Source organism: Geomonas azotofigens (genome assembly GCF_018919395.1).
GTDB lineage: Bacteria > Desulfobacterota > Desulfuromonadia > Geobacterales > Geobacteraceae > Geomonas > Geomonas azotofigens.
Map to the genome: position 1 here is coordinate 918,300 of NZ_JAHLME010000001.1, position 115,343 is coordinate 1,033,642.

Genomic DNA, 115,343 nt, shown 5'->3' on the forward strand with positions numbered 1-115,343 from the left:
TCCCCCTTTTTGCGTCGTGGCTCCCATCCCCTCTCCCCTCACCCCCGCCCCTCTCCCGGAGGGCGAGGGGAGCCTTGAAGGAGCCTTCAAGGAGCCTTACCTCCCTGCGAAGGCCTCGGCCACCTCACGGCGCAGTTCGTCCTCCGCGCCCAGGTGCCGGGGGGAGAAGTGGAACGGGATGACCCGCGCCGCACCCGCCTCGCGCGCGAGATCACCCGCCTGGCGCGCGGTGAGGTGGGCGCGTTCCCGGGCGCGCTCGGCATCGACGTCGAGGAACACCGCCTCGATGAAAAAATAGTCGGCGTCCCGCGCCAGTTCCACGATTCGGCGGCGGTTGTCGGGAGTGAACGCGGTGTCGGTGACGTAGGCGATCTTCTCGCCCGGCACCACCTGCAGCACCTTTTCCTTCAACTGCCCAATGGTGAAGCTCCGCCCTTCATCTGCGCCGGGATGCGCCGCCGTAACCACCGTGTCATCCGGCTCGCCGCGCAGGACGGCGCGCTTCACTTCCGACAGCCAAGGCCCGACCGGGAGTCCCAGCTCGGCCAGGTGATTCTTCATGAAGTTCACGTGGAGCTTTTCCTCGAAGGCGTAGGCGAGGCAGGGGATGCTGTGCTCCAGAAAGGCGACGCGCAGGCGCAGGTTTTCCTCCTCGTGGACCACGCCGTCCTGAAAGCGGAACCGTTCTTCCGCTTCGCGGGCGAAGACCCGGCGGGAACTGAACCGGGCGCGCACCCCGCTGCCGTCGGGGTGGAGCTCGGTGACGGTGATGACGAACTCGGTGGGATAGCTCTGGATCAGGTTCCAGCTGTAGGAGGCGAGCCGGTGTTCGACCTGGCCCAGGATTCCGGGAGGGCCGAACAGGCGCAGCGCCATGTCGCGCCCGAGCATGATGCGCAGCATGAGGTCGAAGCCGATGAAGTGGTCGATGTGGGTGTGGGAGATGCAGACGTCGCTCAGACGCAGGATCTTGCGGGGACCGAGGCGGTGGATCTCCCCTAGGTCGAAGAGGAGGGCACGCCTGGCAAACTGGAAGTCGACGTAAACCCCGGGGTCTCCAAAGGGAGGGTTCACCAGGGTGGGGAGGAAATGGGGAGTCATCCGTGTCTCCGGAACCGTGGATGCTGGAGTGGCGAGCCACCCATTGCTATATATCCCCAGCGACCGGAGCGCAAGACGAAAAAAAGGGGACCGTTGCCGGATCCCCTAATTTCGTAATGCAGCTCTCTCCGCCCTGTCGTTTGGTTGGGGGGCCTCACAGCGAGTTCCCATTCAGGTGGGCTCCTGTAGACCGCTTTAGGCAATTCCCGCGCAATGGGGCAGCACACCACGATCGAAACAGGCTCCCGTACAATAAATTATTCCGCAGGGGCGTTAATAACCTCACGGGCACGGCAGAGAGAGCGTGTAGTGGCTGTATTGTAGATCCGTGCTTATGAGAAATCAACCTTGTTTTCTTTAATGACAACGCGGCTCATACAGTCCCCAAAACTGTTGCAATTTTGCCGGGTTGACGTACAATGCGCCAAACCGAAACCCTTTAATAAGTGGGAGGCAAGATGCGTCTTAAGGATGAACAGATCGCGCGCCTGGCGGAAAAAGTGCTGGGGGACCTGGAGCGCGCTCAACTGGTGCAGCAAAAACAGGGGCGCGGCGCCGTGCTGGCGGGGATCAAGGCCGCCATCGCCAAGGATATCAAGCAGGAGGAAGACCTGGAGCGCGACGCCGAGGCGCTCTTGGAGCAGACGCTCAAGGCCGTCGGAGGCCAGGGGATCGACCGGCACAAGATGCTCAAGATGATCAAGGACAAACTGGCCAAGGAGAGGAAGATCGTTCTGTGATTGACCGGCCCGCCGGCCAAGCCATGCAAGGAGAGACCATGCACATCTCGGAAGACCGCATTTCCCACATAGCCCACAAGATCTACGACAAGCTCTACAACGACGACCTGGCCGATTTCCCGGACGAACGGCGCGCCCTGGACTCCATCAAGGACTCCATCTCCGGGTTCTTCTCCATCATGGAACAGGTGGACCAGGCCGTGCGCGCGAAGCTCGCCTCCTACAGCCAGGCCAAGGTCCCGGGGAGCCGCGAATGGGAGATCCTGTACCAGAAGTTTTACGCCGAGGAACTGGCAAAAAAGAAGTGGTAGCAAGGGGATAGCTGCAGGAAAATTATTTTGCAGACCGCCCTTGATTTTTAGGGTCATGCTGTTTATATTTAGCAGGCAATTAGCACTCGGCAGTTTTGAGTGCTAATATTTTTTTCAATATCAAGAGATCGGTGCATCTCAAGGAAAGGAGAGGAAAGCATGAATCTTAGACCGCTGCAGGACCGTATCATCGTGAAGAGGGTTGAGGAAGCTACCATGACCGCCGGTGGGCTGTACATCCCGGAAACCGCCAAGGAAAAGCCGCAGCAGGGCGAAGTCGTGGCAGTGGGCAACGGGAAGAGGGGCGAGGACGGCAAGGTATACCCGATCGATCTCAAGGTGGGCGACAAGGTGCTGTTCGGCAAGTATGCAGGGAGCGAAGTGAAGCTTGAGGGCGAGGATTTCCTGATCATGCGCGAAGACGACATCCTCGGCGTCATCGAGAAGTAATCCCGGCAGCCAACCCTTCACGACTACTATCATTTAAGGAGGAGATTAGATATGGCAGCAAAGATCATCAAGTTCGACCAGGAGGCACGTAACTGCATCCTTAAAGGTGTCAACACCCTGGCAGACGCAGTCAAAGTGACCCTGGGCCCCAAAGGGCGCAACGTCGTCATCGAGAAATCCTACGGCGCGCCGCTGATCACCAAGGACGGCGTCACCGTCGCCAAGGAAATCGAGCTGGAAGACAAGTTCGAGAACATGGGCGCACAGCTGGTGAAGGAAGTCGCTTCCAAGACCTCCGACGTCGCCGGTGACGGCACCACCACCGCTACCGTGCTCGCCCAGGCCATCTACCGCCAGGGCGCCAAGCTGGTCGCGGCCGGCCACAACCCGATGGAGATCAAGCGCGGTTTGGACCAGGCCGTCGAGGCGCTGGTCGCCGAGCTGAAGAACATCTCCAAGCCGATCAAGGACCACAAGGAAATCGCGCAGGTCGGTACCATCTCCGCCAACAACGACAAGACCATCGGCGACATCATCGCCCAGGCCATGGAGAAGGTCGGCAAGGAAGGGGTCATCACCGTCGAGGAAGCCAAGGCGATGGAGACCACCCTTGAGACCGTCGAGGGTATGCAGTTCGACCGCGGCTACCTCTCCCCGTACTTCGTGACCGATCCGGAGCGCATGGAAGCGGCCATGGACAATGTCGCCATCCTGATCCACGACAAGAAGATCTCCAACATGAAGGACCTCCTCCCGGTGCTCGAGCAGACCGCCAAATCCGGCCGTCCGCTGCTGATCATCGCCGAGGACATCGAGGGCGAGGCCCTGGCCACCCTGGTGGTCAACAAGCTGCGCGGCGTGCTCAACGTCTGCGCCGTCAAGGCCCCGGGCTTTGGCGACCGCCGCAAGGCCATGCTGGAAGACATCGCCATCCTGACCGGCGGCAAGGTGATCTCCGAGGAAGTCGGCTTCAGGCTCGAGAACACCACCATCGACATGCTGGGTAACGCCAAGAAGATCACCGTCGACAAGGACAACACCACCATCATCGACGGCTTCGGCGCCGAGGCCGACATCCAGGGCCGCGTCAAGATGATCCGTGCCCAGATCGAAGAGACCACCTCCGACTACGACCGCGAGAAGCTCCAGGAGCGCCTGGCGAAACTGGTAGGCGGCGTCGCCGTGATCAAGGTCGGTGCGGCCACCGAGATCGAGATGAAAGAGAAGAAGGCACGCGTCGAGGACGCGCTCCACGCGACCCGCGCCGCGGTTGACGAGGGCATCGTCCCTGGCGGCGGCGTGGCTTACCTGCGCGCCATGAAGGTGCTGGAGAACCTCCAGCTCGCACCGGAGCAGCAGTTCGGCGTCAACGTCATCAAGCGCGCCCTCGAGGAGCCGATCCGTCAGATCGCCCAGAACGCGGGTGTGGACGGCTCCATCGTCGTGGACAAGGTGAAGAACGGCCAGGAGGCCTTCGGCTACAACGCGGCCGACGACGTCTATGTCGACATGATCCAGGCCGGCATCATCGACCCGACCAAGGTCTCCAGGAGCGCGCTGCAGAACGCCGCTTCCGTGGCCGGTCTCATGATGACCACCGAGGCCATGATCGCCGACAAGCCGAGGGAAGAGGCAGCAATGCCGGCAATGCCGGGCGGCATGGGCGGCATGGGTGGCATGGGCGGCATGATGTAAGCCTGCGGCACCAAGTAGCAACGAAAGGGAGTCGGCCTCGAGCCGGCTCCCTTTTTTTACGCCTCAGTTTTATTAAAGAGCGCAGCTCCGGCGCCGGGAAATGGGGCTCTCTTTACATAACTTAAAGGAAAGCGTATGCTTACGCCGGTGTGGATGATGCTGAGGGCTCATGAAGCAAGAGAGCTAGGGCGGTCGTGGTAATGAAAACCACCCGTGCAGGCGAGGGAGCATGATGGAGCAGGTTGTTGAGCATCCGGAGGTCGGCAAGGAAGAGCTTGCTTCGGTGACGCAGATCATTCTTGGCATGATCAAGACGTCGAAGGCGCTCAGGATCTATCTCCCCAACAACCCCGTGCTGATCGGCTTTATCGCGGACCTCGGCACCAGGATGGCGGTGCACCTCGGGCGTTACGGCGAGCTGACCCTCGACGTGGAACAGTTCGCGCTGCGCTACCAAGGGGCGCTGGTCTACGAGAACAAGGACCCCAAGGAGAGCATGGCGAGCCGGCTCCATGTCGACGGCATCAGGACCCTCTTCTTCGACCAGGGTGTGGAGCCGGCGGAAATCGTGGCGTTTCTGGGGGTGGTTGGATTCGAACGCCCCGGCGGCGATGACGACGTGGTGACCCAGCTTTGGGAGCGCAACCTCCAGCACATAGGCTACCTTACCGAAGACGACTTCAGCGATCCCTACCTCATGGCGGAAACCGAGAGCTCGCACCAGCAGCGCGATGCCCTGGAGAGGATCCGGCAGGCGCTCGTCGAGCAGCCTCCCCCGGCGCCGCGGGTGATTCCGAAGCACCTGCTCATGCTCACCGCCGAGGAGGAGGCGTGGCTGCGCAAGGCGCTCGACCTGGAAGGGCGCTGCAACGGGCTCGATGACGTGATCGGGATCCTCGCCGCCATCCTGGGGGAGGTCCAGCAGCCGGAGCTTTTCGCCGACTTCACCGCCATACTGGGGAGCCTGACCGTCAACCTCGTCGTCGCCGGCGACATCGCCCACGCGCTCAAGCTGGCGCGCTTTCTCGACCGCCTGCAAAAGCTGCCGACGACGGCACCGGAACAGCGGCGCCAGTTGGCAGCGGCGCTGGCCGCGATCCTCTCCGACTCCACCGTGGAGGTGCTCAAGGTGGCCCTGGACAGCGCCGAGACGAGTATCGACTACGTGCAGTTGAAGGAGCTGCTGCTGGTTTTGGGCATCCCTTCCCTGCGGGCGATCTGCGAGCTGCTCGGGCGGGTGGAGAAGCTCAAGGTGCGCAAGCTGATCGTGGAGGTCCTGGTGGACCTGGGGCATGGGGATCCCTCGGTGTTCGAGCCGTTTTTGAGCGACCCGCGCTGGTACCTGGTGCGCAACGTGGTGCTGATCCTTTCCCTGATAGGCACGCCGGCGGCGCTCAAGATGATCCTCGGGCTCATCTCGCACCGGGAGCCGCGCATCAGGCGCGAGGTGCTCGGGTTCCTGGAGCGGACCGCCGACCCGAAGGCGAAGACCTACCTCCTGAAGTACCTGAGGGACGAAACGAGCGCGCTGCGCATCAAGGCCCTGCAGGTACTGACCCGGGAGAGGCTTCCCTTCGCGCTCAAGCCCATCGTGGCGCTTGCCGGCGCCGACGATTTCCAGGAGCGCCCGCTCGACGAGAAGAAAGAGATCTTCCTGGCCCTCGGGGAGCTGGGGCAGGAGAGCGTGCTGCCGATGTTGCGCGAGCAGCTCCTGAAACGTTACTGGTTTCAGAAAGGGAGCGAGAAGGAATCCGTGCAGCTTGCCGTCCTGGGGCTGGGGCGGATCCGCAGCCGGGCGGCCCTGCAGCTCCTGGAAGAGGTCCGCGCCCAGAAGAAGGGGGGGGAGATCCGGTCCATCTTGGACCAGGCCATCGCCTCCCACGCGGCGCGGCAAAGAACCCCGGCTGGACGGGGTGAGGTCGGGTCATGACGCTCGGGATGGATCGGCAACCTGCGGGAGACGAACTGGCGCGGCTGGGCAAGACCCTGGTGTCGCATTTCTTCGTCCTGCTCAAGAGTGCGGCCAACTACGGTGCCGGCCACGCGGCCATCGTGCAGCGGGTCGGCAACCTGCTCGAGGTGGTGCGGGCCATCACCGGCAAGGACGACGACGCCTCCCTCATCCTCAAGGGGGGGCATCTCTACCTGGGAGACCTCAGGCTCAGGCCCGACATCGCCACCTTCGAAGGTCCGCGCTACATCATGGAACTGATGCGGCGCCATCACCTGGGGAGGATCACCTTCGGTCCGGGCGTTACCAGCGCCGACCTGCAACGTTTCGTCTACCTGTTGCAAGAGCCGCAAGAGGATGAGGCGGACTCGTTCCAGCGGTTGCTGGACGCGGTGCAGCAGCGGGGCATCGGCGACCTCGAGCTCGATCTGCTGCGCGAGGACGAGGTGCTGACCATAACGCCACAGCTAAGGCGGATCAGGTCCGCGGGGGACAAGGTGCGGCCGCTGTACCGCAAGCTCCTTACCACCATGGACGAGGTCGCGGCCGAGGTCGCCTCCGGCCGCAGGCTGCGCCTTCGCGAATCGAAGCGCGTGGTGCAGCAGATCGTCGACCTTCTCTACAGCCACGAAGCGGACCTCTTGGGGCTCAGCACCATGCGTTCCCACGACAGCTCCTCGCAGCACCACGCCGCCAACGTCTGCATCCTGTCGCTTCTGGTGGGAAAGCGGCTGGACATGAACAAGTTCCACCTCTGCGAGTTGGGGCTGGCGGCCCTGTTCCACGACATCGGCAACTGCGACGTGCCGGCGGAGATCCTGGACAAGCCGGGCGAGCTCTCGGTCGAGGAGCGGGAGCTAATGGAGCGGCACCCGCTGTACGGGGTCAGAAAGGTGATGAAGCTGAAGGGGCTCGACGATCTCACGGCGCGCATCATCACCGGCATTTTCGAGCATCACCTGATGGCCGACTTCTCCGGATACCCGCGCCTTGGGTACCGGAAGCTGGGCCTTCTGGGGCGGATCATCAGCATCGCCGACAGCTACGACGGTCTGACCTCCTCGCGGGTCAGCGGCCGGACCGCCTACCCGCCCCACAAGGCCCTCCGGGTCATGCTGTCCCAGAGCGGCAAGTCATACGACCAGGCGCTCTTGAAGGTTTTCGTCAGTTGCGTCGGAATCCATCCGGTGGGGTCGTTGCTGCTTCTGGATGACAAGGACATCGCGGTGGTGGTGGGGAACAGCGAGGACCCGGCCCAGTGGGACAACCCGCTGGTGCGCATCATCGCCGACCGGCAGGGGCGCGAAACGGAGGGGGGAGAGGTGATCGCCCTCGGCTCACCCGGCTCCCCCCAGACCATTACCGCGGTTTTGGATCCGTACCTTTACGACCTCGATGTTAGCCGGTACTTCTAGTAGTGAACTACCGTCAGCCTCGGCTCGTTGGCGACCGTTGCCTCGTCAATCTCGACGAGACCGGGAACGGTTGTAAGCAAATCGTTGTCCTGCAGAATCCTCACCTGGAAGTCGGGCAGCCTGCGGAACTGTGCCTCGGCCATCAGCGCGGTCACATCGATGTTCACCTCGCGGTTGACATCGGCCGATGAGATCGGCGGCGATACGAACGTGGTTTTCAGCGGAAGCAGGATGTTCTGGTCAAAGTCGTTTCCAACCAGCGGGGGATCGAACGACACCAGTTCGATGCGAAGCGGTATGGTCGCCGTCGGCGGGGACACGGTGACGCTGCGGATGACGATGCTGAGGGTCGCCGAACTGATGAGATCGTTGGTGGGAATCCTGGTCAACGGGAAGCTCAGGAAAGCGCGGTAGACGTCGTCGTTGACCGGGTCCACCCCCGCCAACACGCCCGGCAACGCATCCCTGGTCACCAGCGAAACCGTTCGCACTCCTGCCACGTCTAGAATGTCCCCGTCCACAGCCGGGTCGCTGGCGATCGCTGTCTGAATGAGGGGACGGTCGCTGCTGCCGCATCCTGCCAGAGCCACCAGCACTGCCGCCAGTACCAGCCACAAAATTCTCTTCTTCATGTATGCCTCCTTTTCTCCATCCCAATGAAAAGCTGTCCTGAGTGGAACCAGCAAATGGTAACAGAGGATAGGCAAATTTAAAGTCGAGCGCAACCTTCAACTGACCCTCCCATTTTTTCAATCACCACCAGAATACCTCTTCCCTTGGTTGCAGAAAAAAAAGCTGTGGGTACAATTCATTTGCGAATTTTCTAATGTATTCGCAGCAGTAACCAGCTTAACGGCTCCCAACCAGAGGCACGCCACGCCGGGACCGCCCGCGGGCCCTTCCCCGTAAAGACTTTGCAAAAGTAAAGGGGAGGGGGGTATAATTTTTTCTGGATATCAAAATCAATTAAAACGGACACCGCAGCTTAATAACACGCGGAGGGAAATCATGACTGCCAAGAACGAAACGCTCCGTCAACACCTGGCCGCCGTCAAGGCGGGAGAAAGGGTTTTTGAGAACGCCTTCCAGGGGATCATTCGGATGATCCTGGAGCCGGGTTTCGAGAAGGTCGTCGTCAACGGCAAAACGACCTATGACTTCAACATCTTCCGGACCGGACGCAAGCACACCATCGGCATGTACGACGAGATCAACAGCTTCGTCTCGTTCGTGAAAGACGCCGCCGAGGGTGGCTCCAGTAAGGAGATGGCGTTCGTTCTGGTCGGCGAGCCGGGCAACGGCAAGACCTTCTTCGTGGAGTTCCTCTGCGCCAAGTACCGGAATTTCCTGCAGGGGCGCAACCGCAAGTACAGCTTCCGGTTCCTCAACATGGACCAGCTGGGCAACTACGGCCGCATCCGCGAGATCGACTCGGAGACCTACGAGGACCCGATGATCCTTGCCATGAACCTCTTCGACGATCCTGAGGAAAGCCGCCGCTTCATCGGGGAGCAGGGGTTCTCCGACGCCGAGATCGAGACCCTGTACCGGAACTACCGCCCCCTGGGCGCGAGCACCGGCTACATCCTCAACGAAATCCGGCAGTACCACGACAACGACCTGGAGAAGGTCCTGGAGAGCATCGCAATCCTCCCCGTGCCGATGAGCGAGAGCCTCGGGACGCTGACCGGCAAGTACCCGGCCAAGGACAAGATCACCTCGTCGGCGGTCGACCTCCTGGGTGAGGAATCGATCCAGCGCCTGTTGCACCTCTCCGACACCAACAACCCGTACCGCTTCGACCTGCGCCGCGGCGCCCTGGCCCGCGTGGCCGGGGGCGGCATCCACTTCTCCGACGAGATCTTCAAGAACAAGAAGGACCTGGTGCAGGTGTACCTCGGCGTGATCCAGAACCGCGCCATCGAGATCGACGGGTACAAGTGGCCGATCGACTCCATGATTATCGCCACCAGCAACAACTCCGAGTTCAACCGCTTCCTGGCGGAGAAGGAGGAGGCGCCGATCGTCGACCGCTGCAGGATCTGCTACGTCTCGCACAACACCAACTACCGGATGCAGGAGGGGCTCACCGCTTACGCCATCGGCGGCGAATCGAAGACCACCCTGACCAAGGAAGTGCTGCACCAGGACCCGAACCTGAACTACGCCGCATCCGTGGGCGTCGTGCTCACCAGGCTCCCCAGATCCGAGAAGCTGACCCCGATCGAGACCATGAAGCTCGCCGCCGGCGAGGTGGCCGGCGAGAAGAGCATCAAGGCGCTGGCCGAGGTCATCGACACGCTCGGGCAGGAGCCGGACATCACCAAGCGCTTCGGGCAGCGCGGCCTCGGGCACAGGAGCCTCGGCCGCAGCATCCAGATCCTCAAGGAAAGCTCCGAGACCAACGAGGGGCGCTGCATGGTCGCCTACGACGTCTTCCGGAGCCTGGAGCGGGTCGTGCTCGACTACGTGGTGGAGCCTAACGAGCGGGCCAAGTATCTGGAAGACCTGAAGACCGGCAAGAAGCTCTACCGCGAGCGGATCATGACCGAGATGTTCAACGCCTACATGGACGAGCCTTTCGCCATCAAGAAGGACGTGCAGAACTACGTCAACATGATCATCGGCATCGACGCCGAGAACCTCGGCCCGGACCGGATGTGGAAGTACAAAGACCCGCAGACCGGCGAGTTGAAGGCGCTCAAGATAGACGAGCGCTATGTGAAGAGCGTCGAGGAGCGCATCGGCCTAAAGACCGAGGAGCAGCGCGCCTCGTTTCGGACCTCGATCCGGAAGATCTACGGCCAGAAGATCTCGGTCGACCCGAGCTACGACTTCATGGACAACCTGGAGCTGGTCAAGGCGGTCACCGACGTGCGGCTCAAATCCGACATCGCCGGTGCCGGGAGCCTGATCGGGGCGCTCGCCAACCGCACCAACGAGGAAAACCAGAAGCTCTACGATCGCATGATCGTTACCATGCTGGGCAAACTCGGCTACTGCCGCACCTGCGCCCAGAAGACCATCGAGTACTTCTGCACGCAGGAGGATGAGAGCTAGCAGGGGCGCCTGTTCGCGGTGAGGGGGCGAATAATTATTCGTCCCTACAGAGGCGCGACCCCGACCACCATGTTCCATGGCGAAAAAACAACTGTAGGGGCGAATAATTATTCGCCCGCCTTTAAAGGCCGATGATGCCATGAAAGATCCCGAAAAATACCTCGAACAACTAAAGGCCAAGGGCCTGGATCCCGAGCGCGCGGCGCGCTTTCGCGAGGAACTGGCGGGTACGCGGCAGATATCGACTGCCGACCGGCGCGGACCTTTCCCGGACTTCTCCCGCGGCCTCTACGCCTGGCACGACCTCGCGGTGCTGCAGGATCAGGAGCGGGTTCCCAACCCGTACCAGCTGCACATGAAGGCGCTGGACGAGCTCCTGGAGCGGGACCGGCAGCGCGAGAAGGACGGCTTCCCCCGCAAGATCCGGGTGGGACGGCTGATCAAGCCGGGCAAGGGGGGCAAGGGGAAGATCGTGGTGGTTCCCTCCACCGAGGAGGAGAAACTCCTGCACGATCCGACCATCCGCCCTCCGGGCGAGGGGGGCTCGACCGGTGGCAGCGGCAAGGGGGAGGAAGGCGAGGTCATCGGCGAGCAGAAGGTGCGTGAGACCGGCGAGGAGCCGGGGCAGGGGCCGGGACAGGGCGAGGGCGAAGCCCACGAGATGGGCGCTTCCGCGTATGAACTGGGGCGGGTGCTCACCGAGCAGTTCCAGCTCCCCAACCTGAAGGAAAAGGGGAAAAAGCGCTCCTTCACCCGGTACATCTACGACCTGACCGACAGAAACCGCGGCTCCGGACAGGTGCTGGACAAGAAGGCGACGCTCAGAAAGATCGTGGAGACCAACATCTCGCTGGGCAACCTTCCCGATCCCTCCGACATGGATCCGACCCGGTTCCTTATCTCGCCGCGGGACAAGGTGTACCGCATCTTCTCCCAGGAGAAGGATTACGAGCCGCAGGCGATGGTCTTCTTCCTGCGCGACTACTCCGGCTCCATGGCGGGCAAGGTGACCGAGCTGGTGGCGACCCAGCACGTGATGATCTACAGCTGGCTCTTGTACCAGTACGCCGGGCAGGTGGAATCGCGGTTCATCCTGCACGACACCGAGGCGAAGGAGGTGCCGGACTTCGACACCTACTACAACTCCCGGGTCGCCGGCGGGACCGAGGTGGCCAGCGCGTACAAGCTGGTGAACGAGATCGTCGAGAAGGAGAACCTGGCCGCGGACTACAACATTTACGTCTTCCACGGCACCGACGGCGATGACTGGGACACCGGCGGTGACAAGTCGATCCCCGAGTTGGTCAAGATACTCAGCTACGTGAGCCGCATGGGGGTCACCATCGCGGAGCACGCGGGGACGCAGTGGACCGAGGTGGCGCGCTACCTTGAGAATTCGGGGCTGTTGCGCGACAAGCCGGACCTTTTGCGCATGGACATCATGCACGAGGACGCCGAGGAGGCCCGGGTGATCGAGGGGATCAAGAGGCTGATCTCGTAAGAGGCCGTTATGGAACTGATCAACCAACACACCAAGGCGATCATGGAAGGATGCAAGGAGCGGGCGCGTGCCGCCGGGCTCACCTTCACCGACGAGAGCCTGGAATACATCGTGACCAACCGCGACCTGATCGAGCTGTCGCCGAAGGTCATGATCCCGACCCTGTACGACTACTGGGTGCATGACGTCGAGGTGTTGCGGGGCAAAGGGGAGTACGAACTCTACCCGCACAACCCGTACGAGACGGTCATCAACACCCGGCCCCCCATCTCGTTCTACAACGACAACAACCCGGACTGGCTCAACGTGATGATCTTCTACCACGTGCTGGGCCACATCGATTTCTTCCAGAACAACCTCTACTTTCGGCATACCTGGGAGTACGACTTCACCGGGCAGGCGCTTTCGGACAAGCGGGTCATCGCGAAGCTCAGGGCCGAGAAGGGGCGGTGGGTGGATTACATCCTGGAATTCGCGCGCTCCATCGACAACCTGGTGGGCTACCACGACGAGCTCTCCCCGCTGTTCATGGCGCCGGAGGCCGCCACCTCGAGCCGGCTCGACTACTACTTCGACACCTTTCTCCAGGTGGAGAAGAAGCTGCCGGTAGGGGAGTACCTGAAGGAGGTGGCCCGCTACAACGACGCCATCGCCCAGAACAAGGACGAAGGGGAGCGCATCTTCTTCGCCGAGGTGACCGCGAAGTATCCGGAAATGGAGGCCCACTTCGCCAAGAGCCAGAACGTGAAACGGGTGGAGCGGCGCGACCTGATGAAGTTCCTCATCGAGAATTCGGAATTCCTGGCGCGCGACGAGAACCAGTGGATGCGCTCGGTGCTCGAGGTGGTGCGCAAGACCTCAATCTTCTTCCAGCCCCAGATCCGCACCAAGATCATGAACGAGGGATGGGCGAGCTACTGGCACGAGAAGCTCTTCCTGGTGGACGACCGCATCAAGGGGCACGAGGTCGATTTCGCCCGCGTCCACGCGGGGGTCACCTCGATGCCGCGGGTGGGAATGAACCCGTACGCGCTGGGTATGCGGCTCATGTACCAGTTGAAGGAGAACGGCGACAAGGGCAAGACCGGCTACGAGTTCAACCGGCTCTCCGACCGGGAGGAGCGCAAGCGCTTCGATGCAGCCTCCGGCAAAGGCGACGAGTACCTGTTCAAGATCAGGAGCAATTACTGCGACTACCTGTTCATCAAGGATTTCGTCGACCAGGACTTCACCGATCGCTACGACCTGTTCGTCACCGGCAAGCGGCTCGACCCGCAGCGCATGGTCTGGCAGTACTACGTCAAGAGCCGGGACGCCAACGAGTACCGGGACATGGTCCTCGCCTCGCTGTACCATCCGCCCTACATCGAGATCGCCCCGGAACGCGGCGAGGATGGGATGCTCTACCTGGTACACCACTTCGAGGGAAAACAGCTGGTTTCGGAGTACATCGCCAACACCCTGGTCGGCATCGAGTACCTCTGGGGGGCGCCGGTGCAGCTTGAGACCAGCGAGGCGGTGATAGTGCAGCAGCGCGGTTCTTCCGGGCGCGAAGGGGTGGAAGAAGCGGAGATCACCTGGCAGCGGGTCGTTTATACCATGAAGGACAAGGTTCTCAGCCGGCAGGTACTGTGACAGGCGGATAAGCTATGCCAGATCTAGAGACAGTCATAAAGCAGTTGAGCCGCACCATCGTCGAGCACAAGAACGCCTCGCACATGTCGTTCGAGGAATACATGCAGCTCGTCACCGAGCAGCCGGAGCGGATGATGCGCAACATCTTCCAGCTCTTCCACGACATGGTCAGGAGTTACGTCAACGAGGGAAACGACGAGTATCCCGAGGATCCGGAGTCGATAAACTTCGTCCCGTACGATACCACGAAGCTTTTCGTGCGGAACTCCGACCGTCCCTTCTTCGCCGACCGCCTCTTCGCCAACCGTTTCATGAACCACGTGGCCGACATGAAAAGCGGCGCGCGCCAGAACAAGATCTACATCTTCGAGGGACCTCCCGGCTCGGGCAAGAGTACCTTCTTGAACAACGTGCTGATGAAGTTCGAGGAGTACACCAGCACCGACGAGGGGAGGACCTACGAGGTGGTGTGGCACCTGGACCGCCGCGTCCTCGGGAGCTTCAAGGAGCACCAGGTGAGTGCCTTCGTTGAGAAGCTCTCGCACCTGCTCGACGAGTACGAACTGGAGAGCCACGACCACCTCGACACCCGGGCCCTCTTGCGCGGCGGCGACGTGGTCGAGGTCCCCTGTCCCTCCCATGACAGCCCCTTGCTCATGATCGACAAGGCCCAGCGGCGCGCCTTTTTCGACGACGTCTTCCAGAACGATTCCTTCAAATGGAAGCTCTTCACCGAGAAGGAGTACGACTGGGTCTTCCGGGATTCCCCCTGCACCATCTGCACCTCGATCTTCCAGGCGCTCTCGGCGCGGCTCGATGATCCGACCGACATCTTCCGGATGATCAAGGTGCGCCCCTACCGTTTCAACCGCAGGCTGGGCGAAGGGATCACGGTCTTCAACCCGGGCGACAAGTCGATGAAGATGAACATCCTCACCAACGACATGCTGCAGAGGAAGATCGACCTGCTCCTGGGCGACAGCAACGAGGTGAAGTACCTGTTCTCCAACTTCGCCAAGACCAACAACGGCATCTATGCCCTGATGGACGTCAAGTCCCACAACGCCGAGCGGCTCCTGGAACTGCACAACATCATCAGCGAAGGGATTCACAAGGTCGAGGACATCGAGGAGAACGTTCGCAGCCTGTTCATAGCCCTCATGAACCCCGAGGACGAGCGGAGCATCGAAGGGGTGCAGTCCTTCTCCGACCGCATCGAGTTCATCAACATCCCCTACGTGATGGATCTCAACACCGAGGTGGAGATCTACCGCAACATCTTCGGCAAGCACATCGAGTCGAGCTTCCTGCCCCGGGTGCTGCACAACTTCGCCCGGGTCATCATCTCGACCAGGATGAACGTGAAGTCGGACGCGCTCCTGGAATGGATCGGCGATCCCGAGAAGTACCGGCTCTACTGCGACGAGAACCTGCAGATCCTGAAGATGGAGATCTACACCGGGCACATCCCCGACTGGCTCTCCGAGGAGGACCGGAAGCGGCTCAACGCGAAGCGGAGGAAAAAGATCATCGCCGAGAGCGAGCACGAGGGTGACCACGGCTTCTCCGGGCGCGAGTCCATCAAGATCTTCTCCGACTTCTACTCCGCCTACGCCAGGAAGGACAAGATGATCACCATGAACAACCTGTCCACCTTCTTCACCCGCTGGCACAAGGAGCTGAAGGAGTCGATCCCGGAAGGTTTCATGGAATCGCTGGTGCACAACTACGACTACGTGGTGCTCCAGGAGGTGAAGGAGGCGCTCTACTACTACAACGAGGCGCAGATCGAGCGCGACATCCTGCACTACATGTTCGCGGTCAACTTCGAGCCTGGGGCGGTGGAGGTGTGCCGGTTCACGGGAGAGAAGCTGGAGATCACCGAGGAGTTTCTGGCGGGGATCGAGCGGCGCCTACTGGGTGCCAAGGTGGAGGACGAGGCGCGGCTGGCGTTTCGCCAGGAGACCCAGCGCGAGTACACCGGCAGGACGCTGACCCAGGAGATCATGGTGGAGGGGAAACGGGCGCAGGACACGGCGCTGTTCCAGTCGCTGCATGACCGCTACGTGTTCAACCTCAAGGAGAAGGTGCTGGAGCCGTTCCTGGAGAACGCCAACTTCCGCCGCGCCATCAAGGATTTCGACACCGAGGCCTTCAAGACCTACGACAAGCGCATCCGGGACGACGTCACCTTCCTGATCAACAACCTGAGCTCGGAGAAGTTCAAGTACACCAAGCAGTGCGCCAAGGAAATCTGCGTCTACGTCATCGACAACGACCTCGCCCGCAAGTTCCACGTCTAAGGCAAACGCCCCTTGTCCCGGTCAGGCTCCTCCCTCCGGAGGTGAGGCCGGGAGGGGGGCTGAAATCTACGTCGCCACCCTGAAACGACTCACCATGTCCTGCAGCGCCCGCGCTGAGTTGGCCAGGTCCTCGGCGGCGCGCGCGGACTCCTGCGCACCCCCCGCCGTTTCCCGCACTACCCCGATGATCTGGCGCATGCTCTCGGAGATGTTGGTCGTGGTCGCCGACTGCTCCTCAGCCGCGGTGGCGACCTGCGAGACGTACTCGAGCAGCGGGGTGATCTGGTCCTTGATGGTCCCGATGGCGCGGCTGGAATGCTGCACATCGTCGGTCCCGCTTCTGACGGTGTCCGCGCTGCGCTCCATGAGGGCGATGACATTCTTCACGTCACCTTGCAGCGAACCGATGATCGACTGCACCTGCCGGGTGGACGAGGTGGTGCGTTCCGCAAGGCTCCTCACCTCGTCGGCGACCACCGCGAAGCCGCGCCCCTGTTCACCGGCGCGGGCGGCCTCGATGGCGGCGTTGAGCGCCAGCAGGTTGGTCTGATCGGCGATATCCTCGATGGCCACCACGATGTCCCCGATCTTGTCGGAGTTGGCCCCAAGGGCTTTGACGGCGTCGACCGTGCCCGCCACCATCTGTTCGATCTCTCCCATCACCGACGTCATGCGCGTGATGGTCTCTTCTCCCCTGCTGGTCGCGGTGCTGGTGCTGCCGGCCCGGTCCGCCATCTTTTGGCAGCTGAGCGCGATGTCGTTGCTGACGCCGGCCATTTCGCCGACGGCGTCCGAAACGGAGCCCGACTGCCGGGAAGCGTGCTCGGTACCTTCCGCCATCCTGAGCGAGGTGTTGCTCAACTGGCTGGAAGCGCTGGCGAGCTGGTCGGCCGTTTGCTGGATCCCCTGGATCATCCCCCGCATGGAAGCCTGCAGTTTCTGCAGGGCCCTGAGCATCTGGCTGATCTCGTTGCGACGGTTGACCACGATCTCTTCGCTCAGGTCCCCGTGCGCCATGGTCTCCAGGTAGCGCATGGTCCGCACCAGCGGCGCCCTGATGGACCAGATGTTGATTGCGCCGAAGACGCCACCCAGCGTTATGAAAAGGACGAGCGAGCCATACTTGATCAGGGGGGAGTCGGCCTGGGCGGCAGCCGCGGTGGCGATCAGGCAGGCGCTGTAGCAGATGCACAGCAGGCTGAGCCTGAACTTGATGGTGAGATTGAGGTACACGTTCAAGATTTCTTTCATTTCCTTCTCCTTGCCGATGCTGAGTCAAGAGCCCGTTCCGCCGAGATGTCTCACTGGTGCAGGTCACTTATCGGGACAAGGGGGCTGTACTTGAGACGTGCTGTAAACAAAGTGCCGTAAATTTGTGGAAAATAATTTGCGCCCCGGCTGCTGCCGGTTCGGTGCCAGGAGGTCGCTGCACGGAAGGAAAAACGGTGTCCGCCGCTGAGGAACGTGGTAAGGTATCCTTCCGTTTTTCTTTAGACCCTCAGGAGGTACCAGGGATGAGAGACGCGCTTCGCGGCATGATTGAGCGGTTGGTGCGGGACGACCAGGGCAACCGTTTCGCCGAAAACGGCGCGCCCTACTTCACTGAGCCGTTGGTCGGCTTCGCCAGTGCCGATGACCCCCTTTTCACGCAGTACAAGTCGGTGATCGGCACCTTTCACCTCACCCCGGCGGAGCTGGCGCAGCGGGAAATCCCGCCCTGGCAGCCGGCCACCGTCATCTGCTGGGCGCTTCCCGTCTCGGAGGAGACCCGCCGCGGCAACCGCGCCGAGACGACCTATCCCTCCCGCGCCTGGGCGCAGACCAGGCAGCACGGGGAGGCCTTCAACGCGTCCCTGCGCCGGCAGGTGGTGCAGTTCCTGGTCGACGCCGGGTATCGCGCCTTCGCGCCACAGTTGCACCCGGCTTGGCGGGAGTACCCCGATTCACCGGTGGGCATCGCCTCGTCCTGGTCGGAGCGCCACGCCGCCTACGCCGCGGGGCTGGGCACCTTCAGCCTCAACGATGCCCTCATCACCCCGCGCGGCATAGCCCATCGCCTTGGAAGCGTGGTCACCGACCTCGCCATCGAGCCGACGGAGCGCCCTTGGAGCGATCACAGGTCCAATTGCCTCTGGTACCGTGAGGGGAGCTGCGGGGCGTGCATCGGGCGCTGCCCGGTCGGCGCCCTGACGAGGGAGGGGCATGACAAGGGGATCTGCCGTGGCTACGTCTACGGAGCGGTTCCCGAGGCCGTCGGGGAGCGGTACGGGGTCACCAGTACCGGCTGCGGTCTGTGCCAGACCAAGGTTCCCTGCGAGGACAGGATCCCGGCCGGCAAGGTCTCGCCGCTTGCCGGGAATCCCGCGGCGGGGGCATCGCCCGCACCCTGACCATCCCCGGGGGGAGAGGGGATGTGGACGTAACCGGCGACACTAAGAAAAGGAAAGGGCACCTCCCGTGCGGGAGGTGCCCTTTTTTGTGCCGGAACCGGCAGGTAGCGAGGATCGTCGCTAATCGGGTTTCTTTTTGCCGCTGTGCCTGGCGGCGATGGCCATCTGCATCGCCTCGCCCATCTTGGTCGGGCTGGAGGCGACGGTGACGCCGCACTCGGTCAGGGTGCGGATCTTGTCTTCCGCCTTGCCCTTCCCCCCGGTGATGATGGCGCCGGCATGTCCCATCCGCTTGCCCGGCGGCGCGGTCACCCCGGCGATGAACGCCGCCACCGGCTTTTTCATGTGCTCCTCGATCCAGTGGGCGGCGTCCTCCTCGGCGGAGCCGCCGATCTCACCGATCATGAATACCCCTTCGGTTTCCGAGTCCTCGTTGAAGAGCTTTAGGACATCGATGAAGTTCATGCCGATGATGGGGTCCCCTCCGATCCCGACGCAGGTGGACTGACCGAGCCCCACGTCGGTGAGTTGTTTCACCGCCTCGTAGGTGAGCGTGCCGGAGCGCGAGACCACGCCGATCTTGCCGGGCTTGTGGATGTGGCCGGGCATGATGCCGATCTTGCACTGGCCCGGAGTGATGACGCCGGGGCAGTTGGGGCCGACCAGGCGCATCTTGCTCTGCTTGAGCACCGCCTTCACCGGGACCATGTCGCGCACCGGTATCCCCTCGGTGATGCAGACGGCGAGCTCGAGCCCCGCCGCCGCCGACTCGAGGATGGCGTCGGCCGCTCCCGGCGGAGGCACGAAGATCATGGAGACGTTGGCGTTGGTGTACTTCACCGCCTCAGCCACCGTGTTGAAAACGGGGATCCCCTCGATGTGGATGCCCCCCTTGCCGGGCGTCACGCCGGCGACGATGTTGCTGCCGTACTCGCGGCACTGCTGGGTGTGAAAAAGGCCGCTGCGGCCGGTGATCCCCTGGACCACAATTCTGGATGAGTTGTCTATCAGTATGGACATAACGCGTATCTCCCGAATATGATCCCCCTCCCCTTGCGGGAGGGGGGTAGGGGGTGGGGGAGGATGCCACAGCGGCGCTCCGTCGGTCGCTTCACCCACCCCCCGACCCCCTCCCGTCGAGGAAGGGGGAGGTTATCCCAGCATGCTCACGATCCGTTGCGCCGCATCGCCCAGGTTGTCGCTGCACTGGACGTTGAGGCCGCTCTCGGTGAGGAGGCGTTTCCCCTCCTCGACCTGGCTGCCGTCCATGCGCACCACGATGGGGAGGGTGCAGTTCACCTCGCTGGCGGCCTCGATGATGCCGTGGGCGATCACGTCACAGCGCATGATGCCGCCGAAGATGTTGACGAAGATCCCCTTCACGTCGCCGTCCTGCAGGATGATCTTGAAGGCCTCGGCCACCTTCTCGCGGGTGGCCCCGCCACCGACGTCGAGGAAGTTGGCCGGCTCGCCGCCGCACTCCTTGAGCACGTCCAGGGTCGCCATGGCGAGGCCGGCGCCGTTCACCAGGCAGCCGATGGAGCCGGAGAGCTTGATGTAGGCCAAGTCGTACTTGCCGGCGTTGATCTCCAGCGGGTCGAGCTGGGAGTAGTCCATCATGTCGGGATATTCGCGGTGCCTGAAGATGGCGTTGTCGTCGAAGGTGATCTTCGCGTCCATGGCCATGAGCCACCCCGCCCTGGTGACCACGAGGGGATTGATCTCCACCAGCGCGCAGTCCTTTTCCAGGCAGACCCGGTACAGGTTCAGGATCAGGTTGACGCAGTCCTCGCAGACGCTCCCGGAAAGGCCGAGCTGCAGGGCGATCTGGCGCGCCTGGTACGACCTGAGCCCCAGGAACGGGTCGATGGTCAGCGTGTGGATCTTCTCGGGGGTCTTGGAGGCGACCTCCTCGATTTCCATCCCTCCCTCGGCGGAGGCGATCAGGACGTAGCGCGACGCGCTCCGGTCCAGGGTGATGGAAAGGTAGAACTCTCGGGCGATCTCGACCGCCTCCTCCACCAGGATGCGCCGGACCCGGAGCCCCTCCGGGCCGGTCTGCGGCGTCACCAGGGTCTTGCCGAACAGTTCCTTTGCGTACTCCTGGGCCTGCTCCGGGTGGTGCACCAGCTTGACGCCCCCCGCCTTGCCGCGGCCGCCGGCATAGATCTGCGCCTTGACCACGCAGCGCCCTCCCATCTCCTTCGCCGCCCGCTCCACCTGGTCCGCGGTGAGTGCAACGCGACCACGGGGGATGGGGATGCCGAACGAATTCAGTATCTCCTTGGCCTGATACTCATGAATGTTCATCCTGTTCTCCTATGGTGCAGCTTTGGATTTTGCCCGATGCAGCGTGCTATCAGAAGGTAAGTTGCCTGAATCGTGGGGATGTGGCGGAGCGCCTGGAGACGCGCCTGGTAATCTTATCGGCACGTGGTCGCTAGAAATTCAAATTAAGAGTAAATACTATCACAATTAAAAAAAAGAGAAGCCCGGGGGCTTCTCTTCTGGTCTTTCCTTTTCCTTTCCTTCGCCTGTGCCGCTACCTGGTCTGCAGCCTGCGGCGCACCTCGATTTTTTCCGTGCCCTTGCTGCATTGCAGTTCCACGTCCGAAAATGCGGTGAAATTGCCTCCCGGGTTTTTCCGGGCCGCCCTGGCCTGCCGCTCCAGCGCGATCTTCTTCGACGTTTCCAGGACGGCCTGGATGTCGCTCCCGGCGACGTCAGTCACCTCGAAGCGATGCTTGCGGGCGACGATCCCTTCACCCTGGGTGCTGATGATGTTGCCCCGGCAGACAAGCTCATCCGCGCCGGCGGTACCGGACAGTGACAGCAGAAAGAATGCGAGCGGGAGCGCTTTCACGACGGCCTCCGTGTACCCGGCGTCACTCTTCGCCGGTGTGGTTGCCGCGCCTGCCTTGCGCCCTCAATTCCCTGCGGGAGAGCCTGCCGGCGGCGCGTGTCGAGTTTTGGGGGACGGGAGCGGGTTCCACCACGGGAGCGGCCGGTGCAGCTGCAGCAGGCGCTCCCGCGGTTCTGGGTGGTGGCACCTGCGATGGCTGCGACAGCGGCGCATCCGGCGCTGGTGTCGGTTGTACCGGCGCGGCCTGCTGCACCAGTAGCGGCTGGGGTGCCGGGCCGGGAGGCGCCGGCTGTGTCGCGGCGCCAGGTGTGGCCGGTGCTGCCGGTTGTGCCGTTGCCAGTCCTCCCAGTTTGCCGGTGGCCACGTCGAGTACCCGGGCCTTTTTCAGGTAACGCGCCGGGATTTCGTGCAGGCTGTTGGTGTAGAACCTGGTCCCGGTGTTGTCTTTCCACGTGTAGATGTCGGCGTGGGCCGCCGTTGTACTCATAAAAACCATCACAACTGCCAGAAGACCCTTCATTTCTCCTCCCAAGCGATGCAGGCAAGCGTCATCTATTATTAAGGATAACCCTTCCAGCTTCAAGCCAAAAAGGTGAAGATACTTTTCGGCGGATGCGCGGATTTCTTAACTAGGAGGCGCCCATGCAATATTCGGCGCGCTATGTTATCCTAAGGGCTGTGCAAGAGCCGATGAATCAACAACCAGCAGGAGATCGCGCCATGAATAAGGGAAGATTGATTGTGGCCTTTCTGTTCTTTCTAGCGGCGGCGGTAGGTATCGAAGCTGACGCCGCGTCACGTATCAAGGTCTATTCAGCTGAAAAGGGGAGCTACATCATGTCCGACGAGGTAGTGAAGACAGACGCGGAATGGAAAAAGATACTAACGCCGGAGCAGTACCATGTCCTTCGGGAGAAGGGGACCGAGCGAGCCTTCACCGGCAAGTACGCGAAGACCCATGACCACGGCATCTACCGCTGCGCGGGGTGCGGCCTCGACCTGTTCAAGTCCGAGGACAAGTTCGAGTCCGGCACCGGGTGGCCGAGCTTTACTCAGCCCATAGCCAAGGAAAACGTGAAGACCGAGACCGACCGCAGCTTCTTCAGCACGCGGACCGAGGTGCTGTGCCGTCGCTGCGGCGGCCACCTGGGGCACGTCTTCAGCGACGGACCCAAGCCGACGGGGCTGCGTTACTGCATGAATTCCGCCGCGCTGCAGTTCGTGGCGACCAAGTAGGGAGGACGGAAGGAAGGGTAGAAAACCCGGTATTTAACGCAAAGCCGCAAGGGCGCAAAGAACAGCAAGTCATAAACCCGTAAGGGTCGTGCTTCTCTTGGTTACTTTGCGCCTTCGCTGCTTTGCGTTAAAAAACAAGGGGTTGGGGAGGCACAATGAAAACACGGGCAATAGTAACGGCCGCCTTGCTGCTCATCCTTGCGATGGCAGGTTCCTCGCCGGCCGCGCAACTGCAGAAGGCCACCTTCGCCGGGGGGTGCTTCTGGTGCATGGAGCATCCCTTCGACGAACTGCCGGGGGTGGTCTCGGTGACTTCCGGCTATACCGGCGGCCACGTGAAGAACCCGACCTACGAGGAGGTTTCCGCGGGGGGCACCGGCCACGCGGAGTCGGTCCAGGTGCTCTACGATCCGGCTAAGATCGGTTACGACAAGCTGCTCACCCGTTACTGGCACAACATCGACCCGACCGTGAAGGATCGCCAGTTCTGCGACGTCGGGCACCAGTACCGAAGCGCCATTTTCTATCACAACGATGAGCAGCGCCGCCTGGCCCTGCAGTCAAAGCAGGCGCTCGAGAAGAGCAAGCCGTTCAAGGGGGGGATCCAGACGGAGATCGCGGCCGCTACCGAATTCTACCCGGCGGAAGAATATCACCAGCATTACTACAAGAAGAACCCGCTGCGGTATTCTTACTACCGTTTGAGCTGCGGCCGGGACCATAGGCTGAAGGAACTCTGGGGCGACCAGGCCGGCCATTAAGGTTACGAAAGGAAAGAAAAACGGTCAACGAAGAACTCATAACGTAAAACATGGAACCTGCTGTTGTGTCTCGGGGGATGCTATGAAGAACCGGGAGATAGCCCGGATGTTCGAGGAGATCGCCGATATCATGGAGATCCGGCAGGACAACGTCTTCAAGATAAGAGCGTACCGGCGCGCGGCTCTCAACCTGGAAGGGCTGAACCGGGACCTCGCCCAGATGTCGCACAAGGAGCTCCTGGAGATCCCGGGAATCGGGGCGGATCTGGCGGCGCGCATCGAGGAACACCTGCAGACCGGCACCATGGCCTACCATGACCAGCTTAAACAGGAGGTGCCGGCCGGCGTCTTTGCCCTGCTGGCCGTTCCTGATCTCGGGCCGAAGACGGCGAAGGCGATCTACGAGGCGCTAAGCATCACGAGCCTCGAGGAGCTGGAGCAGGCGGCGCGGGAACATCGGCTGGTCGGCATCAAGGGGATCAAGGAGAAGACCGAGGAGAACATCCTCAAGGGGATCCAGGCCGTGAAGCGGGGCCGCGAGCGACAACCGCTGGGCCGGATGCTGCCGGCGGCGGAGGAACTGGTGGCGGCGCTCAAGCAGATGGCGCCATTGGAGCGGATCGAGGTGGCCGGGAGCATCAGGCGCCGGCGCGACAGCATCAAGGACATCGACATCGTGGCGACCTCCCCCGACCCGGCCAGCGTCATGGAGGCGTTCCTGAACCTGCCCCAGGTGCACGACGTGATCATGCGCGGCCCGACCAGGGCCAGCGTGACCATACGGGAAGGGGTGCAGGTGGACCTGCGCGTGGTGGAACCCGCCTCCTACGGCGCAGCGCTCGCGTACCTGACCGGGAGTCAGGCCCACAACGTGCGGCTGCGGGAGATGGCGCAGAAGCGGGGACTGAAGATCAACGAGTACGGCATCTTCCGCGAGGAGGACAACGTGCGACTGGGAGGTGACCACGAGGAGGATGTCTACCGCCTGCTCGACCTTCCCTTCGTGCCGCCGGTCTTGCGCGAGGACCGGGGCGAGATAGAGGCGGCCCAGGCGGGTAAGCTGCCGCAACTCGTCACCCGGGAGCAGATACGGGGAGACCTGCACGTGCATTCCCGCTGGAGCGACGGCGCCCACGGCATCGCCGACTTGGCGGAGGCGGCGCGACTGCGGGGGCTCTTCTACATCGCGGTGACCGACCACTCGCAGGGGCTCGGTGTGGCGCGCGGCCTGACCGTGGAGCGGCTGCGCGAGCAGCATGCGGAGATCCGGGAGCTGAACCGCGGGTTGAAGGGATTCCGGGTTTTGCACGGCACCGAGATGGACATCCGCGGCGACGGCACGCTCGACTTTCCCGACGAGGCGCTCAAGGAACTGGACGTGGTGGTGGCGTCGATCCACTCGGGTTTCAGCAATAGCAAGGAGGTGATGACCGCGCGCATCGTGGCCGCCATGCGGAACCCATACGTGCACATCATCGCCCATCCTACCGGCCGCATCATCGGCGAGCGTGAGGGGTACCAGCTGGACATGGAAGAGGTGCTCCAGGCCGCCAGGGAGACCGGGACCGCGCTGGAAATAAACGCCTACCCGCTGCGGCTGGACCTGGAGGACCGCTACGTGCGCCGCGCCAAGGAGCTCGGGGTGAAGATCGCCATCAACACCGACTCCCACGTGAAGAGCCAGTTCGAGACGTTGCACTGGGGGATCGCCGTGGCCCAGCGCGGCTGGCTGGAGCGGGCGGACGTGCTGAACACGCTGACGGCCGACGAGCTTTTGAAAACGCTGAAAAAGAAGAGAGGCAAGCGCCTGTAGGGGCGAATAATCATTCGCCCGATGATGCCCGACGCCATTGTGTGGGGGAGAGAAGGGACGGGGCTGGGGGGCGAATGATTATTCGCCCCTACAGGGGAATGGCGCAACCCAACCGAGCGCAGCGGCACCGATAGACTAGAAGAAAGGAAAGCAACATGCCCAACTACTGGCTCTTCAAGAGCGAACCCACCAGTTTCTCACTCGATGATCTCAAAAACCGCCCCGGTGCCACCGAGCACTGGGACGGCGTCCGCAACTTCCAGGCGCGCAACTTCCTGCGCGACCAGATCCAGGTCGGCGACCAGGTGCTCTTCTACCACAGCAACACGGCCGAACCCGGCGTGGTCGGCATTGCCGAGGTGGTGCGCGCCGGCTACCCCGACTTCACCGCTTTCGACCCCACCAGCAAGTACTTCGATCCCAAGAGCACACCGGAAAAACCGACCTGGTTCATGGTCGACGTGCGTTTCGTGCGCGAACTGCCGCGGCCGGTGACCCTCGCCGAATTGAGGACCGTCCCCGAACTTTCCGGGATGGCGCTTTTGAACCGCAGCCGTCTCTCGGTCCAGCCGGTGCGCCAGGAAGAGTGGGACCGCATCATGAACCTGGCCGGCATCTCTTCTGGTGGTTAAGGTAGAACATAGAACGTAGAACGGGTTCAAGGACTGTTATGACCTCGATAAAAAGACGCTCAAAAAAGGCGGGCCTCGCTCCGGGGACACTGATCCACATGGGGCGCGACAAGGCGGGCACCACCAGGGTCGACCTGGTCCGGTACGACGAGACCCACCTGGAAAAGCACTCGGTTACCTCGCTGGACGAGTGCCTGGTCAAGCAGGGGGCTCAAGGAGTGACCTGGGTCAACGTGGAGGGGCTCTCCGACCTCGAGGTGATGCGACACTTCGGGAGCTGCTACGGGATCCACCCGCTGGTCCTGGAAGACATCCTCGCCACCGACCAGCGCCCCAAGGCCGTCGACTACGGCGAATACCTCTACGTCGTGCTGAAGATGATCGGCTTGAACGAGGAGACCGGAGAGATAAAAAGCGAGCAGGTGAGCATGGTGCTGGGGCAGAACTACCTGGTCTCTTTCCAGGAGGGGTTGGAGGGGGATGTCTTCGAGCAGGTGCGTGCCCGGCTGGTCAACGAGAAGGCGCGGCTGCGCGCCATGGGGCCTGATTTCCTGCTGCACGCCCTCTTGGACGTGATCGTGGACCACTACTTCCTGGTGCTGGAGAGACTGGCGGACCGGATCGAGGATGTCGAGGACGAGCTGATCGACAACCCGACCACGGCAACGGTTCAGGCAATCTACCGGCTCAAGCGCCAGTTGCTCTTCCTGCACAAGGCGTTCTGGCCGCTGCGCGAGGTGGCGAGCAGCCTGCAGCGCCGCGATTCGCAGCTGATCCGGGACACCACGGTCATCTACCTGCGCGACCTCTACGACCACACTGTCCAGGTGCTCGACACCCTGGAGACTCTGCGCGAGATGCTCTCGAGCATGCTGGATATCTACCTTTCCAGTGTCTCCAACCGCCTCAACGAGGTGATGAAGGTGCTGACCATCATCGCGACCATCTTCATGCCCCTTTCCTTCGTGGTGGGGTGGTACGGCATGAACTTCAAGCACATGCCGGAACTGGACTGGACCTACGGTTACCTGGCCGTCTTTGTTTTGTGTCTCACGATCGCCGCGGTGATGCTGGTTTACTTTAAGAGGAAGCGCTGGCTGTAACTCAACTGCAAAATTCCGCCTATCCTTCGTCGCAACGCGCTCATCCGCGAATCCAGGGATCGCCTACCTGCTGTTCACGAAGCTCAGCACGAGAACCAGCGTCCTCCCCTTGGCGCAGGGGAGACAGAGGGGATCCCCCTGTCCCCCTGCGCAAAGGTGGGAACCCTACGCCACGTGTACCACGTGTGGCCAACCTACCATGTTGCCGAAATTCTCTTTCGCACGTCGCTCAATCATTACAGGCTCTTCGCCGCCAGCTCGTAGACGTCGCGCGCCAGGCCCGGTTCGGCCAGGATGCGCTCCAGTTCTTTTTTCATGAGCTCCTGCCGGTCGGCGTCGAAGCGCCGCCAGCGGCTGAAGGGGGTGAGCATGCGGGCGGCGATCTGCGGGTTGATCCCGTTCAGGCGCAGGATCTGGTCGGCGAGGAAGCGGTACCCCCTGCCGCTGGCATCGTGGAACCGGACCTGGTTCCCCTGGCTGAAGGCGCCCACCAGCGAGCGGACCCGGTTCGGGTTGCGGATGTCGAAGTCGGGGTGTTCGAGAAGCGCCAGCACCCGGTCCAAGGTGTCGGGGAGACGCGAGATCGCCTGGTGGGTGAACCACTTGTCGATGACGCCGCGGTCGCCGCGCCAGCAGTCGTAGAATGCGGCGAGGGCCTCCTCGCGCTCGGGACAGGCGCAGCTGGCCAGCGGGGCGAGCGCGCCCAGGCTGTCGGTCATGTTGTCCGCGCTTTTGAGCTGCGCCATGCAGGCGTTGATCGCCTTCCCACCTCCCGCCGCCATCAGGTAGGCGAGGCAGAGGTTCTTCAACTTGCGGCAGCCGGCGAGGCCATCGTCGGGGCGATAGGGAGCCTTGGGGGCGCACGCCTCCCGCGCGGCGGTAAGCTCCGCGCCCAACCGCTCGCCCACCGTCGCCCGCACCAGTTCGCGTGCCTGGTGGATGGCGTCGGGGTCGATCACGGCCATCTGCTCGGCGAGGTAGCTCTCCGTCGGCAGGGTGAGGGTCTCGGCCAGCAAGGCGCGGTCCTGGCGCTCGTCGGAGAGAAGCCTTCTGAACGACTCGATGAAGCTCTCCGGCACCCGCGCCTCCCGGCCCCCCTGGATGTCGGCGACCAGTCCCATGATCAGCTTGACCGCCTGTACCTGTCCCGCCTCCCAGCGCACGAAGGGATCGCTGTCGCGGGTCATGAGGAGGTTCAGGTCCTCGTCGCTGTAGGGATAGACGAGCTTGACCGGCGCGGAGAAGTTGCGCAGCAGCGACGGCACCGGGCGCTCCTTGAGCCCCACGAAGGTGAAGGTTTCCGTCTCCCCCCTAAGCTCCAGGACCCGCGAGGTCCCCACGGCTTTCGTCTCCCCGGTCAGCTTGAGCGGCAACTCGTTGCCATCGCGGTCCAAAAGCCCCATGGCGAGCGGAATGTGGAAGGGGTTCTTCTCCGGCTGACCCGGCGTTGGCGGGCAGCTCTGGGTCACGGTCAGGGTGTAGCTCCCGTCCTCGGCCCGGTAGTCGTCGCTTACCGTCAGGACCGGGGTCCCGGCCTGGTCGTACCAGAGCATGAACTGGGAGAGGTCGCGCTTTCCTGCGTCGGCCATGGCCTGGACGAACTCGTCGACCCGCACCGCCTGCCCGTCGTGACGCTCGAAGTAGAGATCCATGCCGGCGCGGAAGGCCTTGCGTCCCAGGAGGGTCTGCAGCATCCGGATCACCTCACCCCCCTTGTGGTACACGGTCATGCTGTAGAAGTTGTTGATCTCCACGTACGACTCGGGGCGCACCGGGTGGGCCAGCGGCCCGGCATCCTCGGCGAACTGCGCGCTGCGCAGGCTTTTCACGTCGGCGATCCTCTTCACCGGGCGCGATTGCATGTCGGCGGAAAACTCCTGGTCGCGGAAGATGGTGAGCCCCTCCTTCAGGGAGAGCTGGAACCAGTCGCGGCAGGTGATCCTGTTGCCGGTCCAGTTGTGGAAGTACTCGTGGCCGATCACCTCCTCGATCGCCTCGTAATCGTCATCGGTGGCGCTTTCCGGGCTGGCCAGCACGTAGCGCGAATTGAAGACGTTCAACCCCTTGTTCTCCATGGCCCCCATGTTGAAGTCGTCCACGGCCACCACCATGTAGGTGTCCAGGTCGTACTCGCGGCCGAACTGCTCCTCGTCCCAGCGCATGGCGCGCATCAGGGACCGGAGGGCGTGCTCGCACTTGTCCTTGTTGCGCTCCTCGACGTAGATCTCGAGCCGCACCTCGCGCCCGCTCATCGTGGTGAAGCGGTCGGCGATGTGGACCAGGTCGCCGGCGACCACGGCGAAGAGGTAGCTCGGTTTCTTGAACGGATCGTGCCACACGGCGTAGTGGCGCCCGTCGGGGAGGTCGCCTTTCTCGACCAGGTTGCCGTTGGCCAGAAGCACCGGGCAGCTCGCCTTGTCGGCCCGAAGGGTCACGGTGTAAACCGCCATGACGTCGGGGCGGTCGGTGAAGTAGGTGATGCGCCTGAACCCTTCGGCCTCGCACTGGGTGCAGAGCATGGGGCCCGAGGCGTACAGGCCGGAGAGGGCGCTGTTCTCCTTGGGGTGGATCCGGGTCTCCATCTCGAGGAGGAACCGCTCGGGAGGGGTGTTCAGCACCAGGGTCCCCCCCTCAACGCGGAAGTCATCCGGCCCCAGGTCGACGCCGTCCAGCCGAAGCGACAGCAGGGTGAGCTCCTCGCCGTCCAAAACGAGCGGCCGCGGCCCGTTGGCGCGGTCGTGGTTGCTGCGTACGGCAAGCCGGGAAAGAACCCGGGTACTCTCAGGGTCGAGGTCGAAAGAGAGCTCGACGGTATCTATGAGGTAGTCGGGGACCCTGTAGTCTTTCTGGTGGATGGTCTGGTGCTGACACTGTGACATGACGATTCCTCTTGTTCAGGTGTAATGGCTGGGCCAAGGGTGCTATTGTACCGGGATGCGCGCGGGTTTTCAACGCCTGGTGGCCGCGGCGTTGAAAATTGATTAATGATGACGCAGGTTTGGCGATACCGGCCACGGCGGCGCCCGCCTGGGCATCGCGCGGCTCAATCACCAAGTGCCCCAATGTGTTGACTTTACTGGTAGATAAGGCTATACAGTCCGCATGAAACGTCTGCTCCTTTTGTCACTTTTCCTGCTTTTCGCCTGCCTTTCCGCTCCGGCCTTTGCCTCCGCGACGGAGCTCTACGCGCAGCAAACCGGGAAGAGCTGCGATGCCTGCCATGTGGACCCGGCCGGCGGCGGAGAACTGACGGCGGCGGGGAAGCAATTCGCCGCCTCGCGCGCCGTGAAAACCGAGGCGCCCCGTGTCGCCCCGGCGGCCAAGCTGGTGCGCTTCGTGGCGGGCTACCTGCACATGCTGACCGCGATCCTCTGGTTCGGCACCATCCTGTACGTGCACCTGGTCCTGAAACCGGCCTACGCGGCGGGGGGGCTGCCCCGCGGCGAGGTGAAGGTCGGGGTGCTTTCCATGGTGGTCATGGGGGTGACCGGCACCATCCTCACTTACTTCCGCGTCACCTCTCCCGACATGCTGCTGCACACCCGCTTCGGGGTGCTGCTGCTGGTGAAGATCTCCCTCTACCTGGTGATGGTGTTTTCCGCCGCCTACGTGGTTCTCGTCATCGGTCCGAAGCTGAAGGCCAAGCGGCGGGAGCCGGTGGCGCTTCCCGCCGGGAAGGAGCTGTCCCTGGACGAGCTCTCCGCCTTCGACGGCAAGGAGGGACGCCCCGCCTACTTCGCCTACGAGGGGAGGCTCTACGACGCCAGCGACAGCCGGCTCTGGAAGCAGGGGGTGCACATGGGGCGCCACCACGCGGGGGAGGATCTGAGCGAGGCGCTCAAGCTCGCGCCCCACGGTTCCGAAAAGGTGCTGCTGATGCCTGAGGTGGGTTCCCTGGCCGACGTGACCCAGCGTAAGGCCCCGCTGCATGAGCGGGTCTTCTTTTTCATGGCCTACATGAACCTGACCATCGTATTTCTGATCGTGCTGATCCTCTCGCTCTGGCGCTGGGCCTGACAGCATGGCTCCCGGCGCTGCCGGGGCAAGGATGGACCGTGAAGCGATTCCGCACCATATTCCCGCATCTCGACGCGAAGAGGGATCCTGATTCCCTCCTGCGCCTTTTCGTTTCCGTCGCCCTCGTCTCGATCGTCGTCATCACCTCGCTTGCCGGCTACGCCTTCTACCACGTGCTGCAAAAGAACGTGGTGGACAGCGCCGAAGAGGACGCGATCAAGGTGAGCACCGCCCTTTCCGAGGACGAGCGGGGACGCTTCACCGTGATCCGGAAAGACGGGACCGTGGCGGTGGAAGTGTTGCCTGAGAACTTCGCGATCCTGGACCGGGATCTCAGGAGGTTCCTCGCCCCCTTCGACATCGTCAAGATCAAGATTTATTCCTCGGATTACCGCATCGTCTACAGCACCGAGACCAAGCTGATCGGCGAGGTCAACCGCGGCAACCAGAGGCTTTCCCGGGCCCTGGCCGGTGCCTTCGACTCGAAACTCGAGCGCAAGGAAGAGGTGAAGGACCTGGCCGACGAGTTGAAGTTCAACGTGGACGTGGTGGAAACCTACATCCCGATCCGGGCCCGCGGCAAGGTGATCGGGAGTTTCGAGGTCTACATCGACGTCACCAAGTACCGCCGGCAGACCATGAACGCGGCGCTCCTTTCACTGGGGTCGCTGTGCGGCATCCTGGTGGTGGTCTTCGGGATCTCCTTCGTGCTGATCAGAAGCGGCACCAACGAGCTGAAGGAGACCCAGGAGATCCTCAGGAAGCAGACCCTGATCGACGGGCTGACCGGGACCTTCAACAAGGGGCAGATCGAGCTGATCGGGCGCAGGGAGTTCGCGCGCGCCCTGCGCCGCAGGGAGAAGGGACTCGCCGACGCGGAAGTCGGCTTCATCATGATCGACATCGACCGGTTCAAGCAGGTGAACGACCGGTACGGGCACCTGGCGGGGGACAACCTGCTGCAGCTCTTCGCCGACAGGCTCACCTCCTCGCTGCGCAGCTACGACTCCGTTGGCCGCTTCGGCGGCGAGGAGTTCCTGGTGGTGCTGCCGGGGTCGGACCGGGAACAGACGCTCGGGGTGGCCCACAAGATCTGGTCGCTGATCCGCGAAGAGCCTTTCCATGTCGAGGGCGAGCCGATGCGGATCACGGCCAGTGCGGGCGTCGCCAACGTGCAGCAGGATGATGACGACCTGCTGCAGGTGTTGAAGCGCGCCGACCTGAACCTGTACCAGGCCAAGAGCGGCGGCCGGGACCGGGTGGTGTAACTCACAAAACGTCAAAGAGTCGCCCAGGAGGCTGTTTTATTCATGACCGACAAGAACCTGCGCCTTGAGGGGATCTACCCCCAGCGCCAGAAGGAATTTTTCATGCAGCGCGTCAAGCTCCCCGCCGGCATCATCTCGGCCGACCAGGCGCTCAAGGTGGCGCAACTCGCCGGGCGGTACGCGCGCGGGGTGGTGCACCTGACCACCAGGGGGAGCATCGAGCTGCACTGGCTCACCGAGCCGGACCTCCCCGTAGTGGCCGCCCAACTGGCCCAGGTGGGGCTGTACAATCGCGGGGCCTGCGGCGGAGCGGTGCGCGGTGTCATCTGCGGCAGCCTCGGCGCCGCGGGAGCGCCGGCGCTCGAGGCGCTGGTGCGTAAGATCCACCGGCATTTCACCGGCAACCCGCGCTTCGAGAAGCTCCCCAAGAAGTTCAAGATCGGTGTCGAGGCCGACACCTCCAGCAAGAGGCATCTGATCCAGGACCTGGCCTTCGTCCCCGCCCCTTCCGACGAGGGGAGGCGCTACGACGTCTACGCCGCCGGGGGATTGGGGCGCGAGCCGGTGCCGGGGTTCCTGCTGGCACAGGGAGTCGCCGAGGAAGCCATCCTTCCCCTGATCGAGCGGGTGCTGGTGGAGTACGAGGCCAACACGCCGCCGCCCAAGCGGCTCAAGTTCCTGGTGGGGCAGATAGGGCAGGAGGAATTCAGGCGCAGGGTGCTGGGGGAGGAGCTGGAAGAGTTGCCGCTGCCGGCGCCGACCCTGACCGGGAGCCTGGTGCCGGTGCCCGCCGCGGCCGAGGACCGGCTGGAGGCGCACGTCTTTGCGGGAGAGTTGGCGGCTGACGGGCTGGCTGCGCTGGCGGATATCGCAGCGAGGTTCTGCGGCGGGATGCTGATGGTGACGGGGGACCAGACCGTGGTGCTGCACCTGGTTCAGGGAAGCGTGCGGGAAGAGGCGCGCAAGGCGCTCGCGCAGGCGGGTTTTGCCGATGAGAGCGCGGCAGAGCGCGTCGTGTTCCGGGTCTGCCCCGGCAACCACGAGTGCATCATGGGGCTGGCCGCGACCCGCGACGTCGCGGCGGCCGTCGTGGCTGAGCTCGGGGGAGAGGCGCTGCAGCTTACCTGGGCCATCTCCGGATGCCCCAACTGCTGTGCCCAGCCGCAGCTCGCGCAGGCGGGGATCGTGGCGTCGCGGCTGGTTGCCGACCAGGCCGGGCGCGCGCCCCGGTTCGACCTGTACCGCGCCGGTGATGGCCCCTTCGCCGAGCCGGTGCAGCAGGGGCTCAACCTGACCGAGCTTTTGGACGCGGTCAAAAAGATCTAGAGGAGAAGGGACAGGCTCCGTGAGGTGCCTGTCCCTTTAGCGGAACGCTCCTTTCAGCTCAGCCGGCAAGGGGGCAGCATAAAGGGGACAGGCACCTGGCGGTGCCAGTCCCCCCCTCCTCACTCCTTCTCGTCCAGCAGCTCCCGCACCCGGGCCAGCAACTCGTTGATCTTGATCGGCTTCGAGATGAAATGACGCGGGTCCCCCATGGTCAGGGTGTCGGTGATGATGTCGGCGGTATAGCCGCTCATGAAGATCACCTTGACACCGGGGGACAAGGCCGAGATGGCCTGGTAGGCGTCACGCCCGTTCATGCGCGGCATGATCACGTCCATGATGATCATCGCCACGTTCCCCCCCGCCCCCTGGAATTTCTCCACCGCATCGACCCCGTCCACCGCCGTGATCACCCGGTAGCCGAAATCCTGCAGCAGCTCACGCACCATGCCCCGTATCACCGCGTCGTCTTCGACCAGGAGCAGGGTCTCCTCCCCGCCGTGCACCGACTCGTCCACGGTCACGCTCTCGCTGCGCGTGGGCTGGTCGATCCGGGGGATGTAGATCCTGAACACGGTGCCGTGCCCCAGCTCGCTGTAACAGTTGATGAATCCCGAATGCTGCTTCACGATGCCGTACACCATGGCGAGCCCCAGGCCGGTCCCTTTGCCCGGCTCCTTGGTGGTGAAGAAGGGTTCGAAGATCCGGTCCCTGGTCTTTTGGTCCATGCCGATGCCGGTGTCGGCGACGGTGATCAGGGCGTAGCTCCCCGGGACGCCGTAGCCGTGCGCCGCGACGAAATCCTGGTCCAGGATGATCCGGTCCGTGGCGATGCTCAACACGCCGCCGTTGGCCATGGCGTCCCGGGCGTTCACCGCAAGGTTCATGATCACCTGCTCGATCTGCCCGGAATCCGCCAGTACCGAAAGCTCTTCGTCGGCAAGCTGCATCCTGAACTCGATGTGTTCCGGGATCAGTCGGCGCAGCATGACCTCCAGGTTCAGCAGGATGGCGTTGAGGCCGACCGGGGCCGGGTTGGTCACCTGTTTCCTGCTGTAGGCCAGGAGGCTGCGTGTCAGGTTAGCGGCGCGCTCCGAGGCCCGCAGGATCTCGCTCACCTTCCCCTGCAGGGGGTGATCCTCCTCGAGCTGCACCTGCATCATGGTGCTGTAGCCGATGATGGCGGTGAGGATGTTATTGAAGTCGTGGGCGATGCCGCCGGTCAGGGTGCCGATCGCCTCCATCTTCTGGGACTGGGTCAGCTGGTGTTCCAGAGCCCTTCTCTCCTCCTCCGCCTGGAGGCGGTCGGTTACGTCGTAGCAGGTTCCTATGTACCCGGCGAACTTGTCGTCCAGACCGTTGAAGGGCCTGCCCATGTCGATGATCCAGCGGTAGCTGCCGTCCACGTGGCGCAGCCGGTACTGCATCTGGAAGGGCACGCGCTGGACGAAGGCTTCACGGTAGGTTCTCAGGCAGTATTCCTGGTCCTCGCAATGTATGCCGCTGGTCCAGCCGTCGCCCAGCTCCTCCTCCAGCGGGCGGCCCGTGAAATCGAGCCAGGTCCTGTTGAAGTAGTTGGCCTGGCCGTCGGTGCCCACCCGCCAGATCATGGCCGGAAAATTCTCGAAGAGGGTCAGGTAGAAGTCCGCGGAACGTTCCAGTTCCACGAGCATCCGGTTGAAGGTGCGGGCCATCTGGCCGATTTCGTCGTCGGAGGTCACCGGCGCAAGTTTCTGGGCGAGATTCTCCTTGGTGGGGAGTTCTTCGAGGTGCCTGGTGAAGGAGACCAGCGGCCTGGTCAGATACTGCATGAAGGGCCAGACCAGGCACAGCGAGATGAGCGCCGCCGCCAAAGAGCCGGCCGTGAAGTAGTTCCTGGCGGCGTGCACGGGGGCGTAGGCCTCGTCCAGCGGATAGCTGACCGCGAGCACCCAGCCGGTCGACTGCAGCCGCTTGACCGAGCGCAGCACGGGTATCCCGGTGCGCGTCATGCTCTCCGCCGTGCCCTGGAAACCGTTCAGGGCGCGCTCCAGCATCTCGTTGGTGCCCGGCGGGTCCTGGCGCAGCACCCTGCGCTTGTCCGGGTGCATGAGGACGTTGCGCCGGTTGTCGTAGAGCGACAAAAAACCCCTCTCCCCCAGCTTCAGCGAGGCCAGTGAACGCAGGAAGTGCTGTTCGCGCAGGTCGATGCTGCCGCCGAGGATGCCGGCAAGCTCGCGGTTTTGGTCGAATATGGGGACGGTGAACATGATGATGGGACGGCTTTGCTTCTGCAGGGAGGCGAACGGCGGCGACACGTAGGTGGTGCCGCGCCTTACCGTCTCCTTGTAGTACTCGCGGAAGGAGAAATCCATCCCGATGAAGTTGAGGCCCTTGGGGGTGGCCGCGACGAGCTTCCCGGTGGGGGAGAACAGGAACAGCGAGTTGTCGAAAAAGGCGCGCTGTCTCTGCTCGGTGTCCAGCAGCCGCTGGGCCTGTTCCGGGTGAGCCACCGCTTGAGGGGGTAGGCGGCTGGAGAGGTTGTGCAGTTCCCTGGTGAAGTCGGAGATGCGGTCGTCGATCTGGGAGGCCAGGGAGTCCAGCAGGACCGCTTGCTGCTGCGAGATGCTCCTCTTGAAGGTTCTTTCGAAAAACAGGAACGAGGCGACGGCGGAGACCGTCATCAGGAACCCGACCAGGAGGAACACGGCCAGGGTCATCTTGGTTTTCATGCTGGTGAAAAGCACAGACGCTCCGGGTGGCTGCTGACTGCCGGTCCCCTGGTCGTGACCACTGTCTCGGGTGGGTACCGCTGCTAAACACAGGCAGCCTGTGTGAATCACTGAAAATCTTATAAACCTTCCTGGACAAATAACAACTTGTGTAATCAGCTTTTTATTATTTGAATCTGCCAATACTGTGGCTGATTTTCCCATAAAAGCCAGTGTCACTTATAATACAAATTAATTTTTATGAGTATGTCGTTGTGTATATGGCTGTTAATTCGAGGTTTTCGGGGGTGCGCGCCTCGTTCGGGAAGGGCGTGTCTGGTGGCGGGTGGCGCTGCCAACGTCAAGATATTGTCGATTTGGACGGTACGGCGGGCAAAGTGGACAACTATCAAGGCTTTAGAGGCGTTTACAGTGTAGATTGCCGCTGGCAGTAGTTCTTCTATCCACGTCACCTGTGGATAACCATGTGGAGAAATGGCGTTCGGCGGCATGAAAATGGCGTAATGGAGACATCTCCAGCAAATTGCACTAATTTTAAGCAGCTGGAACCGGCGTGATTACAGGAGTCGCCAACGGATTGGCGCCGGCGTCGGGATACAAAAAAAAGGGGGGCCGGAGCCCCCCTTTGACAGTAACACTCTCGTCTATGCCATTACGAAAAGGAGCTCCTCTTTTTCGACCTTGCCCCCTTCCTTGCACTTCACCTCGGCGACGATGCCGTCCTCCTTCGCCTTGATGTTGGTCTCCATCTTCATGGCCTCGGTGACGGCCAGGATGTCCCCCGCTTTCACGGCGTCGCCGACCTTCACGTTCATCTTGATCACCTTGCCCGGCATGGGCGCGCCAACGTGCTTGGGGTTCGACTTGTCGGCCTTCTCGTGGCCGGCTTCGTCGCTTTGCACCGACTGGTCGCGCACGGTGACGCTCCTCGCGTTGCCGTTGAGCTCGAAGTAGATCTTCTTGGTGCCGTCGGGCTGGGTCTTGCCGATGGCGTTGAGCTTCACGATCAGCGTCTTGCCTGGCTGGAGCTCGATGGAGGTCTCCTGACCCGGCTCAAGGCCGTAGAAGAAGATCGGGGTCGGGATCACCGAGACGTCGGAGAACTCCTGGCGGTGCTTGGCGTATTCCACGTAGACGCTCGGGTACATCATGTAGGACATGAGCTCCTCGTCGTTCACCGGGTGCCCGACCTTGGCCTCGGCGGCGGCGCGCTCCTTCTCGAAGTCGGCCGGCTCCAAAAGCTCGCCCGGACGGCAGGTGATGGGCTCCTGCCCCTTGAGGATGATCTTCTGCAGCTCCTTGGGGAAGCCCTGGTAAGGCTGGCCGATCATCCCCTTGAAGAAGCCGACCACCGATTCGGGGAAGGCGAGGTCGGCGCCGGGGGCGAAGACGTCCTCGGGCTCGAGGTTGTTCTTCACCAGGAACATCGCCATGTCGCCCACCACCTTGGAGGAGGGGGTGACCTTGACCACGTCGCCGAAGAGGAGGTTCACCTTGTGGTACATCTCCTTGCACTCTTCCCAGCGCTCGATGAGGCCGAGGCCCGCCACCTGCGGCTTGTAGTTGGAGTACTGCCCCCCGGGGATCTCGTGGTGGTACACCTCGGCGGTGCCGCTTTTAAGGCCCGACTCGAAGGGGGCGTAGTAGTCGCGCACCGTCTCCCAGTAGTTGGCGAGCTGCTGCAGGCCGCGCTCGTTCACCTGCGGGTCGAACTCGGTCCCCTTCAGGGTCGCCACCAGCGCGTTCAGGTTGGGCTGGGAGGTGAGGCCGGAGATGGAGGAGAGGGCGGCGTCGACGATGTCGACCCCGGCCTGCGCCGCCATGAGCAGGAGGGCGCCGCCGTTGCCGGAGGTGTCGTGGGTGTGCAGGTGCACCGGGATGCCGATCTCCTCCTTGAGCGCCTTGACCAGCTGGTAGCCGGCGTAGGGTTTCAAGAGGCCCGCCATGTCCTTGATGGCCAGGATGTGCGCACCCATCTTCTCCAGTTCCTTGGCCATGGAGACGTAGTAGGAGAGCGGGTACTTGGTGCGGGTGGGATCGGAGATGTCGCCGGTGTAGCAGATGGCGGCCTCGCAGATCTTGCCGGACTTCTGCACCGCTTCCATGGCCACCTGCATGCCGCGGGTCCAGTTGAGCGAATCGAAGACGCGGAAGACGTCCACGCCGGATTCCGCCGCCTGGGCCACGAAGCGCTGCACCACGTTGTCCGGGTAGTTGGTGTAGCCGACGGCGTTGGAACCGCGCAAGAGCATCTGGAACAGGACGTTGGGGATCGCCTCGGTGAGGGCGTGCAGCCGCTGCCAGGGATCCTCCTTCAAAAAGCGCATGGAAACGTCGAAGGTGGCGCCCCCCCAGCACTCCAGGGAGAACAGGTCGCTGGCGAGGTGCGAGGTGGCGTCCGCGATTTTCAGCAGGTCATAGGTCCTGACGCGGGTGGCCAAAAGCGACTGGTGCGCGTCGCGCATGGTGGTGTCGGTGAGGAGGAGCTTCTTCTGCTCCAGCACCCACTTGGCGAGCCCCTCGGCCCCCTTCTCGCGCAGGATGTCCTTGGTGCCCTTGGGCTTTTCCGCGAAGAGGTCGATCTGCGGCACGGCCGCCTCGATGAGCTCCGCGGAGCGCAGCGGCTTCGCGACGCCGGGCGAGCCGTTCACGATGACGTCGCCCAGGAAGTTGAGCACCTTGTTGGCGCGGTCTTTCTTCTCCGGGATCACCAAGAGTTCGGGGTGCTGGTCGATGAAGGAGGTGTTGCACTCGCCGGCCAGGAAGACCGGGTGGGTGATCACGTTCTCCAAAAAGCCGATGTTGGTCTTCACGCCGCGCACGCGGAATTCCTGGAGGCTTCGGTCCATGATGTGGGCGGCTTCCGCGAAGGTGAGCCCCCAGGAGCTGACCTTGACCAGCAGCGAGTCGTAGTGCGGCGTGATCTGGGCGCCGGTGAAGGCGTTGCCCGCGTCGAGACGGACGCCGCAACCGGCGGAACTGCGGTAGGTGGTCAGCGTCCCGAAGTCGGGCGCGAAGTTGTTGGTCGGGTCCTCGGTGGTGATGCGGCACTGGATGGCGAAGCCGCGCATCTCGATGGAGCCCTGGTTGGGGATGTTGATCTCCGGGTCGGAGAGGCGTTTACCCTCGGCGATCAGGATCTGCGCCTGCACGAGGTTCCGGCCGGTGATCATCTCGGTGACCGTGTGCTCGACCTGGATGCGGGGGTTCATCTCGATGAAGTAGTAGCGCCCCTCCTCGTCCAGGAGAAACTCGACGGTGCCGGCGTTACGGTATCCCACCTGCTTGGCGATCTTCAGGGCGTCGGTGCACAGGGCGAGGCGGGTGTCGCCGGGAAGCGCCAGCGAGGGGGCGAACTCGACCACCTTCTGGTGGCGGCGCTGGATGGAGCAGTCGCGCTCGTAGAAGTGCACCAGGCTGCCGTAGCCGTCGCCTAACACCTGCACCTCGATGTGCTTGGGGTTTTTCAGGTAGCGCTCCAGGAACACGGAGGGGTCGCCGAAGGAGGCCTTCGCCTCGGAAGAGGCGGACTGCAGCCCCTCCAGGAGTTCCTTCTGGTTGGTGGCGACGCGCATGCCGCGCCCGCCGCCGCCGGCCGCCGCCTTGATGATGATCGGGTAGCCGTGGTTCTTGGCGAAGATAAGGGCTTCTTCCTCGTGGACGATGGGTTCCTCGGTGCCGGGCACGGTGGCGACCCCGGCGGCCTTGGCCACCTTCCTCGCGGCCACCTTGTCCCCAAGGGCGCGCTGCATCTCGGCGGTCGGTCCGATGAAGGCGATGCCGTTTTGCTCACACTTCTCGGCGAACTCGGCGTTCTCGGCCAGGAAGCCGTAACCGGGATGGATGGCGTCGACCTCGCGCTTTTTGGCCAGGGCGATGATCTCGTCGATGCCGAGGTAGGCGTCGATGGGGGCTTTCCCCTTGCCGACCTGGTACGCTTCATCAGCCTTGTAGCGGTGCAGCGAGAGCTTGTCCTCTTCCGAATAGATGGCAACCGTGCTGATGCCGAGTTCGGTGCAGGCGCGGAAGATCCTGATCGCGATCTCCCCGCGGTTAGCTGCCATCACCTTCCTGAATTTCCGTGCTTCCATTTCCGCTCCTTTAGTGGGGGTATTTTTTTACCGAGACTAAAACAAATGATGGAAATTTTATTGCCGTTTTAAAACACGTCTGGCTATATTGGTAAAACCAATTTCCTTTTAAGTTTTGAGGGTTTAATAGTGTATTCAAAGGGAGGCATATAAAAACAGATTCCCCTTCGAATGTCAATCCTGGAATCATGTTATATTTTTGTATACTTTCCCCAAACCAGAAAGTCTACCATCCGGATAAGGTTTTGCTTGCCTTAGCGGGGAGAAATTCCTATCTTTGCCCGATGATCATGCAAGGAACGGCGGTAAACGCGGCGGCAATCGTCATCGGCAGCGCCCTCGGTTTGAAGGCGGGGCACCTCATCTCCAGCAAGGTGCGGGGCACCGTCATGGCCGGGCTCGGCCTTGCCGTACTACTTATCGGCATCCAGCTCGCTTTCAAGAGTCAGCAGCCGATGATAATCATCGGCTCCCTCATCGGCGGCGGGATCATCGGCGAACTCCTCGGCATCGAGGCGCGCCTGGAGGCGCTCGGCAACTGGATCGGCGACCGCTTCAAGGGGAGTGGCCGGATAAGCGAGGGGTTCGTGACCGCGAGCCTGCTCTACTGCGTGGGGGCCATGGCCATCATGGGGGCGCTCCAGGACGGGCTCGGCTCCCGCCCGGACATCCTCTACGCCAAGGCGGCGCTGGACGGCATCGCCTCGGTGGCGCTCGCCTCCACCCTCGGGGCCGGCGTGCTCTTCTCGGCGCTGCCCCTCTTTGCCTACCAGGGCGCCATCACCCTCTCCGCCACCTTGGCCCAGCAGATCCTGACCCCGGTGGTGGTGCAGGAAATGAACGCGGTGGGGGGGCTCTTGATCCTCGCCATCGGGCTCGACATGCTCGGAGTCAAGAGGGTCCCGGTGGGGAACCTGCTTCCCGCCGTCTTCCTGGCGCCTCCCCTGGTGATGCTCTTCGTGTCGTAAACCTTGACAATCCCTTTAATAATTTAATAACATGCAGTACTTCGCCCACCTTCGCGCTTTGCGCTTCGGTGGGCACGCCCCCTTGGGTCGCCATCCCCTCCCTCACCCGCCCTTCGGGCACCCTCTCCCCGAGGGAGAGGGACGTAGGATCATCGCAAAGCTGGAAAAGCTGATTGGAGAAAAGATTTTGGCCTGGAAAGCAATCGGGATATTCGATTCCGGTGTGGGCGGCTTGACCGTCCTTAAAGAAGTTGTGCGCACGCTCCCCCAGGAGGACACCATCTACCTCGGGGACACTGCCCGGGTTCCTTACGGCACCAAGTCGCCTGAAACCGTCATCCGCTACTCGCGCCAGATCGCGCGCTACCTCCTGAACCGGGACATCAAGCTCTTGGTCGTCGCCTGCAACACCGCCTCCGCGGTGGCGCTCTCCGCGCTGCAGCAGGAGTTCGAGATCCCCATCGTGGGGGTGATCGAGCCGGGCGCCCGCGCCGCGGCCGCCGCCACGAGAAGCGGCAAGGTCGGGGTGATCGGCACCGCCGCCACCGTCGCCTCCTCCGCCTACACCAAGGCGATCAAGAGGATCAACCCGGACATCGAGGTGGTGAACCGCGCCTGCCCCCTGTTCGTCCCGCTGGCCGAGGAGGGGTGGGTGGACAACGAGGTGACCAGGATGACCGCGCGCATCTACCTCGAGGACCTGAAGGCGCAGGGGGTGGACACCCTGGTGCTCGGCTGCACCCACTACCCGATCCTGAAGGACGTGATCGCCCAGGTGATGGGGCCGGAGGTGACCCTGGTGGACTCCGCGGCCGAGACCGCCCGCACCGTGGCGCAGATCCTCACCGAACAGGGGCTCTTGCGGCCGGAGAACGAGCGGGGCAATCACCACTACTTCGTCACCGACATCCCGGCCGGTTTCATCAGGGTCGGCAACCGTTTCCTCGGCGGCGAGCTCGGGGACGTCTACCAGGTGAGCCTGGAGCAGGATCAGGAAGGAGGGGAAGGTGAAGAGACGCAGTAACAGGGCCAAGGGCGTCCTGCTGATCGCCTTCCTGGTGTTCGCGGTGGTGGTCGGCCTGATGGTTTTCAGGAAATACCGGACCGCGACGCAGGTGGCGCCCCCCGCCGCGCCGACCGAGCAGGTCGACACCCGCGTGGTGACGTTGTTCTTCTCCAACCAGGACGGGTCGTCGCTGACGCGGGAAGGGCGCGAGATCGCGGTCGAGGACACCACCGACGACATGATCGCCAGCGTGGTGGACGAGTTGGTGGTGGGGCCTTTGGGGGACCTGGCGCCGACGCTGCCGCACAACGCGAAGGTGCTCGGGGCGCAGTTGAAGGGGGACGTGGCGCAGGTCGATTTCTCCAAGGAGCTGGTGGAGAGTCTGCCCGAGGGGAGTTCCGCCGAGATGAGTGCCGTCTACTCCGTGGTCGATACGGTGGTCGCCAACTTCCCGCAGGTGAAGGCGGTGCGGTTCCTGGTCGACGGCGTGCCGGTCAAGGAACTGAAGGGGCATCTCGACCTTTCCGCTCCCATCGCGCCCGACTTCACCATGGAGAAGAAGGAGGCGCCCGCGGCGCCGGAAAAACAGTAAACCGAAAAGCGGAACACAGAGGACACCGAGGTCCACAGAGGGCACAGAGTATCCAGGAAGGGCTCTCGCCAATCCCCTCTCCCCCGGGTGTCCTCTATGGTTAACACATTTTTTGACTCTAAATTCAGGGGTGACCGATGAAGATGCCGTTTATGCAGGCGGTTAAGGAGCGGGTGCTGGTTTTGGACGGCGCCATGGGGACCATGCTGCAGGAACGCGGGCTGAAAGCGGGACAGTCGCCCGAGGAAATGAACCTGACGGCGCCGGAGGTGGTGGCCGGGGTGCACCGCGCCTACCTCGAGGCCGGCGCCGACATCATCGTCACCAACACCTTCGGCGGCACCAAGGCGAAGCTCGACCACTACGGCCTGGGCGACCAGGTGGAGCGGATCAACGCGGAGGCGGTGCGCATCGCCCGCGAGGTCGCCGGCGAGAGCGCCTACGTGGCTGGCTCGATCGGACCGACCGGCCGCTTCGTGGAGCCGGTGGGCGACATGAGCTTCGACGAGGCGCACGCGCTCTTCACCGAGCAGGCGAAAGCCCTGATCGACGCCGGCTGCGACGCCATCTCCCTGGAGACCTTCCTGGACATCAAGGAGATCCGGGCAGCGCTCATCGCCATCCGCGAACTCTCCGCCGACATCCCGGTCATCACCATGCTCACCTTCGAGGAGAAGGGGAGAAGCGTGCTCGGCTCGCCGCCGGAGGCCGCGGCCATCACCCTGGAAGCGGCGGGCGCCTCCATCATCGGCTCCAACTGCGGCCTGGGCGTGGACGGCATCTACGACATCCTCTGCGCCATGAGGAAGGTGACCGCCCTGCCGCTCATCTCCCAGGCCAACGCGGGGCTCCCGATCCTCAAGGACGGCGTCACCGTATTCCCCGGCACCCCCGACGAGATGACCGCCTACCACGACCGGATGCTCGGCCTGGGCGTGCGGGTCATCGGCGGTTGCTGCGGCACCACCCCGGCGCACATCTCCGCCATCAAGGAGGCGCTCTCCGGCAGACAGACCCCCTTCATCCCCAAGCAAGACGACGGCACCACCTGGATCTCCAGCCGCGGCTCCTTCGCGGCCATCGGTAAAAAACACCCGGTGGCGCTCATCGGCGAGCGCATCAACCCGACCGGCAAGAAGCTTTATTCGCAGGAGCTGCGCGAAGGGAAGGTGAGCTACATCCGCCGCGAGGCGCTGGAGCAGACCGAGCTCGGGGCAACGCTCCTCGACGTCAACGTGGGGACGCCCGGCATCGACGAGCCCGCCGCCATGGAGCGCGCCGTCTTCTGCATCACCGGCGCCGTCCAGACCCCGCTGGTGCTCGATTCCTCCTCGCCGCAGGCGCTGGAGGCGGGGCTTAAATCCGCCGACGGCAAGGTGCTGATCAACTCGGTGAACGGCGAGGAGAAGAGCCTCGCCGCCGTGCTGCCGCTGGCCAGAAAGTACGGCGCGGCCCTGGTCTGCCTCACCCTCGATGACGTCGGCATCCCGACCGAAGCCGAGGGAAGGGTGGCCGTGGCGGAGAAGATCGCGGAGCGCGCCAAGGCCTTCGGGATCAAGAGGAGCGACCTCGTCGTCGATTGCCTCACCCTCACGGTGAGCGCCGAGCCCAGGGGCGCGCTGGTCGCCCTCGAGGCGGTGCGCCGGGTGAGCGAGCTCGGCCTCAACAGCACCCTCGGCGTCTCCAACATCTCCTTCGGTCTCCCCTGCCGGCCCCTGATCTCGTCCACCTTCTTCTCGATGGCTATCGCCGCGGGGCTCACCTCCGCCATCGTCAACGTGAAGGAGGCGCCGATGATGTCCGCCTGGAGAAGCGCCATGGTGCTTCTGGGCAAGGACGTCAACGCGGCCGGCTACATCGACGCCTACCGCGGCCAGGCCGTCGGCGCCACGGTGCAGCCCGCGGCTGCCGCCGGCGGTGCGGCGCCCGTAGCCGAGGCGGCCGAACCGGAAGGGATCCGGGGGCGGCTCGCCAAGGCGGTCATCAACGGCGAGCTGGAGACCGTGGTCCCGCTGGTGGAGGAGGCCCTCGCCGAGGGGCTCTCGCCGATGCAGATCAGCTCCGAGGCCCTCCTGGTCGGCCTGGACGAGGTGGGCAGGCGCTTCGGCAACGGCTCCTTCTTCCTGCCGCAGGTGATGGTCTCCGCCGACACCATGAAGGCCGCCTTCGCCCGGTTGAAGCAGGAGCTTGCCGGCGGCGGGCTGAAGAGCATCGGCAAGATCCTCATGGCGACCGTCGAGGGGGACATCCACGATATCGGCAAGAACATCCTGGTGACGCTCCTGGAAAACAACGGATTCGAGGTGATCGACCTGGGCAAGAACGTCCCGGCGGCGAAGATCCTGGACGCCGCGCGCAGCCACGAGGTGGACGCGGTGGGGCTCTCGGCGCTCATGACCACCACCATGGCCCAGATGGACAAGGTGGTGACCCTCTTGAAGTCGGAAGGGGTGAAGAGCTTCACCATGGTGGGGGGCGCCGTGGTCACCCAGCAGTACGCCGACGAGATCGGCGCGGACCTCTACGCCAAGGACGCCATGGAGGCGGTGGCCCGCATCAAGGAACTGCTGGCAAAATAAACGCTTTTTTGCGGTGGCGGGAGCGCGGCGCGCCCCGAATATCGCTTGCAACGCCGCTCCCGCTGTGCTAATTTGCGACGGGTCCGCCATTTGGCGTAGAGGTAAGGCATGGTCCTGGGTTTCAACCACAACATCAGATACAAAGGGGAGTTGTTCCACGTCCAGACCGAGGACAGCGGAGTCGCCAATCCCCACATCATCACCTTGCTTTACCGCGGTGGGGTCATCCTCGCGTCCGCCAAAACCAGCTATGCCGACATCATCAAGGTGGCGCAGCTGGAACTGGTGGTCGAATCGATCATGAAAGAGCAGCACAAGGACATGATGCGCCGCCTGAAAAACGGCGAGTTCGACGCCCGCATCTTCCCCGGCGGCGCGCCGGCGGTCGCGGCCGAAGAGCTCCGTCCCGCTGTCGAACCACCCCCGGTATCCCCCGCGCCGCAGGCCGCTCCCGCGCAGCCCGACCCGCCGCGCCCCCCGCGCCAGGAAGCGCCGGCGCAGCCGGCCCCCGCCGCGCCCCCGGCATCTCCAGCCCATCGTAGCCTGGATGAGGTGATCCTCGATTACCTGATCACGGGCGAGGACAAATAAAGCCAGCCTGAAAGGAACCTTCGTGAAAGAAAAGATTGCAGATCTGGAAGAAAAGGCGAGGCGCCTGCGCGTCGCCATCGTGAAGACGCTGCACAAGTCGCAGTCCGGTCATACCGGCGGCTCGCTCTCCGCCATCGACATGGTGTGCGCGCTGTACTTCCACAAGATGCGCCACAACCCGGTGGATCCCGCCTGGGAAGGCCGTGACCGCTTCGTGCTCAGCAAGGGGCACGCGGCGCCGGCGCTCTACGTGACCCTGGCCGAGTGCGGCTACTTCCCGGCGGAGGACCTCATGATGCTGCGCCGCCTGGGAAGCCATCTGCAGGGGCACCCGGACAGCAAGGGAACCCCCGGCGTCGACGTCTGCACCGGGAGCCTCGGGCAGGGTCTCTCCATGGCCAACGGCATGGCGCTTGGCCTCAAGCTGGACGGCAAGGAGAACCGGGTCTACGCGGTGCTCGGCGACGGCGAGCTGCAGGAAGGGCAGATCTGGGAGGCCGCCATGGCCGCCGCCCACTACAAGAGCGACAACCTCTGCGCGCTGATCGACTCCAACGGCCTGCAGATCGACGGCGACGTCGCCAAGGTCATGAACGTCTCCTCCATCGCCGACAAGTTCAAGGCCTTCGGCTGGAACGTGATCGAGATCGACGGGCACGACATGGCTCAGATCGTGGCCGCCCTGGATGAGGCCGAGGCGCACAAGGGGGCCCCGACCGCCATCGTCGCCAAGACCGTCAAGGGCAAAGGGGTGCACCTGTTCGAGAACAAGGCATCCTACCACGGCGTCACCCCCAACGACGACGAGCTTCCCGAGGCGCTCAGGTGCCTGGGGTGCTGCGACTAAACCCGGACGTTGCAGACGCTCCCCCGCATTCCCCTCCCCCCGGAGGGGGGCTTGGGCTGCAACGAAAAATCTTTTTCCCCCTCCCTGACCCTCCCCCTCCGGGGGAGGGAACGTGGGGTGGCGGACACCTACAGAAAGGGACTTAACTATGATCGCAACGAGGGACGCTTACGGCGAGGCGCTGGCCGAGCTGGGGGGCGAGAACGATAAGATAGTGGTGCTGGACGCGGACCTTTCCGGGTCCACCAAGACCGGCGTGTTCGCCAAGAAATTCCCGAACCGCTTCTTCAACATGGGCATCGCCGAGGCCAACATGGTGGGCACCGCGGCGGGACTCGCCGCCGTGGGGAAGGTCCCCTTCCTCTCCACCTTCGCCATCTTCGCCGCCGGCCGCGGCTGGGAGCAGATCCGCCAGTCGGTCGCCTACCCGAAGGCCAACGTGAAGATCGTCGCCACCCACGGCGGGGTCACCGTCGGTGAGGACGGGGGGAGCCACCAGTCGGTCGAGGACGTCGCCATCATGCGCGCCATCCCCAATATGACCGTCATTGTCCCCGCCGACGGCGAGGAGACCAAGGGCGCCATCCGCGCCGTCGCCGCTTACAAGGGGCCGGTCTACGTGCGCCTGGGGCGCAACAAGGTCCCCAGCGTGTTCCCGGCGGGGCACAAGTTCGAGATCGGCAAGGGCGTGGTCGTGGTCCCCGGCACCGACCTCACCTTCATCACCACGGGGCTCATGACTGCCGCGGCGGTCACCGCCGCCGAAAAGCTGAAGGCCGAGGGGATCTCCGCCCGCGTGCTGCACATCGGCACCATCAAGCCCCTGGACAAGGAGCTGGTGCTCCAGGCGGCCGAAGAGACCGGCGCCATCGTCACCGCCGAGGAGCACTCGGTGGTCGGCGGCCTGGGCGGCGCGGTCGCCGAGTACCTGGCCGAGACCTGCCCGACCCTGATGAAGAGGGTGGGGGTCTACGACCGCTTCGGCACCTCCGGCAAATCCGACGAACTGCTCAAGTACTTCGGGCTCAACGCCGAAACCCTCATTGAAGAGGCCAGGGAGATCGTTTCGAGGAAGAAATGATGTCAAGGGTGCTCCGGTCCAACGGAGGCTTCACCTACATAGGCGCGCTGGTCATGGCCGTGATCGTCGGCATCATGGCCAGCCGCGCCGCCGTGGTCTGGAGTACCGCCATGAAACGTGAGCGGGAGGAGGAACTGATCTCCCGCGGCACCCAGATCCGGAACGCCCTGCGCAAGTGGTACAAGGTCAAGGTCGTGGACGGGAAGCTGGTGTCGAGCCAGAGCCCCAGCAACGGGCCGGCTGTCGCCCCGACGGCGGTGGCGGGTCCCCCGGAGATCAAGTCGCTGCTGCAGGACCCGAACACGCCGGCCAAGCTGCGTTACCTGAGGCCCTACTGCCTGGTCGATCCCATCACCGGCAAGGAGTGGGACGAGATCAGGAAGGACGGCAAGCTCATCGGGGTCAAATCGAAGAGCGAGCAGGTACCGGTGAAACAGGGGAACTTCCCCTTCGATCTCCCCCCCGCCGACTTCGAGAAGAAGAAAAAGTACAGCGAGTGGGAATTCGTCTACGACCGCATTCCGCCCGTCACCGCGACCGGCGGGGCGATCCAGGGGCTGAAGACCAGCGGCAGTCCCACTCCGACCTCCCCGCAGGACACCTCGGGGTCCGACGAGGGTACATCGACCAGAAGGTCCAGGTTCAACAGAGGAAACTCCACCACCCCCTAGGCCGCGAATGGCCGCCTCCCCGGAGGGGGGGGCAGCGCCCGAAACCGGAGGCACCCTGATTTTCAAGAGTCTCACATCGCGGGTTATCGTGCTTTCCATCTGCCTGCTCGTGTTCGGCATCGGGACCTTCGCCTTCCTGACGCTGCGGCGCGAACAGATGCAGCTCGTCAACTCCGCCCGTGAATCCAGCGAGCTTCTGCTCGACACCATCGAACGCTCCCTGTACAACTCCATGCGCCACGGCAACACCGAGGACGTGAAGGTGATCCTGGAGATGGTGGGCCAGAGCGAGAACCTGGTGGGGGTGCGCATCTTCCATCCCCACGGCGTGATCCTGAAGTCCTCCCAGTCCTCGGAGGTCGGGCGCGTCGTGGATCAGCACGACTTCAAACTTTTCCTGGACAACAAGCGCGAGGGGGTTTTCACCCTGGACGGGCACGGCGAGGTGCTCGGCATGGTGAAGCCGATCTACAACAACCGCCAGTGCAACCTGTGCCACGGCGCCAAGAGCCGTATCATCGGGCTTTTGAACGTCAACTACTCGCTGGTTGAGACCAGGCGGCGCATCGTCGAGCTGACCAAGCTCTTCGTGATGTCCACCGTTGCCATCATCGGCTTCCTGTCGCTGGCCATCTCGCTGGTCATGCTGAAGTTCGTCAAGAAGCCGCTGCACCAGCTGGCCAAGAACATGGCGCGCGTCGAGGCGGGCGACCTCTCGGTGCGCATGACCCCGGAAGGGAAGGACGAGATCGGGCGCCTGATCGTCTCCTTCGACTCCATGGTGGACCGGCTGGACCGGGCCAAGAAGGAGCTGGAGACCTACCACTTCCAGCAGATGGAGCGCGCCGACCGCCTCGCCTCGGTGGGGGAGATGGCCGCCGGCATCGCCCACGAGATCAAGAACCCGCTCACCGGGATCGCTGCCGCCATCACCGTCCTGAAGGACGACTTCTCCCCCGAGGACGGGCGCTCCCTGATCATCGGCGAGGTGCTCGAGCAGATCTCCCGGCTGGACAAGACGGTCAACGACCTCCTCTTCTTCGGCAAGCCCACCGTGGCGGAGCCCACCTGCACCGACATCAACAGCGCCCTAAAGAAGATCCTGATCTTCGCCTCGCAGCACCGCGGCGGCAAGAACATCGAGAAGAAACTGGACCTCGCCGAGGACCTGCCCCCGGTGTACGTCGATCCCAAGCAGATCCAGCAGGTGTTCCTGAACCTGTTCCTGAACGCGGTGCAGGCGATGCAGTCGGGGGGAACCCTCACCGTCTCCAGCTCGCTGGCCCACGTCGACGGCATGGACATGGTGCGGGTGCAGGTCAACGACACCGGCCCCGGCATCCCGCCGCAGATCCTGGAGAAGATCTTCACCCCGTTCTTCACCACCAAGGCCCAGGGGACCGGGCTTGGCCTGGCCATCAGCCACCGGCTCATCGAGCAGCACGGCGGGCGCCTTTCCTGCGTCAGCCAGGACGGCGTCGGCACCACCTTCTCCGTGGAGCTTCCGGCCTACTGCCCGAGCCAGGAGGAGCTGGAACAGGCCCACCTGAGATCCGGCGTTATCGGTTGATCAATCGCAGCAACGAGCAGTACGGCAGACCCCGACCACCCCGGGCCGCGAGCCCGGCACCACATCCTAAGGAGCCGCCATGCGCAGAGCGAAAATAATGGTCGTCGACGATGAGCACCTGATCCGCTGGTCCCTTGAGCAGAACCTCAAGAAGCAAGGCTACGAGGTCTGCACCGCGGGGACCGGCGAGGACGCGCTCAGGATCGCCCGGGACGAGCAGCCCGAGCTGGTGCTGCTGGATTACCATCTCCCGGGTATCAACGGCCTCGAGGTTCTGCAGCGGCTCAAGGAGATCGACGAAGAGATCCTGGTGATCATGGTGACCGCCCAGGGAGGCCTGGAGACCGCGGTTAACACCATGCGCCACGGGGCCTACGACTACATCAACAAGCCCTTCAATCTCGACGAGATGGCGCTGGTGGTCAGGAAGGCCCTGGAGACCTCCGAGTTGCGCCGCGAGGTGGTCCAGCTAAGAAGCGAGCACAAGAAACAGGGCCCCCCCAAGATCCTCGGGAACTCCAAGCACATGAAGAACGTGCTGGAGATGATGGCCAAGGTCGCCAAGAGCGACGCTTCCACCGTCTTGGTGCAGGGTGAGTCCGGGACCGGCAAGGAGCTGGTGGCGAAGTACATCCACTACGAGTCCGCCCGCGCCGACAAGCCCTTCGTGGCCATCAACTGCGCGGCCGTCCCCTCCACCCTCCTGGAGAGCGAGCTCTTCGGCCATGAGAAGGGGGCCTTCACCGACGCCAAGACCTCCAAGAAAGGTCTCTTCGAGCTGGCCGACGGCGGTACCGTGTTCCTCGACGAGATCGGGGACATGGAGGTCGGCATGCAGGCGAAGCTGCTGCGCTTTTTGGAAGACCGCACCTTCCGGCGCATCGGCGGCTCCAAGGTGATCCCGGTCGACGTGAGGATCATCTCGGCGACCAACAAGGACCTGATGAAGGCGATCGAGGACAAGTCCTTCAGGAACGACCTCTACTACCGGCTCCAGGTGATCCCGATCTTCCTCCCGGCCCTGCGCGAGCGCAAGGAGGACATCCTGGTGCTGGCCAACCACTTCATCGACGTCTTCTCCAAGGAGTTCGGCAAGCCGACCAAGGGGATCTCCAGCATGGCGGAGAAACTCCTCGTCGAGTACAACTGGCCGGGCAACATCCGCGAGCTGAAGAACGTCATCGAGCGCGCCATCATCCTGGGCAACGACGAGAACCTGCTCCTGGAGAACCTGCCGCTGGAGATCGTGGCCAAGGCGTCGCAGGTGACCGTGCCGCTCACGACCTTCAAGCTCCCGCCCGAGGGGATCGACATCGAGGAGGTGGAGCGCGAGCTGATCAAGCAGTCCCTGGAGATGACCGACTGGAACCAGTCCAAGGCGGCCAAGAAGCTGAACCTCGGCATCGACGCGTTCCGTTACCGTATGAAGAAATTCGGCTTCCTGAAGTAGGAGCCATCCCCGGAGGTTGCCCTGCGCCCCCAGGGGTGCCAGACCACAGCAGTTGGTGCACGTGATGCAGCCGAAACCGAGGACCCACAGCGAAACCGAGCGCCCTGGCAGATTTTCTGCCGGGGCGTTGTTCGTCCCGCTGGCGCTGGCGACGCTTTTCGCCGCACCGTCCCTCGCCGGCGCCTCCTATCCCGAGCCCGCGGCGCCCGTCGCGACCCTCCCCTCCCAACCGGACATCTTCCCCCTGCAACTGCCGGGACTTCCCCTGCTGGCACCGCTCCCCGGCGCTCCCCCGGTCCGCACCGAGTTTAGGACCGCCTTTCCCGCCCAGACCTGGAACGGCGTGCGCGAGCCGGGTCCCTTCTGCGTGCTGCAGCGAGGCGAGTTTGGCGGCAACGGCTACAAGCTCCTGGCGGAGATGGGTGACCTCCAACTGCAGCAGACCGCGAACACGCTGCGGGAGGTGCGCGGCCGCGGCGGGCACTTCTCCCTGCTGACCGGGAACTCCGGCAACCGGGCCGCCCTGGAAACCTTTGCCACCTCGGGGGCGCGCGGGGAGGGGGGCGACGATACCCTGGTCGGGGCGACCGGGGAGCTGTCGCTTCTGGACCAGAGCGCCCGTTTCAAGACCATCTTCCTCTCCGGCCGCAAGTCGCTGGACCGGGAGGGGCGCTGGCCCACCGCCGGCGCCAGGCGCGGGGACGTGGTCGGTTTCGTGGCGCAGCTCGATCCGCTGAAGGGGAGGCTCGCCGCGGAGGCGGAATACGATTATTCAAGCTACGACGCCAACACCGCCGACCTGGTTTCGCCCCTCCACGACAGCGCCTACCGTCTGAAACTCTCCGGTGGATTCGGACCCAGCCGCTACACCGCGCTCTACGAACGCACCGGGCCGAGGTACCGGCTCATGAACGACGGCCCCACGCGCGACCGCCAGGGGGGAACTCTCGGTGTGGAGACCGTGCTAGCCGCCCACGTCTTCGATGTGAAGCTGTCCCGCTACAACGACAACCTGGAAAACGACCCGCTTTCTCCCAGGCTGTACCGTTACGAGGGGGTGTTCGACTACCGGTTCCACGGGGTGAGGGCGCTCCCCCTCGCGCTGCAGTACAAGAAGAGCTTCATCGACAGCGCAAGGGAGCCGCTCGGCTCGCTCCCCAAGGAGGTGGCGGAGGATGCGGTATCCGGGCAGGTGAACTTCCTGGCGGGGAGTTGGGACGTGGGGCTGCGCGGCGGGATGTCGCAGCGCACCGACCGGTTGCGTCAGCAAAGGGAGATGGCCACCACCAGCGTCGGGTTCCTCCCCAAGTTCTCGGCCGGCGGGTTCACCCTGGCGCCCGATCTCTCCTTGAAGAGGATCATGGATTTTACCGCTGCGCAGCGCACCGACCAGTACGCGCTGAACTTGGGGCTGACCGGAAAGCTGCTGGAGAAAAGGCTCGATTACGAGTTGAAGGGGGGCTACAAGCGTGAGTGCACGGGAGCGCCGGGAACCGGCAAGGAGGTACTCGGGGCCAAGTTGAAGGCCGTGTATCCCTTGGCCCCTTTCTTCAACTGGAGCCGGTACACCAGCCTGGGGGTGAAAGGCGAGTACAACGAAATTAACAACTTCACCGAGGATCGCAGGGAGAACGATTTCTCCCTGCTGATCTCTCTGGATGGCGGGAGCTTCTTATAAGGGAGGTGGTCCATATCCCCTCTCCCGGGGGGAGAGGGATCTCTGGCGCCTCTCAGATTTTTACCAGTTCATAGTCCCTAGTGCCGATGCCGATCTTCTCGGCGTGCTCCAGTTGCACCTCCCAGTCGATCTCGGGGTGCACGCCGCGGAACTTGTCGCCGCCGGGCTCATGGCCGCTGGCGAGCGCGGTGTCCTGGTTGCCGCGGGCGTTGTTGACCAGGTCCGCGCAGGCCTGGTCCAGCGCCACCGGGTCGGCCGAGGCGCAGATGCCGATGTCGTTCACGATGGGGGCGTCGGCGTGCCCGTAGCAGTCGCAGGCGGGCGAGACCTGGGTGATGAAGTTCAGGAACAGGGTCTTGCCCTGTTTCCCGAAGAGGGCGCCCTTGGCGTATTCCGCCATCTTGCGCATGACCAGGGACGCGCTCTCGTTCCACTGGATGTTGATCGCCTTCCGCTGGCACGCGGTGATGCAGCGGCTGCACCCCACGCAGGCGGCCGGGTCGATCTGGGCCTTCCCCTCGAGGATGGCAATGGCGGCGTGGGCGCAGGATTTCAGGCAGACGCCGCAGCCGTTGCAGAAGCGCTCCGCCACCTTGGGCGCCACCGTGGAGTGCTGCTGCATCTTGCCGGTGCGGCTGGAACACCCCATGCCGAGGTTTTTCAGCGTCCCGCCGAACCCGGTCAGTTCGTGGCACTTGAAATGGGAGACCGCGAGGAGCGCGTCCGCTTCCAGGATCTCGGCGCCGATGTTCACGGTCTTCAGGATCTCGCCGTCGACCTGCACGTCCTTGGCGTTATGCCCTTTGAGGCCGTCGCACATGATGAGGGGGGCGTTGACCACAGCGTAGGCGAAGCCGTTCTCGACGGCGCAGGCCAGCGCGGAGACCGCCTCCTTCCTTTCGCCCGGATAGAGGGTGGAGGAGTCGGTCAGAAACGGTTTTCCCTCCAGCGCCTTGATCTCGTCGACCACGCGGCGCAGGAAGATCGGGCGGATGAAGGTGTGGTTGCCCCGCTCCCCGAAGTGGACCTTGACGGCGACCAGGTCGCCGGCGGCCACGCTCTGGGCGAGCCCCGCCTGCCGCATCAGGCGACCGATCTTGCCGAACAGGTTCTCCTTGACCCCCGCCCTCATGTCCGCGAAAAACACCTTGCTCTTCATAAGCTTCCCCTCCTTTACACGATACCCATAAGACGATCTGCGATTGGTATCACATATCGCCGGCCAATTCAACAGCACGTAACTTTTTCTTGCTCTGGCCGTAAAATATGTTATTTATTAAAAATTCTCAGGGTAGTCCGCTCGCTGAAAACGGGAACGACGCTTCAGGAGCGGCATCACGGCCGCCGGCCGCAGGCAGGGCTTGGGGCGGAGGCGCCCCGCAAACCATTAAAAATTCGGCCCCCGAGGCCGCCGCGTCCGCCCCAGTCACCAGGCAGGAGCACGCGGAGCCGGGAACGATAAAGGAGTACCGATGATCGAATGTGACGAACGAGAACTCTGGATCATGGGACTGGGCGAGCGGGTGGAGCGCGGCGCCATCGTCTGCAGCTACCTCGCCGAAGGGGGGCACCGCGCCAGGACCGCCAAGGTCTCCGAACTTTCCGGTTGCACCCCGAGGGCGATCCTTCTGGACCTCTCCCCCTGGTCCGACGACGGCTGGGGCGTCCTGCTGGCCCTGAAGGAGAACCAGGCGACCCGCGAGATCCCGATCCTCCCCATGTACCTGAGCGAGATCGGCCAGGTGGGCGCGGTCTTCCCGGTGGCGGGCTTTTTCACCCTCCCCATCGACACGGCGTACTTGACCAGGAAGCTGAAGCAGCTGGGGCTGACCGACGAGTCGGATGACTACGACCTGCAGGTGATGCTGGTGACCCGCAAGGGGGAGGAGCAGGTGCAGCATGCCATCACCAAGCTCGGCTTCGAGGTGGTGAACGCCTATACCGCCAAGGAGGCGGTGGCGCTGGGCACCATCATCCACCCGTACATGATGTTCTGCGCGCTGATGCTCCCGGACCAGGCCGCCTTCGAGCTCCTTGAGCGTTTCCGGCTCTACCCGCAGACGAGGAACATCCCGTTCTTCGTGCTGCTCAAGGGGGAGATGAAGGACGGAGAACGTCAGGCCATGAGCCGCAGCATCGAGCACCTGGTGCGCAAGAAATGGCTCACCCGGCAGGAGTTCCTGGCCTACTTCAAGAAGAGCAAGGAGTAACAGGACCGGGGTGGACAAAACAAGGGGGGACGGCAAAAGCCGTCCCCCCTTTTGCTTTGGCAAAGATTTGCCATTTCGAGTCCTGTGAGTTGGGACCAAGGAGCCACGCCGGATTGAATAAGGGCATTACGTCCCCCCCCTTTTCCGCGAAGGTTCACCGCGCGGGGGACAGGGGGAGTTGCCCTTCGCCTCGCTCACGCACGCCTCAGCGCCTCCTCCTGATGCTGCACAAAGCGGCGGTGAAGACGGCGCTTCCTGCCAGCAACGTGGCAAGGCCCCACTTGTTCTCCGAGAGCCAGACCTGTGTGCTGAACCCCTTGGAGCGGGCGTCGAAACGCCCGTGCGCGTGGTACGGCCCGGGTACCGTTTGCCAGAGGTTGGCCGGGCGGTCCGGCCGCTCCGGCTCGTCGGTCTGCTGAGACTTATAGCCGGTAAGGCCCAGGTAGAGGTCGAGCAGGCCGGCGATGAACTTGTTGCCCCACATGGCCTTGACCGTCGGAAGCCCCACGTAGATCTCGCGGCGCCGGTGGTGCGAGGCCCAGACGATGGCTTGCGCCGCCACCTCCGGCTGGTAGATGGGGGGGACCGGCTGCGGCCGGTTGGGGAGCCGCGACTCCACCCAATCGAACTGCGGCGTGTTCATGGCGGGTAGTTGCACCATGGTGAGGTGCACCCGGCTCTTCGCGTGGATCAGTTCGCACCGGATCGAGTCGGTGAAGCCCCTCATGCCGTGTTTCGCGCCGCAGTAGGCCGACTGCAGCGGGATGCTCCGCTCCGAGAGCGCCGATCCCACCTGGATCACCATGCCCCGGTCGCGCGGCAGCATCCGCTTCAGCGCCGCCATGGTGCCGTGCACCGCGCCGAGGTAGGTCACCTCGGTGACCCGTCTGAACTCCTCAGGGGTCATCTGGTCAAAGGGGGAGAACACCGAGGTCATGGCGTTGTTGACCCAGACGTCGATGGGGCCGAACTCCCGCTCGACCTCCTCCGCCGCCTCTTCTATGCGCTGCGCGTCCGCCACGTCCCCCACCAGTACCAGCCCTTTTCCCCCCAGCTGTTCCACCTCAGCTTTGGCCGCCTCCAGTCGCTCCTGGTTCCTGGCAAAAAGCCCTATGCTCGCCCCCTCGCGCGCGAAAGCCTGTGCGATCGCCCGCCCCAACCCTGCTGAAGCACCGGTCACTACAACCACTCTTTTCTCGACTGACGCCACGGTAGCCCCCTTCGTCCCGCCATCTCGCAGGTGGCGAGGCTGTTCATTGGTATTGGCCAATGCGACGCCCACTAGAATACCAGATGTGTCGTCTGCAATAGGGGCTGGGCAGTTGATTTAGCACGAAAAAAAAGGGCCGCTGCTGCGGCCCTTTTTCGATACGTAATACTGGCTGTCGTTCTACTTGTTGATGCTGAACTCGTCCCGCCTGTTCTTGGACCAGGCGGCCTCGTCGTGGCCGGAGACGGCGGGCTTCTCCTCGCCGTAGCCGATGGTGGAGAGGCGGCTGGCGGGGATCCCCAGGGCGACCAGGTATTTCATGGCGGCCTGGGCGCGGCGCTCGCTCAGGGCGAGGTTGTACTCGTCGGAGCCGCGTTCGTCGCAGTTCCCCTCGATGCGGATCTTCACGTTGCTCCCCTTGAGCTTGGCGTAATTGTCGGTCAGGGTCTTCCTGGCCGCATCGCTCAGCACATCGGAGTCGAAGTCGAAATAGATCTTCTCCAGGGCGCCGACGAGGGCCGCTTCCTTCTGGGTGAGCGGCGCGGGCTGCGACTGGATCGGCTCCGCCTTGATGGCTGTCGACGGCAGCGCGGTCGTGGTCGGCGTGGCCTGGGAGACGGGCGCGGGAGCCTGAACCGGGGCGGGCGCCGCCTGCTGGGTGGTCGCGGACGGTGCGACGGCCTGGTCGGACTTGACGGCCTGCTGCTTGGCGCAGCCGCTGACGATGAATACGCCGGTGCAAAGAACCGGCACGAGCCGCTTCAGAATGTTTTTCATGGAGTCCTCCCTTTATGCTTTGGTGATAGTGGACGCGACGGAGCGCGCGGACGCGAAGGCCGCGGTTCTTTCACTGTGGTGATCGAAAAATCGTTGCTTCGGTAGCGGATGTCAAACAGCGGGGGCAGGGGGCGCCCGGGAAAGATTCGAGAAAAGCGGGGAGGCTGCCACGCCGCGGAAGACGGGCGGGCACGAGGTATGGAAGACGGTGTGGACAACGGGCTCGCAGCCGCGCGCCAGTTCGGCCGGGAAGTGATCCAGGGCCTTCTTGACCATGCTCTGGTGCGACTTCTTGAACTGCTCCTCGATGTAGGCGCGGGGTTTCGGCTTGGGATGGTTTGGGCGCGACAGGTCCGGTCCCCGCATCCCGAACGCGAGGATGCAGATCGAGGTGATGCAGGTGGCCAGTAACAGCAGGCTTTTATGGCTAAGAGTCTTTTTGATCATGGATGACTGTGTGCCGAAAAGGTTGTAGCAAGCAACAGTATATATCCTATCCCTGCCGGAAAGACAACCACCTACTTGATGCAGACCCGCCGCACCTCGTGGATGTCAGTGAGCCCCTGCAGACACTTGAGTATCCCGTCCTGCTTCAAGGTCGTCATGCCATCCGCTATGGCCTGCTCTCGTAGTCGCGCAACTTCAGCTTTCCCCTTGATCAAGGCCTTCATGTCGTCGCCGCAATCAAGCAGTTCGTGCAGGCCGAGCCTTCCCTTGTAGCCGGAGCCGTTGCACTTGGGGCACCCATTGGCGCGGGCGAGTTGGATAGTCGCCGGATCGAGCCCCAGCGCCTGGAACTGCTCCTCACCGTATTCCGCGGCGATCTCGGCGATTTCGGCCGGACCCGGCCGGTAGCTCTCCTTGCAGGCGCCGCACAGCCGCCGCGCCAGGCGCTGGGCCAGGATGCACAAGAGGGCGTCGGAGAAGCTGAAGGGATCGAGCCCCATGTCGAGGAGCCGGGTCACCGTTTCCGGGGCCGAGTTGGTGTGCAGGGTGGAGAAGACCAGGTGGCCGGTGAGCGAGCTTTCCACCCCCATGGAGGCGGTCTCCTCGTCGCGCATCTCGCCCACCATGATCACGTCCGGGTCGGCGCGCAGGAAGGCGCGCAGGGCGGAGGCGAAGGTGAAGCCGATCTTGTTGTTCACCTGCACCTGCCGCAAGCCCTTCTGGGTGATCTCGATCGGGTCCTCGGCGGTCCAGATCTTGGTCTCGGGGGTGTTGATGGTGGAGACCGCGGAATGGAGCGTGGTGGTCTTGCCGCTGCCGGTCGGCCCGACCACCAGGATCAGCCCGTACGGTTTGTGGATGTTCTCGGCGAACACCTGGCGGTTGCGCTCGGTAAGTCCCAGGTTGTCGAAGGGGATCGGTTCGCCCGAGGCCAGGATGCGCAGCACCACGTCCTCGAGTTGGCCGGAACTGGGGAGCGTGGCGACCCTGAGCTCGACCGGGAGCGGCCCGAACTTCTTGAAGTCGATCTTGCCGTCCTGCGGCTTTCTCCGCTCGGAGATGTCCAGGCCGGACATGATCTTGATGCGCGAGGTGATGGCGTGCTTGTACTTGTAGGGGATCCGCTGGTACAGCATGCAGCGGCCGTCGATCCTCAGGCGCACCTGCACGTCCTCGCGCCCGGGCTGCGGCTCGATGTGGATGTCGGAGGCCTTGCGGTCGAACGCCTCGCAGATGATCTTGTTGACCAGCTGCACGATGACGCTGTCCTGCTCGGATACCCGCTGCACCTCCTGTTCGACCTCGGGATCGTCGGAGGTGTCCAGCTTTGAGAGGAGATCGGAGACGCTGGCGGCGGCTCCTTCCCCCTCCCTTTGCGCCAGGCGATAGTAGTGGTCGACGAACTTGAAGATGTCCTCGCGGAACGCCCCCACGAAGCTGATCCTCTTGTACTCCTGGAAGATGAACTTGATGAGATCCTGCTTGGCCAGGTCGGTCGGGTCCTCCATGGCCACCTGCAGCACGCTGTTGTCGACCTTGACCGGTACCCAGCGCTCCTTCTTCAGGCGGTCCGGGCGGATCCGTTTCAGGATCTCGTCCAGCCGGGGCAGCTCCGGGTCGAAACTGACGAACTCGGTGCCGAAGTTGAGGCTCAGGCACTTGACCATGTCCTCGCGCGAGATCTTGTAGTCCCGCATCAGCAGCTGGTCCAGCCCGACGCTGGCGGCGTCGGGATGCTGCGAGGCCTTCTGGATGTCCGCCTCGTCCAGGAGGTTCTTGTCCAGGAGGTAGTTGTAGCGCGACTTGTTGCGGATCAGCTTCGCCGAGGCGGAAAGCCTGAAGATGTTGTGGATGGCGATGGAAAGGGAGGTGGCGAGCTCGGTGGCGTAGCTGATGTCGGTGTCGTCGAAGGCCGTGTCGACCTTCTTGTTGATGAGCTGCATCACCCCGATCAGCGAGTTGTTGAATTTCATCGGGACGCAGAGCACCTGCCGGGTGCGGAACCCCGTTTTCTTGTCCCAGTTGACGTCGAAGGAGAGCTCGGAGTTGATCATCTTGAGCTCGTGGTCGTCGTAGGCGTCCCTGATGTTGACCACCATGCCGGAGAGGGCGCAGTAGCCGGCCAGGCTGCCGCTGCCGATGGGAACGGTAATCTGCTGGATCTCGTCCCCCGACTTCACCTTGGACATCAGCATCTTGCGCTTCTGGTCGATGACATAAACGGTGAGCCGCTCGGCCTTGAACAGGTCCGCGATGCTGTCCTTGAGCTCGATCAGGATGGTGTTGAGGTTCCCGGAGGAATGGATCTCGTTGATCTTCTCCATGAACCTCTTGCGCTGTTCGAGCTGTTCCTTGAGCAGGTTGCCTTCTGCCATTTCGTCTCCATCCTCGACACTCTCAGCCGGTATTTGTCTCAGACACAGAGCTTCTTTTAAAGTTTCGAAAGCTGGTCCCGAAACGTCCTAAGTACAGCTATTCGGCAGGTTATCTGGTCACTGAAGGATTTTCGTGATGGGTAGAGTCAGCACAGCCACAATACGGTTCCTGATCGGTTGCGCCATTACCGTCGCGTTCTGCCTGCTGCTGATGGAAAACCCGCTCCCGGTCGAGATGACCGAGGCGAAGCTGTACGACCTGCGCTTCCACCTGCGCGGACCCGTACCGGCGCCGGACAGCGTGGTGATAGCCGCCATCGACGAAAAGAGCCTGGCGCGGCTGGGGCGCTGGCCCTGGAGCCGGGCGACGATGGCGGACCTGGTAGCGAAGCTGGCCAAGGCCCAGGCGGCCGTGGTCGCGTTCGACGTCATCTTCCCCGAGAGCGACCGGGGCGACCGGGTTCTGGGAGCGGCCCTGGCCGATGCCGGCAACGTCATCCTCCCCGTCGCCTTCGACTTCGAGAGCAAGACCCCGGCGCAGAAAGCTCCCCCGCTCGAGCCGTTCGGGCTGAGCGCGGTCCAGGATGCGCAGCTCTACCGCGATTTTCCGCCCATCACCTCCGGAGGGGTCCCCATCATCCCGGTGCGGCCGCTGCTGGACGGCGCCATGGCGCTGGCGCACATCAACATGCTGCCGGACCACTTCGACGGCACGCTGCGCTGGGAGGCGCTCCTGGTCGCCCACGACGGCTTCCTGTACCCCTCCCTCGGCCTGCGCGCCGCAGCCGTTTATAAGGGGATCGCACCGGAACGGCTCAAGGTGCGGGCGACGCGATCGATCGAAATCGGCAGGACCGAGGTACCGACCGACCGCTGGGGGCGGATGCCGATCACCTACTACGGACCGGGGCACACCCTGCGTCACATCTCCATCGCCGACATCGTCGACGGCAAGGTGGGGGTGAAGGAATTGGGGAACCGTATCGTCTTCGTCGGGGCCTCGGCCGTCGGGATCCTGGACCTGCGCGTGACCCCCTTCACCGCGGTCTTTCCCGGCGTGGAGAAGCAGGCCACCGTGGCGGCGAACATCCTGGAACAGCGGTTCCTGGTCAAGGCGAGCCTTGTCGAAGACCTCGCCTTCGTGATCGTGGCGGGGCTGGGCATGGCGCTGCTGCTGAGCCGGCTCGGGCTCGCGTGGGGGGCGACGGCCACCTTGCTCTGGATGATCTGCATCGCCGCCAGCGCGCAGGTCCTTTTCTGTCGCTACGGGATCTGGATCAACCTCGCCTGCCCGCTGGGCAACGCGCTGTGCATGTTCGTGTCGGTAACCGCCTGGAACTACACGGTGGAGGAGCGCCGCGCCCGCGGCATACGGGCCATGTTCTCGAGCTACGTCACCACGACCATCGTCAACGAGCTGATCGAGAACCCGGCCCTGGCGCGGCTCGGTGGGGAAAAACGCGAGGTGACCGTGCTCTTTTCCGACGTGAGAGGCTTCACCACCTTCTCAGAGCGGCACGCGCCGGAAGAGGTGGTGGCCCTTTTGAACGAGTACCTGGGCGAGATGACCGACGTGGTGCTCACGTGGGGCGGTACCCTCGACAAGTTCATCGGCGACGCGATCATGGTGTTCTGGAACGCACCGCTTCCCTGTCCCGACCACGCCGAACGCGCGGTGCGCTGCGCGCTGGAGATGCAGGAGCGGCTCGCCAGGCTGCACGAAAAGTGGGACCGCGAGGGAAAGCCTAAGCTCTCCTGCGGCATCGGCATCAACACCGGCGAGGTCATCGTCGGCAACATCGGCGCCGAGGGGAAGAAGATGGACTACACGGTCATCGGCGACGAGGTGAACCTCGCCTCCCGGGTCGAGTCGCTCACCCGCACTTTCGGGGCCGGCATCCTGGTAACCGAGAAGACCGTGGCGCGGCTGCGCGACGGCGTCGCGGCCGGCACGTTGCGGGGCATCGGTTTGACCGGGGTGCGCCGGGTGATCGTGAAGGGGAAGGAGCAGCCGGTGACGCTGTACGAGGCCCGCAGTATCGACGGTGCCGCGCCGATCACCGAGTGCGCCGACCACGAACCGCAGAAACTGACAGAGAAGTAGCTACTCGGTACCCTCGCCCCCCGGGAGAGGGAGTCTATCCCCTCCCCCGGAGGGGGAGGCCAGGGAGGGGGACCTGGTTCGTTTGCCTGAACTTCTCCCCACCCGACCTCCCCCCTCCGGGAGGAGGAGCGCTGACGAAGACGGATTTTGATTGCAGTAGATAAGGAGGACCGTGATGAAACCCGCATCACTGGCAGCATTGTCGCTGATCACCTGTCTCGCCTGCGCGGTTCCCGCCCGGGCGGGGGACCTCGAAGAGGGGATCGTGCAGTACCGGATCGAGAACTTCGAGGAGGCGCAGGCCCTGCTGGAAAAGGCGCGCGCCGCGCAGCCCGGCTCGTCCGTGGCGGCCTTCTACCTCGGCCTCGCGCGCAAGCAGGCGGGTGACCTCTCCGGCGCCATCAAGGACCTCAACGATGCCGCGACCTTGACGCCGCCGGTGCTGGACGCCTACCTCGAGCTTGCCGACGCCTACCACGTCCAGGGGGACGAGCCGCAGGCCCTGGTCTGGGTGCGGCGCTCCGAGGAGGCCGGCGTGAAGCCGGCGCAGAGCGCCTTTCTGAAAGGGATGATCCTCGCCGGGCAGGGGAAGCGGGACGAGGCCCTGGCCGCCTTCGCCGACGCCAAGCGGCGCGATGCCAGGCTCGCCCAGGCCGCCGACCTGCAGATCGCCATGCTGCTGGCCGGCTCGCGCAAGTTCGACCGGGCCCGCGACGCGCTCCGGGCCGTGGTGGCGGTTGATCCCAGCTCCGAGATCGCGAGCTACGCCAAGGAGTACGAGCAGTCCTTCGCGCGCATCGTCGAGAGCTACCGGCCGCTGCGCCTGTCGGTCGGCCTCAACTATCTCTACGACGACAACGCCATCTCCAGCCCCTCCGATGCGGCGGCCCGGGCCCAGATCGGCAACCCGACCGGTCAGCGCGACCACGCCTTCCTGGGGAGCTTCCGCCTGGACTACACCCCCATGACGTCGGACGACTTCATCTTCAATGCCCAGTACCTCTTGCAGAGCACCAAGTACGGCGACACCAACACGGATCAGGAGAATCCCAGCACCATCATCAACTCGGTCACCTTGAACCCCGGCCTCGCCCTGGGCGACTCCGTCCTCTCCCTCCCGGTCAACTACAGCCACGTCATGCTCAAGGAAGAGAAGTACCAGCAGCTCTACGGCCTGCGCCCGACCTGGTCCTGGCAGCTCGCGCCGCGGCAGATCGTGCAGGTTTCCGCCGGCTATACCCGCCGCGACATGCTGCAGGCCGCGCTGGCGCCGGACGAAAACCGCGACGCCAACCAGTGGGGAGCGGCGCTCGGGCACATCTACAGCTTCGGCAACGAGGGGGGGATGCTGGCCGCCCGCTACGAATGGGGCTTCGACAAGACCACCGGGAGCAACTGGGAGAACAGGTCCCACAAGTTCTCGGTGAGCACCCTGGTGCCGCTGGCCGAGCGGGTCAGGTTGAACCTCTCCGGCGACGTGACCATCCAGGACTACCTGAACGTCAACAGCATCTTCGACGTGCGGCGCGACGACACCACCTGGTTCGGCAGCGGCGGGGTGAGCTGGAACGTCACCGAAAACGTCATCCTGTCCGCTCAGTACTCCCACACGGCCGTGCGCTCCAACATCAAGGTGTACGACTACGACCGCAACACGGTCAGCACGGGCATAGAGTTCAATTTCTAGGAGAAGGCCATGATCCTGAAGAAGATACTGTTGTTGATTCCGGTACTGGTGCTGCTCCTGGTCGTCCCGGCTTGGGCCGAGGTGGTCGGCAAGTTGAGCCGCGTCGAGGGTGCGGTTGATATCATGCCCGGCGGTCAGTTGCCGGCGGTGGCGGCCAAGGAGGGGAGCGCGTTGCAGAAAGGGGATTTCGTCCGCACCAAGAGCAACTCCAGGGCAGAGATCACCTTCAACGATGGCAGCGTTGTCAAGGTGGCGCAGCGAAGCCGCCTCGACGTGAGCGAGTACTCCGGCGCCGCGCGAAAGTTCGTCCTGCCGCGCGGCAAGGTGCAGGCGACGGTGGTGCCCGCGCCGGGCGGGAAAACGCCGCATACCTTCGAGATCCGGACCCCCAATGCCATCGCCGGGGTGCGCGGCACCTCGTTCTTCGTCTATCACCAGGGCAACGTCACCGGCGTCGCCGTACTGGAAGGCGTGGTGCATACCTCCAGCGTCAACGCCCCTTCGCAGGGGGTGACCCTGGTGGCCGGTACCGCGACCAGCGTCGCCAAGAGCAGGCCGCCGACCCCGCCCCGGCCGGTGACCCAGGCCGAGCTCAACAGCCATCAAAGCGACGTGACCCCGACCACCCAGGGCGGTGCGGCAACCACCAGTACCGGGACCGCCACCACCAGCGCCGGGGCCGGTACCGAGAGCTCCTCCGGCACCTCCTCGGTCGGCGGGACCAGCGTAGACAGCACCAGTACCGCCACCTCCACCGGTGGCACCGACTCCACCACATCCACCGGGTCCACCGGGTCCACCGGGTCCACCGGGTCCACCGGGTCCACCGGGTCCACCGGAACCACCGGAACCACCGGAACCACCGGCTACGCTGCCGGTCTGCCCGCGGACACGCTGCCGCTGGGCGGAGGGCTGCCCACCACCTCCACCGGCCCGGTGTCGACGACGACCAGCACCCAGCCGACCACCTCGGTGATAATCCCGGTCACCGACGCAACCGGCAGCGGCACACCGACACCGACCACCTACTTCAATAGTGCCCTCGGTGCCAACCTCATGTCGCGGCTAGGGACCATCGATCCGAAGTCCAGCCTGCCAACCATCATCAACGACGGCGGCATCGCCCAGACGCTCTCCGGCACCACGTCGCTTTGGACCGGCAACGCCACGAGCGCCACCCTCAAGGGAAGCTACCCGGCGCCGCCGCTGCAGCAGCCCAACCACTACTGGCTGGGCAACTTCAATTCCGCCTCCCCCGGCACGACCAATGACACCACCGCCGACAACGGGGCCTACGCCGGCTACTTCGGCGGCATGTCGCTGGACGGCAGCGGCGCGACGGAGACCCGCCTTTGCGCTCTCTACATCGACCCCACCGGCAAGGCCGGCATCATGCAGGGGACCTTTGCCGGCACCATCACGGGCACCGCCACCGCCGGCTACGGCACCAGCGCTGACGGCACATTGAAGCTCAACGAGCTCACATCGGCCATCGGTCTCAAACCCGCTGATTTCAGCTCCGCCTGGTGGAACCCGACCACAACCGGCAGCCCGGTGGTAGAGGTGGGTCCCGGGCACGCCATCTTCGACGCCAGCACCACGAGCGGCTCCGGGTCCAAATACGACAGGAACCCGAGCGAGGGGTTCCTCTTCGATGCGGGGCTCAATGAAACCGGCGCGATGACCAACCGGGGCGACGTGATCAAGCTCGGCTATTTCTCAGCCGACCCGAGCTTCGGCATCTGGAGCAGGGAGTCCTTCGGTTCCTACGTGGGCACCGGTGACAAGTTCGTGCTGGTCACCAACGCGGAGTGGGGGGGCAGCCCTGACGGGACGACGCCCATGAGCGATGCCGTCAAGGTCATCTCCCTCGGCAATTGGCAAGAGGGGGCGCTGAACGCCGACGCCTACGGTGTCTGGGGCAACCTGGGCCGGGGTGACGTGAAGCTGCTGGCGGGGAGCCTGGTCGGCAGCACCAACTCCGCCACTTCCAGCACCGGCACCTCGACCTTCGGGGCCGTCACCACGGGCGCCTTCATCGACATCAAGACTTTACTCGCCGACCCAACCACCGCCGGCGCTCTGGGCTTTCCGACCCAAATCGCCACCACCCTCAGCCTGCACGGCGGCAACAGCACGGGAACGGTCAGCTTCGACCCGGTTCGTTTCTACAGCCGCGCCGCCACCGACCCGGTCCAGCTCTGGGTGGCGCCCGGCATGAGCGGCACCTTCACCGGCAGTCTCGATCAACAGCGCTTCTCCCTGCTGAGCGGAACCACCAGTACCGACAACACCATCCTCGGGCAGCTGTACATCAACAGCATCAGCAGCACCAGCAGCAGCGGGACCTGGCTCGGCACCTTGAACGCCATCGGCGAGAGCCCGGGCTCCTTCAGACGCGACTTCGACGGCATCGCCGCCGGGCATTTCAACGGGACCACCTTTGACGGCGTCGCGGCCGGGATGGCCCACCCGGTCACCTTTTTCAACACCATCAACGGCAGCTCAGCCCAGCTCACCCGCTTTGCAAACGGGGGCGTCGTCTCCTACGGTTCCCTCGACGGCGTGATGGGGGGGATGTCCCTGTGGGGGAGCAGCATGGCCTCTGCCGCGGACTTCAAGGCGGTCGGCGTCTTCACGCCCAGCCAGAGCCTGAGCGCCGGCGGCTACGTCTTCAATGCCCCGATTTTCTCCAAGGACCTCCCCAGCGGCCAGGCCGTCACCTTTGACGGCGGCGCCTACAACGGCAACCTGGTAGCCGCGGTCAACACCGGCGGCGGGGGGAGCGCCCCGGGCATCGTCGGCATCATGAACGCCCTCTACGTCGATCCTGCCGGGAACGCTGGGGTGCTGCGCGGCAAGTTCGGCGGCTTCCTCGACCAGATGACCAGCCTCTGGATGGGCGACGGCGAACTCTACCCCGTCCAGCTCGCCACCGGCGGAATCAGCGCCGCCAACCTGAACAGCGCGGCGGGCATCAGCACCGTGACCACAAACTTCGGGGCCACCGGAACCTATTTCAGCGGCGTCCCCAACGTGACCGGATGGCTTCCCGGCAGCTACACCCGGAGCTTCATCAGCACGTCCCCCGACTGGGGCATCGGACAGTTAGCCCTTTACGCGCCCTACAGCGCGCCTCCCACCACCGGCTCCAACTGGCACCTCGCCTTCGCCCTCACCGACAGCACCGTCGCCTCCTACGTCCTTGCCGGCGAGATGGCGGGCTCGCCCTGGGACCCCGCCACCAGCGTCCTCTACGCCGGGGTGAAGGGTGGCTGGCTGGACATGGTGGCGGCGACGCCGACCACCGGCATTTTCATCGGCGAGACCGTCGGGACCTTCAACCCCACGAGCCTGCAGGCGATGACCTCGGGCGTCTGGATGGAGACCGGCAAGTACCTCGCCCTGGTATCGACGGCGACAGGCAGAGCGACGCTGGACAAGCTGAACATCCCCGCGGTTGAGGTGGGCAAGGCGGACTTCAGTGGGGGCAACGCGAACTTCACCGTCAGCGTCAATGACCTCCGTTTCTTCGCGCGGGACGCCACCGGTCGGGCGCAGCTCTTCGCGACCGACAAGATCAGCGGCACCTACTCCGGCACAACGATGCTCGGCAGCGTCACCCTGAACCAGGCCACCTCCGGCACCGGCTACGGCGTTTCCGGTATCACCCCGACCTTCAGCATCAAGCAGTGGGACACCACCAGCAACAAGTGGTCGGGAGCCCTCGACTTCTACGGCAACAGCGGCGTGGTGAACGGGATGGCCAACGTCCAGTTCAACGGCGTGGCGGGCGGCAGGATCAACGCCAACGGTGCCGGCACCTTCACGGGGACGGCGGCGGGCATGGCGAGGTAGGCCAGAGGAAGGGGGCTCATGCGGAATTTTTCTGCGAAAAAGGCGTTCGCGTTGTTGTACCTGGTTTCCTACCTGGTGGTAGCGGTTGCCATCGTGCTGACGGTCAACCACCAGCAGCGCGACGCCGCGCTCGCCGAGGCCCAGGAGAAGGCGAGGCTCATCCTCGACAGCAAACTCGCCATCCATAGCTACTTCTCCAAGCAGCTCAAGCCGAAGCTCTTCGAGTTCACGGACCGCTATCGCTCCGCTCAGTACTTCGACCCGGTCTGGATGTCGTCAACCTACGCCGTGCGCGAGATCGAGCAGTACAACAAGGCCTTTTCCAAGAACGATTATTACTACAAGGAGTGCGCGATCAACGCCAGAAGTCCCCTGAACGAGGCGGATGAGGTCGAGCGCGCCTTCCTGGAAGAGCTGAAGAAGGATCCCGCGATGGACGCGCGGTCCGGGATCAGGGGGATCGGCGGCAGGCCCTTCTTCGTGGTGATGCGCCGCGGCGAGAGCATGGAGAAAGACTGCCTGCGCTGTCACAGCGCCCCCGACAGGGCTCCGGCCGACCTGGTGCGGGAGTATGGCCCGCTGCGCAGCTTCAACCGCCACGAAGGGGAGCTGGTTTCCGCGGTGTCGATCCGGATTCCGCTGGAGCAGGCCTATGCGAGCGCCAATCGGCTCTCGTTCCACTTGTCCGTCCTGCTGCTCGCCATCCTGGGGGGAGCGTCGATGCTGCAGTTCCTGTTGATGGACGGGATGCTTTTGAACCCGCTAGTTTTGTTGCGTGACCGCACCGACGCGATCCTCCGCGATGAGAGCCGGCTGGGGCAGGATATCCCGCAACTGTCGCGGGCCAGGGAACTGGTGGAATTGACCGGCACCTTCAACGATCTATCCAGGCACCTGCGTGCCGAAAGGGAAGGGCTGGTGGGGCAGGTGCGCCAGAGAACGTCGGAATTGCAGGAGCTGAACCAGACCCTGGAGCAGGACGTGGCTGAACGCAAGGCGATCCAGGCGGAACTGGCTGCCAAGGTGGAGCAGTTGGAGGCGGCGCTGGCGAAGGTCCGTATCCTGGAGGGCGTGATACCGATCTGTTCCTACTGCAAGAAGATCCGCAACGACGAGGAGAGCTGGCAACAGATGGAGCAGTATATCTCGGAACATACCGACGCCATGTTCAGTCACGGTATCTGCCCCTCCTGTTTCGACGAGCACTGCAAGGGGGATACAAAGGGGGACCTGGAGGATGAAGAGTGACATCCCGGCAGCCCGTTGCGCGCTATTTAAAAAGCCGGCCCGAGAGCCGGCTTTTCTTTTAGCGGGACTGGCCGATGTCAGCAAGGTAGATGCCGTTCAAGTCGCTGAAGACCACGTAGTTGCCGTAGATGGCGGGGGTGTACCGGTCCTGGCTGCAGCCGGCGAGGGGGGTGTCCTTGCCGGTGATCAGGTCCAGGACGTGGATGTTCTCCAACTCTCCCTGGGAGTTGTCCACGAAGACGACCTTGGTGCCCCAGATGCGCGGATAGCGCTGGTTGGCATCGCCCTTGGTCAGCCTACGCTCCTGCCTGCTGTTGACGTCGTACAGGTAGATGTCGTAGTTGGGGAGCACGTCCTTGTTGCGGTTGTCCTCCCAGACCACGAGGCTGCCGTACACCGCGGGAGACCACTGCGCCTCAGGATTGGAGGTCACCCGCAACTCCTTCCCCTTGACCAGGTCGTACAGATAGATGTCACCGGAATCGTTACGCTCATCCTTCCAGGCCAGGTAATCGATTCCCAGGGCGGCAAAGCCTTGGGCCGCCTGCCCGGCTTCCATCCGTTTTTCCTTCATCGTGAGCAGATCGTAAAGGCAGACGGTCTGCTTCCCCTCACTCATCTCGGTCCAGGCAAGGTAGCGATCGGAAACGGCCAGGTCGACCTTGGCGACGGGCGAAAGCACTACCGGCGCTTCCTTTCCCTCTGCCAGGTCATACATGTAGATGTCCGACGTCCCGTTGCGGTAATCCTGCCAGTAGATCCTGTTGCCGTAGATGCGCGGCTTCTTGTGGTTCACGATCCCGTGGGTTATCCGCGTCTCGGTTCCGGTCTCGATGTCGTAGAGGTAGATGTCGGCCTTGCCGTCGCGGGTATCCTGCCAGACCACGCGGCTGCCGTAGATGTCCGGGAACTGCCTGGTCCCCACTCCGGAGCTGATCTGCTTGACCGGGATCTCCTGGGCGCCACACCAGGAGCCGATCAGCAGGGATGCGATGAGCAGGCAGATGGTCTTCTTCATTGGTTCCTCCGTTGGGGCTTTCGGGGTCGGGCTGGGGTCAGCCGCCTGTCTTTGTATGAAATTTTCCTCAGCATGTCAACGCTTCAGTTCGTATAGGCATTTCACCCTATCCTGTGGTGTAAAACACCCAATAAGGTGAGGAGCCCCACCTAGATCCGCACCCCTTGAGCAACTCTTTTTAAATTTCATTAGAAAAATCGGATAGTTATTACCGTGGGGCGAATTGGTATAAGGGTTGCTTATTGCCGGAGGTTTGTGAAAACAGCAACCGTGGCCACGGAAGACTGTTCGATTCATCACTGCAGGGAAAAATTCCAAGGAGGCAGACATGAAGAAAACCGTATTGGTAGGGGGTGTGCTGCTGGCATCCTTCTACGGGACCGCTTTCGGCGCGACGCTGTCGGTGCAGACGGCGACCAACAAGCTGAACTACGGCCAGAGCTCCGTGGTCACCGTCAAGGCGAACGCAGAGAACGGCACCACCAGGATCACCACGGGCAACATCCGCTACGCCAACGTCACCATCAAGAACCCCAGCGGCACCACGCTTTTGAACGGCGTCGCCATGAGCAAAGACACCACCACGGGCTTTGCCTACTATAACTACACCCTCTCCAGTTCCGCGCCCAAGGGGACCTACACCGCGACGGTAAGCTTCACCGATACCAGCGGCAACACCGGCAGCGGCTCCACCACCTTCAAGGTGCAGCTCCCGGTGCCGAGCCACGTAAGCTACGTGACCGCCTACAACGGCCCCGCGACCTGCATCACCAGCGCCTGCCACGCGGCCCAGGCGAGCGCCATGTTCGGCTCCGTGCACTACCAGTGGACCGGCGACAACCAGAAGGCGATCGAACTGGCCGCCTCCGGTTCCAAGGCGTCCAAAATGGGGGGGATCAACAACTTCTGCATCCAGCCGGACATGAACTGGCTGACCATCTTCCAGAAGACCGACGGCACCACCGGCCCCGGCGGCTGCGCGGTCTGTCACGCCGGCAACGGCCTCAAGCCCTCCACCACCTCCAGCCAGGCCCAGCTCGAGAACATCGACTGCCTCATGTGCCACGGTAACGGCTATTCCAGGAAGGTCGTTCAGAACGCCGACGGCACCTTCTCAATGGTTCCGGCCGATGGCTTGAACGTGCTCTCCATCGCGCAGAACGTGATCCGCCCGAACCGCACCGCCTGCATGCGCTGCCACGAGAAGTCCGGCGGCGGCGACAACTACAAGCGCGGCGACATCGAGTCCACCAACAAGAGCTGCACCAAGGCCTACGACGTGCACATGGGCAGTGACGGGCAGAACTTCCCGTGCCAGGAGTGCCACCGGACCACCAACCACAAGATGGCCGGCCGCGGCTCCGACATGCGCGCCCTCGACAGCACCACGCCGCTTACCTGCGAGAACTGCCACTCCCGCATCCCGCACCGCTCCACCAACGTGAGCTACAGCGACCTGAACCGCCACAGCGACAAGGTCAACTGCTCGGTCTGCCACGTGCCGACCTTCGCCAAGACCATCCCGACCGACATGAACCGTGACTGGTCCGTGATGGAGATCGACACCGCCAAGGCGCTCTGGGATCCGACCATGATCAAGGCCACCAACGTCATGCCGACCTACGCCTGGTTCAACGGTTTCAGCCACTTCTACAAGTTCAAGGATCCCGCGAGCCTCGACGCCCGCGGCGTGCAGGTGATCAGCAAGCCCGACGGCGCCTTCGAGGACCCGGCCGGCAAGTTCTCCAAGCTGTTCCCCTTCAAGCTCCACCAGGGTTCCCAGCCGATGGAGACCACCACCAAGCAGCTGCTGCCGGTGAAGAACAAGTACGCCTTCGAGACCGGTGACATCACCACCGCCATCCAGCTCGGCGCGGCCGCCCAGGGGATGACCTACAACGCCCACACCTTCGTCCCGACCGAACAGTACGAGGGGATCTTCCACGGGGTAGGTCCCAAGACCACCGCGGTTTCCTGCTCCAACGGCGGCTGCCATCCGCAGATCACCACCGGCGCCAACCGTATCCCGTTCTCGACCCTGGGATACACCCGTCGCGGCACCACCGCGCAGATGTGCGACGTCTGCCACGGCGCCAAGACCTACACCAGCTTCACCAGCCTGCACAGCAACCACCGCGACCGCAAGAACTGCGCGGCCTGCCATGGCACCGGCTATCCGCTGAAGGAGCCGACCACCACGCTGTGCGACAACTGCCACAGCAGGGAGACTTTCACCAACGCCAACGACATCCACAGCAGGCACGTCCAGGGCAAGGGGTATGACTGCAGCAACTGCCATACCTTCAGCGCCGGCATGACCGGTGGGCACACCGAAGAGCACTAAGCCTGGCGCAGTAACAGAAGCAGTACGAAAAGCCACCCCGCAGGGGGTGGCTTTTCCTTTGGAGGGATGTGGGATTTCACGGATGCTCCCCGGCCACTGTAGGGGCGAATAATCATTCGCCCAGCCCCCGGTGCCCAGCCAATGCCCATGGCGAGATCTATTGAGGTGCCAAAGGGGGCGAATGATTATTCGCCCCTACAGACAATGGGCCTGTTTGGGTGCATTGAGCAGATTGTGGTATGCTGTTAGGCGGCGCAGGACACAAAGATGCGCCCTATGAGCTATCTACAACACCTGCTGAAAGAATGGAGGACGACATGCGAACATTGCGTTACGGCTTCATTGTACTGGGGTTGTTGTTCTGTCTATCGACGACTGCAACAGCCTCGGTAAGCGTTGGCATAGGCATCGGGCTCCCCAATGTGAGCATCGGTATCAACCTGGGAGGATACCCGGATCTGAGACCGATTCCGGGCTATCCCGTCTACTACGCACCAAACGTCTCTGGCAACTATTTCTTCTACGACGGCATGTACTGGGCCTTCTGGAACGATGCCTGGTATGCGAGCTCCTGGTACAACGGGCCGTGGGCGCTGGTCGACCCGTATGCGGTGCCGGTCTACCTCCTGCGCGTCCCGGTGCGCTATTACCGGGAACCGCCCCCCTACTTCCGGGGCTGGGGGCCCGACCGGCCGCCGCGCTGGGGCCAGCACTGGGGACGCGGTTGGGAAGAGCGTCGTCACGGCTGGGACCGCTGGGACCGCGGCCGGGCACCGAGAAGGGCGCCGCTGCCGACCTACCAGCGCAGCTACTCCGGTGACCGCTATCCAAGCTTCGAGCAGCAGCGCCGACTGCACCGGGACAGCTACCGCTACGAACCCCGGAACCCAGTGGTGCGCAAGCACTTCAAAGAGGTGGAACAACGCCCGCCGGCACCGATGCAGCGCCAGGAACGCCCCGAAATGAGAGGACCGGCAGTGGCGCCTCCGGCACAGATGCACCGCGGACCGGAGCATGAGCGCCAGGCCCCGATGCGAATCGAGCCGCGTCCGCCGCAGGGCGTGGAGCCCAGGCATGAGCAGCGCATGGAGCGGATGGAACGGCAGGAGCGCATGCAGGAGCGGGGGCCGGAAAGGATGGAGCGGATGGAAAAAGGTGGCGGTGGTGAGCGCGGTGGCGGTCCCGAGCGGGGACGCGGGCCGGATCGAGACGAAGGTCGCGGCCGCTGATGCCACGATTGCAGCGTGAATGGTAAAGCGAGCCCCTCCCGTGATATGGGAGGGGCTCTTTATTTTACCTGGCTGAGTCCACAATCCCCTCTCCCTTTGGGAGGAGAGGGTTAGGGTGAGGGACGGTAGGGGGATTCAGGGCAGGCGGGCCGCCTGGACGTAGTTGCGTCCCCAGTCGCACATGAGCTCGAGGATCGGGAAGATGGTTCTCCCCTGGTCGGTCAGCGAGTATTCGACCTTGGGAGGTACCTGCGGGTAGACCTTTCGGTGCACCAGCCCGTCGGTCTCGAGCTCGCGCAACTGCTGGGTCAGCATCTTCCTGGTGGTGTCGGAGAACTGCCGTTGCAGGTCGGAAAAGCGCATGGTCTCCTGGGCCAGGTGCCAGAGGATGGACGCCTTCCACTTTCCGCCGACCAGCGCCAGCGTCACGTCGATACCGCACTTGTACTCCCTGTCCCTCAGTGTCATAAGCTCAACGGCTGCCTGATCCTGCTGCATACTCTTCCCCACTTTTGTCATGGTTACCAAAAAGGTACTGTGTTTCGTTACAGGTACTACGTTTCGAAAAAGTTCGTTATTGACGCTTGGGAACTAATGGTCCTATATAGCCCATCCGGCAAAAAAAGAAAAGAGTCCGGTTCACCCATACCGGCTAAACGGGAGGAGCAGTTATGAAAGTCGTAGCATTCAACGGCAGCCCCAACAAGGAAGGGAATACGTACCACGCCATCAAGCTGGTGGCCGCGGAACTTGAGAAAGAGGGTGTTGAGGTCGAGATCGTCCACGTGGGCAACAAGGCCATTCGCGGCTGCATCGCCTGTTACCAGTGTGTGAAGAACCAGGATGAGCAGTGCGCCATCAAGGACGAGGTGAACGAGTGGGTCCAGAAGATGAAGGGGGCGGACGCCATCATCCTCGGTTCCCCGGTGCACTACTCCGGCGTGGGTGGCACCATGAAGTCCTTTCTGGACCGCGCCTTCTTCGTCGCCGGCGTGAACGGCGGTCTGCTGCGCCACAAGGTCGGTGCGGCGGTCGTGGCCGTGCGCCGCTCCGGCGGGGTGACCACCTTCGACGAACTGAACCACTTCCTGAACTACTCGGAGATGCTGCTCCCCACCTCCAACTACTGGAACGTCATCCACGGCCGGGTACCGGGCGAGGCGCTGCAGGACGAGGAAGGGGTGCAGATCATGCGCGTTCTGGGCAAGAACATGGTCTGGCTGATGAGGCTTCTGGAAAACGGCAAAGGCGTGGTGCCCGAACCGGAACGGGAAGCCAAGGTCATGACCAACTTCATCAGGTAATCGGGAGAGAGCATGCTGGATTTCAAGGTTGCCAAGGATAAATGTACCCGTTGCGGGCTCTGCGTTGCCGACTGCCCGGCCCACGTCATCGACACGGAGGAAGGGCTCCCGCTGATCACGGCGGAGAAGGAAGCCGGCTGTTACCGTTGCCAGCACTGTTTCGCGGTCTGCCCGACCGGTGCCGTTTCCATCCTGGGGCTCGATCCGGGGGAGAGCACGCCGTTGACCGGTGACTGGCGCCCCGATGCGGCTCAGCTGGAAACGCTGATCAAGGGGCGGCGCTCGGTGCGGCGCTACAAGCCGGAGAACCTGGAGCCGGAGCTGATGCAGCGGCTCCTCGAGGTGGCCTGGCACGCGCCGACCGGGGTCAACACCCGGCAGGTCCGTTTCACCGTCATCGACGACCGCGAGAAGCTGGCCGCCTTCCGCGACGAGCTCCTGGCCGGCATCAAGCGCCTGGTGCGGGATAACGCGCTGCCCGAGCAACTCGCCTTCTTCGCGGATTTCGTGAAGCTGTGGGAGGAGCAGGGGGTGGACGTGCTGTTCCGCGGCGCGCCGCACCTGCTGGTGGCGTCGGTTTCCAGTAAGGCGGTATCGCCGCTGCAGGACTGCGTCATCGCACTCAGCTACTTCGAGCTCTTCGCGCAGGCCAACGGCGTCGGCACCGTCTGGGACGGCCTGGCCAAGATCGCCATCGCCGACCTGGTGCCGGAAGCGCAAGCGACCCTGGGGATCCCGGAGGACCACACCCTCGGCTACTGCATGGCCTTCGGCAAGCCCGCCGTTCAGTACGCCCGCACCGTGCAACACCGCGGCGCGCTGATCCACCGGGTTTGACGCAAAAAGGGGACTGGCTCCGCAGGTGCCAGTCCCCCTTTTCGTTCATTTCGCGACGTCCACGGTAGGGGCGAATAAATATGCGCCCCCTGTGCAGCCCCGGCGTCTTGCCCGGCGCAGGCAGAATTGTCGGCATCAGCGCTGGGCAAATGATTATTTGCCCCTACAGGGTAATCTGCCGAAAGCTACCGCGCCGCCTGGCTCCCGGTATTCACCCCCATCAGCTTCGCCATGGTTTCCAGCTGGTTCCCCGCCACCCGGCTCCCCTCGTGATAGAAGGTCACCAATTGCAGTGATCCCCCCTTGACCGCCTTGATGGCGACGTCATCGGGCGTGAAGGTGGCCCGCCCGAGCGATTTCTTGGTGGGCCACTCCACGCCGCTGTAGCACATGTAGACCAGCTTGGAGCAGTACACCCGCCCCTTGGACTCCACGTCGAAGTTGAAGTCGTACGGCTTGCCCACCTGGCGCAGCGCCTGGATCACCGTGTTGGCCCGATCGGCGCGGGAGACGGCGGTCTTGCGCATGATGCCGATGCTGTCGATGTTGAGGAAGTGCTGCATGGTGTTCATCTCGACGCCGGAGCGCAGCGCCTCGATTACCTGGTGACCGCTTCTGATCTGCTCCTGGTAGGGGCGCACCACGGGATGATCCCAAATCCCGAGTTCCTTCAGTTCCGCCTCGCTACCGGCCCACACCGCCGCATGTCCCCAATAGCCCGGGATCAGTTTGTCGGTGAGTCGGAACGGAGTCTTCTCCAGCAGGATGTCACCCGCCTGCAGCGTCTTCTGCACCTCCGCCCGCACCTCCTCGCGGCCGTAGAGCTTCCCTTTACGGGTCTCCACTAATCCCACCGCATTGCCGAAGATCATGCTGAACAGGCTGGTCCCTTCCCGCTCCAGTCCGAGCACGGTGTCGGTGGTGACGGCGCCGAAGAAGCCGAGCTTGCGCCCCACCACGTAAAACGGCGACCACTTCTTCACCATGTCGTAGGAGGGGCTCTGCCTGATCAGCGTGGAGACGTAGTCCATGGCGAGCGTGTCGGACGAGAAGGGGGACTTACGCATCTGCTTCTCGTAGAACTTGATGGCCCGGCGTACCCTCTGGCGGTTGGAGATGGAATCGTAGCTCATGGTGACCTTGGCCAGTTCGGCGCTCCTGACCGCGTAGCCGGGGTCGCGTTCGTTGAGGATGCGGCGCAGCTTGCTGTCCCCCTCGAACAGCGACACCGCGAGCAGGTAGTTGTCGTAGAGGACCAGTGCGGAGGAGAGCGAGAGCATGATCCCTTTCAAGCGGCTCTCCGGGGTGACGCCCAATCTCGCCAACTCCTTGTCGCCGGCGTCGAGCCAGCACTCGTGCGCTTGGGCCAGGGCGAGGAGTTTCTCGCGCAGCGCCATATGCTGGATGATCCCTTGGTTTATCAGTGCCAGATCGTCGCCGGTGAGCGGCTTGCCCTGGTCCATCGCCTGCTTGATGCGCACGCCGGTCTTGATGGTTTCCGCCCGCAGCGAAAGCGCCTCTTCCGCCAGGGTGCGGAATTCGGTGAGCTCCTTCGTCAGCCCCTGCTCGACCGACGCCTTGCCGCAGCCGTGCATGGCCAGGAAGTGCCCGGTGCAGGGCTTATTGGACTCGCCCTCGCTACAAAGGCCCTTTAGGGCCAGATCCTTGAGCGTATCGGCGGCCAGGGCCGGGATCGCACAGGAAAGGGAGAAAAGGAACGAGATCAGGATACAGAGCCGCAGTTTCATTGAATTCCTCCAGTAACCCTGGAAAAGGGAGCCTTTGTCTTGTGACAATGGGCCAAAAGATACCGGCAGTTTTATGACCTGACAACTAATTTGTCGCCGCGAGCGCCAGATCCTTCAGTCCCTTCAGGTCCAGCTTTCCAGTGCCGAGGATGGGAAGGCTTTCCACCTCGATGAAGCCGTCGCGCGCGGGTTTCCAGAGGTTGGGGAGCTCGCTCTCGGAGAGGAGCCGGGCCAGGGTGGCCGCGTCGGTGGCGCCGCGGGTGTAGATCACCACCAGCCGTTCCCCCTTTTTCTCGTCCGGCACCGCGGTCACCGCCAGGACCCCGGTCTGCCCGAGCCGGCCGTGCAGTTCGTCTTCGACCGCGCCGTGCGGCACCATCTCGCCGCCGATCTTGCTGAAACGCGAGATGCGGTCGGTGATCCTGATGAAACCGTCGTCGTCCATGACGCCGAGGTCGCCGGTCGCGTACCAGCCGTCTCGCACCACCGCCGCAGTCTGTTCCTCTTTCCCCAGGTACCCCACCATCACGTTCGGGCCTTTCACCTCGATCATCCCCGGTTCCCCCGGGTTCAGGAGGGCACCGCTCTCCGGATCGACAACCCGGATGGCAACGCCGGGGATCGGGTGACCCACGCTCCCTTCCTTGGCGCCCTGCTGCCGCACGCCGTCGATCTCCACGTCCGGAAGGTTCAGCGAGATCACCGGGGAGAGTTCCGTGGCGCCGTAACCTTCCATCGGGCGCACCCCGAACTTCTCCTCGAAGGTGTCGGCCAGCTTGCTCTTCAGTTTCTCGGCGCCGGTTATCACCAGGCGCAGCGAGGCAAAGTCCTCGCGCTTCGCGCGGCGCAGGTAGGAGAGGAGGAAGGTCGGCGTGGCCAGGAGCAGGGTGGACTTGTGTTCCCGTACCACCTGCGCGATCTTCTCGCCGTCGAGCGGGTTCGGGTGGTACGCCGCTGAGAAACCGCTGGTGAGAGGGAACCAGAGCGTGGCGGTGAAACCCAGGGAGTGGAAGAAGGGGAGGGCGGAGCAGATGTTGTCGTTCAGGTCGACGCGGAACACCATGCGCAGCGCCTCGATGTTGGACATGATGTTGTGGTGGCTCAGCATCACCCCCTTCGGCTCGCCGGTGCTTCCGGAAGAGAAGATGACCGTGGCGCTCTTGTCGGCGTGGAAGCCGTTGCCTCGGAGCAAAAGGGATGCAGGGTAGAGCCGCGCCTTGAAAAGGGCGGCCACCTTGTCCAGCCCCGAGATGGTCGGGGCGACGTCCTCGAGGCAGATCATCCCCTCAAGGCGCGGCAGGGTGGGGACCTTTTCCAGGAAGGCGCGCGAGGTGATCACGGTGCGGATGCCGCATTGATCGATCGCGGAACGAAGCGAGGCCTCCGATGCGGTGAAGTTGAGGTTGACGGTGACCCGCCCCAGCATCGAGAGCGCCAGGTTGGCCAGCACCCCGCCGGTGGAGGCGGGAAGCAGGAGGCCGACATGTGCCTCGCTTCCGATCAGCCTTTCCAGCTTGCCCGCGAGCGCAACAGCGCCAACCAGCGCGCGGCCGTAGTTTAGATCCTTTCCCGAGGTGTCGGCCACGGCGCGGCGTTGCCAGTGCTGGCGCGCGGTGCGGATGAAGTACTCCGGTAGCGGCCTGCGCTGTTCCTTACGCGAGGCGAAGTAGTCGCAGGAGAGCTCGGCCACCTTCTGGCGCACCTCGGCGGCGAGGCTGGCGGCGGGCATCGGCGTGCCGAACAGGATGGTCACCGGGTACGGTGAGAACGCCGGGAGCCGCGAGAGGAGCTTCCCGTGGGCGTAGGAGAGGATGCTCCCCCAGGCGCCGCCGATGTAGACCGGGATGATGGGATAGTCGGTCCCCCTTACGATGCGCTCGAAGCCGCCGCGGAACTCGCCCAGCATGCCGTTTCTGGTCAGCGCCCCTTCGGCGAAGATGCAGACCATGTACCCCTCGTCGAGAGCCGCGCGGGCGCTTTTGATGAATTCGAGCATCTCCCGTTTGCCGTCGGCCGAAGACACCGGGATCACCCCCATGAGCCGGAACAGGCCGCGCAGGATCGGGGTGTTGTAGATGCTGCGCTCCATGACGAAGCGGATACGGCGCTGGCAGGTAGCGGTAAGGAGCAGCGCGTCCGCCCAGGTCACGTGGTTCGGGATCAAGAGTGCCGGCCCCTCGACCGGCAGGTTGTCCCGGCCGATGATGCGCAGGCGGTAGAAGATGCGCATGGTGACCAGTGCGATGAAGCGGAGCAGGAAGTCCGGCAGGATCCGGAAGGAGAGGATGGTGAGTACCAGGGTGAGCGCGCCGATGATGCTGAACCCCTGGGCGGCGGAGAGTCCCATCGGGCCGCTGAAGAGCCAGGTGAGCCCCGAGGCGAACAGGACGCCGATCCAGTTGATGAAGCTTGAGGCAGCGAGCACCTCGCCGCGCATGGAAGCGTCGGCGCGCAGCTGGATGAAGGTCTGCAGCGGCAGGCTGAACACCCCGGCGGAGATCCCGAAGCAGACGATCACGGCGAGGCTGACGGGTAGGCTCGCCGGCAGTGCGTGCAGCAGCCACGGCGACACGGTGAGTCCGGCGGCACCCAGCGGGACGATGCCGAACTCGACGTCGCGGCCGGAAAGCCTGGCGGCAAGGAGCGAGCCCAGGCCGATGCCGAGTGCCGCGGCCAGGAACAGGTAGCCGCTGTGGGCTTCGGAGAGCCCCAACCGCTCCATGCCGTAGCCGATCAGGTTCAACTGCGCGAACGCCCCGATGAACATGAACCAGGCGAGCCCGATGATGGCCAGCATGAGGTGCCAGTCGCGGCTGATACCCCTGATGGTGCGCAGGATCTCGGTGGGGAGTAGCGCCACCGGCCGATTAGCGTCGCAGCGCCCGCTTGTGCCGATGAGGCGCGCGGAGCAGAGGCCGGCGGCGGCGATGGCGAGGCAGAAAAGGGCGGCCAGCCAGAAGCGTCCGTCGGCGAGCTGGGCCAGCCCGGAGGCGAGGCCGGTTCCGACGATGATGGCCATGAAGGTGCAGGATTCCATCGCCCCGTTGACCCGGGACAGCTCTTCCTTGGCCACCAGTTCGGGAAGGATGCTGTACTTGGCGGGAGCGAAGAAGGCGCTGTGGGTGGCCATCAGGAAGATGACCAGGTAGAGCGCCTGCTCCAGGCGCAGGGCGAAGGCGGCGATGGCCAGAAGCGTCACAACGACTTCGACCAGCTTCACGTTAGCGATCAGCTTTGCCTTGGGTAAACGGTCGGCAAGGCACCCCGCCGGAGCCGAGAAGAGCAGGAAGGGGAGCACGAAGGCGGCGCCCACCGTGGCGGTGACGGCGCCGGCATGGGCGCGCCCGTGGCTGCCGATCAGGAAGAAGATGATCAAAAGCTTCAGGATGTTGTCGTTCAGCGCCCCTAGAAACTGGGTGGCGTTCAGCCAGGCGAATGATTTGGATGAAGTAGTGTCGGTGCTCATTGCGGTGCTCCTGACGGCCTAAAGCCTGATGATGGAGTTGGCGTTGAAGAAGATCTGCTCCGGGACGCCGAGCGCCTCCTTGAGGGCGACGTCCTGGTCCCACGGGTTGGGGATGCCGGCGATCTGTAGCATGCGCCGCGGCGTGAGCCGGTTCGGGAAGCCCAAGGGCGTGACCGCGGCCGTGTTGGGGATGGGCATGTCGGTGCCGTAGAGGAGCCTGCCGAAGAGCTCCGGGTGCTTGAGCAGGCGCTGAAGGTGCGTCAGCCGGTTCAACTGGGTCAGCGCCGAGATGTCCGCGTACAGGTTTTGGTACTCGCCGCAGAGCCTGAGGAAGCGGCGGTGGTTGCTCTCCCCCTGGTTGCGGCCGTTACTTGCCGCGTGGGCCGCGATCACGTTCACGCCGAGGCTGAGCGCCAGCCGCAGGCGCTCCGGGTCGGCCAGTTCGTTGCGGGCCATGGTGAAGGACTTTTCCGAGCCGGTGTGGGTGAGCAGCGGCAACCCGAGCTCCCGCAGTTTCTGGTAGAACGGTGCCAGGCGGCGGTCGGCAGGGTCAAAGTGCTGAATGGATGGGAGCCACTTGACCAGCACCGCGCCGTCGGCCGCCGCGCGATCAAGGCGCTCCAGGGCGTCGCGGCGCAGGGGATTGATGCTGGCGCCGAAGAGGAGGTTCGGGTACTTGGCCGTCTCCGCCGCGACGAACTCGTTGGGGATGAACATCTCGGTCTGCGTCCGGTCCAGTTCCCCCTTGTCGTCCACCGCGCCATCCATGGCCAGGATGACCGCAGCGGCCACCCGCTCGGAAGCCGCCAGGATCTGCGACGTGCGCCGCATTACCAGGGCGTCCCCTTCGGTGTGCAGCTCCTTTTCCGTCACGCAGAAGGCTTTCAGGAACACCCTGTATCTCCAACTCCTGCGCATCGCTGGTGAGATGAAGCAGCCGCTGTCTCCCGCGCCGATGCCGGCGGTGTGACAGTGAATGTCGATGATCCCTTTTGCTGTGGTCGCGTCCATGTCGGTCTCCTCTGAGTCGGATACCTTTACGTTTACAGATACTATGCCAATGGTCGATCAGCTGAAAGTGAATATGTAACATCTTGATTCTGTGCTGATCGTCGGGGCGGTGCTTGATTTGACAGGAATCTAAACTTGACATTTTATGCACATAAGAACTACATAAAATGTATGACTACCACTAAAGTGACAGATCAAGAATGGGCCTTCCTGGAGACAGTGGCGCGCGCCGCTTTTGCCAATCCCTTTGGCGAGACGAGGGACGATCTCGATTTCGCCATCGGAGGGGCGCCGCGCGGTTCGTCGTCGGAAGAGATCCTCGATTCCGTGCTGACCCGGGTCGCGACGCAGGTGGAGAGCCTGAGCCGACGGGGCCTGGCGGATCTGCGGGGGCAGGGAGGCAACCGGCGCGAGGTGCTGCGCAGGTTCTGCCTGTTCCACGTCTTCCATCGCTACGTCGACCACTTCGACCGGCTCATCCAGGCGCAGTTGCACGAGGGCGACAAGCCCTGCCGTGTCGTCTTCGCCCGGCAGGCGCTGGAGGAACTCTCGGGTTTCGGCCTTACAGCGGAGGAGGCGGAGCGGACCTTCGCGGTATTTTACCAGCTGCGCCGCGCCTTCTACTTCATCAGGAACGGGCTGGTGGGGAGTTCCCCCTCCATGAAGGCGCTGCGCCGCCACCTCTGGGACTGCGTCTTCACCCACGACGTCCGCTGGTTCGAGGCGGGGCTGTGGAACCGCATGGAGGACTTTTCCATCCTGCTTCTCGGGGAGACCGGGACCGGCAAGGGGGCAGCGGCGGCGGCCATCGGGCGCTCCGGCTTCATCCCCTACGATCCCGCCCGCAACGGCTTCACCGAGAGTTTCACCCGCAACTTCGTGGCCATCAACCTGTCCCAGTATTCCGAAGGCGTGCTTGAGTCGGAGCTTTTCGGGCACAAAAAAGGCTCCTTCACCGGCGCCGTCGAAAACCACGAGGGGCTTTTCAGCCGCTGCGCCCCGCACGGGGTCATCTTCCTGGACGAGATCGGCGACGTCAGCATCCCGGTGCAGATCAAGCTCTTGCAGGTGCTGCAGGAGCGGGTCTTCTTCCCGGTCGGGAGCCACGAGCCCAAGCGCTTCAGTGGCCGCATCGTGGCGGCGACCAACCGGCCTCTGGACGAGATGCTCATCAACGGCAAGTTCCGCGACGACCTCTACTACCGTCTTTGCTCCGACGTGGTCACCATCCCGCCGCTGCGCGAGCGCCTCAAGGAGGAGCCCGAAGAGCTGGAGCACCTGCTGGATGCTATCCTGTGCCGCATCGCCGGGCAGCCGGTTTCCGCGCGCGAGCGGCAACTGGTGCAAAAGGTGTTGAAACGTGACTTGGGGCGGGATTACGAGTGGCCCGGCAACGTGAGGGAGCTGGAACAGGCCGTGAAGAGGATCATCCTCACCGGTCGCTACCAGGGCGTGCAGCGGGAAAAGGGGAAGGGAGATGCGGTCGAGCGGCTGGTGTCCGGCCTCAGGGAGGGGACGCTCAACGCCGAGGAAGTCTTAGCCGCCTACTGCGGCCTGCTCTACGACAGCCACGGCACCTACGAAGAGGTCGCCCGCCGCACCCAGCTCGACCGGCGCACGGTGAAGAAGTATGTGCAGATGGGGAGGGTGAATAGTTAGGCTAGGCAGGCCTTTCGGGGTCACGGGACGGGGACTGTTTTCCGGCGTTCGGGCGAGGGAGGAGATCCCGAGCGAAGCGGCCCTGCAACGGCACCTCCTGCATTTCCTTGAGCAACTCGGGGTGCTTTTCGATAAGTTTCAGCAGTTTCACCACCGGAGCGGGGGGGCGGGTCTCGCCACGCTCGTAACGGGAAAAGGCCACTTTACCCACGCCGAACGCTTCCGCCAACTCGGACTGGGTCAGCTTTAACTCCTTCCTGATGCGCCTGATATAGGAGCTGACCTCCTCTTTGACCGTGCGCAGCATCGTCTCCTGCGCGTCTGTATAGCGTCGGTAGCTTTGGTCATCCCAGACCCCCTCGCCGCAGGCGGTGCAGAACTGGCCCTGCATTCCGCTCAAGGTCATTGATTCTCCTCTGTAGCTGAGGGTTTCTTCACGGACTTCCGTCACCATCTCGTTGCCGCACGCTGGGCACTTCATATCCACCTCTCATTTCTTCTTGAACTGGATCACGGGCGGGTGTCCCTGATGCCACGTTACCTTGACATATACGACAACCCCTGAGGCGGTTACACCATGATACACATCCTGCCATTGCCTGGGGTCGGCAAGGGTGGTCATGGATTTATAGAAATCGCACCTTTTCAACGCGCACACGACTTGCCGCATCTCCTTTTCTGTCAGCCCGAGAGCCAAGCCCCCGCGCAAAGCGGTTACCGTGAAAGGGCGGCTCTGCGGATCGGCCACTGTGGCCTGAATGAGTGACAGCGGGTAATGTGGCGTGCGCTTCTCCATGCCAGATGTTATACAGCTTCTATAAATTAGTCAAATTGATAAAAACGGGATCTTAGCACCTCCTTTGCGCTGTGCGCACCGCCGCACTGTCCAGTACTTGGCCGGGTCCTCTACCGCAGGCAAATCGAAAAAACACGTTCAAAAACTTGAATATATTTGAGCCGCGTGCTATGGTCGCTCCAGTTAAGTTCTTGAGATCATTGCTGTGCGTCGGCGCAAGCCGGCGCGGCGGTGGCTTCAGGAACGTGAGATGGAAAATTTTGTTATGAGGAGGAAGCAGTGAAGAAGATTCTTTATGCAGGTCTGTTGGCTGGTTTTGGGATCATGTCCGGTTGTGCCTCGCCCTTTCCGATGGGCGCCCTCTACACCGAATTGAAGCTTCCGGTCGCGGCGACCGCGAACGGCAGCGAGAAAAAGCACGGCGTGGCTGAGTGCAAGAGCGTGCTCGGGCTCGTCGCCACCGGCGACTGCAGCATCGAAACCGCCAAGAAAAACGGCGGGATCAGCAAGGTTTCCACCGTCGACTGGGAAGGGAAGAACATCCTGGGCCTTTTCGGCGAGTACAAGCTGCACGTCTACGGCGAATAAGCAGGATAGAGATCAGAAAAATGAAGCCGGGCTCCCCAGGGATGCCCGGCTTTTTTTGTGTCAGACCACCAGGTTGCGCGGGTGTCCGAGGACGAATCCTTCCACGTTCCCGATTACCTGCTCGGCGAGGGTGGCTGAAGAGCGGTCGCTGATCCAGGCGACGTGCGGCGTGACGATCAGGTTGGGCTGTTTCAGATCCAGCAAGGGGGATCCGTCCCGTGGCGGTTCCTGGGTCAGGACGTCGAGCCCCGCCCCCGCGATGACGCCCTCTTTGAGAGCCTGCGCCAGCGCCGCCTCGTCGAGCAGGCCGCCACGGCCGCAGTTGATCAGAATTGCGTGGCGCGGCATCAGCTTCAGTTCCGCCGCGCCGATCATGCCGCGGCTCTCCTCCGTGAGGGGGCACAAGAGCACCAGCACGTCGCTTTTGGCCAGGACCTCCTCGAAGGGGGTGCGGTCCGAACGCACCTCCGCGGCTCCCTTTCTCTCCGCGTAGAGCACCTCCATGCCGAAGGCCTCTCCCAGGGTCGCCACCGCGCTTCCCAGCGCGCCGACCCCGATGATGCCGAGGGTCGCACCGGAGAGGGAGCGGGGCATCGGCTCCACCTGCACCAGGTATCCTTCCGAACGCTGCCAGGCGCCTCCCTGGACCACGTCATGATAGGTGAGCAGGTTGCGCCGCAGGGCGAGGATCAGGGAGAAGACGTGCTCCGGCACGCTCACCGACCAGTTGCGCACGTTCACCACCGTGACCCCCTGGTGGCGGCAGGCGTCCAGGTCGACGTGGTCAACCCCGGTGGCGGCGACCGCGATCAGGCGCAGTTGCGGCAGCTCGGCCAGGTGTTCCGCGCTGATGGCGACCTGGTCCGTGATCGCGATGGTGGCGTCGGCAAGACGCCCCACCACGTCCTCGGGGCGGGTGTCCGGGTATTCCTGCCATTGGTGCGGGAAGCATGGGGGGCGCAGCGGCACCGAGATGCCGCCGCGGTCCAGAAAGACGATCCTCTCCATCAGTGCGACATGAGGACCGGGATGGTCATGTGGTGCAGCACGTGTTTGGCGACGTCGCCCAGCACGTAGTTGCCGAAATGGAGGTCGGCGTAGGCCCCCATCACCAGGAGGTCGCTCCCCTCGTCGGAGACGCGGTTCAACAAGACGTCGCCCACGTGCAGCTCGGTGACGAGGCTGGTCTCGACTTCGGCTGTGACGCCGTGCGCGGCGAGGTAGCGGCGCAGGCTCTCAAGGTCGGCCTCCTCCCCCTGGCTCGGGTTCACCTCGAAGATGTGGGTGGAAGATGCAGCCTTCAGGAAAGGTACGGCGTCGGTGAGCGCACGGGAGGATTCCCGCCCGGATTTCCAGGCCACCAGGACCTTGTCGCCGGTGCTGCTGTACTTGCCGGTGTAGGGGACGATCAGCACCGGCTTGCCCGAGCCGAAGACCACCTTCTCGGGGAGGAAATCAGTGGCGCGGCGCTCGGAGGAGCCGTGCTCGCTCTGCCCCACGACCACCAGGTCGGCGAAGGTGGCGTAGTGGTTGATCGCCTCGACCACCCCACCCAGCACCTTGGCGTCCACGGTCACCCATTCGCCCTTGACGTCGGCGGCGGCCGTCTTCTCGTTGAAAAGGCGCGCCAGCTCCTCGGTGGCGTCCTGGTCGTGTCCCCGGCGCAGCGGGATCAGGTGGTGCGGCTGCACGTTGAGCCCGATCACCCCGGCGCGGTGCCGCTTGGCGAGGTTGAGGGCGAGGTCGAGCCGGTCGGCCGAGTGGTCGGGATCATCCATGAAGACAAGAATCTGTTTCAGCTCCATCAGGTTGCGCCTCCTTGATAAACGAGCGTGTCGTGCTCGGTTGCTGGTGCTGCGGCTGTGGTCGGTAAAGCCTTTTCCAAGGTGGCGAAATTGCGCAAGAGGTGCCCCTTGATCATCTCCTTGAAGTCCGCCTCCTGGTCGCCGCGGTACACCAGCGACGAGGCGATCTCGGCAGCCAGGATGGCGTAGCGGCACTTGGCGGGGAGACGGTCCAGCCGGGTCCGGTATTCGGGCTCGCGCAGCATCGCGGGGAGGTGCGCCAGGATGGCCCGCTGGAACACCTGCTCGTCGCACAGTTCCGGGTTTCTCTGGAAGAAGGAGAAGAGCCGCGCGTAGTGCCCATTGATCTCGTGGCTGATCGCCTCGGAGATCTCGGTGTAGGTGAAGCTGCTTCCCGCCTCGCGGTGGCGCCGGAAGATGAGCTGCGCCTCGTCGCGGGCCCGCTGCTCCAGGATCCGCAGCACGTCGGCCACGTAGCGTTCCTTGTGCTGCAGGAACTCCTCCTCGGAGAGCATCAGGTTGGCGATGATCTCGTAGGACGAGGAGATGACGCCGCACTTGTTGGCCGAGGCGTCGCGCATGATGACGATGCCGCGGCGCTGCATCTGGGTCCTCGCCTCGGGCGTGATGAAGGAGTTGGCCCCCTCCACGATGGCGCGGGTGGTGGGGGTGCCGTCCTCGCGGAAGAAGCGCGCCCAGTTCTCGGCGTCGATGGTCTCCGGGCGCCCGCCGGCCGGGATGAAGAGGTCGGTGGGGACCGAGAAGAGGAGGTTGCCGAACTCGCGGTGGAACTGGTCCGTGGTCACCCACTGCTCCTCGACGCCGAGGCCGGTGCTCACGGCGCGCTTGAAGAGCTCGCGCAGGCCGTCGGTGCGGCGCTGGTTGCGGTACAGGATGAAGCCGCCCGGGTGCAGGCGCGCGGGGTCGAAGGCGTCCAGGTCTTGCTTTAAGACGATGCGGGCGAGCTCCCCGTGGTCCATTCCTTCCGGGTCGAAGATGGCGCCGCTGCCGTCCAGGATCAGCTTGATGCAGGCCTGCGGGGAGCGCTCCAGCATGATACGCAGCGCGTTGCCGGCCACGTCGCCGCTGGGGCCGCCGGTCAGCTTCACGCTGAAGCGGTCGCGCCGGATGTCGACGCCGAGTTCGCGCATGGTGGTCTCGGCGAACTGCATCACGCCGGTGGAGGTGACGCCGTACTCCTTGTGGTTGATCCCCACCCTTTTACTGGAGATGAGGCCGATGCCGAGCAGGTAGCCCCGTTTCAGCGACTGGCGCGCGATCATCTCGATCATCACGTCGTGCATGTTCTCGTCGGGGCCGATCTCGATCGGCTCGTCCTCGCCGTAGTAGTCGACCACGCGCGGGTCGCGGGCCCGGCCGCCGTCGGTGACGAAGATGTCCAAGAAGGCGTTGATGAAGCCGAACTGCAGCTTGTACAGGCGCTGCGTAGAGAGGTCGTGGGCTTCCAGGCGCGCGGCGTCCAGCACCACCACCATCTTGGAGCCCCCCTCGTAGATGTCCTTGTTCTTCAGGTGCTGGGTGTGGGCCAGCACGTACACCTCGCGGAAGAGGGTGCTCGCCGAGGTGACGTAATCGTCGCGGTTTTTGGTGATGATGGTGCGCCAGCCGCCGCGGGCGATGTCGGAGAAGCCGATGTGGTAGCCGCAGCCGTAGCGCCCGAAGAAGAAGGTGATCCTGAACGGGATCTCCGGCGGCAGGTCGGCGGTGAACTCCGGGGCGAGCTCGGCCAAGTAGGCCGGGTCGAGCCGGAACGCGAGCGCGTGCTTCTCGCGCACGTAGAAGTTGGTCTTCAGCGTATTGCGAATGAAGGCGATGGCGCAGCGGAAGATGGAGCGGCGCAAATCGTCGATGTAGCGATGCCCGGTATTGTACGACTCGACGAAGCGGACCGTCTCCTCCAGGGTCTTCTTGTAGAACTCCTCGCGCAGGGAGAGTCCCGGCTGGAACCGGGTCCTGAACAGCTTGGCGAGCTGCAGGGCGATGTCCGGGTGGGAGTGGAACGCGAGCCTCACCTCCTCGTGGCTGAAGGGGTCGGGGTGGTGATGGGCCAGGTTGGTGTGGCAAAAGGCGATGAAAGCGTTGACGAGGCTCGCCTCCTCGCCGGTCATCACCTGGGTGGTGACGAACCTGCGGTAGGTCATGGAGGCGGTGGAGAGGATCTGGGTGTTGTATAGCTCCATCTGCAGCCGGTCGAAGAGCTCGCTCCCCTTGGACAGCAGCACCTCGTCGCCGCGCTTTCTGACGTAGAAGGTGCCGAGGAAGTAGGGGTGCACCCCGTTGGAGATGGTCAGGCAGTAGGCGCGCTTCACCCCGAAGTCGAGCCGGTTGAAGACCTCCATGGTCTGCAGCAGGAAGTCGTTCTGGGGCGGGTTGCCGACCGCGAAGAGGACGCGGGTCTCGGCGTCGGGACCCTGGTCCTCGGTCTGCTCGACGTCGAGGAAGATCCCCCCCTGGCGGTTACCCTCCTGGAAGACCCAGAGGATCTGGGCCACCCGGTTCGGGGGGGAGATCCGGACGTACTGCTCGTTGTTGAGCCAGAGTAACCGCAGCAGCGGATCGAGCTGGTTCATGTCGAACAGCGGGTAGCGGCTTTGCAGCGCCTGGGCGATCCCCTCCCTGATGGCGGGGGGGATGACCGTCGCCGGCGCGTTGGCAATCTCGCCGTGCTCCTTGCGGTCGAAGTCGAAGCGCTGCACCTCGAGCCCCTGGGTGAGCCCCGGTACCAAGCCGCTGGAGTGGGTGAACTCGGCGTAGGAGATGTCGCGCTCCTGCAGGGTGCGCAGGGTATCGTACAGGGAGCCGGGCTGGTTCAGGCGGGCGAGGATCAGCGTCCTGGCCCGGTCCGCCACGGTCAGCTTCTGGTTATGGGCCAACGTTCTCAGCCCCACCGCAAGCGCGTGCAGCGCCTCGGCTTCCTCCTGCATGGTGATGAAGAAGTAGGAATCCATCTGGCCCTGGAGCCAGGCGAGGTTCTCCCTGGTGCACCCCTCGTTGGCGCCGATCAGGCGGTCAACTGCAGCGAGCACATCCCTTTCGGCGGCACACATGTCACTCCCCCTGGACCGGCAGCAGTCCTTCCATTTCCGGCTTGAAAACGCTCCAGACGCGCTGGCGCAGCTCGGCCAGGAACTCGTTGGTGATGAACTTCGGCAGCGTCACCTTGGGGTTCGGGGCGTCCATGACCTGAGCGGGGAGGGTGTACTCCTTCTCCTCGTGGAACCCCTGGCGCAGCTCCAGCGCGAGGCCGCGCAGGTAGGCGCGGCGCACGGCGGCGACGATGTCCGCCGAGGCGATCTCCAGTCCCGCCGCCTCCTTCAGGGCGCGTACGATGATGTCGTGCCCGATGCCGACGCCGACGAACTTGCACAGGCCGATCATGTCGTAGCCCACCTGCAAGAGCCCCCCGGTGGTGATGGCCTGGGTCCACTCCTCGAGGGAGTGCTTCCCTTCCTTGGCCAGCATCATGTGGGTCCCCATGGACATGTGGCCGCCGGCGATGGCGAACATGTAGCCGGGGTTGGTGTCCGGGAGGTAGGCCGGGAGCTCGAGCCCCTTGACGTGCATGGCGTAGGAGGTCTCGCCGGTCTCCTCGGAGAGGCGCTTGACGCCGCGGGCGATGCCGGGGAGCTTGCCGCGGCCGGCATCTTCGATCAACTCGGTGATCTTGTCGTAGTCGCCGAAGGTGGCGCCGTTGAAGAGCGGCTTCTCGGGGTGGCGCTCGTTGTAGTCGAGTACGTAGGAAATAGTGGTCCCCAGGGAAATGGCGTCCATCCCCAAGAGGTCGCAGCGGTGGATCAGGTCGCAGACCTTGGCCGGCTCGTGCACGCCCAGGTTGGAGCCGAACAGGATGAGCGGCTCGAAGTCGAACTTCGCCGCCAGCTTGCCGCGGCTGCCGTCCTCGTTCTTGTAGAAGAGGTTGTTGTGGCAGCGGATGCCGCAGCGGTGGCAGGCCTCGGTGGCGATGTCGAATTCCTTCTCCACCTCGTCGCGGAACAGCCTCTCCACGTCGTCGTTCCCCTTGGGGCGGAAGTTGTTGAGCGGTACCGCGTGGAAGACCTGGAGCACCTCGATGTTGGCCCAGGTCCCGCCGCCGCCGCCCTGGCTTGCCGGCTGGAAGCGGGCGCTGCCGCCGCTTTTGAGGATGTCGCGGTTCACGTCGCGGATCTCGGGGGTGATCTTTTGCAGCTTGTCGGAGCTCAGCGCCACGACGGCCAGGAGGTTCTTGTACCCCATGAGGCTCCCCATGCCGCCGCGGCCGGCGAAGCGGCTCTTGGGCTCGCCCGATTTGAGCTCGTTGTCGGTGCTCATCACCACGGCACCCATGTAGTTGTTCTCCCAGTTCTCGCCGGCGGGGCCGATGGCGGCGAAGTGGGCCTCCGGGTACTCCTGGTACAGGGCCATGATCTTGCCGTGGCCGGTGAGCCCGATCAGGTGGTCGGCGGGCTTCAGCTCTACCTCGGGACCGTTCTCCCCTTCCTTCAACAGGGCGTAGACCGGCTTGTCGGAGCGGTTCTCGAAGATCACCTCGTCGAGGCCGGTCCACTTGAACTTGTTGCCGAAGTTGCCGCTGCCGGTGGACCACATGGCGCCGGGGCGCCCGGTGCCGGATTTCTTCAAGGGGCTGTAGCCGGAGAAGTAGCTGCGCATGCCGGTCATGATGCTGGTCCCGGTCAGAAGGCCGGTGTTCAGGATCACCGGGTTCTCCGGGCAGTAGGCCTCCGCGATGTCGCGTTCGGCGAGGATCTGGAAGCTCCTGCCGAAGCCGCCCAGCACGTCCTCGAGGTTTTTGCAGGGGACCTGGGCGAAGGTGGTTGTGCCGCTGGCAAGGTCGACGGTGCAGCGCTTGTAGACGACGCTTTCCGGGTTGTTGCTGATGGTTTTTTCGCTCATATCGTTGCTCCGCAAAAATAAGGTGATGGCCGTTAGGGGACTGGCTCCGCCAGGTGCCTGTCCCCCTGCGTTTGTGGTTTTGGTGTCGAAAGCAAGGGGACAGGCACCTGCGGAGCCAGTCCCCGAACGGCAGGGGGATTTGCTACTACCCTCCGCCCATGCGCGGCAGCAGGGAAACGACGTCACCCTCCGCAACCGTCTCGTCCCAACCCGCGTGCAGTCCGTTCACGAGGACCGTGCCCACGTCCTGCCGGGCAAGTCCCAGTTGCTCCACGATGGAGGCGATCTTCTGGTCGGGGGTGATCTCCCAGTCCGCCTCGTCGAACTTCTGCCTGCGCAGGGACGCGTAGAGTTTTACCTTGATCTGCATGTGAAACCTCCCGTCATGACAACGGAAAAAGGATCCCTCCGGCCGTACCCGGGCGGGCGGGAAGCCGGCGCCCGGGGGGACGGAGGGGAGTCTGAAAGGAGCTTTGGTACCGGTGGTTACTTAGAAGCCGAGGTAGGCTTCGCGGATGGACTCGTCGGCTTCGAGGTCCTTGCCGGTCCCCTGGCCCACGATGCGCCCGTTTTCCATGACGTAACAGTAGTCGGCGACCTTCAAGGTCTGGTGCACGTTCTGCTCGACGAGGAAAATGGTGAGCCCCTGCCTGTGCAGCTCCTGGATCACCTTGAAGACCTCCTGCACCATGATCGGTGCCAGGCCGAGGCTCGGCTCGTCGAACATGATCACCTGGGGATCTTGCATCAGTGCGCGCCCGATCGCAACCATTTGTTGCTCGCCGCCGGAGAGGGTCTCGGCGGTCTGGGTGCGCCGCTCTTCGAGGCGCGGGAAGATCTCGTAGATCCGCTTCAGGGTCTGGGCCCTTTTGCCGTGCGCCCTTTTCAGGTAGGCGCCGACCAGGAGGTTCTCCTCCACGGTCATCTTCGGGAAGAGCTGGCGCCCCTCGGGAACCAGGGTGATGCCGAGGTCGACCACCTTGTGCACCGGCATGCCGGTGACCAGCTTGCCATCGTAGTGGATGGTGCCGCTCGCGGTCGGGATCAGGCCGCACAGCGACTTGAGGGTCGTGGTCTTGCCGGCGCCGTTGGCGCCGATGAGCGCCACCAGCTGCCCCTTGGCGACGGAGAAGGAGATGTTCCACAGGGCCTGGATGTCCCCGTAATTGACTGAGATGCCGTTGACGTCGAGTAGATTCATGCCGCTTCCTCTCCAAAGTACGCTTGAACGACGTGCGGATCGCTGGACACCTCGGACGGGGTCCCCTCGGCGATCTTCTTGCCGAAATTGAGCACCACCAGGCGGTCCGAGATGTTCATGATGACGCGCATGATGTGCTCGACGATGAGGATGGTGAGACCCTGCGCCTTGAGCTTCATGATCAGCTCGACGGTGCGGTCCGCCTCGGTCGGGTTGAGGCCGGCGACGACCTCGTCCAGGAGCAGGAACGACGGCTCCAGGGCGAGCGCCTTGCTGATCTCCAGGCGCTTACGCCCCGCCAGGGTGAGGCCGGCGGCGGAGACGTTGGCGCGGTCGGCGAGACCGGTGGTCTCCAGCACCTGCCAGGCGTGACGCACGGCGTCGGCCTTCTTGGGGTGCTTCAGAAAGGAGGCGATGGTCACGTTCTCCAGTACGGTGAGCCCCGCGAAGGGCTTCACCACCTGGAAGGTGCGGCCGATGCCCACGCCGGCCAGGTGGTAGGGGGGCTTGCCGGAGATGTCGTTCCCCTCGAAGATCACGTTCCCCTTGGTGGGGGCGTAGTAGCCGGAGATGACGTTGAACAGCGTGGTCTTGCCCGCGCCGTTGGGGCCGATGAGACCGACGATCTCGCCTTTTGCCACGTTGAAGCTGACGTCGTCCACCGCGGTGAGGCCGCCGAAGCACTTGGTTACCGAATTTACCTTGAGGATAGGTTCAGCCATGAGTTAGTTCCCTTCTTCCGGTGCTGCCACGGCGGAAAGTGCCGCGGGTTCCGATGCCGGTTCCGTCTGGTGCTGCGGCCTGGCGGCGTCCGCCTTGCGCTTGAACATGGTGCCCCAGAGGCCGTTGGGTATGAAGATGACGCTGATGGCGATCAGCGCGCCCAGGATGATGAGGTACAGGAGCTGAAAGTCGGACAGGTAGGCCCAGAAGAGCGTCTTGAAGGCGAAGATCAGGATGGCCCCCAGTGCCGGTCCGAACAGGGTCCCCATGCCGCCGAAGACCACCATGACCACCGCCTGGTCGCTGACCAGGTCCCCCAGGGTGGAGGAGGGGTCGATGAAGGTGATCCAGTAGGCGTAGATGCCGCCCAGGATGCCGGTCGGCAGCGCCGAGAGGATGAAGGACTGCATCTTCAGCTTGGTCGGGTTGAGGCCGAGCGCCTTGGCCCCTTCCTCGTCCTCGCGGATCGCCTTCAGCTTCAGGCCGAAGGGAGCGCGCTCGAGGAGATACCAGAGGATGGCGAAGGTGCCGCCCACGGTGATCAGCATCAGGTAGTAGAAGAACTGCGGGTTCAGGAATGCATCGAGCCTCATGCCGTCCGGACCGCCGGTGAACTCGACGTTCAGGGCGAGCTGCTGGATAGCGCGGGAGAGCGCCCAGGTGGCGATGGCGAAGTAGGCGCCCTTCAGCCTCAGGGTCGGGATCCCCGCGATGAGCGCCACGACTGCGGCGGCGACGCCACCAAGCGGCAGGGCCGCCCAGAAGGGGAGGTTCGCCTGCATCATCAGGATGCCGATGGTGTAGGCCCCGATGCCGAAGAAGGCACCGTGACCGAAGTTCAGGTAGCCGGTGTAGCCGGCGATGACGTCGAAGGCGATGGCGAGCCCGATCCACATCACTCCCTCGGTGAGGACGCGCAGCACGAAGGTGTCGTGCACCACGAGAGGCAGGATCAAAAGGGCGGCCACCAGGATGGCCAGTACGGTTGCGCCACGGTTTTTCATGTCAGACCCCCTTGCCGAACAGCCCGCGCGGGGAAATCAGCAGGATGATGTAGAGGATGGCGAAGACGGCGAGCAGGGTGTGGCTCGGGTTGAAGTAGATCATGAAGATCGACTGCACGAGACCCAGCAGGAGCGCCGCCCAGGGGACGCCGGCCAGGTAGCCCATGCCGGCGAGAACCACCACGAAGAAGGCGAAGATGGTGTACTCGTTGCCCATCTGGGCGCCGATGGAGAGGATACAGCCCAGGAGCACGCCGGTCATGGCCGAGATGCCGACGTAGATGCCGTACACGTAGGAGCCGGTGCGCTTGCTGTTCACTCCCATGAGACCCGCGGCATCCTTGTGCTGTGCCAGCGCACGGACACCGAGGCCGAAATTGGTCTTTTTCAGGAGGTAGTGCAGGATCAGGGTGATCGCCAGCGCGTAGCCAAGTCCTACCAGGCGCACGGTCGGGATGGTCACGGTCAGCCCCAAGGGCTCCAGGTTGAACGACCCTTCCGAGAAGGCGGACGGGATCGAGTTCGAGTAGAAGCCGAAGGCGGTGAGGGCGAGCCCGCGGAACATGATGGCCAGGCCGAAGGTGAAGACGAGGCCCATCAGGAAGGGGTTGCCCTTGGTCCCGGAAAGCACCCGGTGGATCACCGGCTGGATCACGTAGCCGACCCCGAAGTAGAGGACGAAAATGACCGGCAGAAAAAGGAAGGGATCGAGGCCGGTCCATTTGTTCAGGTAGTAGCCGGTGAAGGCCCCGAACATGATCCATTCTCCGACGGCGAAGTCGATGACGTGCATGACCCCATAAGTGAGCGAGAACGCGATGGCGATGGTGATGTAGATCCCCCCCAGCAGTATCCCGTCGGTCAAGGCTTGTGGCAGCAGTTCCATCATAAAGCAAGTCCTCCAGCGTTGCGTTTCCAGCGAATATGCAGCTACGTTGTCTGTGGTCCGTCTGGACCGGCGGCGGTCGCCCGCCCGGGCCGCTCTGGCCGTTGTGGTTCCCCCGGTGCGGGAGATGAGCCCCTGCCGGCGGCGGTGGCTGCCGGCAGGGGATACTTCATCGAGCTATTAACGGGATTTCCACTCTTTCATCGGGTAGATGGCCGGGGCTTCGACGGAAGCCTTCGGGCCGACGGTCTTCACCTGGCCGCCCTGGATCTGGATGGTGAGCGGGTCGAGGCCGACGTTGGCATGGTAGAACTCGCCGGAGGTCGCGAACTTCACGCGGCCGTAGAAGGTCTGCACGTCGATCTGCTCGAGGGCCTGGATCAGCTTGGTGCGGGTAGCCTCGTCCATGCCCGGCTTGGCGCCGATCTTCTGCAGAGCGGTCTGGAAGGCGATGCCGGCGGCGGAGCAGCCGCCCTGGGTGTAGTCGCCCGGGTTGTTGAAGGCTTTCTGGGAAGCGGCGGCGTAAGCGGCAGCGTTCGGCCAGAGCACGTTGCACTTGGTCTTGGCGGTGCCGGTCCAGCAGGTGGTGCCGAAGATCTGCTCGCCGTCTTTGCCGACCGCGTCGATGAACGCCTTGTCGGTGATGCCACAGTGCATGAGGAGGGCTTTCGGGGTGTAGCCGATCTGCTTGAGGGCTTTCACGAACTTCACGTGCTCTTCGTCATGGCCGCCGAAGGCGATGATGTCCGGCTTCATGCTGCGCACGGCGGAGAGGAGCGGGGTCATGTCCTGGCCGGAGGGAACGATGCTGAACTTGACGATCTTCAGCTTGGCCTTCTCGGCGGCAGCCTTGTAGGACTCGGCGGTCGCCTTGGAGAAGGCGTCGTTGGAGCCGATGATGGCGATGGTCTTCGGAGCCGGCTTCATCTCGGTCAGGGTCTTGATGGAGGTAGCACCGGTGAAGTTGATCGGCGGGATGGTGCCGAAGGTGTACTTGAACTTGTTCTTCCAGATGAGCGGGCTCTCTGCGGAACCGGTGATCATCGGGATCTTGTACTTGTCGACGACCGGGGCCACGGCGAGGGTCACGCCGGAGGAGTAGGGGCCGAGGATGAAGTCGACCTTCTCCTGGGTGATCAGCCTCTCGGCCGCTGCCGCGCCGGCAGCCGGGTTACTCTGGGCATCGGCGTACACCAGTTTGACCGGATATTTCTTGCCCTGGATCACGATGCCGCCCTTGGCGTTTACTTCCTGCGCCCAAAGGTCGTAGCCGCGCTTGGTGATGTTGCCGCCGGTGACGAGGTCCCCGGACAGTTCGGTGATGACACCGATCTTGAAGAAGTTCCTCTGCTCCGCGTGGACCGGGATGGCCACGAAGAGGGCTGCGATGAGCAGCAGTACCCTGACGAATCCAAACTTCATTGTGCTACCTCCTGTTGTTTGATGTGCCAAAAAAAGTTTTTGAAACAACCTGCATCGCATTCCATTCAAGGTTCGCGGCCGGTGCGGCGGACGACGTCGGCTGCCGTGGCCGAGGGAACCCGGTGCCCGCACCTCCCGGCGCTGGCTGCCCGTATACAGCAGAAAGCATGCCAAATGACCCCGATTGGCGGCAAAGGCGGAATTTGCAAAACGGGGTTTGGCGAAACTCCGCATGCTTACTGACAATGAACGGTGAACGGCACGATGCAGGGGAAGGAGGAGGGGGATACCGCCCCGCGGAGGCCCCCTTGGTCGACGGCAAAATTATTCACATCTGAATAGCGGTCGTATACAGGATGGCGCCATCAGCAGGCGAGGCCGTAGCGTTTTAATTTCCGCGCAATGGTCGGCTGGCTCACGCCGAGCGCCTCGGCCAGGTCGGCCTGGCAGCCATGGGATTTGATCGCGTGGGCCAGGAGGGCGCGCTCAGTACTTTCAATGACTTGCGGCAGGGTCATGCTTTCCGGCCACTGCGCCGGGGCCGTCGCCTCGCTGGTGTCGCCCTTGGCGACGTCGGCGGGGAGGTCCTGCAGGCTGATCACTTCGGACTCGGTCATGACCACCAGCCGCTCGCACAGGTTCATCAGTTCGCGTACGTTTCCGGGGAACGGGTAACCCAAAAGGGTGTCGCAGGCGGCGCGGGAGAGGCGTTTGCTGGTCTTGTGCTTCTTGGCGTACCACTCGATGTAGTGCAGGATGAGGGGGAGCAGGCACTCCTTTCGCTCCTTGAGGGATGGGACGTGGATGGGGATCACCTTGAGGCGATAGTAGAGGTCGAGGCGAAACTTCCCCTCCTCGACCATCTGCTCGAGGTTTCGGTGGGTTGCGGCGAGGATGCGCACCTTCACCTCGCGGGGGCGGGTGCTCCCCAGGCGCATGATGGTGCCGTCCTCCATGAAGCGCAACAGCTTCACCTGGGAGGGGAGCGGCAGTTCGGCGATCTCGTCCAGGAAGAGGATCCCGCCGTCGGCAAGCTCGAAATAGCCCGGCTTGCCGCCGGACTGGGCGCCGGTAAACGCCCCCTTGTCGTAGCCGAAAAGCTCTGATTCTATGAGGGATTCGGGAATCGCACCGCAGTTGATCTTGATGAGCGGCTTGTTGGCGCGCTCCGAATTCTTGTGGATCAGGTCGGCAAAGAGACCCTTGCCGACACCGGAGGGGCCCAGGATCAGCACGGTGGATTCGACCTTGGCGACCTTGAGCGCCTGGCGCAGCGCCTTCAGCATGGCGGGGCTGCGGGCGATGATCTGCTGGTTCTCAAGTTGCTGTTCCTGCTGCATTTCCAGCATCTGGTTGCGGTACTGGTCCCGGATCGCCTCCTGGTCTTCCAGTTCGCGCTGCAGGTTGTCGATTTCCGTGATGTCGCGCTCACTTACGACTACGCGGGTGATGCGGCCCGCCGAGTCGAAGACCGGGGCCGCGGTGGTGATCAGCTTGCGCCCCTCGCGCTGCTGCAGGAGGTTCACCCGGGCGCCGGTCCGGAGCACCTCGAGGGTGGCGGAACGGTCGAAGACGCGGGCATTGATCAGGTCGCGCATGTTGCGCCCGACCACGTCCTTGGCCTGGACGTTGTTGATGCGCTCGGAAGCGGGGTTGATGCGCACCACATTGGCATCGGCGTCGCAGATCCAGAGGCCGTCCGAGGAGGAGTCGATGATGGTGTCCAGCTCGCGGGTAAGCCCCTGGAAGAACTCCATTTGCTTCGCCATCTCCTCGAGTTCGGTGCTCTCGACGAAGACGCATACCGCGCCCACCTGCTCCTGGTCCATGAGCATCGGGCTCACCCGCACCAGGAAGTTGGACTCGATGCCGCGCACCGAGATCTCGGTGTTGCGCGCGTGCCCCAAGAGCCGCTGTGCCACCTTGGGCCACAGGTCGGGGAGCACGTCGTTCAGGTGCACCCCCTGGAAGGCGCCGAAGCTCTCCCGGACCGCCCGGTTGGCCAGGATCACCATGCCCGAGGTGTTCACGGCCAGGATGCCAACGTCGACGGCGTTCACCATGGCCTGGTAGAAGGCGTCGGAGCGCAGCTCGCCTCCGCTGGAAAAACCGATGAGTTCCACTGGGTTGAGCGAGTTGTTCACGGCGGACGATCTCCTTCTGCGTACCCACATGCGTCGGGCCCTGAGGCCGGAAGGATGGGCGGTCGTGGCGTATACCAGAGCCCCTTCGAGGTGCATTATGCAGAAATGAATCAAATATTCAAGTGTAAATAATAGAACAACCTCGAAACAGTCAGCACTCTTCTTATCACTGTCATTCGTGTATGTCTTTCTCTTTCGGGTATGACATTTTTGAGTCTACTTGTAATGCGGTAGCGGTTTCTCTGCCAGTATACATATAACCCGTTACAGTGAGGGGCATTTCGCCTCTCACTCCGGGCTCTGCTTTCCAATAATTGACCTTTACGTCAACTCACATATGGGCGGGTTATGCCTTCCCTCTGACTCCTTGGTACGGTCCTTGTAGTAGGGGATGACCGGGCGGACAAACAAAGTCCGGTCCCCTTGATCCGACACCTGTACCGGGATCCTCGACGGGACCCGGTAGTCACCAACTACTAGGCAAAGGAGCTTCACCCATGACCGCTGGTAACGAGCAACTGATGGAGTTACGCAACAAGCATGTCCCCGGAGGGGTCGCACTTTTGAGCCCCGCCTTCATCGCCAAGGCCCAGGGGGCCATCATGACCGACGTCGAGGGGCGTGAACTGATCGATTTCGCCGGCGGCATCGGCGTCAACAACGTGGGGCACAGCCACCCGAAGGTCGTCAAGGCCATCCAGGAGCAGGCCGAGAAGTTCATCCACACCTGTTTCCACGTCGCTCCCTACCAGGGGTACATCGAGCTGGCGCAGCGCCTGAACGAGCTCGCTCCGGGCACTTCCCCGAAGCAGACCATGCTGGCCAACTCCGGCGCCGAGGCGGTCGAAAACGCCATCAAGATCGCACGCTACGTCACCAAGCGCCCGGGTGTCATCTCCCTTGAGAACGGCTTCCACGGCCGCACCCTGATGACCATGACCCTGACCTCCAAGGTGAAGCCCTACAAGTACGGCTTCGGTCCCTTCGCGCCGGAGAGCTACCGCATTCCGTCCGCCTACTGCTACCGCTGCCCCTACGGCGGGAGCTACCCGAGCTGCGGCTGCGCCTGCGCCCATAAGCTCGACGAGTTCTTCACCGGCTACGTGGCGGCCGAGCAGACCGCGGCCATCATCATTGAGCCGATCCAGGGTGAAGGCGGCTTCGTCACCCCGCCGAAGGAGTACTTCGAGATCGTGCAGGGGATCTGCAAGAAGCACGGCATCCTCCTGATCATCGACGAGATCCAGAGCGGCATGGGGCGTACCGGCAAGCTGTTCGCCATCGACCACTGGGGCATCGAGCCCGACCTGATCACCACCGCCAAGAGCTTGGCCGGCGGCATGCCGCTCTCCGCGATCACCGGTCGCGCCGAGATCATGAGCCAGCCGCACCCGGGCGGCCTGGGCGGCACCTACGGCGGCAACCCGCTTTCCTGCGCGGCGGCCCTCGCGGTTCTGGATATCTTCCTGAACGACGGCCTCTTGGACCAGTCCGTGAAGCTCGGCGAGAAGCTGCAGCAGCGCTTCAACGAGATGCAGCAGAAGTACGAGATCATCGGCGAAGTGCGCGGCAAGGGCCCCATGCTCGCCCTCGAACTGGTACGCGACCGCAACACCAAGGCGCCGGCAGGCGACCTCGCCAAGAAGCTGGTCAAGCTCTGCTACGACAAGGGGCTCGTCATCCTTTCCTGCGGCGCCCTCGGCAACGTGGTCCGTTTGCTGATGCCGCTGGTCATCACCGACGAGCAGTTGGATCGCGGCATGGCCATCCTCGAGGAGTCTCTCGCCGAGGTCAACGCGGAGATCTAAGGCTCAAGGCAAAGTAGCAAGAACGATACGGCAACGGCAGTGTCTGGCATCTTCGGGGTTGGGTGAAGAGATGCACAGCACTGCCGTTGTCGTTTTTAAAGCAAACCATTTGCCACGGAGAAAATCTGAGGAGATCTGAGAAGACCAAAACCCGAAAGTTTTTCTTGTTAGATTTCTCAGACGTTCTCAGATTTTCTCCGTGGCTAAAGGTTTAGGTTTTCTTGCCAGCGACCCGCAGCCGATGGCATAGTGGAGTGCGCCGAGATGGCAGATTTCCGAAGGAGAGCGCAGATGACCGAAAAGACCGATCCGCGCCATACCGTGGTGGTGGGGTGCCTGGTGCGCAATGCCGAGAACGAGGTGCTGCTGATCCGCCACCGGCAGCGGGGCTGGGAGATTCCGCAGGGGCGGGTCGAGGTGGGCGAGAATCTCATGGACGCGGCGCGCAGGGAAGTCGCCGAGGAGGCCGGGGTGGAGGTGGAGATCGGCCCCCTGGCCGCTGTCTGGTCCATGGTCGCCCCCACCTCCGCCCTCATCTTCGCCTTCCTGGGCCGCTACCTCGGCGGCGAATTGAACCCCACCGACGACAGCGAGGCCGCGCTTTGGGTGTCGGAAGCAGAGGCGCTGGAGATGGTGACGAGTCCGGTGATGCGCGAGCGGCTCTCCGTCCTGCTTGGTTATGACGGGGGCGTCAGCTACCGCTCCTACTCGATAAAACCCTACCAACTGCACCTGCAACGCGACCTGCTCGCCTGGCCAGGGGTCGATCGAGGCTGAATCTGCCTCCACCACGGGAGTGCTCCTCTTCTCCTGGCAACTCCCAAAAACTGAGTCTCGATATGCAATCTTTCATGTAGATCCATTGACGGATTGTGCTTGAGGGCCTAAGATATCCTCCGCCTGTTCCAAAGGAAGAACCAAGCCTTTGGTCGGCTACAAAAGATAAGGAGGGATTATGATCAAGAAAATGGCAGTAGCGGCTGTACTGACTCTGGCGGTTTCGGGCGTTTCCTATGCGGGGCTTGATGCCGTCAAAGGCCTCGGCAAAGACTTAGGCAAAGACTTAGGCAAAGAAGCTACGGCGACCGCAAAACAGGGCGCTCTCAGCGCTGTGACCAAGAAACTGAAGAAGGTTCAGAACGAGAAAGGGCCGATCAAGTTCAAGACCGGCAAGGCCGAGGTGGATCCGGCTTGCGATAAGACCATGACCGCCATCGCGGCCATCATGACCGATTACCCTGGCTTCCACGTACAGGTCGACGGCCACACCGACAACGTCGGCAAGCCGGAAGCCAACATGAAGCTCTCCCAGGACCGTGCCGATGCGGTGGTGAAGTACCTGGTTGACAAGAAAGGCGTAGCCGCCAACCGTCTCTCCGCCAAAGGCTTCGGCGACACCCAGCCCATCGCCGACAACAAGTCAAAGGCAGGCCAGGCCAAGAACCGTCGCGTCGATTTCACCGTCACCAAGATGTAGCCGACAAAATGGGGGAGCCCTTTGCGCTCCCCCATTCCTCTCTTTCCCTCCACCCGCCAACCGATTCACCTCAAGCGCCTTCTCCATTGATCAACCCGGTAGTATCCCCCTCTGCGAAGGTCATCGGAGAATCTGGGTGAGCCAGGCTTATGCTCCCTCGAAGGGCTGAATGTGAACGAGCGTCCCCCCCTTTGCGAAGGGGGAACAGGGGATTTGCCTTTCTTTACGCCCCCGCCATACATAAGTTGATTCGTGCCAACTGGAATGTTAAGCTGCAGCACCATAACTCCCCTACAGCTTCTTCCCCCTTGGCCTTTTTGGAGAGAGCTATGAAAAAGATCCTCGCCGTAGAAGACAGCAAGGTGGCGCAGGCCCAGTTGCTGGACATCCTCAGCGGAGAGTACGAGGTCACGCTCCAGGAAGACGGGGCATCGGCCAAGTCCCTCGCACTGGAGATCGCTCCGGACCTGATCCTGCTCGATATCAACCTCCCCGGGATGAACGGCTACGATATCTGCCGTCAGTTGAAGGCGGATGTGGCAACACGGGAGATCCCGGTAATCTTTCTAACCAGTTGCGATACCAGCGGCGAAAAGGTGAAGGGGTTCGAGGCCGGCGCGGATGATTATATCGTGAAGCCTTTTTACCCGGAGGAACTGGTAGCGCGCGTCACGCTCCACCTTGCCTCGCGAAGAGAAAAGCAGATGGCGGTCGAGTTCGAAAGGCTGAAGCTGTTGCGGGAGATGGCGGTCGCCATCAGCCACGAGTTCAACAACCCTTTGACCGCAATACTCTGGCATCTGCACCTGGCCAACAAGGAACTGGGTGAGGGGAATGAGAAAGCCCGTACCCATCTGTCCGACCTCAAAGGTGAACTGGACAAGATCCGCCGCATTGTAGCCCGTCTCGCCGAAGCCTCCCGCGACGCCAAGACAGAGTATGTCATGGGCGAAGCCATGATCGACGTGAACAGCATCTGAAAGCGCACCTCCCTTGCCAGGCCCATAATGATACTCAAATTGCTGCACCCGGGGCTGTCTTGCCCCTTTTTTATTTGGTTGGAAAAGTCCATGCCAAGGTTGCATGAACCGTCGAGCGCGTCGCCCACGAAGCGCCGCACGTGAACAACGTCTCCCCCTTTGCGAAGGGGGGCCGGGGGGATTTGCATTTAGTTTGAGCACCCCCACACAATACCCCTTCTTTTTTAGTACCATCTGTACCTGTTGCCCATCACTCCATAGGAGTACGCTTCTGACTCAGGATGAAAAATGCCCGTAGTACCCAGCACCAAGGTGGAAGCATGAAACAGAGAAAGCCGGAGATGATCAGAGGAGCCAGGGCCAACGTGCCGGTTGCCGCCAGCGCCATGGCCTATGGCAGTGTGCTCGGTGTGCTCGCCGCCCAAAAGGGCTTGAGCTGGTTGGACATGATGTACATGAACACCGCCGTTTTCGCCGGGGCGGCGCAGTTCGTCATGGTCGATATGTGGTCGAACCATATGCCGATCTTCGAGATGACCCTCGCCGTGATGGTGATTAACCTGCGCTACCTGCTGATCGGCGCCTCTCTTGACCCGCTCTTCTCCGGACGGGGGCTACTGCACAGGATGGGGATGATGCACCTGGTTGCCGACGAGAACTGGGCCGTTACCATGACCGAGCAGAGAAATGGCAGCGCCACCACCTGGTTTCTCTTCGGCGGCGGCGTTTTCCTGTACCTCGCCTGGAGCAGCGGTACGTTGATTGGTCTGCTCGGCGGCGGCTTCATAACGAGGCCCGAAGACTACGCCCTCGATTTCGCTTTCACCGCCGTCTTCACCGCGCTTGCCGTCGGGTTGTGGCGCGGCAAGAGCGACGTGCTTCCCTGGATCGTCGCCGGAGCGGCCGCGTTGTTGGCTCACAAGTTCCTGCCGGGCAAGTGGTATATCGTGGCGGGAGGACTGGCCGGCGCAATCAGCGCCATGATGGGGCCGTGCGAGATCGAAGAGGTGGAGGAGGTAGAAGATGTTCCCAGCTATTAATCCGCAGGTGTTGATCGCCGTAGGTCTGGCCGCCTGTGTGACCTATTCCTTGCGGCTGGGTGGTTTGCTGTTGGCGTCCCGTTTCCCACGCTCCGGACGTTTCCGGCGCGGCATGGACGCCCTGCCGGGCGCCCTGCTGTTTTCGCTCGTGTTACCGTCCATCGCCGCCGAAGGCGTCTGGGGGCTCATGGCCGCCGCGCTTACCGCCATCGTCGTGCTTCGCACCCGCAACACCCTCGCCGCCATGCTCTGCGGCATGCTCGTCATCTTCGCCGTCCGAAAGATGGGGCTATAACCGCGCTGGTATATCTTCCTCCAGTTTGGAGGTGGACCGTCCCCAAACTGCCACACGTCATTGCCAAAGGTGACTCCCCGTCAACCTTTGCCAACCCACTGCCATTACGGCGTCCCCGCATGATCCTTGAGCCTCACATCTGTGCGCGCAAGATTCAGGAAATTGAATTGGACTGAGCTAACAAGCTGTGCTAGGTTGGCTTGCATTGTGCTGTGGGGGCGCCCAGAAAGGCCGGCCTCTGCTTCAGCATGTGAGAGATAAGAAATTGGCGGAGGTCTTGTGATTGTGAGATTATGTCTTGTTTTGGCGTCTCTTTGGCTGGTGTTATTAATTGGGGGGTGTGGGAGCGGCAGTTCCAAGGCGGAAAACAGTGGGGAGTACGTGTCGAAAAGTTGGCATGACGATACCGTTGCACACCTGCTTGTGAAACCCACAGGCGAGGTGAGTGGCTACCTGCTGGTGATGTACGGATGGGTCTACGAAATGACCGGTTCGGTTTCTGCCTCAGGAGTGCTGACCCTTTCCGTTAAAGACCCCGTGACCCACCAGCCGGTGCCCGGAACCACCTCGACAGGTCTCTGCGATGGGGCCGGTTCCTGTACTGGAACAACCTATGCTGGAATAAACCAGCCCTTTCAATTCGTCCTAGCTCGTGTGTCGCCGCAAAACAACAGCTTTGCAGGCATATACAACGCGACCGTGGCGCTTGATGACGGGACCCCGTGCGGTACCTCCTGGTTCGGGATCGATGCCAATGGGAAGGTCTATGGTTTTGAAGACGGGATGCCCATGACAGACAGGGTGACTGTTACCGGTGATGTCACTGTAACCGGAGAAATGACGGCTACGACTTTCTACTCCCAGTCACCCCAAGTGACCATGTCCGGCAAAATCAGTGGCGACGGCGCGCTAAGTAGCGGTGCTTGGAGCACGTCATCATTCATGGGAAAGCTTTCCGGCACGAGGCTGCCCATCAATTAAGGCAACCTCCTCAACACGGTAACCACCTGAGGGGGCAGGTTTCTTTTCCGGAAGCGTGGCCCTTTCCCCCTCACTCACTGGCTTTTCCGTTGTTGCTCTCGCACAACAAGCCGGGCCTGCGTCATCCGTTCCCGGAGCCCGCCCTCTTTTAGGAAAGCTCTTTCAAGCCCTTTGAGTTGTTGGTCGAGGAGGAAGTTCGCCTGGTGGATCAGGCAGATGGCGATGTTGGCCACCACTTCGGCAGGACGGGTTTCGGTGAAGTTCCGAAAAAGGTCGAAGGTGAACGGGGTGCTCCTGCCCAGTTTGCGGACGTACTGAGCCTCGCGGCAGTCCTTGTCCCAGGCAGGGAGGTCGCGGGTGGAGAGGAAGTCGCGGTAGTCTTCCAGCAGTTCTTCCAGGCTGGCGCGTGCTACGTTGGTGAGTTTTATTTCCGTTTCTTTAGAGGTGGTCGCCGCCTTGCTTCCTTCAATGATGTTCTGTTTGCCGGAGCGAGCCGCCTGTACCATCTGGTCGACGGTGCGGTCGCCCTTTGAAAGAAAGCGGCTGCAGAAGCGGTAGGTGATTTCGTAGATTACTGATGCTTTCTGGTAGGAGAGCAGGGTGTGGTAGTCGCCGCGAGGCGGCAGGAGAGCGGCTGGCTGATGGGAGGTCTGTGAATACCGGGAGTCATGGGAGTCATGGGAGTCATGGGAGTCATGGGAGTCATGGGAGTCATGGGAGTCATGGGAGTCATGGGAGTCATGGGTTGCCAATGGTTTCCCATATTTCCCATCGTTCCCAGAACTCCCATGATTCCCATTTTTCATCACACCACCTCCGGTGCCGACTTCAACCCCCTCGGTGATGTTACCAGACTTTCCCTCGCCAGCTAAATCTTCACCGTCTTGTAAAGGAAGTTTAAGCTAACTTTAAGAAAATCAGCAAGTTATCTGTGATGGGTACGATATGGGTACGAAGTAAATTAGAGAAAGTTAATTATAAGTTCAAGAACCCACTCCTGATTCTGCTTCATTTTGTCTCATCTCCCGGTAGGTGTATTGCGGATTGCTTTGCTATTAGGGCTGCAGCCAGTTCTTTACCAGCCCCCCTCCACCCAAGGTCTCTTCTCCCGGACCTCCCGCTTTGAGGAACTCCTCTCCACTACCAAAGGTACGAATGGATAGATCAGGAGATCCTGAACGGCGCACCCTGTCATGGTGTTCCGGGCGTGGCGAGAATAGGGATACGGCAGCCGGGGCGGACCGCATACAGGCGGGCGGTCCGCTCCGGCTGCTGGCCTGGTTTCACCTCCTGCCGGGGTCGCTGGTGCTGGTGCGAAAATGTGCCTCGACGTACTGCCGCACCGCCTCCTCCTGGTAACGCACCGCACCGTGCTGGGCCATCTTTATGAACGGGATGCCACCACCCTCCCAGCGCTTTCTGCGCAGCCAGTGCACCGACATTCCAACCATCTGGGCCGTTTCCTGCTCCGTCATCAGCCGGTTCATAGTTTCCTCCTTTCGGGCCAGGCTCAGGACCTGTTTAGATTTGAATCTTCCAATCTTTAGGCATGGAACATGCCAGCGCCAACTGCCCGAATTTACGTGCTTCAGCTGGTCGTGGCAATGCCAGGTTGGTCAGGATCTGCGCTGGCTACTGTTCAAGATTCGAACTTTGGGTTGAGTGACGTGGAACGTGGTGGCGATCAAGGCAGGGCCGTTCGAATAAAAAGGATAGAAAGAGGGGCTTCCGGGTTTTCCGTGGGTGGCAGGGTAAAGATTGAGCCCGCCCAGCCGGAACCAGATCATGATTTTGAACTAGACACGAGATTTTGCTTGCAATTGTTCCGGCAGGGCTCTATAGTTGAGTAACTACTCAGTTAAAAAGTGGGATAAATAATGGCGCGGCCCAAAAGCGAAGACAAACAAAAGGCAATTTTGAACGCAGCGGTCCTCGAAATTGCAGAACATGGGGTAAGTGCCCCAACTGCACGGATAGCTAAAATTGCCGGGGTTGCAGAGGGTAGTTTGTTCACCTATTTCAGCAACAAGGATGAACTGCTCAATCACCTTTACCTTTATTTAAAAGAAGAGCTTCGTGAGTCCATGATGTCGGACTACCCGAAGGCTGAAACCGTTAAGAACCGCATCAAACACGCTTGGGAAAAATACGTTGCCTGGGGTATCAAAAACCCATCGAAACGAATAGTTCTTGCTAAACTTGGTATGTCGAACCGCGTGAGTGAGCAAACCAAAGCATTGGGGCTGGATGCTTTTTCTGATGTCGTGAAAATGATTCAAGAGAGTACAGCAAACGGGTTGTTACGTGATTATCCGTTCGACTTTGTATGCGCAATCATGGGGTCGCTTGCAGATACTTCAATGGATTTCATCGTCGGAGAACCTGCTAAAGCTGAATACTATACTAATGCCGGCTTCGAAGCGTTCTGGAACGCTGTAGCAAACGATTAGTTTTTTTACCATCATAAATGAGCAAGTGCTCGCTCGTTTATATATTAACAAAGGAGAACCTATATGTCTAAAAACACAAAAGTCTGGCTGGTCACAGGAAGTTCACGAGGACTCGGACGTAAGGTAGTGGAAGCTGCGCTCAAAGCCGGTTACACCGTCGTGGCGACAGCACGGAAGCCGGAGCAACTCAATGACTTGGCAGCCGAATATGGAGAGCGCCTACTTCCGTTAGCACTTGATGTTACTGACGCTGAAGCAGTACAGGCAACAGTAACTCAAGCTCACAAAACTTTCGGTCGAATCGACGTTGTTGTGAATAATGCGGGCTACGCAAATACAGCGTCTGTCGAAGACATCACTCTCGACGATTTCACACAGCAGGTTCAAACCAATTTCTTCGGTGTTGTGTACGTCAGCAAGGCTGTTGTCCCCATTATGCGCGAGCAGGGGCATGGCAATATCTTCCAGATTGCTTCTATTGGTGCACGGCTCTCAGGTCCAGGATTGACAGCTTATCAGAGTGCAAAATTCGCTGTTCGAGGGTTTTCCCTGGGGTTAGCACAGGAAGTAGCGCCGTTAGGTATCAAGGTTACCACCATTGAGCCAGGTGGAATCCGGACTGATTGGGCGGGAGCCTCAATGAACATTCCCCCTGTTAGTCCACCTTACGAACAGACAGTAGGCGCATTTGCAAAAATGCTCCGGTCAATGGCGGGCAACGAATCGTCAGATCCGGCTAAAATTGCCAACGCGATCATCGAACTCGCAAACCGTGAAGACACACCATTCGAGATCTTAATGGGAGCGGATGCAGTCGAATATGTTGCCAACTCGGATAGCGCGGTTTCTGAAAATGATCGTAAATGGCACGACTTCTCCGTTTCCGTTAAAGCCGACTGAAAGGGGTTATTTCATGATATGGCCGGTGACCCCTGTTTTTATCGGTTGGAAAACAAGAAAAGTCGGTCAAGATGTCAGTGACTCCGCTTCCTTGCCAGAAGCGGAGTGCTACACAAGATAACTTGTTGAACCCGTATTCACATTGAAGGGGCTCAATACAATGAAAGTGATAATATTTGGCGCCACTGGTATGGTTGGGCAGGGAGTATTGCGTGAATGTCTTCTTGCGGATGACATCGAGTGCATCCTGACTCTTGGACGCTCGCCTTCTGGTCAACGCCACCCGAAGTTGCGGGAACTGTTGCATACAGACCTATTTGACTACAGGGCAATCGAATCAGACCTGCATGGCTTTGACGCGTGCTTCTTCTGCCTTGGCGTGTCAGCAGCAGGGTTATCAGAAGCTGAATATACCCGATTAAGCCATGATCTGACTCTGGCGGCAGCACAGACGTTGGCTCGCCTAAATCCAAAAATGACGTTCACTTATGTATCGGGTGCAGGTACTGACAGTACCGAACGAGGCCGTACGATGTGGGCAAGAGTTAAAGGCAAGACAGAGAATGACTTGTTACGATTGCCATTCAAAGCTGTATATTTATTCCGTCCAGGTATTATTCAACCGTTACATGGCGCACGATCCAAAACGACCGCGTATCGGATCGTGTACACAATACTCAAGCCGCTGCTGCCTATACTCCGCGCATTGCTGCCTAATATGATATTAACAACTGAAATTATTGGAAAAGCAATGCTTGCAGTAGCCCGTCGCGGTGCAGCCAAGGCAATTTTAGAAGCTCGTGATATTAATACTGTTGCACAGGAAACTGCTGTGGAAGATGACTGCCCCAATTGACTCGAGAAGAGTGCGACCACAGTTCAAAACGAAAGAGCGCCAACTTCGGGTGCCAGAAAGAGGGAGGGACGGAGGCGGTCCTTGTGAGTGAGCCGCCCCTTTATGTTAGGTACCCATAGGGAAGAGGTCAGGGAAGAGGCGTCCTGCGGCGTGCGCCGGGAACCCCATTCTGACGGGGCCTTTTGCCGAAGAAGATACGAGGAGGCCTTCAGCCAGAAGCTGAGCGAGGATGTCTCTACCCATGCGCGGGGACGGGCAAGCGGCGGCAGCTTGGCCTCGGGTCATCTCTCCACGAAGCAGCACTTCCTGGAGGATATGTGCGGCCTCCACCCTCAGGGCGGGATACTGGTCGGGTAGTGGCGCCGGAGCCATCTTCAACTCGCGGAGTTTTACGTAGCCAAGGATTCTTCCCAAGAGGCCATCGAGGGAAAGCATGGAGGTCATGTACTCCACCTGATCAAGACAGGTCAGCAGGAAGAACTTGCAGAAAAAGACGAGCCCTTCGTTGGACAGGTTCCCTCTTCCGTCCAAGTCATTTCTCCTGCCGGCATCGGCTACCGCCAAGGCCTCCATGTATCTGTCCTTGCCGCGCGCCAAGCCTCGGCTGACATTCCATAAGCCATATCCAGGCAGAGGAATTGCTCTCAGGTAGGCGTCGGAGAAAAGCCGCGCAACCCTCCCGTTTCCGTCCAGAAACGGGTGGATCCAGACGAGCCGGTGATGAGAGGCGGCAGCGGCAATAATGGGTTCCAAGCCATGGAGCGTTTCGGCCTGGTACGCGTCGTGGAAGCGAGCCAGAAACATCGGTAGCGAGGCGTATTCCGGAGGGAGGTGTCTTCCTACCTCTACGTCACGTTCACGGAATTGCCCGCCGAGGACCTCTACCTTTTCCCCGGTCTTTTCGTTGGTCACCCAGCGCATCTCATCCGGAATCAGCTTGTAGAACTCGTCATGGACCCACGAGAGGAAGTGAACTGTCGTAGGATCGAAAGCCTCGGTAGTTTCTGCCGCCAACCCCTCTACGGCTCGCTGGCAACTGATGTGCGCCAAGCTCTCCAATTGGAGATTGCGCCTCGCGGGGTCCTGAGAATAATCGGCGCGCATGGCGCGCTCGATCTCCACGGGGTGGGTGCTATTGCCTTCGATGAGGTTGGAATAGTAGCTGTTGATGATCCGCACCAACTCGACAACCCCCTCTTGCGTTTTGGGGTGCAAGATGCCGCTAAGGACGGAGGAGCGGGAGAGGAGATCTCGCGCCAAGTCCGCGAGCTCACCCGAAGGATCGGTAGGGAGCATAGGAAACATTTTGGATGGCAGGTCAGGCATGGCGTCAATCTTATCGGCGATTGGCAGCTTAGTCAAACACTTTAATTTTTACGGTAAATTACAATACGTGCCTGTGGATAAACCTCCTTTGCCGTCAATCCTTTCGTCAATCTCTCCCCTGTCAACTATTCATGCTAGAAAGGTACCGTTTGCGCCCTTTCCAGGGCTCGCCCCGATGAAAAATTGCCGGTGCGGAGGGAGGCGTGCAGCGTGAGCGGAAGCGCCTCCCGTAGCACGGGCTGGGACCGTTTAAAGCTGCCGGCGCTTTCCGGCCGGCTGCTTTGGTCCAAAGGATCAGCGCCTCTTTTTGGCCTCCTTCCTGGGTGGCGGCTGCGGCACCCCGTCGATCCAGTCGTAGATCTTGCGCTGCTCCTCGGCACCGTACCCCGCGATCACCTTCTTGACCTTGCGCCCGAAAAGTTCGTACTCCCTCGCATCGTCCATCGCCTGTATGTGGGTGCAGCGCACCATCCCTGCGCCGATGAGGGCTGTGAAAAGCCCGATGATCAGCGGCCCGGCCAGGATGCGCCAGTTCCACGAGATGCTGGTCAATTCGCGGTCGCACTGGTTGATCCGTTGCTCCGCTGCTTGCACGCCCAACTCCAGCGGTCTTAGCGCGGAGTCTAGCTTTTGTTGCGCCATCATCTCGATCGCGTGGGTCACCTGCGTGGGAAGCTGCTCGTCGCAGAAAACTTCCAGGCGCTGCAGCATCTGCTCCATGAGGCGCTTGGCTTCCTGCGCGCCCTTGTCAGCCGCTTCACCCCGTTGCACCAAGGCGTCGATACGCCCGACCATTTCGTTACGCAACCGGAGCAACTCCTCCCGCTCGTTTGCCGGCTTCTTGAGGCCCGATGCCTGCAGCAGTTTATCCTTGGGCGATTTAGGATCGTTGCTCATGGCCGTCTCTCCCTGCTCGCGCTCAGCACCGCCGCGATCGCATCGGTGAGGGCGTCGACCTGCTCCCTGGTCGCCAACAACGGCAGGATTTCGCCGAGGGTTTTCACCAGGGAATCGATATGGGCTTCCAGGCTTTCCGCACGTTTCCCGAGCCCCGCCACCACCTCCTGCAGCTCGGAAAAACCGGCGCGCTCGCTCCTCGCCCTCGCGCAGATCTGGGGGAATTTCTCTCCGATGCAGGCACGGATCAGCTCCGAAACCGTTACTGTTTCCCCCTCAACTTCGCTCCGTCTGCGGGCTTCGTTCTCAAGTTTTTTGCAGATCTCCGGCGACAAACGGACGCTGGTTTTTCCCATGTCTGGAACCTCCTTTCATACGCCGGACAGCGGCGGACGCCGCGGTGCCACGCAAGTTGGCCGATTTACGAGCCCTTTCGCCGTTTCTGGCGCCAGAGTGTCCTACGCCGTCCGGCGCGAAAGTCCAGGGGATTTCGCGAGGCGGACGGCTGGCGTAGCCCGAAGGGCTGCGTGAGGTGTGAAAGGAAAATCAGCCGAGCGAAGCGAGGCCCGCCTGACCGCTAACGGCACCAAAGGAAAGCGCGCCGCACCTGCATCCGAACGTCCCAGCGCTCACATCTTGAACCCCATGCCGGGAAGCTTCGGGAGCTTCAACTCCAACTGCCGCTCCACCACCTTCTGCACCTGCCGGACCTGCAGCACCTGCTCCGGAATTCTCAGCCCAGGAGCACGAACGAGCGGAACGATATGCTCGAGTGAGGGAGCCCTGCGTACCCCGTCCCCACGCTTCAGCATGAACCGCTCCAGATTTGCGATGTCGCTGTGCAGATCATGCGGCGGTTCCGTGATATCCCTTTGCTGCGCGCGCGTGATCTCCCGCACCGGTTCCCTCGCTTTGTCGAGCGTCGAACTCTTGCCGTCGACGAACTGCACCGACCGCTCGAGATCCTCGATGGAGTTGGTGAAGACGCGGGTCGTGAAGCGGGCACGGGTGACGGCGACGTTCAACGCGTTGTAGCTCATGCGACACCGGCGCGTACAGGATTGAGTGCTCCACGGTCGCCCCCTGGCTCTTGTGGATGGTGACCGCGTAGGCGTGGTCGAGGTGCCGGTACCTCTTCAGGTCGAGCTTCACTTCGCGCCCCTCCAGGTCGACCCGCATCCGCCCCGCGTCGTCGATCTCACGCACCACCCCGAGCGAGCCGTTTTGCACCCCGAGCCCCCGGTCGTTTTTCAATGTGACGATCCGGTCGCCAACGGAAAAGCTCCGCTCTTCCTCCCGTAACGGCGTGGTCCGTCCCGGCAGTTCGGCAGCGGGGAAATCCTTGGTCACCTCCCGGACCACCTTGCGCCGTTGCCGGTCCAGGGTCTCGAAGGACAACTCGACCCGCACCTGGTTGCGCTCCCGGTCGAGCCCGACCACCTTTCCCTCGGCGTGCAGCCGCGCACCCCAGGCGACCGTCCGGCCGTCCTCGGTTCGCTCGCCGGAAAAGTGCAGCGTGTCCCCGAGCTGGTACCCCTCGACGGTGATCCCCTGGCGCACCGGCATGAGTACCGGAAAGCTCCTCCCTGCCTCGATCTCGCGACCCGCGACGCGTGCCTGCCGAATCTCGCGGTTCAGATCCCTGCGCGCCTCGTTGGTTGTCGTCACGAGGAGCACCTGCTGCGTCTCTCCCGCCGCCGCCCGCTCGGGCCCGCGCGACAGCTTCCGGCTCTCCTCCAGGTAGTGCTCCACGGCGGCCCGGCGCAGCTCAACGGGGTCGGAGTTCACCACCACCTCCTGGCGCCTTTCAAGGGAGTGGAGCGCCTCCCTGGCGTTCACGCCAAGCTCCCGGTCCTCACGGTTCAGCCCCCTGGCGATCTCCAGGAGCCCGGGGTCGCGCTGCCTGAGAATCTCGGTCAGGTGCGCGTAGTCCACCTCCTCTTTGAGACCCAGCTCCCGCACCTGGCGCAAGAGGTCCCCCGCCTGGATCCCCTGCATCTGCTTCGAATCCCCAATGAGATGCAGCTTCACCCGGACGTCCTTTTGACGCAGCTCCTCGGCCACGTCGAGAAGACGCTCCGCCTGCCTCGCCCCGAGAAAACCCGCCTCGTCCACCCGGAGCACCACCTGCGTCTCCCGCCCCTCTGGGATGAGGATTTTTTCATCCGCAACCACTACCATGGGCGGTTCTCCGTTCGCCCTCTCTAGGGCGAATTTGGAAGCCGGATCCCCGTTTTCGAAACTGTCGAGGGTGAGGGTGGGCCTCCCGGTGGCAAGGGACAACTCCAGGGCCGCCTTCCCGGTATAGGAGAGGTTGACGGAGAGGTGCTCCCTCCCGTCCGGGCGCAATATCTCGTCGTTGAACCTCTCAACGATCGCCAGTGTGGAGGTCTTTGCGGTCCCCGGGTCCCCGATGGTGAGGGCGACGCCACGGCTCCCGGTCAGTTCCAGGAGAACCTCGGCTTTCTGTCCGGCCGTCAGCCGGACGCCCTCCCTCTCCTGCCAAAGTTCCAGGTACGCCTCGACCTCGGGAGCGCGCGCGACACTCTCGAAGGCGGGGAACTCCCTGATCCTTTCCAGGTTCCGGGCCTCCAGCTCCAGCATCTGTCGCGTGGTGTAAAACTCCCGTCCCCTCCCGTCACGCCCGAGCCGCTGCAAGCCGGGAGTCCCGCCGTCGATGGCGAGGTTCAGCTCGGCAACGGAATGCTCCCCCCCGGAGACGAGCACCGCCTGGTCCAGAAGTCTGGCCCGGTCCAGCACGGCCTCGCGCTCGGTGAGATCCCGAAGCGCCAGCTCCACCACGCGCGAGGCGTCGGGAGCGGTGCGGGAGATGGGAAGCTCCCTGCCCCGTTCCAGCTCCCGCCTCACCTGAAGAAAAGAGGTGCCGCACTCCTCGAAGCCCCGCTCGAAGATCCGGG

91 protein-coding genes and 1 other RNA gene (1 of these 92 only partly in view) are annotated in these 115,343 nt (G+C 62.8%); 51 read left to right on the forward strand and 41 right to left on the reverse strand.

Annotated features, from left to right (window positions below; translation table 11 throughout):
- Positions 1-96: 96 nt before the first annotated feature.
- On the reverse strand, positions 97-1,101 hold the full coding sequence (locus KOL99_RS03990) for a ribonuclease Z (protein ID WP_216509177.1): 1,005 nt from the start codon (positions 1,099-1,101) through the stop codon (positions 97-99).
- Between the two features lie 121 nt (positions 1,102-1,222).
- A non-coding RNA gene (gene ssrS / locus KOL99_RS03995) (6S RNA) lies at positions 1,223-1,404 on the reverse strand.
- Between the two features lie 155 nt (positions 1,405-1,559).
- Between ssrS and KOL99_RS21755 the strand changes: the two genes are divergently transcribed.
- The 6 genes from KOL99_RS21755 to KOL99_RS04025 all read left to right on the forward strand — a co-directional run bounded on the left by KOL99_RS21755 (position 1,560) and on the right by KOL99_RS04025 (position 7,663).
- Complete coding sequence (locus KOL99_RS21755) at positions 1,560-1,841, forward strand: DUF507 family protein (protein WP_216509178.1); 282 nt, start codon at positions 1,560-1,562, stop codon at positions 1,839-1,841.
- 38 nt (positions 1,842-1,879) lie between these two features.
- A complete protein-coding gene (locus KOL99_RS21760; RefSeq protein WP_216509179.1) occupies positions 1,880-2,152 on the forward strand; it encodes a DUF507 family protein in 273 nt (90 codons plus the stop codon).
- A 159-nt stretch (positions 2,153-2,311) separates the two neighbouring features.
- A complete protein-coding gene (groES, locus tag KOL99_RS04010; RefSeq protein WP_216509180.1) occupies positions 2,312-2,602 on the forward strand; it encodes a co-chaperone GroES in 291 nt (96 codons plus the stop codon).
- A gap of 51 nt (positions 2,603-2,653) precedes the next feature.
- Positions 2,654-4,297, forward strand: coding sequence for a chaperonin GroEL (groL, locus tag KOL99_RS04015; RefSeq protein ID WP_216509181.1), 1,644 nt, complete (start codon positions 2,654-2,656; stop codon positions 4,295-4,297).
- Positions 4,298-4,529: 232 nt separating this feature from the next.
- Positions 4,530-6,227, forward strand: a complete 1,698-nt coding sequence (locus KOL99_RS04020; RefSeq protein ID WP_236025756.1) for a HEAT repeat domain-containing protein — start codon at positions 4,530-4,532, stop codon at positions 6,225-6,227.
- Positions 6,224-7,663, forward strand: a complete 1,440-nt coding sequence (locus KOL99_RS04025) for an HD-GYP domain-containing protein (protein WP_216509183.1) — start codon at positions 6,224-6,226, stop codon at positions 7,661-7,663. The genes KOL99_RS04020 and KOL99_RS04025 overlap by 4 nt, the downstream gene beginning before the upstream one ends.
- Here the strand turns inward: KOL99_RS04025 and KOL99_RS04030 are convergent.
- Positions 7,660-8,295, reverse strand: coding sequence for a hypothetical protein (locus KOL99_RS04030; protein ID WP_216509184.1), 636 nt, complete (start codon positions 8,293-8,295; stop codon positions 7,660-7,662). The two genes, KOL99_RS04025 and KOL99_RS04030, sit on opposite strands and share 4 nt — an antisense overlap.
- Positions 8,296-8,671: 376 nt before the next feature.
- Here KOL99_RS04030 and KOL99_RS04035 point away from each other — a divergent pair, with 376 nt between their 5' ends.
- From KOL99_RS04035 to KOL99_RS04050, 4 genes are all read left to right on the forward strand, one after another.
- The gene (locus KOL99_RS04035) at positions 8,672-10,723 is read left to right on the forward strand and encodes a serine protein kinase PrkA (RefSeq protein WP_216509185.1); all 2,052 of its coding nucleotides are present in this window, start codon (positions 8,672-8,674) and stop codon (positions 10,721-10,723) included.
- Positions 10,724-10,862: 139 nt separating this feature from the next.
- On the forward strand, positions 10,863-12,224 hold the full coding sequence (locus tag KOL99_RS04040; protein ID WP_216509186.1) for a DUF444 family protein: 1,362 nt from the start codon (positions 10,863-10,865) through the stop codon (positions 12,222-12,224).
- A 9-nt stretch (positions 12,225-12,233) separates the two neighbouring features.
- The gene (locus KOL99_RS04045) at positions 12,234-13,859 is read left to right on the forward strand and encodes a SpoVR family protein (RefSeq protein WP_216509187.1); all 1,626 of its coding nucleotides are present in this window, start codon (positions 12,234-12,236) and stop codon (positions 13,857-13,859) included.
- Between the two features lie 14 nt (positions 13,860-13,873).
- Entirely contained in the window at positions 13,874-16,162 is a 2,289-nt protein-coding gene (locus KOL99_RS04050; protein WP_216509188.1) for a serine protein kinase PrkA, read from the forward strand.
- Between the two features lie 66 nt (positions 16,163-16,228).
- On the opposite strand, the gene KOL99_RS04055 is transcribed toward KOL99_RS04050, so the two are convergent.
- Entirely contained in the window at positions 16,229-17,413 is a 1,185-nt protein-coding gene (locus KOL99_RS04055) for a methyl-accepting chemotaxis protein (protein WP_216509189.1), read from the reverse strand.
- Positions 17,414-17,676: 263 nt separating this feature from the next.
- Between KOL99_RS04055 and KOL99_RS04060 the strand changes: the two genes are divergently transcribed.
- Complete coding sequence (locus tag KOL99_RS04060) at positions 17,677-18,552, forward strand: epoxyqueuosine reductase (RefSeq protein WP_216509190.1); 876 nt, start codon at positions 17,677-17,679, stop codon at positions 18,550-18,552.
- 120 nt (positions 18,553-18,672) lie between these two features.
- Here KOL99_RS04060 and sucD read toward each other — a convergent pair whose 3' ends face one another.
- The 4 genes from sucD to KOL99_RS21765 all read right to left on the reverse strand — a co-directional run bounded on the left by sucD (position 18,673) and on the right by KOL99_RS21765 (position 21,935).
- Entirely contained in the window at positions 18,673-19,572 is a 900-nt protein-coding gene (gene sucD, locus KOL99_RS04065) for a succinate--CoA ligase subunit alpha (RefSeq protein ID WP_216509191.1), read from the reverse strand.
- Between the two features lie 132 nt (positions 19,573-19,704).
- On the reverse strand, positions 19,705-20,862 hold the full coding sequence (sucC, locus tag KOL99_RS04070; RefSeq protein WP_216509192.1) for an ADP-forming succinate--CoA ligase subunit beta: 1,158 nt from the start codon (positions 20,860-20,862) through the stop codon (positions 19,705-19,707).
- A 232-nt stretch (positions 20,863-21,094) separates the two neighbouring features.
- Positions 21,095-21,415, reverse strand: a complete 321-nt coding sequence (locus KOL99_RS04075) for a hypothetical protein (protein WP_216509193.1) — start codon at positions 21,413-21,415, stop codon at positions 21,095-21,097.
- 22 nt (positions 21,416-21,437) lie between these two features.
- On the reverse strand, positions 21,438-21,935 hold the full coding sequence (locus KOL99_RS21765) for a DUF4124 domain-containing protein (protein WP_216509194.1): 498 nt from the start codon (positions 21,933-21,935) through the stop codon (positions 21,438-21,440).
- A 200-nt stretch (positions 21,936-22,135) separates the two neighbouring features.
- Between KOL99_RS21765 and msrB the strand changes: the two genes are divergently transcribed.
- The 5 genes from msrB (at position 22,136) to corA (ending at position 26,960) form a co-directional block, all read left to right on the forward strand.
- A complete protein-coding gene (msrB, locus tag KOL99_RS04085; RefSeq protein WP_216509195.1) occupies positions 22,136-22,651 on the forward strand; it encodes a peptide-methionine (R)-S-oxide reductase MsrB in 516 nt (171 codons plus the stop codon).
- Positions 22,652-22,854: 203 nt separating this feature from the next.
- Positions 22,855-23,412, forward strand: a complete 558-nt coding sequence (msrA, locus tag KOL99_RS04090; protein WP_236025809.1) for a peptide-methionine (S)-S-oxide reductase MsrA — start codon at positions 22,855-22,857, stop codon at positions 23,410-23,412.
- 82 nt (positions 23,413-23,494) lie between these two features.
- The gene (gene polX, locus KOL99_RS04095; protein ID WP_216509197.1) at positions 23,495-25,225 is read left to right on the forward strand and encodes a DNA polymerase/3'-5' exonuclease PolX; all 1,731 of its coding nucleotides are present in this window, start codon (positions 23,495-23,497) and stop codon (positions 25,223-25,225) included.
- 155 nt (positions 25,226-25,380) lie between these two features.
- Positions 25,381-25,857, forward strand: coding sequence for an EVE domain-containing protein (locus KOL99_RS04100; protein ID WP_216509198.1), 477 nt, complete (start codon positions 25,381-25,383; stop codon positions 25,855-25,857).
- A gap of 38 nt (positions 25,858-25,895) precedes the next feature.
- Complete coding sequence (corA, locus tag KOL99_RS04105; protein ID WP_216509199.1) at positions 25,896-26,960, forward strand: magnesium/cobalt transporter CorA; 1,065 nt, start codon at positions 25,896-25,898, stop codon at positions 26,958-26,960.
- Between the two features lie 236 nt (positions 26,961-27,196).
- Here the strand turns inward: corA and pepN are convergent, their stop codons facing one another.
- Positions 27,197-29,839 (reverse strand): aminopeptidase N, encoded by a 2,643-nt coding sequence (gene pepN, locus KOL99_RS04110; RefSeq protein ID WP_216509200.1) that lies wholly within the window; start codon positions 29,837-29,839, stop codon positions 27,197-27,199.
- A gap of 223 nt (positions 29,840-30,062) precedes the next feature.
- On the opposite strand from pepN, the gene KOL99_RS04115 reads away from it, so the two are divergent.
- The 3 genes from KOL99_RS04115 to KOL99_RS04125 are packed head-to-tail and all read left to right on the forward strand — an operon-like array spanning position 30,063 to position 33,571.
- Entirely contained in the window at positions 30,063-30,977 is a 915-nt protein-coding gene (locus tag KOL99_RS04115; RefSeq protein WP_216509201.1) for a CopD family protein, read from the forward strand.
- 38 nt (positions 30,978-31,015) lie between these two features.
- Positions 31,016-32,245 (forward strand): sensor domain-containing diguanylate cyclase, encoded by a 1,230-nt coding sequence (locus KOL99_RS04120; protein WP_216509202.1) that lies wholly within the window; start codon positions 31,016-31,018, stop codon positions 32,243-32,245.
- A 42-nt stretch (positions 32,246-32,287) separates the two neighbouring features.
- Positions 32,288-33,571 (forward strand): nitrite/sulfite reductase, encoded by a 1,284-nt coding sequence (locus KOL99_RS04125; RefSeq protein WP_216509203.1) that lies wholly within the window; start codon positions 32,288-32,290, stop codon positions 33,569-33,571.
- Between the two features lie 119 nt (positions 33,572-33,690).
- On the opposite strand, the gene KOL99_RS04130 is transcribed toward KOL99_RS04125, so the two are convergent.
- Together KOL99_RS04130 and KOL99_RS04135 are read right to left on the reverse strand one after the other, a co-directional pair.
- Positions 33,691-36,294 carry a cache domain-containing protein gene (locus KOL99_RS04130; protein WP_216509204.1) on the reverse strand — a complete coding sequence of 868 codons (2,604 nt, stop codon included), beginning with the start codon at positions 36,292-36,294 and terminating at the stop codon, positions 33,691-33,693.
- Positions 36,295-36,923: 629 nt separating this feature from the next.
- A complete protein-coding gene (locus KOL99_RS04135; protein WP_216509205.1) occupies positions 36,924-40,370 on the reverse strand; it encodes a pyruvate carboxylase in 3,447 nt (1,148 codons plus the stop codon).
- Between the two features lie 290 nt (positions 40,371-40,660).
- Here KOL99_RS04135 and KOL99_RS04140 point away from each other — a divergent pair, with 290 nt between their 5' ends.
- The 11 genes from KOL99_RS04140 to KOL99_RS04190 all read left to right on the forward strand — a co-directional run bounded on the left by KOL99_RS04140 (position 40,661) and on the right by KOL99_RS04190 (position 53,403).
- Positions 40,661-41,338, forward strand: coding sequence for a DUF554 domain-containing protein (locus KOL99_RS04140; RefSeq protein ID WP_236014867.1), 678 nt, complete (start codon positions 40,661-40,663; stop codon positions 41,336-41,338).
- A 187-nt stretch (positions 41,339-41,525) separates the two neighbouring features.
- Positions 41,526-42,362, forward strand: coding sequence for a glutamate racemase (gene murI, locus KOL99_RS04145; protein WP_216509206.1), 837 nt, complete (start codon positions 41,526-41,528; stop codon positions 42,360-42,362).
- The gene (locus KOL99_RS04150) at positions 42,346-42,936 is read left to right on the forward strand and encodes a GerMN domain-containing protein (protein WP_216509207.1); all 591 of its coding nucleotides are present in this window, start codon (positions 42,346-42,348) and stop codon (positions 42,934-42,936) included. Before murI ends, KOL99_RS04150 begins: the two co-directional genes overlap by 17 nt.
- Before the next feature lie 137 nt (positions 42,937-43,073).
- The gene (locus tag KOL99_RS04155; RefSeq protein WP_216509208.1) at positions 43,074-45,515 is read left to right on the forward strand and encodes a homocysteine S-methyltransferase family protein; all 2,442 of its coding nucleotides are present in this window, start codon (positions 43,074-43,076) and stop codon (positions 45,513-45,515) included.
- Positions 45,516-45,623: 108 nt separating this feature from the next.
- Positions 45,624-46,106: a hypothetical protein gene (locus KOL99_RS04160; protein WP_216509209.1), complete on the forward strand. Its 483-nt coding sequence runs from the start codon at positions 45,624-45,626 to the stop codon at positions 46,104-46,106.
- A gap of 22 nt (positions 46,107-46,128) precedes the next feature.
- Positions 46,129-46,953, forward strand: coding sequence for a transketolase (locus KOL99_RS04165; RefSeq protein ID WP_216509210.1), 825 nt, complete (start codon positions 46,129-46,131; stop codon positions 46,951-46,953).
- Between the two features lie 148 nt (positions 46,954-47,101).
- Complete coding sequence (locus KOL99_RS04170; protein WP_216509211.1) at positions 47,102-48,034, forward strand: transketolase family protein; 933 nt, start codon at positions 47,102-47,104, stop codon at positions 48,032-48,034.
- On the forward strand, positions 48,034-48,705 hold the full coding sequence (locus KOL99_RS04175; RefSeq protein WP_236025757.1) for a type II secretion system protein: 672 nt from the start codon (positions 48,034-48,036) through the stop codon (positions 48,703-48,705). The genes KOL99_RS04170 and KOL99_RS04175 overlap by 1 nt, the downstream gene beginning before the upstream one ends.
- Before the next feature lie 88 nt (positions 48,706-48,793).
- The gene (locus KOL99_RS04180; RefSeq protein WP_328759614.1) at positions 48,794-50,275 is read left to right on the forward strand and encodes a two-component system sensor histidine kinase NtrB; all 1,482 of its coding nucleotides are present in this window, start codon (positions 48,794-48,796) and stop codon (positions 50,273-50,275) included.
- A 79-nt stretch (positions 50,276-50,354) separates the two neighbouring features.
- Positions 50,355-51,725 carry a sigma-54-dependent transcriptional regulator gene (locus KOL99_RS04185; protein ID WP_216509212.1) on the forward strand — a complete coding sequence of 457 codons (1,371 nt, stop codon included), beginning with the start codon at positions 50,355-50,357 and terminating at the stop codon, positions 51,723-51,725.
- 64 nt (positions 51,726-51,789) lie between these two features.
- On the forward strand, positions 51,790-53,403 hold the full coding sequence (locus tag KOL99_RS04190; RefSeq protein ID WP_216509213.1) for a hypothetical protein: 1,614 nt from the start codon (positions 51,790-51,792) through the stop codon (positions 53,401-53,403).
- A 52-nt stretch (positions 53,404-53,455) separates the two neighbouring features.
- On the opposite strand, the gene KOL99_RS04195 is transcribed toward KOL99_RS04190, so the two are convergent.
- Positions 53,456-54,562 carry a DUF362 domain-containing protein gene (locus KOL99_RS04195; RefSeq protein ID WP_216509214.1) on the reverse strand — a complete coding sequence of 369 codons (1,107 nt, stop codon included), beginning with the start codon at positions 54,560-54,562 and terminating at the stop codon, positions 53,456-53,458.
- A 313-nt stretch (positions 54,563-54,875) separates the two neighbouring features.
- Here KOL99_RS04195 and KOL99_RS04200 point away from each other — a divergent pair, with 313 nt between their 5' ends.
- Positions 54,876-55,613: a response regulator gene (locus tag KOL99_RS04200; RefSeq protein WP_216509215.1), complete on the forward strand. Its 738-nt coding sequence runs from the start codon at positions 54,876-54,878 to the stop codon at positions 55,611-55,613.
- Positions 55,614-55,818: 205 nt separating this feature from the next.
- Here KOL99_RS04200 and KOL99_RS04205 read toward each other — a convergent pair whose 3' ends face one another.
- The 4 genes from KOL99_RS04205 to KOL99_RS04220 all read right to left on the reverse strand — a co-directional run bounded on the left by KOL99_RS04205 (position 55,819) and on the right by KOL99_RS04220 (position 60,422).
- Positions 55,819-56,823: an SDR family oxidoreductase gene (locus KOL99_RS04205; protein WP_216509216.1), complete on the reverse strand. Its 1,005-nt coding sequence runs from the start codon at positions 56,821-56,823 to the stop codon at positions 55,819-55,821.
- A 180-nt stretch (positions 56,824-57,003) separates the two neighbouring features.
- A complete protein-coding gene (locus KOL99_RS04210) occupies positions 57,004-57,600 on the reverse strand; it encodes an OmpA family protein (RefSeq protein WP_216509217.1) in 597 nt (198 codons plus the stop codon).
- Positions 57,601-57,711: 111 nt separating this feature from the next.
- Complete coding sequence (locus tag KOL99_RS04215; protein ID WP_216509218.1) at positions 57,712-58,047, reverse strand: hypothetical protein; 336 nt, start codon at positions 58,045-58,047, stop codon at positions 57,712-57,714.
- A gap of 71 nt (positions 58,048-58,118) precedes the next feature.
- A complete protein-coding gene (locus tag KOL99_RS04220; protein WP_216509219.1) occupies positions 58,119-60,422 on the reverse strand; it encodes a GspE/PulE family protein in 2,304 nt (767 codons plus the stop codon).
- Positions 60,423-60,558: 136 nt separating this feature from the next.
- Here KOL99_RS04220 and KOL99_RS04225 point away from each other — a divergent pair, with 136 nt between their 5' ends.
- The 4 genes from KOL99_RS04225 (at position 60,559) to KOL99_RS04240 (ending at position 69,319) form a co-directional block, all read left to right on the forward strand.
- Positions 60,559-62,526: a CHASE2 domain-containing protein gene (locus tag KOL99_RS04225; protein WP_216509220.1), complete on the forward strand. Its 1,968-nt coding sequence runs from the start codon at positions 60,559-60,561 to the stop codon at positions 62,524-62,526.
- A 175-nt stretch (positions 62,527-62,701) separates the two neighbouring features.
- Positions 62,702-64,213: a tetratricopeptide repeat protein gene (locus KOL99_RS04230; protein ID WP_236025759.1), complete on the forward strand. Its 1,512-nt coding sequence runs from the start codon at positions 62,702-62,704 to the stop codon at positions 64,211-64,213.
- Positions 64,214-64,222: 9 nt separating this feature from the next.
- Complete coding sequence (locus KOL99_RS21770; protein ID WP_216509222.1) at positions 64,223-68,071, forward strand: FecR family protein; 3,849 nt, start codon at positions 64,223-64,225, stop codon at positions 68,069-68,071.
- 18 nt (positions 68,072-68,089) lie between these two features.
- Positions 68,090-69,319: a Tll0287-like domain-containing protein gene (locus KOL99_RS04240; RefSeq protein WP_216509223.1), complete on the forward strand. Its 1,230-nt coding sequence runs from the start codon at positions 68,090-68,092 to the stop codon at positions 69,317-69,319.
- A gap of 58 nt (positions 69,320-69,377) precedes the next feature.
- Here KOL99_RS04240 and KOL99_RS04245 read toward each other — a convergent pair whose 3' ends face one another.
- Positions 69,378-70,337, reverse strand: a complete 960-nt coding sequence (locus KOL99_RS04245) for a TolB family protein (RefSeq protein WP_216509224.1) — start codon at positions 70,335-70,337, stop codon at positions 69,378-69,380.
- Between the two features lie 328 nt (positions 70,338-70,665).
- On the opposite strand from KOL99_RS04245, the gene KOL99_RS04250 reads away from it, so the two are divergent.
- Positions 70,666-72,681 (forward strand): hypothetical protein, encoded by a 2,016-nt coding sequence (locus KOL99_RS04250; RefSeq protein WP_216509225.1) that lies wholly within the window; start codon positions 70,666-70,668, stop codon positions 72,679-72,681.
- Positions 72,682-72,998: 317 nt separating this feature from the next.
- A complete protein-coding gene (locus KOL99_RS04255; RefSeq protein WP_216509226.1) occupies positions 72,999-73,910 on the forward strand; it encodes a hypothetical protein in 912 nt (303 codons plus the stop codon).
- A gap of 135 nt (positions 73,911-74,045) precedes the next feature.
- Here KOL99_RS04255 and KOL99_RS04260 read toward each other — a convergent pair whose 3' ends face one another.
- The gene (locus KOL99_RS04260; protein ID WP_216509227.1) at positions 74,046-74,408 is read right to left on the reverse strand and encodes a winged helix-turn-helix transcriptional regulator; all 363 of its coding nucleotides are present in this window, start codon (positions 74,406-74,408) and stop codon (positions 74,046-74,048) included.
- 173 nt (positions 74,409-74,581) lie between these two features.
- Between KOL99_RS04260 and KOL99_RS04265 the strand changes: the two genes are divergently transcribed.
- Together KOL99_RS04265 and KOL99_RS04270 are read left to right on the forward strand one after the other, a co-directional pair.
- The gene (locus KOL99_RS04265) at positions 74,582-75,214 is read left to right on the forward strand and encodes a flavodoxin family protein (RefSeq protein ID WP_216509228.1); all 633 of its coding nucleotides are present in this window, start codon (positions 74,582-74,584) and stop codon (positions 75,212-75,214) included.
- Positions 75,215-75,226: 12 nt separating this feature from the next.
- The gene (locus tag KOL99_RS04270; RefSeq protein WP_216509229.1) at positions 75,227-76,051 is read left to right on the forward strand and encodes a nitroreductase family protein; all 825 of its coding nucleotides are present in this window, start codon (positions 75,227-75,229) and stop codon (positions 76,049-76,051) included.
- Between the two features lie 185 nt (positions 76,052-76,236).
- On the opposite strand, the gene KOL99_RS04275 is transcribed toward KOL99_RS04270, so the two are convergent.
- The 3 genes from KOL99_RS04275 to KOL99_RS04285 form a co-directional block, all read right to left on the reverse strand.
- Positions 76,237-77,799: a YiiX/YebB-like N1pC/P60 family cysteine hydrolase gene (locus KOL99_RS04275; protein WP_216509230.1), complete on the reverse strand. Its 1,563-nt coding sequence runs from the start codon at positions 77,797-77,799 to the stop codon at positions 76,237-76,239.
- Positions 77,800-77,884: 85 nt separating this feature from the next.
- Positions 77,885-81,265 (reverse strand): acyl-[ACP]--phospholipid O-acyltransferase, encoded by a 3,381-nt coding sequence (locus KOL99_RS04280; protein WP_216509231.1) that lies wholly within the window; start codon positions 81,263-81,265, stop codon positions 77,885-77,887.
- Between the two features lie 18 nt (positions 81,266-81,283).
- Complete coding sequence (locus tag KOL99_RS04285) at positions 81,284-82,276, reverse strand: amidohydrolase family protein (protein WP_216509232.1); 993 nt, start codon at positions 82,274-82,276, stop codon at positions 81,284-81,286.
- A 171-nt stretch (positions 82,277-82,447) separates the two neighbouring features.
- Here KOL99_RS04285 and KOL99_RS04290 point away from each other — a divergent pair, with 171 nt between their 5' ends.
- On the forward strand, positions 82,448-83,935 hold the full coding sequence (locus KOL99_RS04290) for a sigma 54-interacting transcriptional regulator (protein WP_216509233.1): 1,488 nt from the start codon (positions 82,448-82,450) through the stop codon (positions 83,933-83,935).
- A gap of 1 nt (position 83,936) precedes the next feature.
- Here KOL99_RS04290 and KOL99_RS04295 read toward each other — a convergent pair whose 3' ends face one another.
- Both KOL99_RS04295 and KOL99_RS04300 read right to left on the reverse strand, forming a co-directional pair.
- Positions 83,937-84,416 carry a type II TA system antitoxin MqsA family protein gene (locus KOL99_RS04295; RefSeq protein ID WP_216509234.1) on the reverse strand — a complete coding sequence of 160 codons (480 nt, stop codon included), beginning with the start codon at positions 84,414-84,416 and terminating at the stop codon, positions 83,937-83,939.
- A gap of 9 nt (positions 84,417-84,425) precedes the next feature.
- Positions 84,426-84,731 (reverse strand): type II toxin-antitoxin system MqsR family toxin, encoded by a 306-nt coding sequence (locus KOL99_RS04300; protein ID WP_216509235.1) that lies wholly within the window; start codon positions 84,729-84,731, stop codon positions 84,426-84,428.
- 279 nt (positions 84,732-85,010) lie between these two features.
- On the opposite strand from KOL99_RS04300, the gene KOL99_RS04305 reads away from it, so the two are divergent.
- On the forward strand, positions 85,011-85,319 hold the full coding sequence (locus KOL99_RS04305; protein ID WP_216509236.1) for a TRL-like family protein: 309 nt from the start codon (positions 85,011-85,013) through the stop codon (positions 85,317-85,319).
- Positions 85,320-85,379: 60 nt separating this feature from the next.
- On the opposite strand, the gene KOL99_RS04310 is transcribed toward KOL99_RS04305, so the two are convergent.
- From KOL99_RS04310 to KOL99_RS04360, 11 genes are all read right to left on the reverse strand, one after another.
- Positions 85,380-86,327, reverse strand: a complete 948-nt coding sequence (locus tag KOL99_RS04310; RefSeq protein ID WP_216509237.1) for a D-2-hydroxyacid dehydrogenase — start codon at positions 86,325-86,327, stop codon at positions 85,380-85,382.
- Positions 86,327-87,124: a universal stress protein gene (locus tag KOL99_RS04315; RefSeq protein ID WP_216509238.1), complete on the reverse strand. Its 798-nt coding sequence runs from the start codon at positions 87,122-87,124 to the stop codon at positions 86,327-86,329. The genes KOL99_RS04310 and KOL99_RS04315 overlap by 1 nt, the downstream gene beginning before the upstream one ends.
- A complete protein-coding gene (locus tag KOL99_RS04320) occupies positions 87,124-90,192 on the reverse strand; it encodes an NAD-glutamate dehydrogenase domain-containing protein (RefSeq protein WP_216509239.1) in 3,069 nt (1,022 codons plus the stop codon). The genes KOL99_RS04315 and KOL99_RS04320 overlap by 1 nt, the downstream gene beginning before the upstream one ends.
- A 1-nt stretch (position 90,193) precedes the next feature.
- Positions 90,194-92,035 carry an aldehyde ferredoxin oxidoreductase C-terminal domain-containing protein gene (locus tag KOL99_RS04325; RefSeq protein WP_216509240.1) on the reverse strand — a complete coding sequence of 614 codons (1,842 nt, stop codon included), beginning with the start codon at positions 92,033-92,035 and terminating at the stop codon, positions 90,194-90,196.
- A 145-nt stretch (positions 92,036-92,180) separates the two neighbouring features.
- Entirely contained in the window at positions 92,181-92,405 is a 225-nt protein-coding gene (locus KOL99_RS04330) for a MoaD/ThiS family protein (RefSeq protein ID WP_216509241.1), read from the reverse strand.
- Positions 92,406-92,525: 120 nt separating this feature from the next.
- Entirely contained in the window at positions 92,526-93,236 is a 711-nt protein-coding gene (locus tag KOL99_RS04335; protein WP_216509242.1) for an ABC transporter ATP-binding protein, read from the reverse strand.
- Complete coding sequence (locus KOL99_RS04340) at positions 93,233-93,958, reverse strand: ABC transporter ATP-binding protein (protein ID WP_216509243.1); 726 nt, start codon at positions 93,956-93,958, stop codon at positions 93,233-93,235. The genes KOL99_RS04335 and KOL99_RS04340 overlap by 4 nt, the downstream gene beginning before the upstream one ends.
- 3 nt (positions 93,959-93,961) lie before the next feature.
- The gene (locus tag KOL99_RS04345) at positions 93,962-94,963 is read right to left on the reverse strand and encodes a branched-chain amino acid ABC transporter permease (protein WP_216509244.1); all 1,002 of its coding nucleotides are present in this window, start codon (positions 94,961-94,963) and stop codon (positions 93,962-93,964) included.
- A 1-nt stretch (position 94,964) separates the two neighbouring features.
- Positions 94,965-95,852, reverse strand: coding sequence for a branched-chain amino acid ABC transporter permease (locus KOL99_RS04350; RefSeq protein WP_224958422.1), 888 nt, complete (start codon positions 95,850-95,852; stop codon positions 94,965-94,967).
- A 177-nt stretch (positions 95,853-96,029) separates the two neighbouring features.
- The gene (locus tag KOL99_RS04355; protein ID WP_216509245.1) at positions 96,030-97,271 is read right to left on the reverse strand and encodes an amino acid ABC transporter substrate-binding protein; all 1,242 of its coding nucleotides are present in this window, start codon (positions 97,269-97,271) and stop codon (positions 96,030-96,032) included.
- A 365-nt stretch (positions 97,272-97,636) separates the two neighbouring features.
- Positions 97,637-99,415, reverse strand: coding sequence for a sigma 54-interacting transcriptional regulator (locus tag KOL99_RS04360; protein WP_216509246.1), 1,779 nt, complete (start codon positions 99,413-99,415; stop codon positions 97,637-97,639).
- Between the two features lie 497 nt (positions 99,416-99,912).
- On the opposite strand from KOL99_RS04360, the gene gabT reads away from it, so the two are divergent.
- From gabT to KOL99_RS04395, 7 genes are all read left to right on the forward strand, one after another.
- Positions 99,913-101,223 (forward strand): 4-aminobutyrate--2-oxoglutarate transaminase, encoded by a 1,311-nt coding sequence (gabT, locus tag KOL99_RS04365; protein WP_216509247.1) that lies wholly within the window; start codon positions 99,913-99,915, stop codon positions 101,221-101,223.
- Positions 101,224-101,514: 291 nt separating this feature from the next.
- Positions 101,515-102,000: an NUDIX hydrolase gene (locus tag KOL99_RS04370; RefSeq protein ID WP_216509248.1), complete on the forward strand. Its 486-nt coding sequence runs from the start codon at positions 101,515-101,517 to the stop codon at positions 101,998-102,000.
- 334 nt (positions 102,001-102,334) lie between these two features.
- Complete coding sequence (locus KOL99_RS21775; protein WP_328759631.1) at positions 102,335-102,700, forward strand: OmpA family protein; 366 nt, start codon at positions 102,335-102,337, stop codon at positions 102,698-102,700.
- A gap of 329 nt (positions 102,701-103,029) precedes the next feature.
- Complete coding sequence (locus KOL99_RS04380; protein ID WP_216509250.1) at positions 103,030-103,680, forward strand: ATP-binding response regulator; 651 nt, start codon at positions 103,030-103,032, stop codon at positions 103,678-103,680.
- Positions 103,681-104,000: 320 nt separating this feature from the next.
- Complete coding sequence (locus KOL99_RS04385; protein ID WP_216509251.1) at positions 104,001-104,720, forward strand: AzlC family ABC transporter permease; 720 nt, start codon at positions 104,001-104,003, stop codon at positions 104,718-104,720.
- A complete protein-coding gene (locus tag KOL99_RS04390) occupies positions 104,704-105,015 on the forward strand; it encodes an AzlD family protein (RefSeq protein ID WP_216509252.1) in 312 nt (103 codons plus the stop codon). The genes KOL99_RS04385 and KOL99_RS04390 overlap by 17 nt, the downstream gene beginning before the upstream one ends.
- Positions 105,016-105,294: 279 nt before the next feature.
- Positions 105,295-105,996: a hypothetical protein gene (locus KOL99_RS04395; RefSeq protein WP_216509253.1), complete on the forward strand. Its 702-nt coding sequence runs from the start codon at positions 105,295-105,297 to the stop codon at positions 105,994-105,996.
- A 74-nt stretch (positions 105,997-106,070) separates the two neighbouring features.
- Here the strand turns inward: KOL99_RS04395 and KOL99_RS04400 are convergent, their stop codons facing one another.
- The gene (locus KOL99_RS04400; RefSeq protein WP_236025760.1) at positions 106,071-106,748 is read right to left on the reverse strand and encodes a four helix bundle suffix domain-containing protein; all 678 of its coding nucleotides are present in this window, start codon (positions 106,746-106,748) and stop codon (positions 106,071-106,073) included.
- A gap of 531 nt (positions 106,749-107,279) precedes the next feature.
- On the reverse strand, positions 107,280-107,483 hold the full coding sequence (locus tag KOL99_RS04405; protein WP_216509255.1) for a helix-turn-helix transcriptional regulator: 204 nt from the start codon (positions 107,481-107,483) through the stop codon (positions 107,280-107,282).
- Between the two features lie 390 nt (positions 107,484-107,873).
- Here KOL99_RS04405 and KOL99_RS04410 point away from each other — a divergent pair, with 390 nt between their 5' ends.
- From KOL99_RS04410 to KOL99_RS04420, 3 genes are all read left to right on the forward strand, one after another.
- Entirely contained in the window at positions 107,874-108,446 is a 573-nt protein-coding gene (locus tag KOL99_RS04410) for a TetR/AcrR family transcriptional regulator (protein ID WP_183344924.1), read from the forward strand.
- 63 nt (positions 108,447-108,509) lie between these two features.
- A complete protein-coding gene (locus KOL99_RS04415; RefSeq protein WP_183344926.1) occupies positions 108,510-109,346 on the forward strand; it encodes an SDR family NAD(P)-dependent oxidoreductase in 837 nt (278 codons plus the stop codon).
- 160 nt (positions 109,347-109,506) lie between these two features.
- The gene (locus KOL99_RS04420; protein WP_216509256.1) at positions 109,507-110,202 is read left to right on the forward strand and encodes a Rossmann-fold NAD(P)-binding domain-containing protein; all 696 of its coding nucleotides are present in this window, start codon (positions 109,507-109,509) and stop codon (positions 110,200-110,202) included.
- A 105-nt stretch (positions 110,203-110,307) separates the two neighbouring features.
- On the opposite strand, the gene KOL99_RS04425 is transcribed toward KOL99_RS04420, so the two are convergent.
- The 5 genes from KOL99_RS04425 to mobF all read right to left on the reverse strand — a co-directional run.
- On the reverse strand, positions 110,308-111,381 hold the full coding sequence (locus tag KOL99_RS04425) for a Fic family protein (protein ID WP_328759705.1): 1,074 nt from the start codon (positions 111,379-111,381) through the stop codon (positions 110,308-110,310).
- A gap of 441 nt (positions 111,382-111,822) precedes the next feature.
- A complete protein-coding gene (locus KOL99_RS04430) occupies positions 111,823-112,425 on the reverse strand; it encodes a hypothetical protein (RefSeq protein WP_216509257.1) in 603 nt (200 codons plus the stop codon).
- The gene (locus KOL99_RS04435; RefSeq protein WP_216509258.1) at positions 112,422-112,781 is read right to left on the reverse strand and encodes a hypothetical protein; all 360 of its coding nucleotides are present in this window, start codon (positions 112,779-112,781) and stop codon (positions 112,422-112,424) included. Before KOL99_RS04435 ends, KOL99_RS04430 begins: the two co-directional genes overlap by 4 nt.
- A gap of 273 nt (positions 112,782-113,054) precedes the next feature.
- Complete coding sequence (locus KOL99_RS04440) at positions 113,055-113,237, reverse strand: hypothetical protein (protein ID WP_216509259.1); 183 nt, start codon at positions 113,235-113,237, stop codon at positions 113,055-113,057.
- Between the two features lie 34 nt (positions 113,238-113,271).
- Positions 113,272-115,343: the 3' portion of a MobF family relaxase gene (gene mobF / locus KOL99_RS04445; RefSeq protein WP_216509260.1), read on the reverse strand. The gene runs 847 nt beyond the window's last position; only the last 2,072 of its 2,919 coding nucleotides appear in the window; its start codon lies beyond the right edge, outside the window; the stop codon is at positions 113,272-113,274.

Excerpts from the sequence above, each read along its gene's own strand:
- KOL99_RS03990 (WP_216509177.1), bottom strand. The coding sequence starts at position 1,101 with ATGACTCCCCATTTCCTCCCCACCCTGGTGAACCCTCCCTTTGGAGAC.
- KOL99_RS21755 (WP_216509178.1), top strand. The coding sequence starts at position 1,560 with ATGCGTCTTAAGGATGAACAGATCGCGCGCCTGGCGGAAAAAGTGCTG.
- KOL99_RS21760 (WP_216509179.1), top strand. The coding sequence starts at position 1,880 with ATGCACATCTCGGAAGACCGCATTTCCCACATAGCCCACAAGATCTAC.
- groES (WP_216509180.1), top strand. The coding sequence starts at position 2,312 with ATGAATCTTAGACCGCTGCAGGACCGTATCATCGTGAAGAGGGTTGAG.
- groL (WP_216509181.1), top strand. The coding sequence starts at position 2,654 with ATGGCAGCAAAGATCATCAAGTTCGACCAGGAGGCACGTAACTGCATC.
- KOL99_RS04020 (WP_236025756.1), top strand. The coding sequence starts at position 4,530 with ATGGAGCAGGTTGTTGAGCATCCGGAGGTCGGCAAGGAAGAGCTTGCT.
- KOL99_RS04025 (WP_216509183.1), top strand. The coding sequence starts at position 6,224 with ATGACGCTCGGGATGGATCGGCAACCTGCGGGAGACGAACTGGCGCGG.
- KOL99_RS04030 (WP_216509184.1), bottom strand. The coding sequence starts at position 8,295 with ATGAAGAAGAGAATTTTGTGGCTGGTACTGGCGGCAGTGCTGGTGGCT.
- KOL99_RS04035 (WP_216509185.1), top strand. The coding sequence starts at position 8,672 with ATGACTGCCAAGAACGAAACGCTCCGTCAACACCTGGCCGCCGTCAAG.
- KOL99_RS04040 (WP_216509186.1), top strand. The coding sequence starts at position 10,863 with ATGAAAGATCCCGAAAAATACCTCGAACAACTAAAGGCCAAGGGCCTG.
- KOL99_RS04045 (WP_216509187.1), top strand. The coding sequence starts at position 12,234 with ATGGAACTGATCAACCAACACACCAAGGCGATCATGGAAGGATGCAAG.
- KOL99_RS04050 (WP_216509188.1), top strand. The coding sequence starts at position 13,874 with ATGCCAGATCTAGAGACAGTCATAAAGCAGTTGAGCCGCACCATCGTC.
- KOL99_RS04055 (WP_216509189.1), bottom strand. The coding sequence starts at position 17,413 with ATGAAAGAAATCTTGAACGTGTACCTCAATCTCACCATCAAGTTCAGG.
- KOL99_RS04060 (WP_216509190.1), top strand. The coding sequence starts at position 17,677 with ATGAGAGACGCGCTTCGCGGCATGATTGAGCGGTTGGTGCGGGACGAC.
- sucD (WP_216509191.1), bottom strand. The coding sequence starts at position 19,572 with ATGTCCATACTGATAGACAACTCATCCAGAATTGTGGTCCAGGGGATC.
- sucC (WP_216509192.1), bottom strand. The coding sequence starts at position 20,862 with ATGAACATTCATGAGTATCAGGCCAAGGAGATACTGAATTCGTTCGGC.
- KOL99_RS21765 (WP_216509194.1), bottom strand. The coding sequence starts at position 21,935 with ATGAAGGGTCTTCTGGCAGTTGTGATGGTTTTTATGAGTACAACGGCG.
- msrB (WP_216509195.1), top strand. The coding sequence starts at position 22,136 with ATGAATAAGGGAAGATTGATTGTGGCCTTTCTGTTCTTTCTAGCGGCG.
- msrA (WP_236025809.1), top strand. The coding sequence starts at position 22,855 with ATGGCAGGTTCCTCGCCGGCCGCGCAACTGCAGAAGGCCACCTTCGCC.
- polX (WP_216509197.1), top strand. The coding sequence starts at position 23,495 with ATGAAGAACCGGGAGATAGCCCGGATGTTCGAGGAGATCGCCGATATC.
- KOL99_RS04100 (WP_216509198.1), top strand. The coding sequence starts at position 25,381 with ATGCCCAACTACTGGCTCTTCAAGAGCGAACCCACCAGTTTCTCACTC.
- corA (WP_216509199.1), top strand. The coding sequence starts at position 25,896 with ATGACCTCGATAAAAAGACGCTCAAAAAAGGCGGGCCTCGCTCCGGGG.
- pepN (WP_216509200.1), bottom strand. The coding sequence starts at position 29,839 with ATGTCACAGTGTCAGCACCAGACCATCCACCAGAAAGACTACAGGGTC.
- KOL99_RS04115 (WP_216509201.1), top strand. The coding sequence starts at position 30,063 with ATGAAACGTCTGCTCCTTTTGTCACTTTTCCTGCTTTTCGCCTGCCTT.
- KOL99_RS04125 (WP_216509203.1), top strand. The coding sequence starts at position 32,288 with ATGACCGACAAGAACCTGCGCCTTGAGGGGATCTACCCCCAGCGCCAG.
- KOL99_RS04135 (WP_216509205.1), bottom strand. The coding sequence starts at position 40,370 with ATGGAAGCACGGAAATTCAGGAAGGTGATGGCAGCTAACCGCGGGGAG.
- KOL99_RS04140 (WP_236014867.1), top strand. The coding sequence starts at position 40,661 with ATGCAAGGAACGGCGGTAAACGCGGCGGCAATCGTCATCGGCAGCGCC.
- KOL99_RS04155 (WP_216509208.1), top strand. The coding sequence starts at position 43,074 with ATGAAGATGCCGTTTATGCAGGCGGTTAAGGAGCGGGTGCTGGTTTTG.
- KOL99_RS04160 (WP_216509209.1), top strand. The coding sequence starts at position 45,624 with ATGGTCCTGGGTTTCAACCACAACATCAGATACAAAGGGGAGTTGTTC.
- KOL99_RS04170 (WP_216509211.1), top strand. The coding sequence starts at position 47,102 with ATGATCGCAACGAGGGACGCTTACGGCGAGGCGCTGGCCGAGCTGGGG.
- KOL99_RS04175 (WP_236025757.1), top strand. The coding sequence starts at position 48,034 with ATGTCAAGGGTGCTCCGGTCCAACGGAGGCTTCACCTACATAGGCGCG.
- KOL99_RS04185 (WP_216509212.1), top strand. The coding sequence starts at position 50,355 with ATGCGCAGAGCGAAAATAATGGTCGTCGACGATGAGCACCTGATCCGC.
- KOL99_RS04190 (WP_216509213.1), top strand. The coding sequence starts at position 51,790 with ATGCAGCCGAAACCGAGGACCCACAGCGAAACCGAGCGCCCTGGCAGA.
- KOL99_RS04195 (WP_216509214.1), bottom strand. The coding sequence starts at position 54,562 with ATGAAGAGCAAGGTGTTTTTCGCGGACATGAGGGCGGGGGTCAAGGAG.
- KOL99_RS04200 (WP_216509215.1), top strand. The coding sequence starts at position 54,876 with ATGATCGAATGTGACGAACGAGAACTCTGGATCATGGGACTGGGCGAG.
- KOL99_RS04210 (WP_216509217.1), bottom strand. The coding sequence starts at position 57,600 with ATGAAAAACATTCTGAAGCGGCTCGTGCCGGTTCTTTGCACCGGCGTA.
- KOL99_RS04215 (WP_216509218.1), bottom strand. The coding sequence starts at position 58,047 with ATGATCAAAAAGACTCTTAGCCATAAAAGCCTGCTGTTACTGGCCACC.
- KOL99_RS04220 (WP_216509219.1), bottom strand. The coding sequence starts at position 60,422 with ATGGCAGAAGGCAACCTGCTCAAGGAACAGCTCGAACAGCGCAAGAGG.
- KOL99_RS04225 (WP_216509220.1), top strand. The coding sequence starts at position 60,559 with ATGGGTAGAGTCAGCACAGCCACAATACGGTTCCTGATCGGTTGCGCC.
- KOL99_RS04230 (WP_236025759.1), top strand. The coding sequence starts at position 62,702 with ATGAAACCCGCATCACTGGCAGCATTGTCGCTGATCACCTGTCTCGCC.
- KOL99_RS21770 (WP_216509222.1), top strand. The coding sequence starts at position 64,223 with ATGATCCTGAAGAAGATACTGTTGTTGATTCCGGTACTGGTGCTGCTC.
- KOL99_RS04240 (WP_216509223.1), top strand. The coding sequence starts at position 68,090 with ATGCGGAATTTTTCTGCGAAAAAGGCGTTCGCGTTGTTGTACCTGGTT.
- KOL99_RS04245 (WP_216509224.1), bottom strand. The coding sequence starts at position 70,337 with ATGAAGAAGACCATCTGCCTGCTCATCGCATCCCTGCTGATCGGCTCC.
- KOL99_RS04250 (WP_216509225.1), top strand. The coding sequence starts at position 70,666 with ATGAAGAAAACCGTATTGGTAGGGGGTGTGCTGCTGGCATCCTTCTAC.
- KOL99_RS04255 (WP_216509226.1), top strand. The coding sequence starts at position 72,999 with ATGCGAACATTGCGTTACGGCTTCATTGTACTGGGGTTGTTGTTCTGT.
- KOL99_RS04260 (WP_216509227.1), bottom strand. The coding sequence starts at position 74,408 with ATGCAGCAGGATCAGGCAGCCGTTGAGCTTATGACACTGAGGGACAGG.
- KOL99_RS04265 (WP_216509228.1), top strand. The coding sequence starts at position 74,582 with ATGAAAGTCGTAGCATTCAACGGCAGCCCCAACAAGGAAGGGAATACG.
- KOL99_RS04270 (WP_216509229.1), top strand. The coding sequence starts at position 75,227 with ATGCTGGATTTCAAGGTTGCCAAGGATAAATGTACCCGTTGCGGGCTC.
- KOL99_RS04275 (WP_216509230.1), bottom strand. The coding sequence starts at position 77,799 with ATGAAACTGCGGCTCTGTATCCTGATCTCGTTCCTTTTCTCCCTTTCC.
- KOL99_RS04280 (WP_216509231.1), bottom strand. The coding sequence starts at position 81,265 with ATGAGCACCGACACTACTTCATCCAAATCATTCGCCTGGCTGAACGCC.
- KOL99_RS04285 (WP_216509232.1), bottom strand. The coding sequence starts at position 82,276 with ATGGACGCGACCACAGCAAAAGGGATCATCGACATTCACTGTCACACC.
- KOL99_RS04290 (WP_216509233.1), top strand. The coding sequence starts at position 82,448 with ATGACTACCACTAAAGTGACAGATCAAGAATGGGCCTTCCTGGAGACA.
- KOL99_RS04295 (WP_216509234.1), bottom strand. The coding sequence starts at position 84,416 with ATGAAGTGCCCAGCGTGCGGCAACGAGATGGTGACGGAAGTCCGTGAA.
- KOL99_RS04300 (WP_216509235.1), bottom strand. The coding sequence starts at position 84,731 with ATGGAGAAGCGCACGCCACATTACCCGCTGTCACTCATTCAGGCCACA.
- KOL99_RS04310 (WP_216509237.1), bottom strand. The coding sequence starts at position 86,327 with ATGGAGAGGATCGTCTTTCTGGACCGCGGCGGCATCTCGGTGCCGCTG.
- KOL99_RS04315 (WP_216509238.1), bottom strand. The coding sequence starts at position 87,124 with ATGGAGCTGAAACAGATTCTTGTCTTCATGGATGATCCCGACCACTCG.
- KOL99_RS04320 (WP_216509239.1), bottom strand. The coding sequence starts at position 90,192 with ATGTGTGCCGCCGAAAGGGATGTGCTCGCTGCAGTTGACCGCCTGATC.
- KOL99_RS04325 (WP_216509240.1), bottom strand. The coding sequence starts at position 92,035 with ATGAGCGAAAAAACCATCAGCAACAACCCGGAAAGCGTCGTCTACAAG.
- KOL99_RS04330 (WP_216509241.1), bottom strand. The coding sequence starts at position 92,405 with ATGCAGATCAAGGTAAAACTCTACGCGTCCCTGCGCAGGCAGAAGTTC.
- KOL99_RS04335 (WP_216509242.1), bottom strand. The coding sequence starts at position 93,236 with ATGAATCTACTCGACGTCAACGGCATCTCAGTCAATTACGGGGACATC.
- KOL99_RS04340 (WP_216509243.1), bottom strand. The coding sequence starts at position 93,958 with ATGGCTGAACCTATCCTCAAGGTAAATTCGGTAACCAAGTGCTTCGGC.
- KOL99_RS04345 (WP_216509244.1), bottom strand. The coding sequence starts at position 94,963 with ATGAAAAACCGTGGCGCAACCGTACTGGCCATCCTGGTGGCCGCCCTT.
- KOL99_RS04350 (WP_224958422.1), bottom strand. The coding sequence starts at position 95,852 with ATGATGGAACTGCTGCCACAAGCCTTGACCGACGGGATACTGCTGGGG.
- KOL99_RS04355 (WP_216509245.1), bottom strand. The coding sequence starts at position 97,271 with ATGAAGTTTGGATTCGTCAGGGTACTGCTGCTCATCGCAGCCCTCTTC.
- gabT (WP_216509247.1), top strand. The coding sequence starts at position 99,913 with ATGACCGCTGGTAACGAGCAACTGATGGAGTTACGCAACAAGCATGTC.
- KOL99_RS04370 (WP_216509248.1), top strand. The coding sequence starts at position 101,515 with ATGACCGAAAAGACCGATCCGCGCCATACCGTGGTGGTGGGGTGCCTG.
- KOL99_RS04380 (WP_216509250.1), top strand. The coding sequence starts at position 103,030 with ATGAAAAAGATCCTCGCCGTAGAAGACAGCAAGGTGGCGCAGGCCCAG.
- KOL99_RS04385 (WP_216509251.1), top strand. The coding sequence starts at position 104,001 with ATGAAACAGAGAAAGCCGGAGATGATCAGAGGAGCCAGGGCCAACGTG.
- KOL99_RS04390 (WP_216509252.1), top strand. The coding sequence starts at position 104,704 with ATGTTCCCAGCTATTAATCCGCAGGTGTTGATCGCCGTAGGTCTGGCC.
- KOL99_RS04405 (WP_216509255.1), bottom strand. The coding sequence starts at position 107,483 with ATGAACCGGCTGATGACGGAGCAGGAAACGGCCCAGATGGTTGGAATG.
- KOL99_RS04410 (WP_183344924.1), top strand. The coding sequence starts at position 107,874 with ATGGCGCGGCCCAAAAGCGAAGACAAACAAAAGGCAATTTTGAACGCA.
- KOL99_RS04415 (WP_183344926.1), top strand. The coding sequence starts at position 108,510 with ATGTCTAAAAACACAAAAGTCTGGCTGGTCACAGGAAGTTCACGAGGA.
- KOL99_RS04420 (WP_216509256.1), top strand. The coding sequence starts at position 109,507 with ATGAAAGTGATAATATTTGGCGCCACTGGTATGGTTGGGCAGGGAGTA.
- KOL99_RS04430 (WP_216509257.1), bottom strand. The coding sequence starts at position 112,425 with ATGAGCAACGATCCTAAATCGCCCAAGGATAAACTGCTGCAGGCATCG.
- KOL99_RS04435 (WP_216509258.1), bottom strand. The coding sequence starts at position 112,781 with ATGGGAAAAACCAGCGTCCGTTTGTCGCCGGAGATCTGCAAAAAACTT.
- KOL99_RS04440 (WP_216509259.1), bottom strand. The coding sequence starts at position 113,237 with ATGCTGAAGCGTGGGGACGGGGTACGCAGGGCTCCCTCACTCGAGCAT.